113 protein-coding genes (1 of these 113 only partly in view) are annotated in these 112566 nt (G+C 66.0%); 50 read left to right on the top strand and 63 right to left on the bottom strand.

The annotated features are described in order from the left end of the window. From ACLMAL_RS10825 to ACLMAL_RS10815, 3 genes are all read right to left on the bottom strand, one after another. A protein-coding gene (locus tag ACLMAL_RS10825; RefSeq protein ID WP_411998921.1) for a Na+/H+ antiporter subunit A crosses the window boundary here: on the bottom strand, positions 1–2464 show its 5' portion. The gene continues 422 nt to the left of window position 1, outside the view; the window shows 2464 of its 2886 coding nt (coding positions 1–2464); the start codon lies at positions 2462–2464; its stop codon lies beyond the left edge, outside the window. A gap of 111 nt (positions 2465–2575) precedes the next feature. Next, the gene (locus tag ACLMAL_RS10820; RefSeq protein ID WP_411998920.1) at positions 2576–3865 is read right to left on the bottom strand and encodes a hypothetical protein; all 1290 of its coding nucleotides are present in this window, start codon (positions 3863–3865) and stop codon (positions 2576–2578) included. A gap of 127 nt (positions 3866–3992) precedes the next feature. Then, entirely contained in the window at positions 3993–6260 is a 2268-nt protein-coding gene (locus ACLMAL_RS10815) for an AAA family ATPase (protein WP_411998919.1), read from the bottom strand. A gap of 463 nt (positions 6261–6723) precedes the next feature. On the opposite strand from ACLMAL_RS10815, the gene ACLMAL_RS10810 reads away from it, so the two are divergent. Next, positions 6724–7332 carry a hypothetical protein gene (locus ACLMAL_RS10810; RefSeq protein ID WP_411998918.1) on the top strand — a complete coding sequence of 203 codons (609 nt, stop codon included), beginning with the start codon at positions 6724–6726 and terminating at the stop codon, positions 7330–7332. Positions 7333–7407: 75 nt separating this feature from the next. Here the strand turns inward: ACLMAL_RS10810 and ACLMAL_RS10805 are convergent, their stop codons facing one another. The 5 genes from ACLMAL_RS10805 to ACLMAL_RS10785 form a co-directional block, all read right to left on the bottom strand. Next, positions 7408–7842, bottom strand: coding sequence for a hypothetical protein (locus ACLMAL_RS10805; protein ID WP_411998917.1), 435 nt, complete (start codon positions 7840–7842; stop codon positions 7408–7410). A gap of 183 nt (positions 7843–8025) precedes the next feature. Further along, the gene (locus ACLMAL_RS10800) at positions 8026–8382 is read right to left on the bottom strand and encodes a UBP-type zinc finger domain-containing protein (RefSeq protein ID WP_411998916.1); all 357 of its coding nucleotides are present in this window, start codon (positions 8380–8382) and stop codon (positions 8026–8028) included. Beyond that, entirely contained in the window at positions 8379–9905 is a 1527-nt protein-coding gene (locus ACLMAL_RS10795; protein WP_411998915.1) for an ATP-binding protein, read from the bottom strand. The genes ACLMAL_RS10800 and ACLMAL_RS10795 overlap by 4 nt, the downstream gene beginning before the upstream one ends. A gap of 13 nt (positions 9906–9918) precedes the next feature. Continuing rightward, positions 9919–11586, bottom strand: a complete 1668-nt coding sequence (locus ACLMAL_RS10790; RefSeq protein WP_411998914.1) for an FAD-dependent oxidoreductase — start codon at positions 11584–11586, stop codon at positions 9919–9921. A gap of 52 nt (positions 11587–11638) precedes the next feature. Continuing rightward, on the bottom strand, positions 11639–11800 hold the full coding sequence (locus tag ACLMAL_RS10785; RefSeq protein WP_406233981.1) for a hypothetical protein: 162 nt from the start codon (positions 11798–11800) through the stop codon (positions 11639–11641). Between the two features lie 252 nt (positions 11801–12052). Between ACLMAL_RS10785 and ACLMAL_RS10780 the strand changes: the two genes are divergently transcribed. Both ACLMAL_RS10780 and ACLMAL_RS10775 read left to right on the top strand, forming a co-directional pair. After that, the gene (locus ACLMAL_RS10780; protein WP_411998913.1) at positions 12053–12508 is read left to right on the top strand and encodes an SRPBCC family protein; all 456 of its coding nucleotides are present in this window, start codon (positions 12053–12055) and stop codon (positions 12506–12508) included. Positions 12509–12518: 10 nt separating this feature from the next. After that, entirely contained in the window at positions 12519–13229 is a 711-nt protein-coding gene (locus ACLMAL_RS10775) for an SIMPL domain-containing protein (RefSeq protein ID WP_411998912.1), read from the top strand. Positions 13230–13241: 12 nt separating this feature from the next. Here the strand turns inward: ACLMAL_RS10775 and ACLMAL_RS10770 are convergent, their stop codons facing one another. After that, positions 13242–14270: a beta-ketoacyl-ACP synthase III gene (locus tag ACLMAL_RS10770; protein WP_328406816.1), complete on the bottom strand. Its 1029-nt coding sequence runs from the start codon at positions 14268–14270 to the stop codon at positions 13242–13244. A gap of 225 nt (positions 14271–14495) precedes the next feature. Between ACLMAL_RS10770 and ACLMAL_RS10765 the strand changes: the two genes are divergently transcribed. From ACLMAL_RS10765 to ACLMAL_RS10735, 7 genes are all read left to right on the top strand, one after another. Then, entirely contained in the window at positions 14496–14762 is a 267-nt protein-coding gene (locus tag ACLMAL_RS10765) for a GlsB/YeaQ/YmgE family stress response membrane protein (protein WP_411998911.1), read from the top strand. 173 nt (positions 14763–14935) lie between these two features. Beyond that, on the top strand, positions 14936–15667 hold the full coding sequence (locus ACLMAL_RS10760) for a phosphatidylserine decarboxylase (RefSeq protein WP_411998910.1): 732 nt from the start codon (positions 14936–14938) through the stop codon (positions 15665–15667). Then, a complete protein-coding gene (locus tag ACLMAL_RS10755; protein WP_406238991.1) occupies positions 15667–16566 on the top strand; it encodes a CDP-alcohol phosphatidyltransferase family protein in 900 nt (299 codons plus the stop codon). Before ACLMAL_RS10760 ends, ACLMAL_RS10755 begins: the two co-directional genes overlap by 1 nt. A gap of 66 nt (positions 16567–16632) precedes the next feature. Next, entirely contained in the window at positions 16633–17676 is a 1044-nt protein-coding gene (locus ACLMAL_RS10750; protein WP_411998909.1) for an RNA polymerase sigma-70 factor, read from the top strand. Between the two features lie 113 nt (positions 17677–17789). Beyond that, positions 17790–17951: an FAD-dependent oxidoreductase gene (locus ACLMAL_RS10745; protein WP_411998908.1), complete on the top strand. Its 162-nt coding sequence runs from the start codon at positions 17790–17792 to the stop codon at positions 17949–17951. Between the two features lie 27 nt (positions 17952–17978). Continuing rightward, positions 17979–18884 carry an NAD(P)/FAD-dependent oxidoreductase gene (locus tag ACLMAL_RS10740; protein ID WP_411998907.1) on the top strand — a complete coding sequence of 302 codons (906 nt, stop codon included), beginning with the start codon at positions 17979–17981 and terminating at the stop codon, positions 18882–18884. Positions 18885–18992: 108 nt separating this feature from the next. Then, positions 18993–19721: a Clp protease N-terminal domain-containing protein gene (locus ACLMAL_RS10735; protein WP_411998906.1), complete on the top strand. Its 729-nt coding sequence runs from the start codon at positions 18993–18995 to the stop codon at positions 19719–19721. Positions 19722–19988: 267 nt separating this feature from the next. Here ACLMAL_RS10735 and ACLMAL_RS10730 read toward each other — a convergent pair whose 3' ends face one another. Next, entirely contained in the window at positions 19989–22052 is a 2064-nt protein-coding gene (locus tag ACLMAL_RS10730; RefSeq protein ID WP_411998905.1) for an NAD(+) synthase, read from the bottom strand. A gap of 68 nt (positions 22053–22120) precedes the next feature. Next, the gene (locus ACLMAL_RS10725) at positions 22121–22795 is read right to left on the bottom strand and encodes a suppressor of fused domain protein (protein ID WP_411998904.1); all 675 of its coding nucleotides are present in this window, start codon (positions 22793–22795) and stop codon (positions 22121–22123) included. 197 nt (positions 22796–22992) lie between these two features. Between ACLMAL_RS10725 and ACLMAL_RS10720 the strand changes: the two genes are divergently transcribed. Both ACLMAL_RS10720 and groL read left to right on the top strand, forming a co-directional pair. After that, complete coding sequence (locus ACLMAL_RS10720) at positions 22993–23286, top strand: hypothetical protein (RefSeq protein ID WP_411998903.1); 294 nt, start codon at positions 22993–22995, stop codon at positions 23284–23286. Between the two features lie 220 nt (positions 23287–23506). After that, entirely contained in the window at positions 23507–25132 is a 1626-nt protein-coding gene (gene groL / locus ACLMAL_RS10715; RefSeq protein WP_328406806.1) for a chaperonin GroEL, read from the top strand. Between the two features lie 107 nt (positions 25133–25239). On the opposite strand, the gene ACLMAL_RS10710 is transcribed toward groL, so the two are convergent. From ACLMAL_RS10710 to ACLMAL_RS10700, 3 genes are all read right to left on the bottom strand, one after another. Further along, positions 25240–26343, bottom strand: a complete 1104-nt coding sequence (locus ACLMAL_RS10710) for a DUF6585 family protein (protein ID WP_411998902.1) — start codon at positions 26341–26343, stop codon at positions 25240–25242. A 96-nt stretch (positions 26344–26439) separates the two neighbouring features. After that, positions 26440–27741 (bottom strand): PepSY-associated TM helix domain-containing protein, encoded by a 1302-nt coding sequence (locus tag ACLMAL_RS10705; RefSeq protein WP_411998901.1) that lies wholly within the window; start codon positions 27739–27741, stop codon positions 26440–26442. A gap of 131 nt (positions 27742–27872) precedes the next feature. Continuing rightward, positions 27873–28898 carry an SMP-30/gluconolactonase/LRE family protein gene (locus ACLMAL_RS10700; protein WP_411998900.1) on the bottom strand — a complete coding sequence of 342 codons (1026 nt, stop codon included), beginning with the start codon at positions 28896–28898 and terminating at the stop codon, positions 27873–27875. A gap of 124 nt (positions 28899–29022) precedes the next feature. Between ACLMAL_RS10700 and ACLMAL_RS10695 the strand changes: the two genes are divergently transcribed. Together ACLMAL_RS10695 and ACLMAL_RS10690 are read left to right on the top strand one after the other, a co-directional pair. After that, a complete protein-coding gene (locus ACLMAL_RS10695) occupies positions 29023–29466 on the top strand; it encodes a MarR family transcriptional regulator (RefSeq protein ID WP_328406802.1) in 444 nt (147 codons plus the stop codon). Positions 29467–29546: 80 nt separating this feature from the next. After that, positions 29547–32357, top strand: coding sequence for an ATP-binding protein (locus ACLMAL_RS10690; protein ID WP_411998899.1), 2811 nt, complete (start codon positions 29547–29549; stop codon positions 32355–32357). Between the two features lie 248 nt (positions 32358–32605). Here the strand turns inward: ACLMAL_RS10690 and ACLMAL_RS10685 are convergent, their stop codons facing one another. After that, entirely contained in the window at positions 32606–33784 is a 1179-nt protein-coding gene (locus tag ACLMAL_RS10685; protein WP_411998898.1) for an MFS transporter, read from the bottom strand. A 28-nt stretch (positions 33785–33812) separates the two neighbouring features. On the opposite strand from ACLMAL_RS10685, the gene ACLMAL_RS10680 reads away from it, so the two are divergent. The 3 genes from ACLMAL_RS10680 (at position 33813) to ACLMAL_RS10670 (ending at position 36279) form a co-directional block, all read left to right on the top strand. Continuing rightward, positions 33813–34151 (top strand): ArsR/SmtB family transcription factor, encoded by a 339-nt coding sequence (locus ACLMAL_RS10680; protein WP_411998897.1) that lies wholly within the window; start codon positions 33813–33815, stop codon positions 34149–34151. A gap of 586 nt (positions 34152–34737) precedes the next feature. Continuing rightward, positions 34738–35370 carry a TetR/AcrR family transcriptional regulator gene (locus ACLMAL_RS10675; RefSeq protein ID WP_328406798.1) on the top strand — a complete coding sequence of 211 codons (633 nt, stop codon included), beginning with the start codon at positions 34738–34740 and terminating at the stop codon, positions 35368–35370. Between the two features lie 48 nt (positions 35371–35418). After that, positions 35419–36279, top strand: coding sequence for an alpha/beta fold hydrolase (locus ACLMAL_RS10670; protein WP_411998896.1), 861 nt, complete (start codon positions 35419–35421; stop codon positions 36277–36279). Here ACLMAL_RS10670 and ACLMAL_RS10665 read toward each other — a convergent pair. Both ACLMAL_RS10665 and ACLMAL_RS10660 read right to left on the bottom strand, forming a co-directional pair. Further along, positions 36276–36713, bottom strand: coding sequence for a nitroreductase family deazaflavin-dependent oxidoreductase (locus ACLMAL_RS10665; RefSeq protein ID WP_411998895.1), 438 nt, complete (start codon positions 36711–36713; stop codon positions 36276–36278). The genes ACLMAL_RS10670 and ACLMAL_RS10665 overlap by 4 nt on opposite strands. A 10-nt stretch (positions 36714–36723) precedes the next feature. Next, on the bottom strand, positions 36724–37224 hold the full coding sequence (locus ACLMAL_RS10660) for a winged helix-turn-helix transcriptional regulator (protein ID WP_411998894.1): 501 nt from the start codon (positions 37222–37224) through the stop codon (positions 36724–36726). A gap of 35 nt (positions 37225–37259) precedes the next feature. Between ACLMAL_RS10660 and ACLMAL_RS10655 the strand changes: the two genes are divergently transcribed. Further along, positions 37260–37748, top strand: coding sequence for a luciferase family protein (locus ACLMAL_RS10655; RefSeq protein WP_411998893.1), 489 nt, complete (start codon positions 37260–37262; stop codon positions 37746–37748). Between the two features lie 12 nt (positions 37749–37760). Here ACLMAL_RS10655 and ACLMAL_RS10650 read toward each other — a convergent pair whose 3' ends face one another. The 3 genes from ACLMAL_RS10650 to ACLMAL_RS10640 form a co-directional block, all read right to left on the bottom strand. After that, positions 37761–38396 (bottom strand): TetR/AcrR family transcriptional regulator C-terminal domain-containing protein, encoded by a 636-nt coding sequence (locus ACLMAL_RS10650; RefSeq protein ID WP_411998892.1) that lies wholly within the window; start codon positions 38394–38396, stop codon positions 37761–37763. 140 nt (positions 38397–38536) lie between these two features. Then, positions 38537–40600, bottom strand: a complete 2064-nt coding sequence (locus ACLMAL_RS10645) for a prolyl oligopeptidase family serine peptidase (RefSeq protein ID WP_411998891.1) — start codon at positions 40598–40600, stop codon at positions 38537–38539. A 41-nt stretch (positions 40601–40641) separates the two neighbouring features. Next, entirely contained in the window at positions 40642–41055 is a 414-nt protein-coding gene (locus ACLMAL_RS10640; protein ID WP_411998890.1) for a hypothetical protein, read from the bottom strand. 278 nt (positions 41056–41333) lie between these two features. Between ACLMAL_RS10640 and ACLMAL_RS10635 the strand changes: the two genes are divergently transcribed. Continuing rightward, complete coding sequence (locus ACLMAL_RS10635; RefSeq protein WP_411998889.1) at positions 41334–42311, top strand: dipeptidase; 978 nt, start codon at positions 41334–41336, stop codon at positions 42309–42311. Between the two features lie 62 nt (positions 42312–42373). On the opposite strand, the gene ACLMAL_RS10630 is transcribed toward ACLMAL_RS10635, so the two are convergent. Continuing rightward, positions 42374–43411, bottom strand: a complete 1038-nt coding sequence (locus ACLMAL_RS10630) for an NADP-dependent oxidoreductase (RefSeq protein ID WP_411998888.1) — start codon at positions 43409–43411, stop codon at positions 42374–42376. Positions 43412–43561: 150 nt separating this feature from the next. Then, complete coding sequence (locus ACLMAL_RS10625) at positions 43562–44644, bottom strand: AraC family transcriptional regulator ligand-binding domain-containing protein (protein ID WP_411998887.1); 1083 nt, start codon at positions 44642–44644, stop codon at positions 43562–43564. A 185-nt stretch (positions 44645–44829) separates the two neighbouring features. Between ACLMAL_RS10625 and lpdA the strand changes: the two genes are divergently transcribed. Further along, positions 44830–46230, top strand: coding sequence for a dihydrolipoyl dehydrogenase (gene lpdA, locus ACLMAL_RS10620; protein WP_411998886.1), 1401 nt, complete (start codon positions 44830–44832; stop codon positions 46228–46230). A 78-nt stretch (positions 46231–46308) separates the two neighbouring features. Here lpdA and ACLMAL_RS10615 read toward each other — a convergent pair whose 3' ends face one another. The 3 genes from ACLMAL_RS10615 to ACLMAL_RS10605 form a co-directional block, all read right to left on the bottom strand. Beyond that, complete coding sequence (locus ACLMAL_RS10615; RefSeq protein WP_411998885.1) at positions 46309–46905, bottom strand: Uma2 family endonuclease; 597 nt, start codon at positions 46903–46905, stop codon at positions 46309–46311. Between the two features lie 88 nt (positions 46906–46993). Further along, positions 46994–47410 carry a PPOX class F420-dependent oxidoreductase gene (locus ACLMAL_RS10610; RefSeq protein WP_411998884.1) on the bottom strand — a complete coding sequence of 139 codons (417 nt, stop codon included), beginning with the start codon at positions 47408–47410 and terminating at the stop codon, positions 46994–46996. A gap of 92 nt (positions 47411–47502) precedes the next feature. After that, the gene (locus tag ACLMAL_RS10605) at positions 47503–47901 is read right to left on the bottom strand and encodes a winged helix-turn-helix transcriptional regulator (RefSeq protein WP_411998883.1); all 399 of its coding nucleotides are present in this window, start codon (positions 47899–47901) and stop codon (positions 47503–47505) included. Between the two features lie 99 nt (positions 47902–48000). Between ACLMAL_RS10605 and ACLMAL_RS10600 the strand changes: the two genes are divergently transcribed. Then, positions 48001–48852: an SDR family oxidoreductase gene (locus tag ACLMAL_RS10600; RefSeq protein WP_411998882.1), complete on the top strand. Its 852-nt coding sequence runs from the start codon at positions 48001–48003 to the stop codon at positions 48850–48852. 98 nt (positions 48853–48950) lie between these two features. On the opposite strand, the gene ACLMAL_RS10595 is transcribed toward ACLMAL_RS10600, so the two are convergent. Next, on the bottom strand, positions 48951–49328 hold the full coding sequence (locus tag ACLMAL_RS10595) for a VOC family protein (RefSeq protein ID WP_411998881.1): 378 nt from the start codon (positions 49326–49328) through the stop codon (positions 48951–48953). Positions 49329–49472: 144 nt separating this feature from the next. Between ACLMAL_RS10595 and ACLMAL_RS10590 the strand changes: the two genes are divergently transcribed. After that, entirely contained in the window at positions 49473–50249 is a 777-nt protein-coding gene (locus ACLMAL_RS10590; protein ID WP_411998880.1) for a TetR/AcrR family transcriptional regulator C-terminal domain-containing protein, read from the top strand. A gap of 54 nt (positions 50250–50303) precedes the next feature. Here the strand turns inward: ACLMAL_RS10590 and ACLMAL_RS10585 are convergent, their stop codons facing one another. Next, on the bottom strand, positions 50304–50849 hold the full coding sequence (locus ACLMAL_RS10585; RefSeq protein WP_411998879.1) for a carboxymuconolactone decarboxylase family protein: 546 nt from the start codon (positions 50847–50849) through the stop codon (positions 50304–50306). 348 nt (positions 50850–51197) lie between these two features. Between ACLMAL_RS10585 and ACLMAL_RS10580 the strand changes: the two genes are divergently transcribed. Beyond that, on the top strand, positions 51198–52085 hold the full coding sequence (locus ACLMAL_RS10580) for a nuclease-related domain-containing protein (protein ID WP_411998878.1): 888 nt from the start codon (positions 51198–51200) through the stop codon (positions 52083–52085). A gap of 34 nt (positions 52086–52119) precedes the next feature. Here the strand turns inward: ACLMAL_RS10580 and ACLMAL_RS10575 are convergent, their stop codons facing one another. The 4 genes from ACLMAL_RS10575 to urtC are packed head-to-tail and all read right to left on the bottom strand — an operon-like array spanning position 52120 to position 55555. Next, a complete protein-coding gene (locus ACLMAL_RS10575) occupies positions 52120–52851 on the bottom strand; it encodes a GntR family transcriptional regulator (RefSeq protein WP_411998877.1) in 732 nt (243 codons plus the stop codon). 10 nt (positions 52852–52861) lie between these two features. Continuing rightward, the gene (gene urtE / locus ACLMAL_RS10570) at positions 52862–53554 is read right to left on the bottom strand and encodes an urea ABC transporter ATP-binding subunit UrtE (RefSeq protein WP_411998876.1); all 693 of its coding nucleotides are present in this window, start codon (positions 53552–53554) and stop codon (positions 52862–52864) included. Then, positions 53547–54392, bottom strand: coding sequence for an urea ABC transporter ATP-binding protein UrtD (gene urtD, locus ACLMAL_RS10565; protein ID WP_411998875.1), 846 nt, complete (start codon positions 54390–54392; stop codon positions 53547–53549). Before urtD ends, urtE begins: the two co-directional genes overlap by 8 nt. Then, entirely contained in the window at positions 54392–55555 is a 1164-nt protein-coding gene (gene urtC / locus ACLMAL_RS10560) for an urea ABC transporter permease subunit UrtC (protein ID WP_411998874.1), read from the bottom strand. Before urtC ends, urtD begins: the two co-directional genes overlap by 1 nt. Positions 55556–55670: 115 nt before the next feature. Here urtC and ACLMAL_RS10555 point away from each other — a divergent pair, with 115 nt between their 5' ends. Further along, positions 55671–56819, top strand: a complete 1149-nt coding sequence (locus tag ACLMAL_RS10555; RefSeq protein ID WP_411998873.1) for an RNA-guided endonuclease InsQ/TnpB family protein — start codon at positions 55671–55673, stop codon at positions 56817–56819. A gap of 68 nt (positions 56820–56887) precedes the next feature. Here the strand turns inward: ACLMAL_RS10555 and urtB are convergent, their stop codons facing one another. After that, on the bottom strand, positions 56888–57772 hold the full coding sequence (urtB, locus tag ACLMAL_RS10550) for an urea ABC transporter permease subunit UrtB (RefSeq protein WP_328406775.1): 885 nt from the start codon (positions 57770–57772) through the stop codon (positions 56888–56890). A 70-nt stretch (positions 57773–57842) separates the two neighbouring features. Then, positions 57843–59123 carry an urea ABC transporter substrate-binding protein gene (gene urtA, locus ACLMAL_RS10545; protein ID WP_411998872.1) on the bottom strand — a complete coding sequence of 427 codons (1281 nt, stop codon included), beginning with the start codon at positions 59121–59123 and terminating at the stop codon, positions 57843–57845. A 356-nt stretch (positions 59124–59479) separates the two neighbouring features. Between urtA and ACLMAL_RS10540 the strand changes: the two genes are divergently transcribed. Further along, positions 59480–61309 carry an acyl-CoA dehydrogenase gene (locus tag ACLMAL_RS10540; RefSeq protein WP_411998871.1) on the top strand — a complete coding sequence of 610 codons (1830 nt, stop codon included), beginning with the start codon at positions 59480–59482 and terminating at the stop codon, positions 61307–61309. Positions 61310–61592: 283 nt separating this feature from the next. Here the strand turns inward: ACLMAL_RS10540 and ACLMAL_RS10535 are convergent, their stop codons facing one another. Next, entirely contained in the window at positions 61593–62519 is a 927-nt protein-coding gene (locus ACLMAL_RS10535; RefSeq protein WP_411998870.1) for a TetR/AcrR family transcriptional regulator, read from the bottom strand. A gap of 74 nt (positions 62520–62593) precedes the next feature. On the opposite strand from ACLMAL_RS10535, the gene ACLMAL_RS10530 reads away from it, so the two are divergent. Next, on the top strand, positions 62594–63856 hold the full coding sequence (locus ACLMAL_RS10530; protein WP_411998869.1) for an MFS transporter: 1263 nt from the start codon (positions 62594–62596) through the stop codon (positions 63854–63856). Between the two features lie 280 nt (positions 63857–64136). Here the strand turns inward: ACLMAL_RS10530 and ACLMAL_RS10525 are convergent, their stop codons facing one another. Continuing rightward, entirely contained in the window at positions 64137–64805 is a 669-nt protein-coding gene (locus ACLMAL_RS10525; protein ID WP_411998868.1) for a class I SAM-dependent methyltransferase, read from the bottom strand. Positions 64806–64935: 130 nt separating this feature from the next. Then, positions 64936–65673, bottom strand: a complete 738-nt coding sequence (locus ACLMAL_RS10520; protein WP_411998867.1) for a TetR/AcrR family transcriptional regulator — start codon at positions 65671–65673, stop codon at positions 64936–64938. A 127-nt stretch (positions 65674–65800) separates the two neighbouring features. On the opposite strand from ACLMAL_RS10520, the gene ACLMAL_RS10515 reads away from it, so the two are divergent. Together ACLMAL_RS10515 and ACLMAL_RS10510 are read left to right on the top strand one after the other, a co-directional pair. Beyond that, positions 65801–66391: an NADPH-dependent FMN reductase gene (locus ACLMAL_RS10515; protein WP_411998996.1), complete on the top strand. Its 591-nt coding sequence runs from the start codon at positions 65801–65803 to the stop codon at positions 66389–66391. 256 nt (positions 66392–66647) lie between these two features. Next, positions 66648–67757 carry an NADH:flavin oxidoreductase gene (locus ACLMAL_RS10510; RefSeq protein ID WP_411998866.1) on the top strand — a complete coding sequence of 370 codons (1110 nt, stop codon included), beginning with the start codon at positions 66648–66650 and terminating at the stop codon, positions 67755–67757. Positions 67758–68584: 827 nt separating this feature from the next. Here the strand turns inward: ACLMAL_RS10510 and ramB are convergent. Continuing rightward, a complete protein-coding gene (gene ramB, locus ACLMAL_RS10505) occupies positions 68585–69991 on the bottom strand; it encodes an acetate metabolism transcriptional regulator RamB (protein WP_411998865.1) in 1407 nt (468 codons plus the stop codon). A 93-nt stretch (positions 69992–70084) separates the two neighbouring features. On the opposite strand from ramB, the gene ACLMAL_RS10500 reads away from it, so the two are divergent. The 6 genes from ACLMAL_RS10500 (at position 70085) to ACLMAL_RS10475 (ending at position 74895) form a co-directional block, all read left to right on the top strand. Next, on the top strand, positions 70085–71596 hold the full coding sequence (locus ACLMAL_RS10500) for an ATP-dependent DNA ligase (RefSeq protein ID WP_411998864.1): 1512 nt from the start codon (positions 70085–70087) through the stop codon (positions 71594–71596). Between the two features lie 212 nt (positions 71597–71808). After that, positions 71809–73197 carry an inorganic phosphate transporter gene (locus tag ACLMAL_RS10495; RefSeq protein WP_411998863.1) on the top strand — a complete coding sequence of 463 codons (1389 nt, stop codon included), beginning with the start codon at positions 71809–71811 and terminating at the stop codon, positions 73195–73197. Between the two features lie 112 nt (positions 73198–73309). Then, positions 73310–73594, top strand: a complete 285-nt coding sequence (locus tag ACLMAL_RS10490) for a hypothetical protein (RefSeq protein ID WP_328406759.1) — start codon at positions 73310–73312, stop codon at positions 73592–73594. Between the two features lie 11 nt (positions 73595–73605). Continuing rightward, complete coding sequence (locus tag ACLMAL_RS10485) at positions 73606–73941, top strand: DUF3349 domain-containing protein (RefSeq protein ID WP_328406758.1); 336 nt, start codon at positions 73606–73608, stop codon at positions 73939–73941. A 10-nt stretch (positions 73942–73951) separates the two neighbouring features. Further along, entirely contained in the window at positions 73952–74245 is a 294-nt protein-coding gene (locus ACLMAL_RS10480) for a DUF3349 domain-containing protein (protein WP_411998862.1), read from the top strand. A gap of 284 nt (positions 74246–74529) precedes the next feature. Next, positions 74530–74895: a hypothetical protein gene (locus ACLMAL_RS10475; RefSeq protein ID WP_411998861.1), complete on the top strand. Its 366-nt coding sequence runs from the start codon at positions 74530–74532 to the stop codon at positions 74893–74895. On the opposite strand, the gene ACLMAL_RS10470 is transcribed toward ACLMAL_RS10475, so the two are convergent. Together ACLMAL_RS10470 and ACLMAL_RS10465 are read right to left on the bottom strand one after the other, a co-directional pair. Further along, positions 74880–75338 carry a DUF4254 domain-containing protein gene (locus ACLMAL_RS10470; protein ID WP_411998860.1) on the bottom strand — a complete coding sequence of 153 codons (459 nt, stop codon included), beginning with the start codon at positions 75336–75338 and terminating at the stop codon, positions 74880–74882. The genes ACLMAL_RS10475 and ACLMAL_RS10470 overlap by 16 nt on opposite strands. Positions 75339–75403: 65 nt before the next feature. Continuing rightward, positions 75404–75700 (bottom strand): hypothetical protein, encoded by a 297-nt coding sequence (locus tag ACLMAL_RS10465; RefSeq protein ID WP_411998859.1) that lies wholly within the window; start codon positions 75698–75700, stop codon positions 75404–75406. A 193-nt stretch (positions 75701–75893) separates the two neighbouring features. On the opposite strand from ACLMAL_RS10465, the gene ACLMAL_RS10460 reads away from it, so the two are divergent. Beyond that, entirely contained in the window at positions 75894–76754 is an 861-nt protein-coding gene (locus ACLMAL_RS10460) for a helix-turn-helix domain-containing protein (RefSeq protein WP_411998858.1), read from the top strand. 11 nt (positions 76755–76765) lie between these two features. After that, positions 76766–76966 (top strand): DUF397 domain-containing protein, encoded by a 201-nt coding sequence (locus ACLMAL_RS10455; protein WP_411998857.1) that lies wholly within the window; start codon positions 76766–76768, stop codon positions 76964–76966. Between the two features lie 46 nt (positions 76967–77012). Here the strand turns inward: ACLMAL_RS10455 and ACLMAL_RS10450 are convergent, their stop codons facing one another. The 11 genes from ACLMAL_RS10450 to ACLMAL_RS10400 form a co-directional block, all read right to left on the bottom strand. Next, a complete protein-coding gene (locus ACLMAL_RS10450) occupies positions 77013–77600 on the bottom strand; it encodes a hypothetical protein (protein WP_411998856.1) in 588 nt (195 codons plus the stop codon). Between the two features lie 35 nt (positions 77601–77635). Further along, positions 77636–77827: a hypothetical protein gene (locus tag ACLMAL_RS10445; protein ID WP_411998855.1), complete on the bottom strand. Its 192-nt coding sequence runs from the start codon at positions 77825–77827 to the stop codon at positions 77636–77638. Further along, positions 77824–78141, bottom strand: a complete 318-nt coding sequence (locus ACLMAL_RS10440) for a hypothetical protein (protein WP_411998854.1) — start codon at positions 78139–78141, stop codon at positions 77824–77826. Before ACLMAL_RS10440 ends, ACLMAL_RS10445 begins: the two co-directional genes overlap by 4 nt. A gap of 370 nt (positions 78142–78511) precedes the next feature. After that, positions 78512–78967, bottom strand: coding sequence for a putative immunity protein (locus tag ACLMAL_RS10435; protein ID WP_411998853.1), 456 nt, complete (start codon positions 78965–78967; stop codon positions 78512–78514). Further along, positions 78964–79575: a putative immunity protein gene (locus ACLMAL_RS10430; protein ID WP_411998852.1), complete on the bottom strand. Its 612-nt coding sequence runs from the start codon at positions 79573–79575 to the stop codon at positions 78964–78966. The genes ACLMAL_RS10435 and ACLMAL_RS10430 overlap by 4 nt, the downstream gene beginning before the upstream one ends. 778 nt (positions 79576–80353) lie before the next feature. After that, positions 80354–81703 (bottom strand): glycosyltransferase 87 family protein, encoded by a 1350-nt coding sequence (locus tag ACLMAL_RS10425; RefSeq protein ID WP_411998851.1) that lies wholly within the window; start codon positions 81701–81703, stop codon positions 80354–80356. 341 nt (positions 81704–82044) lie between these two features. Next, entirely contained in the window at positions 82045–82872 is an 828-nt protein-coding gene (locus tag ACLMAL_RS10420) for a class II fructose-bisphosphate aldolase (RefSeq protein WP_411998850.1), read from the bottom strand. 268 nt (positions 82873–83140) lie between these two features. Next, positions 83141–84094: a 1-phosphofructokinase gene (locus tag ACLMAL_RS10415; RefSeq protein WP_411998849.1), complete on the bottom strand. Its 954-nt coding sequence runs from the start codon at positions 84092–84094 to the stop codon at positions 83141–83143. Continuing rightward, entirely contained in the window at positions 84091–85260 is a 1170-nt protein-coding gene (locus tag ACLMAL_RS10410) for an N-acetylglucosamine-6-phosphate deacetylase (RefSeq protein ID WP_411998848.1), read from the bottom strand. Before ACLMAL_RS10410 ends, ACLMAL_RS10415 begins: the two co-directional genes overlap by 4 nt. A 127-nt stretch (positions 85261–85387) precedes the next feature. After that, positions 85388–86533 (bottom strand): ROK family protein, encoded by a 1146-nt coding sequence (locus ACLMAL_RS10405; protein WP_411998847.1) that lies wholly within the window; start codon positions 86531–86533, stop codon positions 85388–85390. 13 nt (positions 86534–86546) lie between these two features. Continuing rightward, the gene (locus ACLMAL_RS10400) at positions 86547–87491 is read right to left on the bottom strand and encodes an SIS domain-containing protein (RefSeq protein ID WP_411998846.1); all 945 of its coding nucleotides are present in this window, start codon (positions 87489–87491) and stop codon (positions 86547–86549) included. Between the two features lie 126 nt (positions 87492–87617). Here ACLMAL_RS10400 and ACLMAL_RS10395 point away from each other — a divergent pair, with 126 nt between their 5' ends. The 4 genes from ACLMAL_RS10395 to ACLMAL_RS10380 all read left to right on the top strand — a co-directional run bounded on the left by ACLMAL_RS10395 (position 87618) and on the right by ACLMAL_RS10380 (position 90981). Continuing rightward, positions 87618–88868, top strand: coding sequence for an extracellular solute-binding protein (locus tag ACLMAL_RS10395; protein WP_411998845.1), 1251 nt, complete (start codon positions 87618–87620; stop codon positions 88866–88868). A 1-nt stretch (position 88869) separates the two neighbouring features. Then, the gene (locus tag ACLMAL_RS10390; protein WP_411998844.1) at positions 88870–89778 is read left to right on the top strand and encodes a carbohydrate ABC transporter permease; all 909 of its coding nucleotides are present in this window, start codon (positions 88870–88872) and stop codon (positions 89776–89778) included. A gap of 32 nt (positions 89779–89810) precedes the next feature. Beyond that, positions 89811–90710: a carbohydrate ABC transporter permease gene (locus ACLMAL_RS10385; RefSeq protein WP_411998843.1), complete on the top strand. Its 900-nt coding sequence runs from the start codon at positions 89811–89813 to the stop codon at positions 90708–90710. Between the two features lie 112 nt (positions 90711–90822). Further along, positions 90823–90981 (top strand): hypothetical protein, encoded by a 159-nt coding sequence (locus ACLMAL_RS10380; protein ID WP_411998842.1) that lies wholly within the window; start codon positions 90823–90825, stop codon positions 90979–90981. Between the two features lie 91 nt (positions 90982–91072). Here the strand turns inward: ACLMAL_RS10380 and ACLMAL_RS10375 are convergent, their stop codons facing one another. The 5 genes from ACLMAL_RS10375 to ACLMAL_RS10355 all read right to left on the bottom strand — a co-directional run bounded on the left by ACLMAL_RS10375 (position 91073) and on the right by ACLMAL_RS10355 (position 93815). Next, positions 91073–91327, bottom strand: a complete 255-nt coding sequence (locus tag ACLMAL_RS10375) for a Txe/YoeB family addiction module toxin (RefSeq protein WP_411998841.1) — start codon at positions 91325–91327, stop codon at positions 91073–91075. Positions 91328–91334: 7 nt separating this feature from the next. Next, a complete protein-coding gene (locus ACLMAL_RS10370; RefSeq protein ID WP_411998840.1) occupies positions 91335–91817 on the bottom strand; it encodes a type II toxin-antitoxin system Phd/YefM family antitoxin in 483 nt (160 codons plus the stop codon). 39 nt (positions 91818–91856) lie between these two features. Next, complete coding sequence (locus tag ACLMAL_RS10365) at positions 91857–91994, bottom strand: hypothetical protein (protein WP_411998839.1); 138 nt, start codon at positions 91992–91994, stop codon at positions 91857–91859. A 293-nt stretch (positions 91995–92287) separates the two neighbouring features. Beyond that, the gene (locus ACLMAL_RS10360; RefSeq protein ID WP_411998838.1) at positions 92288–93235 is read right to left on the bottom strand and encodes a glycoside hydrolase family 5 protein; all 948 of its coding nucleotides are present in this window, start codon (positions 93233–93235) and stop codon (positions 92288–92290) included. Further along, positions 93222–93815: a PadR family transcriptional regulator gene (locus ACLMAL_RS10355; protein WP_411998837.1), complete on the bottom strand. Its 594-nt coding sequence runs from the start codon at positions 93813–93815 to the stop codon at positions 93222–93224. Before ACLMAL_RS10355 ends, ACLMAL_RS10360 begins: the two co-directional genes overlap by 14 nt. 471 nt (positions 93816–94286) lie before the next feature. Here ACLMAL_RS10355 and ACLMAL_RS10350 point away from each other — a divergent pair, with 471 nt between their 5' ends. Together ACLMAL_RS10350 and ACLMAL_RS10345 are read left to right on the top strand one after the other, a co-directional pair. Next, positions 94287–94925, top strand: coding sequence for a hypothetical protein (locus ACLMAL_RS10350; protein WP_411998836.1), 639 nt, complete (start codon positions 94287–94289; stop codon positions 94923–94925). A gap of 861 nt (positions 94926–95786) precedes the next feature. After that, positions 95787–96509, top strand: coding sequence for a TetR/AcrR family transcriptional regulator (locus tag ACLMAL_RS10345; RefSeq protein ID WP_411998835.1), 723 nt, complete (start codon positions 95787–95789; stop codon positions 96507–96509). Positions 96510–96526: 17 nt separating this feature from the next. Here the strand turns inward: ACLMAL_RS10345 and ACLMAL_RS10340 are convergent, their stop codons facing one another. Continuing rightward, positions 96527–97675 carry an FAD-dependent monooxygenase gene (locus ACLMAL_RS10340; protein ID WP_411998834.1) on the bottom strand — a complete coding sequence of 383 codons (1149 nt, stop codon included), beginning with the start codon at positions 97673–97675 and terminating at the stop codon, positions 96527–96529. An 88-nt stretch (positions 97676–97763) separates the two neighbouring features. Between ACLMAL_RS10340 and ACLMAL_RS10335 the strand changes: the two genes are divergently transcribed. Together ACLMAL_RS10335 and ACLMAL_RS10330 are read left to right on the top strand one after the other, a co-directional pair. After that, positions 97764–98348 (top strand): TetR/AcrR family transcriptional regulator, encoded by a 585-nt coding sequence (locus ACLMAL_RS10335; protein WP_411998833.1) that lies wholly within the window; start codon positions 97764–97766, stop codon positions 98346–98348. 133 nt (positions 98349–98481) lie between these two features. Further along, positions 98482–99273 carry a DeoR/GlpR family DNA-binding transcription regulator gene (locus ACLMAL_RS10330; protein WP_328406727.1) on the top strand — a complete coding sequence of 264 codons (792 nt, stop codon included), beginning with the start codon at positions 98482–98484 and terminating at the stop codon, positions 99271–99273. Positions 99274–99616: 343 nt separating this feature from the next. Here ACLMAL_RS10330 and ACLMAL_RS10325 read toward each other — a convergent pair whose 3' ends face one another. The 3 genes from ACLMAL_RS10325 to ACLMAL_RS10315 all read right to left on the bottom strand — a co-directional run bounded on the left by ACLMAL_RS10325 (position 99617) and on the right by ACLMAL_RS10315 (position 101775). Continuing rightward, positions 99617–100738, bottom strand: a complete 1122-nt coding sequence (locus tag ACLMAL_RS10325; protein WP_411998832.1) for a hypothetical protein — start codon at positions 100736–100738, stop codon at positions 99617–99619. A 25-nt stretch (positions 100739–100763) separates the two neighbouring features. Continuing rightward, positions 100764–101240 (bottom strand): hypothetical protein, encoded by a 477-nt coding sequence (locus ACLMAL_RS10320; RefSeq protein ID WP_411998831.1) that lies wholly within the window; start codon positions 101238–101240, stop codon positions 100764–100766. A gap of 217 nt (positions 101241–101457) precedes the next feature. Continuing rightward, a complete protein-coding gene (locus tag ACLMAL_RS10315; protein WP_411998830.1) occupies positions 101458–101775 on the bottom strand; it encodes a hypothetical protein in 318 nt (105 codons plus the stop codon). A 1346-nt stretch (positions 101776–103121) separates the two neighbouring features. Here ACLMAL_RS10315 and ACLMAL_RS10310 point away from each other — a divergent pair. Both ACLMAL_RS10310 and ACLMAL_RS10305 read left to right on the top strand, forming a co-directional pair. Then, on the top strand, positions 103122–104249 hold the full coding sequence (locus tag ACLMAL_RS10310) for a helix-turn-helix domain-containing protein (protein ID WP_411998829.1): 1128 nt from the start codon (positions 103122–103124) through the stop codon (positions 104247–104249). A gap of 87 nt (positions 104250–104336) precedes the next feature. After that, complete coding sequence (locus ACLMAL_RS10305; protein ID WP_411998828.1) at positions 104337–104651, top strand: hypothetical protein; 315 nt, start codon at positions 104337–104339, stop codon at positions 104649–104651. Here ACLMAL_RS10305 and ACLMAL_RS10300 read toward each other — a convergent pair. The 4 genes from ACLMAL_RS10300 to pnuC all read right to left on the bottom strand — a co-directional run bounded on the left by ACLMAL_RS10300 (position 104624) and on the right by pnuC (position 108778). Continuing rightward, positions 104624–105184 carry an N-acetyltransferase family protein gene (locus ACLMAL_RS10300; RefSeq protein ID WP_411998827.1) on the bottom strand — a complete coding sequence of 187 codons (561 nt, stop codon included), beginning with the start codon at positions 105182–105184 and terminating at the stop codon, positions 104624–104626. The two genes, ACLMAL_RS10305 and ACLMAL_RS10300, sit on opposite strands and share 28 nt — an antisense overlap. Before the next feature lie 289 nt (positions 105185–105473). Next, entirely contained in the window at positions 105474–106439 is a 966-nt protein-coding gene (locus ACLMAL_RS10295) for a sigma-70 family RNA polymerase sigma factor (RefSeq protein WP_411998826.1), read from the bottom strand. 50 nt (positions 106440–106489) lie between these two features. Then, complete coding sequence (locus ACLMAL_RS10290; protein WP_411998825.1) at positions 106490–107968, bottom strand: MFS transporter; 1479 nt, start codon at positions 107966–107968, stop codon at positions 106490–106492. Positions 107969–108079: 111 nt separating this feature from the next. Next, positions 108080–108778 (bottom strand): nicotinamide riboside transporter PnuC, encoded by a 699-nt coding sequence (gene pnuC, locus ACLMAL_RS10285; RefSeq protein ID WP_411998995.1) that lies wholly within the window; start codon positions 108776–108778, stop codon positions 108080–108082. A 163-nt stretch (positions 108779–108941) separates the two neighbouring features. Here pnuC and ACLMAL_RS10280 point away from each other — a divergent pair, with 163 nt between their 5' ends. The 4 genes from ACLMAL_RS10280 to ACLMAL_RS10265 all read left to right on the top strand — a co-directional run bounded on the left by ACLMAL_RS10280 (position 108942) and on the right by ACLMAL_RS10265 (position 112566). Then, the gene (locus tag ACLMAL_RS10280) at positions 108942–109760 is read left to right on the top strand and encodes an ABC transporter ATP-binding protein (RefSeq protein WP_328406715.1); all 819 of its coding nucleotides are present in this window, start codon (positions 108942–108944) and stop codon (positions 109758–109760) included. Continuing rightward, positions 109757–110503: an ABC transporter permease gene (locus ACLMAL_RS10275; RefSeq protein WP_328406714.1), complete on the top strand. Its 747-nt coding sequence runs from the start codon at positions 109757–109759 to the stop codon at positions 110501–110503. Before ACLMAL_RS10280 ends, ACLMAL_RS10275 begins: the two co-directional genes overlap by 4 nt. Positions 110504–110658: 155 nt before the next feature. Next, positions 110659–111396, top strand: a complete 738-nt coding sequence (locus tag ACLMAL_RS10270) for an ABC transporter permease (RefSeq protein ID WP_328412458.1) — start codon at positions 110659–110661, stop codon at positions 111394–111396. Positions 111397–111471: 75 nt separating this feature from the next. Beyond that, on the top strand, positions 111472–112566 hold the full coding sequence (locus ACLMAL_RS10265) for an ABC transporter substrate-binding protein (protein WP_411998824.1): 1095 nt from the start codon (positions 111472–111474) through the stop codon (positions 112564–112566).

Here is a 112566-nt window from a genome sequence, read left to right as displayed (position 1 = left end):
TGGTCGGGAAGACCAGGCGAGTGGTGATCTGCAGGACCATGGATCGGTCCCGCCGCGCGACGAGTCGGCCCGCTGGCAACCAGCTCACCAGGTCCGGGTCGTAGTTCGGTGCGTCGGCGGCGCGCGGTGCGGTGCCGAAACGCCTGCTGCGGAACACCAGTGAGGCCACCCCGGTCGCAGCGACGACGAGTACCGAGATCTCGCCGAGGGTGTCCCACGCGCGGATGTCCACGAGTAGGACGTTGACCGCATTCTTGCCGCCGCCGAATGTGTAGGCGGCGTCGGGGATCAGGTGCCAGATCGGTTCGGTGCTGCGGGCCGCGCTGGCGAAGGCCGCGAGCGTTACGACTGTGGCGCCGACCCCGGTGGCGAGCACCGCCCTGCGCATCTTGAAGGCGGCCGTGCGGCTGTGCTCGATCTCGGCGGGGAACGCGCGCAACACCAGCACGAAGATCACCAATGTGAGCGTCTCGACGAGAAATTGGGTGAGCGCGAGATCCGGAGCGCCGTGCAGCGCGAAGATCACGCCACACCCGTAGCCGGTGACGCCGACGACCAGGACGCTGGCCAACCGGTTGCGCAGCAGCGTTGCGGCCAGCGCCATCGCGGCCATGATCGCCCCGATGGCCAGTTGCAATGGTGAATCCCACAGGCGCAGTTCGACTCCCGTGCGAGTGCCGCTCGCCAGCAACACCGTCGGCAGGATGATCAGCGTGCCGAGAATGGTCGCTTGGCTCAACGGCAGCGAACCGCGCTGCACGGCGGCGGTCATCCGCAGCGACAGGCGATCCATCGCCGCAAGGGTGGCGTCGTAGGCCCGGTCGGCATTGCCGAGCTTGGGGCGCGGGGATTCGCCGATGCGGGTACGCAGCCAGAACAGTGCGACGCCTACGGTGATGATCAGGATGGTCAGCGCGAGTGGGTCATTGAATCCGTGCCACAGTGCCAGATGCGAATCGAGGGTCCCCGGCAGGGTTTTCGCGTACGGACTCAGCAGCTCGTCGAGCCAGGGTGCGGCGATTCCCGCGGCCAGGCTCGCCACCGCCAGCACCGCGGGAGCTGTAAGGAACAACGCACCCGGCGCATGCCAGTGATCCTCCGCCGCACCATGCGTGCCCTGATCCTGCCTGCCCCGCCACTCGCTGTCGTTCGTGCCGGTCGAGCGCCCCGGCTTGTCCGCGAACGCACCCCACACGAAGCGGATGCTGTAGCCGACCGTCAGCATCGACCCGAGCACCACGCCGGCGGCGACGGTGGCCTTGGCGGGCGCGGCGAGCGTATCGGTGTCCAGGATGGCGGCCAGCGCGCTTTCCTTGCCGACAAAGCCGAGCAGCGGCGGGATCCCGGCCATGCTGAGCGCGGCCGGCATCGCGACTGCGTACAGCCCGGGTGCGCGGCGGCCGAGACCGGAAAGTCGCCGTAGATCCCGCGTGCCTGCCCCGTGGTCGATGATGCCGACCACCATGAACAGACAGCCCTTGAAGAACGCGTGCGCGACTATCAGCGTCACACCGGCCAGCGCCGCGTCCGGAGTACCGAGGCCGACCATCAGGATCAGGAAGCCGAGCTGGCTCACCGTGCCGAATGCCAGCACCAATTTGAGGTCGTGCACCTGGATCGACCGCAACCCGGCCAGCAGCATCGACGCCACCCCGAGGGTCAGGATCACCGGGTGCCACGGCGGGCTGCTCGCGAACACCGGCGCCAGCCGAGCCACCAGGTATACGCCCGCTTTCACCATGGCGGCGGCGTGCAGGTACGCGCTGACCGGAGTCGGCGCGGCCATCGCACCGGGCAGCCAGAAGTGCAGCGGCACGATCGCAGACTTGCTCAACGCCCCGACGAGCAGCAGCACCACGGCGACATTCACTGCGGTGCCCGCCGGCGGGTCCGCCCGCGTCAGCAGGTCCGACAGCAGGTAACTGCCGCTGGCCTCACCGAGGATGGTGATGCCGACGAGCATCGCGAGTCCGCCCGCGCCGGTCACCAGCAGCGCCTGGATCGCCGCCCTTCGGCTGACCGCTTGCTCGGCGTTGTGCCCGACGAGCAGAAACGACAACACCGTGGTTGTTTCCCAGAATACGAAGAGCAGCAGCATGTTGTCGCTGGTGACCAGCCCGAACATGGCCCCGGCAAAGCCGACCATCTCGGCCGCGAAGACTCCGAGCCGCGGCTGGTCGTCCTCGAAATATCTGGCGCAGTAGATCAGGATCAGCGTGCCGATGCCGAGGACGAGCGCCGACATGATGGCGGCGAGCGAATCGAAACGCAGATCGATGTTCATCTCGATGCTCGGCGCCCACGCGACCCGAACCTGCTGTGTGCTATCCCAATTCGCAATCACCCAGCCGAGGCCGCCCAACGGGACCAGGGCAAGGACATAGAACGCATTGCGGCCCAACATCCGCACGCACAGCGGTGCCGCGAGCGCGGCCATGGCATGCGCGAGCAGGATTACGAGCAAACTGCACTCCGTCGGGTCGGGGCGGCGGCGTGATGCGGGTAAATCCTACGCGGAGCGCGTGTTTTCAGTGGCTGGAGCCGGTATGGCGTCGGCCATGTCGGAGCGGATCGGCTATATGTCCGCTAATGTTTCGCCTTCGGCGGGCTCGTCCGATCGCGGCCGGCCGCGCGGCCGGAAGAAGTACAGCACGGCAATTCCGACGGCCGAACAGGCCACGATCGCGAGTGCGGTGCACCCCGGTGTCGATGCTTTGGTCGCGCCGTCGGGCCGGAGTTCGACCGCTGTGATGATCGATGGCAGGTAGAGGGCCGCGATCGCCAGCACGCCGCTCGGCGCGTAGCGAGGGCGTGCCGTGCCACAGCAGTAGCCTGTCGTCAATGCGAGACCGGCGCTGCCTGCTGCGTCCACGACGTTGATATCGCTGCTCCCGTTGTATATGGCGAAAACGGCGAGTCCGGCGATCATCGTGATCGCGATGAACGCCGACGGCAGTCGGGTCCCGATGAACAGCCCGACGGCGGTAATTACCAGCAGCGCAAGCACGCCCCAGCCCGGCCGTGCGGCGTAGCCGAGGGCAGTGAAGACCGGAACCAGACTCACCGCCAGGTACACGCCGACGCCATCGCGCCCCGGCAGCAGCATCGCGGCGGCCATTGCGGCGAGCGCCGTCGCGGTGACCGCGAGTCCGATATCGACCGCATGGCTGACGTTGGGCGCGTCCTGATACTGGCGGTTCAGCCATTCGCTGACCATGAGGACGACAAGGGCCAGCACCATGGCCGCGAGAATCGGCGTCACCGGAAGTTCCACGGCCAGCCGCGGTGACCGCTCGGCCATCGGCCGCGACCGGTTGTGGTAGGTACTGAGCAACAGGAACAACACCGCCGCCGCGATCAGCCACCGTGGCGGTGTTTCCAGAACCTCGAGCGGATCCTGCGCGGTGATATGCAGTACGTCGGCCAGGTTGCCGGCGACGAAGGAGCCTGCGCCACCCAGTGCGAATCCGATCGCCAGACCCGGCCTGCGCAGCACTGCCGCGCCGAGTGCGCCGAGCAGGACGCCCGCGCACACCGAGTCCAGATAGTTCTGTGTGGTCAGCATGTCGGGCGAGGAAACGTGGCGTCCGGCAAAGTGATTGACGAACATGCCGAGCGCGCCGCCGAGCGCCGTCGCCCACGCCGCCACCGGACGGGTGAAGGTGGTCACCAGCACGGCGACAGCTACGGCGACGATCACCCCGATCGCGGCACCGCGCGGCACGCTGTTGATGAGGCTGGTCAGCCGATACTGCGTGCTCTGGCCCGTCCAGGTGAAGGTGATCGGCAGCAGTAGCGACACGCCGGCGACCGCGGCCCCCAGGAAAGCCGTGATCGTGTCGACCGCATTGCCGATCCTTCGCACGATGCGAACATACCTGTGCGCGCCGGTTGACCTTGTGATTACTGAAACATTGCCCGGTCAGGTGCAACTTGGGCAAAGGCCAGTAAGGCCTGGATTGCGGCGAGTTCGCCTCGGTGGCTGCGAACGGCTAACCGCGGGTGTCGGCGTAGCGACGTAGCGACTCGACCTGATCGGGATCGAGCGAGGGCCGCACCACCGCCCGTGCCGCTGCGACGTCCTCGGCCGTGACGTCGGCGGCGTCCATATCCCGCCGCATGGCCGTCAGCGCGGCCTCACGCAACAGGGCCGCGCAATCCGCCGCGGAGTACCCGTCCAGGTCGGCAGCGAGTGCGGCGAGGTCGACGTCGTCGGCCAGCGGCACCGACCGGCCCGCGGTGCGCAGAATCTCCAGCCTGGCGTCGGCGTCCGGCGGCGGCACGAACACCAGGCGCTCCAGTCTGCCCGGGCGCAGCAGTGCGGGATCGATCAGCTCCGGGCGGTTCGTCGCGCCGAGCACCACCACATCGCGCAGTGGCTCCACACCGTCGAGTTCGGTCAGCAGCGCGGCGACCACCCGGTCGCCGACGCCGGAGTCGCTGCTCTGACCGCGTCGTGGCGCGAGTGCATCCACCTCGTCGAGGAAGATCAGCGAGGGCGCGGAATCGCGTGCGCGCTGGAACAGTTCGCGCACCGCTCGCTCGGAGGCCCCGACCCATTTGTCCATCAGCTCAGCACCCTTCACCGCGTGCACGCTGAGCTGGCCGGTGCCCGCCAGCGCGCGAACCAGGAAAGTCTTGCCGCAGCCGGGCGGACCGTAGAGCAGCAGCCCGCGCGGCGGATGGATGCCCAGGCGGGCGAAGGAATCCGGGTGGCGCAGCGGCCAGAGCACGGTCTCGGTGAGCGCCTGCTTGGTCTCGACCATATCGCCGACGTCGTCGAGACCGAGGCTGCCGATCGCGAGTTCGTCGACGCCGGAACGCGAGAGTGGCCGGATCACCTCCAGTGCGCCGAGCAGATCGGCTTGGGCCAGCACCGGGTCCGAATGTTGTTTGCTCGCACGGGATGCCGCGCGCAGCGCCGCCTCTCGGCACAGGGCCGCCAGATCCGACACCACGAATCCGGGTGTCCGCGAGGCGATGTCGTCCAGCTTCAGTTCGTCGGTCGGCACCTTGCGCAGCAACTGCTCCAGCAGTGCCTTGCGCACCGCGGCCGTCGGCAGCGCGAGGGCGAGTTCGCGATCGCACAGGTCGGGAGCGCGCAGCCGTGGGTCGATATCGGCGGGGTGCGCGGTGGTCGCGAGAAACGCGACGGAGGGCTCGGCGATCGCCGCTCGCAACTGGTCGAGGATGAGGGTGGCGACCGGTTCGGCCTGCGCAGGCAGCAGTGCGTCGATATCGGTGACGAGCAGGATCCCGCCCCGACCGGAGCTGGTCTCGGCGACCGCGGCGGCGACCTCACGCAACCGGGTGCCGCTCTCGGCGGCCCCGACGGTCGGGCCGTCCAGCTCGATGATGCGCCGCGGCGCGGTCACCGAGCGAGCCAGGGTGGCCTTGCCGACACCGGCGGGGCCGGTGATCAGCACGCCGAGATGCGGTGTGGCACCGAGGGTTTTGAGCAACTCCGGTTCGTCGAGCGCGAGGCTGAGCCACTCGTCGAGTTTCGCGGCCTGGCCGTGCACGCCCGCCAGCTCCTCGACGGGGATCGCGGCGCGACCGCTCCCGGTGACCCAGCCTGTTACCTCGCCGTTCGTCGCAGCCATGGCCGCCAGCTCGCCTGCTGCGGCCGCTGCCTGCAATTGCTCGCCCACCGGGATCGGTGCCCCGGCCGCCGCGCGGTCGGCGGCCTCGCGTGCGGCGACCACGCCCGCACCCCAGAAGACGGCGGTGTTCGGCTGCACACTCACCGGGCCGCGCCCGGGATCGATGGCGGTCACCGTGAGCAGCTCGGTGGTCCACGCGATACCGAACGTGCGGGAAAGCGCCTGGGTGGCAGCCGAAGAACTGATGTCGGGGCCCAGATCTCGCGGCAGCAGCGAGACCGCGTCACCGACGGTCACGACCTTGCCGAGCAGCGCCTGTCGCAGGGTCGCCGCCGGAATGGTCCTGGTGGCGTGCACCGACCCGCTGACCGAGACCTGTTTTGCGCCGTACACCGTCGCGGGGGCGACGACCACGGTCGCGTCCTCGCGCAGTCCCGCATTCGACAGTGTGACGTCGTCGAGCAGCGCAACTCCCGTCGGTGTATCCGCGGGCGCCACACCGACGACGGCCGCGGTTCGCCGCGACCCGACCATCGAGATGCCGTCCCACTCACGCAGCCCGAGCGCGGTCAGCGCCTCCGGGTGCAGCCGCACCACGCCGCGGCGGGCATCGGCGGCGGACGGGTTCAAGCGAGCGGTGAGAGCCAGTTCTGCCACTGTGCCATTCTGCCCGGGTGCGGGCGTGTTCGCCGAAAAACACCGTCGTGAACACCTCGTCCTGCTATTTGCAGCTCGCAAACATAATTGTGAGTGTTTTCACGGAACCGGATGCGGCCGGGTTTCGTCGTCGGCGGCATCGTGGCCGCGCACCAGTGGTCGAGTGCCGACCTACTCGGTTCCAGCCGTTGCCGCAGCAATCAATGAACGGCGGCGATCCACGCTGTCGCGCACATATCTATTTCACTGTTCGCAATGACTATTATGTGGTTCGTCACGCACCGGCGTGGTGTGACAACTCCATTTCAGTTATGTTCCGGCGACCAACTATTTCGGCGGAGAACAACCCGGGGAGTCCGTCGACATCGGCGCTAATCCCTTGTGTGCCAGTCACTTGCCGACGCGGTAACGTCCCCGACGGTCGATCCGATCGGACGGCCGTCTTTTGGAGGGGATTCAAAGAATGAAGTTCGGAAAGTTCAGCGCGACCGCATTTCTGGCCATCGCGGCGGTGGGAATCACTGCGGGCGCCGCGACCGCGCAACCGGTGGCCGTCGAGCAGGCCGTGTCCACTTCGGGCATCGAGCAGGGAATCGGCTACAACACAGCGCTTTCCCGTGATGCAAAGGTTGTGACCACCACGCTCGACGCGGGCAAATTCGCCCTCAGCGGTAACGGCGCAGCGGTGGCGGTACAGGGCGAGAACGGCGCGGTCGTCGCCGAGGTGCCGCTGACGTTCGAGGTCGCCGGGCACGCGATTCCGGTCGCCTACAAGATCGACGACAGCGGCCGAAGCCTCACACTTACACCGGAAGTGAGCCCGAAGGATATCGCCGATCTGAAGGACATCAGCTCCTTCGACAACTTCGTGCAGCAAGCGAGCCAGAACATTGTCGGCATGATTCTCGGCGGCATGCTCGGCGGATTCATCGGTGGCCTGCTCGGCTTCGGCATCTTCAGCCTCATCACCGGGCCGACCGGGATCGTCGTCGGCGCGCTCGCGGGCGGTGCGGCCATGGGCGGTCAGCCGTTCATCGATGCTCTGACGGCGCTCGCCACCGGCCAGCCCTGAGCAGTGACGGTATGAAAAAAAGCGCGTGCGCAGCCGGTAGGCTGCGCACGCGCGCTGTCTCAGCGAGACACTGTCCTACCTGACGATCCCGGCGGCAGTGGCGACCGGGGTATCGGCATTGCTCGGCGCGAGGCAGACCAGCTTCGCGGTACCGAGCGCGACGTTCGGGCTGCCTGCGAAGGAGCTGTTCGGGTTCTCCGCCAGTATCTGCTCGATCAGCGCCTTCTCCGCCACGCTATCGAGCGCTTTGAATTCACCACAGGTGGTGCGCGACGCCGGGCCGAGCGACGGGTCGACCGTCTTGGCTGGGGTTGTCGCAGCGCCGCCACCGGTGGTCGGTGGGCTGTTGGTGCCGGTGCTGGTGCCGGTCGGCTGTGGTACCGACGAACTGGTGCCGGTCGTACCCTTGCGCAGACCGTTGGCCTCGGCGGATTCATCCGATCCGCCGCAGCCTGCCAGCAGTAGGACCACCGCCCCTGCGGCGAGGGCGATGGCGGAAGTTCGCTTCATCACGTGCATTTCCCGGTGACTAGAGGCGCCGGAGCCTCCGGCGCGTTCGATGCAGCGTACCGGGTGCGATCGGGTCGTCGTCATGGGAGGCTCCGCAGCGGATCGGGCGCCGGGTCGGGCTCCGGCGCTGTCGCTCCTACTGTGTGGTGGGCGACTTATGATCGCCCAATCGATCACTGAAGGTCAGTGAATATGCTGCTGCCAATCGGCGGGGACACGCCCGCGCGGGCCCGGTGTCGGCTGGTCGGCCGGGTGACTGGTCGGCGCAGCCAACTCCGGTCCGCCGCTGTACATCTCCTCGGTGCGGAAGTCCCAGAACCAATCCTCGCCCGGCTCGAAGCTCTGGATGAACGGGTGACTGGTTTCCTCGGCGTGCTTGGACGCATGCTGCGCGGGCGAGGTGTCGCAACAGCCGACGTGGCCGCATTGGGCACAGCGGCGCAGATGCACCCACCAGCCCTGTGCCGCTTCGCATTCGACGCAGCCGGTTCCGCTCGGTGCGACGCTCGGGTCGATCCCTTCCAGGTCTTGCTGCGTCATCGTTGTCCTCCTGCGTTGGATTCCGGTTCGCCTCGATTGTCGTCGGCCGAGTCCGCTTCGGCCGGGTTTTCCTCGGCGCGGTGCAGCGGCAGCCAGACGGTGAAGCGTGTATTGCCCGGCTCCGAATCGAGCTGGATATCGCCGTTGTGCTTATTCACCACGATCCGGAAGGAGATGTCCAGGCCGAGGCCGGTGCCCTCGCCGACCGGTTTGGTGGTGAAGAACGGTTCGAAGATTCGACTACGCACGTCGGCGGGTACGCCGGGACCGGTATCGCCGATTTCGACGACAGCACAGTCGTTTTCGTGCCTGGTCCGAATCGTCAGGGTGCCCTGGCCGTTCATCGCGTACACCGCGTTGTCGATCAGGTTGGTCCACACCTGATTCAATTCCGCTGCATAGCAAGGCACCTGCGGCAAAGTGCGGTCGTACTCCTTGACCACCTGCACCCCGTCGCCGATCTTGCGACTGAGCATGACCAGCGTGCTGTCGAGCAGCTCGTGGATGTCGATCACCTGGAACGGCGCCCGGTCCATCTGCGAATACTGTTTGGCCGCACCGACAAGCGAGGAGATTCGCGTGGTCGAGTCGGCGATCTCGTTCATCAGCAGCTCGGTCTCGATGGTGTAGTTCAGCCACCGGATCGCGCCCTGGAACACTTGGTCGGGGCAGTCGTCGAGGGTGGCGGCCACGCGCTCGAGCCAATCGACGTCGAAGCCTGCCTGGACGAAATTCGGCGCGAGATTCCACGCGTCGCCGATGCCGTGGTCCTCCAGCCATTCGCCGAGCAGGTCCTCGCGATCGGCGGCTTCCATCGGCGTCAACTCCGGCGCCTTGGCGACCTGCGCCGCCGCCTCCTCCTGCAGGCGCACCAGCGAGACGAGCGATTCCGTGTCGAACTTGCCTTCGGCCATCATCGCCAGCTTGTGCCGCATCCCGGCGATCCGTTCTCGCAGCCCCGAGGTAGCGCGGACCGCGGCGGCGGCGGGGTTGTTCAGCTCATGGGTCAGGCCCGCCGACAGCGACCCGAGCGCGAGCAGCCGTTCCCGCTGGGCGATGCGTTCGTTGGAGTTGCGGTTGCCGAAGAACGCGCCCTCCAGCATGTGCACCGCCATAGGGAACCACTCGTGCATCATCCTGGCGAAGGCGCCGGCGTCGAGCACGAAGAACCGCGATGGCCGCGGCACGGACATCGAGCCGTTGTAGGTCTGGTCGACCTTGTCGCCCATGTAGGCCATCCAGGCGCCCGCATACGCGCCCTTGTGATCGGTGCGGACCATTTCGATCTCGGTGCCGCTGGAGAGCTTGGTGAGGACCACCTCGCCGTCCATCAGTACATAGAAGCAGGTCGCCGGATCGCCCTCACGGAAAACCAAACCGGGTTCGATGGTTTCCACCCGCCCGTCCGCGCATAGCCATTCGAGCTGTTCGTCGTCGAGCTTCTCGAAGAGAAAAAGCTTGCGCAATTCCGCGGGATCGCAAACCAGGCGGCTGCTGCGCGCGGCGGTATCTTTCGAATTCATGTCAGCCTCCTGATTACGCGAGATACCGGTGCACGAGCATGACAGCCATAGCACCCTCACCGACTGCGGAAGCCACGCGTTTGGCCGAGTCGGCATGCACATCACCGGCCACGAAGACGCCCGGCACACTTGTTTCCAAGTGGTGTGGGGGCCGCGGTAATTCCCAACCGGCCGGTCTGGCGCCGTCGACGAGCAGATCGGGTCCGGCCAGCACGTACCCGGCCGGATCCCGTTTGATCACTCCGTCGAGCCAATCGGTCTGCGGCGCCGCGCCGATGAACAGGAACAGCCGCTCGGCCTCGGCCTTCTCCTCGGCGCCGGTTTCGTTATTGCGCAGCACGATCTGCTGCAAGTGGTCGTCGCCGTCGGCGGAGATCACCTCGGTGCGAGTGTGTACCTTGATGTTCGGTATCTGCCCGATCTGCTGGATCAGATAGTGCGACATGGACTTGTCCAGCGAGTCCGCGCGGATGACCAGGTGCACGGTGCGGGCGTTGCGGGACAGGAAGACCGCGGCCTGGCCCGCCGAATTCGCCCCGCCGACGATGTAGACGTCGTGATCGGAGCATTCGGATGCCTCGGTCATCGCCGAGCCGTAGTAGACACCGCGCCCGGTGAAGTTGTCGACGCCGGGAGCGGTGTGGCGGCGATAGTCGACGCCGGTCGCGATGATCACCGTGTGCGCGCAGAGCCGTCCGCCGTCGGCGAACCGCACGGTGCGCGCGGACCCGTTCACCTCGAGACCGACCACCTCACGGGTGGTGATCACCTCGGCGCCGAACTTGGCCGCCTGCCGCCGGGCCCGATCGGCGAGCTGCGATCCGGACACACCATCCGGGAAACCGAGATAGTTCTCGATCCGCGAACTCTGTCCGGCCTGGCCGCCGGTTGCCGTTCGCTCGACGAGCACCGTGCGCAGGCCCTCGGAGGCACCGTAGACCGCCGCGCCCAGACCCGCGGGGCCACCACCGACCACGATGAGGTCGTAGAAGTCGCCGGTCGGATTCGTGCTCAGCCCGACACTCTGGGCCAACTCGCCGTCGCTCGGCTGCACCAGCGTCTGCCCGGCTTCGGTGATGACGACGGGACATCGCTCCGGATCGGCGCCCGCCGCCTCCAGCAGCCGTGCGCCTTCGGGCTCGTCGGCGATATACCAGCGGTAGGGCAGTTGGTTGCGGGCGAGGAACTCGCGTACCTCCGACGACCGTGGCGACCAGCGGTTGCCGACCACCTTGGTCTCGGTCACCGGCCGCTGCTCGCTGCTGCGCCAGGCCTCCAACAGCCCGTCGAGCACCGGATACAGCTTCTCCTCCGGCGGATCCCACGGCTTGAGCAGATAGTGGTCGAGATCGACGACATTGATCGCGTCGATCGCGGCGCTGGTGTCGGCGTAGGCGGTCAGCAGCACGCGGCGGGCGTACGGGTGCAGGTCCATTGCCTGCTCGAGGAATTCGATGCCGTCCATGCCCGGCATCCGGTAGTCGGCGATCAGTACCGCGACCGGCTGGCCGCGCAGTTTCATCTCACGAAGCGCGTCGAGCGCGGTGGCGCCCGATTCCGCGCGCAGAATCCGGTACTCGGCGCCATAGCGGCGGCGCAGGTCGCGCACGACCGCGCGGGAGACCCCTGGGTCGTCGTCGACGCTGAGGATGGCCGGCTTCGTAGCAGCGGGTGAAGTCACCTAACGAGTATGGATCCTCGCCGGGGCTGGTGTCGCTGGCGTTTGCCCGCCATCACACCCGGTGCTTGCGCACCATGTCGAGTTCGCCCGGTGTGAGCAGGCGCTCGAGCAGTTCTTCCTGAGCGATCATGCGGGCTGCGAGCGAGGAGGGCGAGCCACGAGCCGCAGATCCATCGGAGGATTCGACAGCGGGTAGCAGCGGAAGCTGTTCCACGTGCCGACGGTGTAAAAGCGAGCGCAGTTTCACGGCCGATCACCTCACGCTGGACGGAAAAGTTGGTGGCAGTGTCTGATGCTTCGTCTATCCGTGATTGTGCGCTGGCCATTACACGGGCAGGTGAACAAATCTCGAAAATGTGATGTGTTTGTCTTCCAACTGCTGCATATTTAGTATGCGAGATAATCGTCAAATCGTGCTGGCCGGACCGAAATAGGTCCGGTCGCCGCAGTTCTCCCGGAGGCAGTGTTGCCGAAAAACCTCGAAGTCACGATCGACATCGCCGCACCCCCGGAGCAGGTGTGGGCCGTTATCGGCGACCTGAAGCGGATGCCGGAGTTCAGCCCGCAGTGCGTCAGGATGCTCGCGCTCGGCACGCCGAAGGCGGGCACCTGGACGTTCAACCTCAATACTGATGGCAAGAAGTACTGGCCGACCACCGCGCGGATCGTGCGCTATGAACCCAACCAGGCCTTCGCGTTCCGGATCAACGAGAACCGCAGCATCTGGAGCTACACGTTGGAACCGACCGCGACCGGCACCAGGCTGATCGAACGCCGCGATGTCCCCAACGGCACCACCTGGTTCTCTCGCACGGCCATCAACGCCGCGCTCGGTGGCGAGCAGCCGTTCGAAGAGGAACTCGTGCGCGGCATGAACGAGACGCTCGGCAAGATCAAGACAGCGGTCGAGGCGCAGGCGTAGCTTTCGTCGTATGCGACGAAACACGCGCTTTACCGCGGCCATTGCGGCTGCGGCGGGGACGGCTGTGCTGCTGTCCGGTTGTGGTAAATCCGATTCGGGACCCGACCGCGAGGTCACCGTGGTCGGGTCCGGTCAGGTGCGCGGTGCCCCGGACACCCTGAATGCGGATCTCGGGGTGGAGGTGAACGCCGACAACGTATCCGCGGCGATCAACGGTGCCAACGACAAGGCCAAGGCGATCTCCGACGCCATGGTGGCCGTGGGCCTGGCCCGGGAGGACGCGCGCACCACCGAGATCTCCATCCAACCGCAATACGCCGGCAGCCCGAACGGCGGCAACCAGACCATCATCGGTTACCGAGCGACCAACTCCGTGCACATTGTGGTCCGTGACCTGTCGAAGGCCTCGGCGATCCTGGACAGCGGGGTCAAGGCGGGCGGCAACGAAACTCGACTGCGCGGTGTCTCTTTCGCACTCGATGACGATTCGCGATTGCTCGCCGACGCGCGCTCGCGTGCCTTCGCCGACGCGAAGTCGCGGGCCGAGCAGTACGCGGTGCTTGCCGGGTTGAAACTGACGGACGTCAGCACCATCAACGAGGCAAGCAGCCGCGACGACAACCCGAAGGCCCTGCGCGACGGGGCGCCGGAGTCCTTCGCCTTGGAGCCGGGCACCCAGACGGTGACTTTCACGGTGAAAGTCACCTGGGGCCTCGGCTGAATTACCCGGTGGCTACTGCCATTTCGGCAGTGTGACCACCTGGGCGGCGTAGGAAAGCCCCGCGCCGAAGGCGATGAGCAGCGCGGTATCGCCCGGCTTCGACTCACCGGTGCGCAGCAGTGCCTCCATGGCAAGCGGAATCGAGGCGGCCGACGTATTGCCGGTCTCCTCGATGTCGTTGGCCAGCGCGCAGTGCTCCGGCAGTTTCAGCACGCGGGCCATGATCTCGATGATCCGGCCGTTGGCCTGGTGCGGAATCATCGCGTCCAGATCGTCGGTGGACAGCCCCGCCCGATCGATGGCGTCGCGGCAGACCTTCTCCAAGGAATGCGCCGCCCAGCGGAACACTGCGGTGCCTTCCATCGCCATGTAGGGGCGGACCGCGTCGAGCCCCTTCTCCTCGATCTCGGCGAAGAACTCCATCCAGTCCTTGTCCTGCCGGATCGCGTGATGCTGGGTGCCGTCCGAACCCCACACCGTCGGGCCGATCCCGACAGTGTCCGACGGCCCGACCACCACGGCGCCCGCACCGTCGGCGAACAGGAATGCGGTGGAGCGGTCGGTCGGATTGACGGTGTTGGTCAGCTTCTCCACACCGATCACCAGCACATGGTTCGCGGTGCCGCCGCGCACCAGATCCGAGGCGAGCGCCAGCCCATGACAGAAGCCGGCGCAACCAGCGGAGACGTCGAAGGCCGCCGCGCCGTTCATGCCGAGCTCGGTGGCGATGCGCGGCGCGGCCGCCGGGGTGAGCAGTAGATGGGTGGACGTAGCAACGATCACGCAGTCGACATGGTCGATCTCGACCCCTGCGGATTCGAGCGCGTCACGGGCGGCCGCGACGCTCATGCTCTGGATCGTTTCCGTTTCCGAAGCGAACCTCCGGGTCTTGATTCCCGACCTGGTCCTGATCCACTCGTCGCTCGAGTCGATCGGACCCGCCACCTCATCGTTCGTGACGATCCGGGCGGGGCGGTATACGCCGAGCCCGAGGATCGCCGTGTGCTCTGCCCCGGTGTACTGGGCGATTCGAGCAGCCATTATGCGTCTCCTATGTACCTGCGGCGGCGCCGCCGGGTTGTACCCCGAAGCATGTAAATGAGTCCCTCATCGGTCAACTACCTACGTGCCCGTAGACATGAGGCCCCCTCATATTAGCCCTAGGATCGCTGCGCGCCAGTGCGTATTCTCGCATTCCGCGGGTATACCCTCTGAGCACGCCTTTTGCTGTTGGCGGCAGGCCCCAACTAGTGATTCGAGGACAACATGCTGGGACTCGGGATTATCGGCTGGATCATTATCGGCGGACTCGCCGGCTGGATCGCCAGCAAGATCATGAAGACAGATGCTCAGCAGGGCATCCTTCTCAACATCGTTGTCGGCATCGTCGGAGGTCTACTCGGTGGATTCCTGCTGAAGCTGCTCGGCGTCGACGTCGAGGGCGGCGGCCTCTGGTTCAGCTTCTTCACTTGCCTGGGCGGTGCGGCCCTTCTGTTGTTCTTGGTGAAGCTGTTCACCGGCCGTCGAGCCTGATACCGGCAACACCTGCCACAGGCTCCTATGCTCGGTAGTGCCTCGCCTTCGCTGGGCCCGGTGCGGGCTGTGGGCGGACGATGTCCGGCTACGTCGATTAGGGTGTGATCGCTTGCGCTCGACCTATTGTTGAGGGGCGCATTCCACCTGTATCGAGCACGAAAGAGGAGCCTGTGGCACGCCGCCCCACCCCGCCCGGCACGCCCGAAACCACCGGAGTCGGCCATGTCGTCGATCTGGTTCGGGCCGCGATTCCCCCGCTGCACCCCGCCGGCCTGCCGTTTGTGGCCGCGCCGTTAGCGGTGGCGGTCCTCGGTGGGCGTCGCAAGTGGCTGCGCCGGAGCGGACTATTCGCCGCGGCGGCCTGCGCCACCTTCTTCCGGCACCCGAACCGGGTGCCGCCGAATCGGGCGGGCGTCGTCGTCGCACCCGCCGACGGTGAGGTCGCGCTCGTCGACACCGCTTCTCCGCCACCGGAGTTGGGCCTCGGCGACCAGCCGCTGCCCCGGGTGAGCATTTTCCTCTCGGTGCTCGACGTGCACGTGCAGCGCACGCCGGTCTCCGGCATCGTGCGCGCCGTTTCGCATCAGCCCGGCCAGTTCCGCTCGGCCGACCTGCCCGAAGCCAGCTCGGTGAACGAGCGCAACAGCATGGTCTTGGAGACCCCCGACGGCCGACAGGTCGTCGTCGTCCAGATCGCCGGGCTGCTGGCCCGGCGCATCGTCTGCGACGCGAAGGTCGGTGACGTGCTGACCATCGGCGATACCTACGGGCTGATCCGCTTCGGCTCGCGCGTCGACACCTACTTCCCGGCGGGCACCGAGCTACTTGTCGAGCCGGGACAGCGCACCATCGGGGCCGAAACCGTCCTAGCGGTGTTGGGCTCATCATCCGCCGAGTCATGATGGAGCACGCCGTGTCCAAGCCCCGGCGTAGCCGCTCGATCCGGCTGCTGCCGAGCATTGTGACGATCCTGGCGCTGTGCGCCGGATTGTCCGCGGTGAAATTCGCCCTGGACGGCAAGCTCAACATCTCGCTCGCAATGGTCGGCGCCGCGGCGGTGCTCGACACTCTCGACGGGCGGCTGGCCCGCATGCTCGACGCCACCAGCAAGATGGGCGCGGAGCTCGATTCGCTGTCGGACGCCATCTCGTTCGGCGTCGCGCCCGCCCTTGTGCTGTACATCGCGCTACTGGACAGCAATAGCGCAGGCTGGATCGTCGCGCTGATGTACGCGGTGAGCATCGTGCTGCGGCTGGCCCGGTTCAACACCCTGATGGACGACGACACCCGCCCGGATTGGTCGCGCGAATACTTCGTCGGCGTGCCCGCGCCTGCGGGCGCGCTCATCGCGTTGGTGCCGATCGCGTTGTTCGTGCAGTTCGGTGACGGCTGGTGGGTCGGCTTCTACGAGGTCGCGCTGTGGACCCTGTGCGCCGCCGCGCTGTCGGTCAGCACCATCCCCACGCTGGCAATGAAGTCGGTGTCGGTGGCACCGCAGGCCGCAGCGGGCCTGCTCGTGTTGGTCGCGGTCGCCGCGGCGGCGCTGGTCACCTACCCGATTGTGCTGCTGCTGGTGTTGGTCGCGCTGTACCTCGGTCATATCCCGTTCGCCTGGCACTCGCAGCGCTGGGTCGCCGCGCGACCGGAGACCTGGGAGCACAAGCCGGCCGAGCGCCGTGCTCAGCGCCGTGCTCAGCGGCGTATGCCCGCGATCCGTCGCCCGGCCATCCGCGTGTCCAGCGCTCGCTTACGCCTGCGCAGGCCGGGCGGCAGGCAGCGGCAAGACGACGTGTCACGCTGATCGCTGCGGCGGTCCGCAGGTTTCCGACGTGGATTCCTCATACCTCGGCATGCAGGCTGCCGAGGTATGAGCATTCGCGCTGCGCACCACACCGGCGACCACACCCGGCTCGTGCGTTTCCGGCGGCGGTCTCCCACCACTGGCGGTGAGCGCTCTCGGGTCGGGTCGGGCACAAGCGGTAGCGTCTTCCCGGACGGCAGAGCGCGGAAGCAGGTGTGGGTGGAACCGGATGGATTGCGCCAATTCCAGGCGCATCGACCGCGGCTGTTCGCGCTCGCCTATCGAATGCTCGGATCGGCCAGCGAGGCCGAGGACGCGGTGCAGGAGATCTACCTGCGCTGGGATGGTACCGACCGCAACGCCATTCGGTCCGCGGAGGCCTGGTTGACCACCGCGGTCGTGAATCTGTGTCGCAGCTGGCTGCTTTCGGCGCGGGCGCGCCGGGAGAGCTATGTCGGGCCGTGGCTACCCGAACCGGTGCCGACGGCCGCCGGTGAGCTGGGCCCGCTGGAATCGGTGGAGGAGCGCGAGCTGGTTTCGCTGGCGTTGCTGACCGCGATGGAGCGGTTGAGCCCGGTCGAGCGGGCGGTATTCGTACTGCGCGAGGCGTTCGGCTATGCCCACCGAGAGATCGCCGACATGCTCACGCTGACCGAGACCAATTCGCAGCAAATCTTCCGGCGGGCCGGCCTGCGAGTGCGGGAAGGACGGCCGCGCTTCGATGTGCCCTCCGACCAGGCTCGCGAGCTGATCGAGCGATTCCTGAAGGCCGCACGCAACGGCGATGTCGAGGCACTGGAGCGGATGCTCGCCGCCGACGCCACCTCGACGGCCGACGGCGGCGGTGTCGTCAACACGGCACGGCGTCCGATCGTCGGCGCGAACAATGTCGCGCGCTACCTGATCGGGCTGTTCCGCTGGGAGGTGCCAGGTTTGGAGATCGCGGTGCAGGAACTCAACGGTTCGCCCGCGGTCGTCGCCTGGGTGGCGGGCGACCCGCTGCTCGTCGTCGATGTGGAAACGGCGGGCGATACGGTGACCGCGCTGCGGTTGATCGTGAATCCCGAGAAACTCGCCTATCTCGGTCGCGTTGGCGGTTCGCCCGCCTGAGACCGGAGGCTCTGGGACAACGTCAGTGTGATGCGGCTCATGCCCGGCAGCTGTCATGGATCGGCAGCCGGTTTGGTCTGAAGGGTGTCGACCTGTTGAAAAGGAGCCACATCATGACCGGACAGCATCGAATTGTCGTACTCGGCGCCGGATACGCGGGGCTCGCCGCGGCCCGCCGCTTGGCGAGCACAGCGCAGGATGCGCGGATCACCGTCGTCGACGGACGCGCCGGCTATGTCGAGCGAGTGCGACTGCATCAGCAAGCCGTCGGGTAGCGAATTCCGGCATGGGATCTTCGAGAGTTGTTGGTCGCCAAGGGAATACAATTCGTCCAGGCGTGGGTGATGGAGCTCGACGCCGACGCCCGGCGGGTGATCTTGGACGGCGCGCCTGCTCTCGACTACGACACGCTCGTCTATGCGCTCGGCAGCAAGGCCGACCCGGCCGGCGTGCCGGGTGTCGCCGAGCACGCCTTCTCGGTGGCCACCCCCGAGGATGCGATCCAGCTGTTCGAGCAAGCCGAAACGGCGCGGATGATCGTGGTCGGCGGCGGCGCGACCGGCATCGAGCTGGCCGCGGAAGTGGCGGAGCCCGAGCCGGATTCGCGCGTGCTGCTGCTCAGTTCGGAGGAGCCCGGTGCGTGGATGTCGCAGCGCGCACAGGCCCATGTGCGGCGGGTGCTCGAGCGGCTCGGGGTCGAAATCCGGTCGGACGCCAAGGTGATCGAGGTGTCGGCCGAGGGGGTCCGGTTGGCCGATGGTGAGTTGATCGAGTCCACGGCGACGGTGTGGACCACCGGATTCGGTGTGTCGGATCTCGCGCGCAGATCCGGCATCGCGGTGGCCGCCGATGGTCGGATGCTGACCGACCCGACGCTGCGCTCGGTCTCGCATCTGGATGTCTATGCGGCGGGCGACAGTGCGGTCGTCGCCGGCCCCGGCGATCGAGAGCTGCGCATGGCCTGCGCGACCGCGTTGCCGACTGGCAAGTACGCGGCGGATGCCGTGGTCGCGAGGATGCGGGGTCGCGACCCGCGAAAACTGCGTTTCCGCTATGTGTTCCAGTGCCTCAGCCTCGGCCGCCGAGACGGACTCATCCAGTTCCTGCACGCAGATGACACCCCGGGACGCACCATGCTGACCGGTCGTACGGCCGCGTGGTTCAAGGAACAGATCGTGCGGGGCGCCGGTCGGGCTGCCCGCCCCTGAACATCGCCGACGCGCTCGATATTCCGGTGCGGTGCGGTGGCGCCACCCGCCGGGCGACATCGTCAACGAAGGGTTGACGATGCACAATCGTCAACCTATGGTTGACGCATGGCAAACAACATACGGCTCGACGATCTGATCGAAGGCATCAAGAAAGCGCGTCCCGACGACGTGCTGGAACAACTCTCCGACGCGGTGGTCGCCGCGGGACACCTCGACGAAGTAGCCGATCACCTGATCGGCCACTTCGTGGACCAAGCCCGCCGCTCCGGCGCGTCATGGACCGATATCGGCGCCAGCATGGGCGTTACCAAGCAGGCCGCCCAGAAGCGGTTCGTGCCCAAGGCGCCCGGTGCGGCGGAGGACGCCGCCGCCATGGACCCCAACGCCGGCTTCGCCAAATTCACCCCGCGGGCGCGGGCGGTCGTGATGGCCTCGCAGGAAGCCGCCCGCACGGCGGGCAATGCCCAGATCGGCATCGAACACCTGATCCTCGGGCTGCTGTCGGAACCCGAGGGTCTCGGTGCGAAGGAGATCATCGTGCAGGGCGGTTCGCTGGAGACCGTCCGCGAGGTCGCGACGGCGGGCCTACCGGCTCGGGTGGACGAGGTGCCCCCGCTGATCCCGTTCGGCCCGGAGGCGAAGAAGGTGCTCGAGCTGACCTTCCGCGAGGCACTGCGCCTCGGCCACAACTACATCGGCACCGAGCACATCCTGCTCGCACTGCTGGAGCAGGAGAACGGTCTCGGCCTGTTCGCCGGTGTCGGCGTCTACAAGCCCCAGGTGGAAACCCATCTGGTCGAACTGCTTTCAGTGATCGCCACCGAGCAGCCATGACAAGGGGATGGGCGGACATCCACGGCGACCGGATGACCGTCCGTCCGGCGCACGTTCGGTGTCGCAGCCGAATCCGGCAGGTGCTGGCCGGATTCCGTGCCGCCTTTGCCGCCCGTGCCAGGCAGGCACGGGTTCGGCGCAGGTCGTCGGCTCGGCGGCGTCGAGCGGCTGCGGTGTGCGAGCTATCGCGGCGCGGGCGGTCGAACGGTCTCCCGAATGTCCCTCAGCGCAACACCGTCGGCACGTATCTACGGGCCGGCTGAGGTATCACCGATCGGGCACGTTGCGGGCGAGTTCGTCGAGCCAAGCGGCGGCCGAGGCGTCGCTGGGAGCGCGCCAGTCACCGCGCGGCGACAGTGAGCCGCCGGAGCCGACCTTGGGGGCGTTCGGCAGCGTCGAGCGTTTGAACTGGCTGGTCTGGATGAAGCGGCGCAGGAATTCCGCGAGCCAGTGTTTGATGGTCGGCAGGTCGTAGGCATTGCGCTGGTCGGCGGGGATGAGATCGGGCCAGCTGCCGCGGGCGGTGTCCGACCAGGCCTGCCACGCCAGGTAGGCGATGCGGCTCGGGCGGTAGCCGAAGCGCAGCAGGTTGTAGAGGTGGAGGTCCTGCAACTCGTACGGGCCGACGGTGGCCTCGGAACTCTGACCGGGTCCGGTCGCGTCGGAATCGGTGGTGGGAATCAATTCCGGCGAGATTTCGGTCTGCAGGATCGACGCGAGCACCTCGCCCGCATCCGCGCCGAACTGATCGGTGTCCACTGCCCAGGCGATCAGGTATTTGATCAGCGTCTTGGGCACCGAGGCGTTCACGCTGTAATGCGCCATATGATCGCCGACGCCGAAAGTGCACCAGCCGAGCGCGAGTTCGCTGAGATCACCGGTGCCGACGACGAGCGCATTGTGCTGATTGGCCAGCCGGAACAGATGGGCGGTCCGCTCGCCGGCCTGCACATTCTCGTAGGTGATGTCGTATTGCCGAACGCCGTCGGCGGCAGGGTGATTCAGGTCGCGCAGCATCTGGGTGGCCGAGGGCCGGATGTCTATCTCCGCTGCGCTCACTCCGAGTGCGCGCATCAACCGGTGTGCGTCGTTGCGAGTGCGCGCCCCGGTCGCGAAGCCGGGCATGGTGTAGGCGAGCACATTGGTCCGCGGCAGCCCGAGCCGGTCCATGGTCTTGGCCGCCACGATCAGCGCCTGAGTGGAGTCGAGCCCGCCGGAGACCCCGATGACGACACGCTGGATTCCGGTGGCCCGCAACCGGGTGCTCAGGCCCTCCACCTGGATGTGGTGCACCTCGGCACAGCGCTCGTTGCGTGCGGTCGGGTCGGCGGGAACGTAAGGGAAGCGCGGAATTTCGCGTCGCAGCTCGACGGTGGTGGTCGGCACCGGCAACTCGATCTCGATGCGCCGCAGCCGAACCAGATGGTCGCGGTGGTCGTGCACATTGTCGGCGAAACTGGTGGTGCGCAATCGATCCGCGGCCAGGCGCGGTAGGTCGAGGTCGGCGGTGATCAATTGTGGATGATCGGCGAACCGCTCACCTTCGGTGAGCAGATCGCCGTTCTCGCAGATCAGGGCCTGTCCGTCCCACGCCATATCGGTCGTCGATTCGCCGTGTCCCGCAGCCGAATACAGGTAGGCGGCCAGATAGCGCGCCGAGTGCGAAGTGCACAGCGCCCGCCGATAGTCGGCCTTGCCGATGACGATATTGCTGGCCGAGAGGTTGACGAGCACGGTCGCACCGGCAAGTGCGGCGAACCCGCTCGGCGGCAGCGGCACCCAGCCGTCCTCGCAGATCTCCAGATGAAAGACGAATCCGTCGAGATTGGTCGCGGTGAACAGGAGATCGGCTCCGAACGGCACCCGCCGACCCGCGATCGTGATCTGGTTTGCCAAGTTCTCCCGCGCCGCCGCGAACTGCCGCTTCTCGTAGAACTCGCGATAATTCGGCAGGTAGCTCTTGGGTGCGGCGCCGAGCACAACGCCCCCGCTCACCGCGATCGCGCAGTTGAACAGCCTGCCCTGGGCCCGGACCGGTGCCCCGACCACCAGCACCGTGTCGATGTCCGCACTCGCGGCGACCAGGCGTCCCAGCGCCGCCTCCACCGCGTCGGTCAGCGCATCCTGATGGAACAGGTCGTCGGAGGTATAGGAGGACAGCCCGAGCTCGGGAAACACCGTCAGTACCGCGCCGGCGTCAGCCGCCTGGCAGGCCAGCAGCAGCGTCTCCTCGACGTTGTAGGCAGGGTCGGCGACCCGCACCCGTGGCACCGCGACCGCCACCCGCGCGAACCCGTGCCGGTAGAGCGATTCGAACGCCAGGTCGGGCATCGTCGTCCCCCTTCGGGATCGAGTCGAACGAGATCATGCTCCGCCGCGAAATCTACCCCCGGCCGGGGCTACTGCCTGCCGCGCAGCCCGCCGCCCCAACGCGGCCAGTCCACCTTCGGCGGCGGTTCGGCGATCAGCGATTCGCGCTCGACATCGGTGACGAACAGCGGCAGCAGCGGCTCGAGCTCGGCAAGCAGGGTGAGCAGGTTCCCGCCCTGCGCGGCCCGGTACTCGGGCATGGTCAGACCGACGATCTGCAGGAACTGGAGGCTGCCGTTCGGGGTGTCGATGCCGCCGAGTTCCGGGTCGACGGCGAACCCGACGGCGTGGACGGTCGCGTCCGCGCGGTCGGTGGCGATGGGCCCGTTTGCCTTGATGGTGTGGCCGGGCTCGAACCACTTGCCCGACTGGAAGACGTAGCGGGCGAGGTTCTGCATGAAGTTGCCAGGCCACACCGGTGGCACGGTATCGGTGGGCAGGCGTACCAGCCGGAAGGTGAATTCGAATCCCCAGCCCGATTCGGCGGGGTTGTCCCACTCCTTCTCGTACAGCTCGCTCATGCCATAGCCGAGGTAGTGCCAGTGCGGGACCGGGTCGGTGCGCGGATACACGCTGATGCCGTCGAGCGGATCGGGACCGCCGAGCGACCAGGGCAGTTCCGGCGCCCAATGGGTGGGTTCGACGCCGTCGTACAACTGTGCGAGGGCGCCGTCGATGGCGTCCCAGCCCGGTGCTTCACTCACGTCGCCACTCTAGTTCCGTGTCGTCCACCCGGCGCGTCGCACGCAATCGTAAGACGTTGGCGGACAGCGGTTTGCGGTCGACTCTGAACGGCGGGCCGGGTGACCTGGGCTTTCTTACCTGCACCTCGGCTCTGACGCGGCGCGCCGACGCACGATCTCCGACAGCGGTCAAGATCGGCGGCCGCTAAGCTATAGCAATGGCGGATGACACGGATTCCGACCTAGTGGCAGGGGAGCGGCGCGCTGACCTGATACATGCGCTGTCCTACGTGTCCACGGAGTCGGGGCCGGACGGCGAGTACATCGTCAACGGCGATCTTCCCCCGGAGGTGGCACCGCCATTCATCCGAGCTGTCATGCGGGTCGAGGCAGAGTTGCTGTTGCACGATGCCGAGCTCGTCACGGTCGAGGGTGGGGAGCCGCGCACGCCCGAGGAGCGTCGTACCGACGCCTTCGTGGCATTGCTGCTGCGCGTCGACGACCGAGACTGAGTGGGCGCGGTGTCGCCGTACCTTGCACTCGACACCCCTGAGTGCTAAAAAGGGCTTTGGCACTCTCTACCTGTGAGTGCCAGGTCGGGACGGTGAGACCGGGTTCCATCGACACCCCCGGTCGTCCGTCGCGGGCACCGAACCTGGCCAGCGTAAATGGGGCGATCCGACAAGCGGTCGCCCTGCGTGTCAGCCTCATTACTTGGAGGATCACTTCGCAATGGCCAAGATGATTGCGTTCGACGAAGAGGCCCGCCGCGGTCTCGAGCGGGGCCTCAACGCCCTCGCCGACGCGGTAAAGGTGACGCTGGGCCCCAAGGGTCGCAACGTCGTTCTGGAGAAGAAGTGGGGCGCCCCCACGATCACCAACGATGGTGTTTCCATCGCCAAGGAGATCGAGCTGGAGGACCCGTACGAGAAGATCGGCGCCGAGCTGGTCAAGGAAGTCGCCAAGAAGACCGATGACGTCGCCGGCGACGGCACCACCACCGCCACCGTGCTCGCCCAGGCGCTGGTGCGTGAGGGCCTGCGCAACGTCGCGGCCGGTGCCAACCCCCTCGGCCTGAAGCGTGGCATCGAGAAGGCCGTCGAGGCCGTCACCGTGCGCCTGCTCGACACCGCCAAGGAGATCGACACCAAGGAGCAGATCGCTGCTACCGCTGGTATCTCCGCAGGCGACTCGTCCATCGGTGAGCTGATCGCCGAGGCCATGGACAAGGTCGGCAAGGAAGGCGTCATCACCGTCGAGGAGAGCAACACCTTCGGTCTCCAGCTGGAGCTCACCGAGGGCATGCGCTTCGACAAGGGCTACATCTCGGGTTACTTCGTCACCGACCCGGAGCGTCAGGAAGCGGTCCTCGAGGATCCGTACATCCTGCTCGTGGGCTCGAAGATCTCGACCGTCAAGGACCTGCTGCCGCTGCTGGAGAAGGTCATCCAGGCCGGCAAGCCGCTGCTGATCATCGCCGAGGATGTCGAGGGCGAAGCCCTGTCGACCCTGGTGGTCAACAAGATCCGCGGCACCTTCAAGTCCGTCGCCGTCAAGGCGCCCGGCTTCGGTGACCGTCGCAAGGCTCAGCTCGCCGACATCGCCATCCTCACCGGTGGCGAGGTCATCAGCGAAGAGGTCGGCCTCTCGCTGGAGACCGCTGGCATCGAGCTGCTCGGCCAGGCCCGCAAGGTCGTCATCACCAAGGACGAGACCACCATCGTCGAGGGCGCGGGCGACGCGGAGGCCATCAAGGGCCGCGTTGCGCAGATCCGCACCGAGATCGAGAACTCGGACTCGGACTACGACCGTGAGAAGCTGCAGGAGCGTCTGGCCAAGCTGGCCGGCGGTGTTGCGGTCATCAAGGCCGGTGCCGCGACCGAGGTCGAGCTCAAGGAGCGCAAGCACCGCATCGAAGACGCTGTGCGCAACGCCAAGGCTGCCGTCGAAGAGGGCATCGTCGCCGGTGGTGGCGTGGCTCTGCTGCAGTCGGCTCCTGCTCTCGACGACCTGAAGCTCGAGGGCGACGAGGCGACCGGTGCGAACATCGTGCGTGTCGCGCTGTCGGCTCCGCTGAAGCAGATCGCCTTCAACGCCGGCCTCGAGCCCGGCGTTGTCGCCGAGAAGGTTTCCAACCTGCCCGCAGGCCATGGCCTCAACGCCGACTCCGGCGTGTACGAGGATCTGCTTGCCGCCGGTGTCGCCGACCCGGTGAAGGTCACCCGCTCCGCGCTGCAGAATGCGGCGTCCATCGCGGCTCTGTTCCTCACCACCGAGGCCGTCGTTGCCGACAAGCCGGAGAAGGCCGCCGCTCCCGCCGGCGACCCGACCGGTGGCATGGGTGGCATGGACTTCTGAGTCCAGCCTCCCGGCAACACCTGCAGAAACCGGAAGCCGGCCACCCTCGGGTGGCCGGCTTCCGGCGTTTCGGTATCGGTCGGTGTGGCGCAGCGGTTGGGTGTGCGTCAGTTGGACGCGGCGCTCAGGTCTACCGGGTTCAGGTTGTCGCGCGCGGTGCCTGCTGTGGAATTCTTCTTGCCCTTGCTCGGATTGTTCACCGAGCCGGTGACATCGGGCTCCTCGTCGTCGGTGATCTCCGGGGTGTGGGGTGGTTCCGGCTCGGCAACAGGCGCGGCATCGGTCGGTTCGACTTGCGCAGCGGCAGTGGACGGTTCGACTTGCGCGGCTGTGGCATCCGCGCTCGGAGCGGCGGCGGCCTCGGCCGGTTCCGCAGCGATCGATCCTCTTGCTGCTAATTCTTCGGCGGCAGCCTGGCGCAGTCGTTCGGCGATTTCGTTGAAGATGTAGAAGTTCGGGATCCTGCCGACGGGGGTGAGCGATACCCAGCTGCCGTCGACCTTCATCCGGACCAATCCGCTACGGGCGTCGATCAATTGGATCTGCTCCCACGCGAAGATCTTGTCGCGGAAGATGAGTGCCCCCAGGTGCAGGCTGATCTCGCCGAAATTCACGGTCGCACCCTCGTCGATGGCGATGACCGCGCGGGGCAATTGGGTTGCGGTGATTGCCGACTGGATCGCCTTGGCCCACTCGCGCGCGTCGTCGAACAGTCCGTCGTCGAACGCGGCCGCGGTGTCGCCGGGGCCGCTCATCTCGAACGAGTAGTCCGACGGCGCGGTGCTCTGGAACGGAATCACCTGCTGGCGTACTTCGGCGCTGTCCCAGCGGAACCCGGCGATCTGCTCGCCGGAGCGGTACACGGTCATGCCGGATTCGAAGAGGTCGAGGCGCGCGGCGCGGTTGTGCCGGTTGCGCCTGCCCCAGACGAATGCCATCGACGCGGGTACGAGGGCAAGCAGGCTGACCGCAACGCTGCCCGGGTACGCGCCGACCACCGCGCAGATCGCGCCGACCGTGGCAAACCCGCCCGCCACGATGCCGCAGCCGCGCACGAAGTTATCTTTCGCAGGCGCCGCCGGTCGAAATGTCTGGCGGTGCGTGCCGAGCTTTTGGTATTCGGCCATCAAGTGGATCAGCTGCGTCAGTGGAACCTTTTGCGCCAGGCTGGTTCCGGTTTCGCCTTGCTTCACCGTGCTCGGAGTGGTCAATTGTCCCTCCATGAGGCGGTTTTCCTCCGCGGCGAAGCGTATGTCACTCGACCAGCGGTCGCCACCCCAGTTTCGCTTGCCTGCGATCGGCCGAGCTTACGTCACTGAGTCGCGGCCGGCACGGAGGGTGCGGGCGTTTCGTCGGGTTCGTCGTTTGACCAGCCAGGTTGAGATGCCGGTGACGGCGAGGGCCGCGGGTGTCAGGCCGAGCAGCAGCCAGATAATGCGCCACCAGCCATTGACAAGCCACCCGAAGTGGGCGGGTCGGAAGACTTTGTCGTAGAACGTATTGGCTACCGGCCGGTCGTGACTGGAATCGACCACCTTGATATCGGCGCTGTCTCTGGCGTTGATATAGACCAGGACATCGCCGCTGTAGAAGGCACGGTGTGCGTAGGGTGAATAGGCGCCTGCTATCGAGGCTCGGTAATAGTCGGCTTTTTCGCCGGGCAGTTTCAGATAGGCGAGTCGGCCCGGTACCTGCTGGAGTGCGATAGTGCTCGCCTCGCCGATGGACACCGGTGGGCGCTGTGGTGCGGTCGGCCGCGGAGTGAAGGTGTCGTTGGGCATCTCGGTGACGGCGTTGCCGCCGGTGACGGCGAGCCAGGCCTGCTCCACGGCCGGAAATTCGAAGGCGATGCCGGTGATCCCCCACATGAGCAGGAAGGGGACGCCGAGGATGCCGATGACGTTGTGCAGATCGCGGTCCCTAGCGAAACGGCCTTTGTTCGTCCGGACGCGAAAACCGTGGCGTATGCGCTTCAGCGAAGGCCACCACACGGCAGCGCCGGATACCGCGAGCAGGACGAGCAGGACTCCGAGGCCGCCGAGAATCAGGTAGGCCCACGTCACGTCGAGAATCGGCGCCTTGCCGTTCACAGCGGGGACCGTGCCCACATAGCGGAGGCAGCCGAATGCGCAGTCGTGCAGGTTGACCAGCCAGCCGAGCACACCGTCGGTGAGCCCGGCGCGGGCATTGATCCGGCCGGTGCCGGGGTCCACCGCGTAGGCGGCGGTGGAGCCGCGGTTGCCGACGGCGATCACGCCGCCGTCGGAGCCGACCCAGCCGACGTCGAAGTCCGGGTCGGCGGCGCGTACGAGGTCGACGGCCTGTTCGGTCGTGACGATCGGCGCGGCATCGGTCCGTTGATAGAACGATCCATGGCTCGCTCGGAAGAGTTCGCCGTGGTAGAGCAGGACCGCCCCGGTCGTGCATTGGATGACCAGCAGTAGGCCGAGCGTCAGTGCGGACCAGCGATGGGTACGGATCAGCACTTGGCGAATCGGCTTCCGCCTGCGCCGACGCGGTCGGTTCGCGGGCGCGACCCGGGCGGACGGCTTCGAACGATCGCCGGTTGCCTCGAGGGCACTCGCGCTACGCGAATCCACTCCTGTCATGCAGGGCAGGCTAACCTAAATTTCGATGTCCGGTAACCGTGGGTGTTCCTAGCGATGGTGAGCTCGCGAGGCGCGAGAAACGACCGAAGGCCGGCCCGCGCAGTAGCGGACCGGCCCTCGATGGGTGGTGATCAGATTCCGTCGACGGTCAGGACGGCGAACGGCGTAGTGGGGGTGCCCGGGCCCATCGGCCCGCCCTTGTCGAATTGTGAGGCGACGACCAGGGTCTGATTGCCTGCGCGCACCAGGGTGGTCGGGATGTGCAGGGATTCGTCGGTGATGGACTGCTCCAGGGTGGCAGTAGCGCCGTCGTCGGTGATCTTCCAACGGGTGATGGTGTTGGTGACGTTCTGTGCGGCCCACAGCGTGTCGCCGTGCAGTTCCAGGCCGTCGCCGTACTTCAGATCGCCGCCGTGCATGGCGACCTTGCGGATCGGATCGGGTGAATTCGGTGCTGTTGCGATGCGGTACAGGTCGCCTGCGGTCATATCGACGACCAGCAGGTAGCGGCCCGAGTCGTCGGACGCAATGCCGTTGAGGGTGAAGGAGCCGGCTTTGTGCGGTGCGATGGTGGAATTCATATCGAATTGTGCTGTCAGTTCAGCTTTTCCGCCGTGTGCCACGGCGTCGGCCAGTTGGGCTTCGGTGACGCGGTAGACGACGGCGGACAGGCTGTCGGTCAGGTAGGCGGTGCCGTCCTGGGTAATCGCGACGTCGTTGACCATGTGCGGGCCGAGGGCCGAAACGTCGAAGCGGGCGATCAAGGCTCGGGTTCCGGTGTCGTAGATCGCGACGCCCATGGTCGAGTCGATTACCCACAGGCGTCCGGCTCGATCGACCTTCAAGCCATTGGCGGTCTTGCGGCCGTCGGTGCCCTCGGCCAGGAAGATGTCGGCCCGGCGGGCGCCCGGCGTGGCGCGGTAGATCGCGCCGTTGGTGTATGAGCCGACATAGGTGTCGCCGTTGCGAGTGTCGACCGCGATGCCCTCGGGATACGCGCGATCACTCGGCAATTCGTAGGCGGTGCTGATTCGGGAGGCGGCGGCCTGGTCGGTGGCTTTCGCGGCATTCGTGGTCGTGCCGCAGGCGGCGACGGCGGTCAGTGCGACGGCGGTGGCGATGGTCGAAAAGTGGCGGCGGCGGATCGTGCGGGACATGGTCGTGCCTCTCATCGGGTCTATCAATCAGATGTATCGACATCTAAGAGCGAGCACGAATGTATATTAGAACTCTAATAATCGTCAAGACGCTAATGAGAGAACGGGCGGATACGATGCAGCCATGACGTCTATGCCCGCATCGGAGCGCATCGGATCCCCGATCAAGCGGGCTGAGCAGGCGCTCAGTGCGGCCAAGAACGCGGCATTGAAACCCGCTGGCGTGACGGTGCCGCAGTACGCGGCCCTGCTGTTCCTGACGGAGAACCCTGGTATCTCGGCAGCCGCGCTCGCCCGCCTCTGCGGCGTCACCCCGCCGACCATGAATACGGTGCTGACCAACCTGCAGGACCGCGGCCTCGTGGAGCGGACGCCACACGAATGGCACAAGAACGTGCTCGAAACTCGCCTCACCGAGAAGGGGGCGACGGTCATGCGGGATGCGGACGCCAGAGCGGTGCGAGTCGAGCGCGCGTTGGCTGCCGGCTTCACGACGCAAGAGCGGGCAACCTTGATGGAGTTGCTCGATCGCTGCGCGGACCTGCTCGATTCGATACGACCGGAATAGCCGGACCCGCCGCCGAGCGGGCCCGAAGGTCATCCGCGGACTCCGGCGCATGCCACCGGAGGCGGGGGATACTGCTGGCTATGCAGGCTGCGTTCGTCGGTCGCCATCGCGAGGTCGCCGGGCTGCGTGCCGCGGTGCTGTCCGCGGCAGGCGGCGCGGGCCGGTTGGTCCTGATCGACGGTCCCGCCGGGATCGGCAAGTCTCGGCTTGCGGACCGAACGGTGGAACTGGCCGCCGAATGCGGTATGCGTGTCGGGCGGGGATTCGCGGTGGACGATGCGGGGATGCCGGCACTGTGGCCGTGGCTTCGGTTGATCCGCGACATTCCGGAACTCGCCGAATCGCTGTCGGCCGACCCCTCGGACGGTCCGACCATGGATATCGCGGCACGGCGGTTCCGGATGTTCGCCGCCGTCGCGGACGCCCTCGAGCAGTTGGCCGAGCCGGCCGGGCTCGCACTGATCCTGGAGGACCTGCACTGGGCAGACCGGAGCTCGCTGCTGCTGTTGCGGTATATCGCGGCCGAGCTGCCCAGGCTGCGGCTCCTGGTGGTGACCACCGCGCGCGATCCTGCCACCGCGGTCTACCTCGAGCAGGTGCCGTGGTTGCTTCGTATGCCGCACACCCGGTCGATGGCGCTGTCCGGGTTGTCGATCGAGGAGATCCGCTATTGGCTGGACCAGGCGTGTCCGACCCCGGGCCGTGCCGACGTGGATCGGTTGTACACGCGAACCGGCGGGAATCCGTTGTACATCCGACTTGTCATCGAATCTGATTCCGGCACAGCAGGTTCCGATGTCGCGTCGCTGGATCCTATGTCACATCCCGGCTTTCGCCGACTGGCACTCGTGCAGGTGGATCGGCTGGATCCGGCGAGCCGAGCGGTGCTGGGTGCGGCAAGTGTGCTCGGCGAGCGGATCGAACCCGAACTGCTTCGGCTCGTCGTCGGCGCCGACGTCGATGCGGCCCTGGATGCGGCCATCGGCGCGGGCGTGGTTCGACAACTCGACGACGGTGAGTTCACGTTCGCGCATGCGCTGATCCGCGACGCCGTCTACGCCGAACTGGTCCCATCGGAGCGCATGGCGCTGCACAGAGCTGCCGCCGAACTGCTTGCCGTACACGCCGACGGCAATCCTGCCGCGGCGGGTCCGATCGCGACGCACTGGCACAAGGCGAGCGGCCGGGACGCCGGTGTCAACTGTGCGTACTGGGCCGGGATGGCCGCCGCGGCCGCGCGGGCAAGCCTGGCCGACGACGAGGCAATTCGATTCCAGCAGTGGGTCATCGACGGGATCGGCCGGATCACCCCGGCAGCAACGCTCGCCGAGTTGTGGCTCGACCTTGCGCGCAGCGAGTTCGCGGCGGGGCGGATCGATGACAGCGTGGCGCACTCCGTGCGCGCGGGCGAACTCGCCGATCAGGCGGACCGCCCCGATCTCATCGGTGCGGCAGGGCTCGTGGTCACCGACATTACGACGCCGCGGGTGATGGCGAGCGTAGATCGGCTGTGCGTCAACGCCTTACGACAACTCTCGCCCGACGCGGACACCGCATTACGGGCCCGGCTGCTGGCACAGCGCTCCGTGTCCGCCGCCGATATGGCCGAATGCGAACGGGCAAGGGAGCTTTCCGCGACGGCGCTGGTCGAGGCCGAGCGCAGCAACGACCCCGATGCGCTGCTGGACGCGATCCACGCCAGGCACCTGTCCCTGTCGGCGCCGGTCTACCTTGCCGAACGCCGCGTCCTCGCCGACCGCGCCATCGACATCGGGTCTCGCGCACAGCAACCCCTTGCTCAACTATGGGGACACCTGTGGACAACCGACGCGGGGTTTCAACTAGGTGACCTGGGCATGGTCGACAGATCACTCGACCAGATCGAACAAGTGGCGGACTCCCGGCGACTGCCGGTCGCGCGCTGGCACCTGTATCGACTCCGCGCGACCCGCGCGACCCTGGTGGGCGACCTCGCCGCCGCCGCGGACAGTGACGCGGCCGCCCACGCGCTTGCCCTGCGAATCGGCGACTATTCGCTGATCGGCCTGCACTACGCCTTCCGCGGCCAATTCTGCGTAATGCAGGGATACCTCGACGCGGCCGAGATCGCCGAGCATCTCGACGCGTTCGGGTTCGCGCCGAATATTCCACTGGTCCGGGTGTATTCGCCGATGCTGCACGCGCTGGCCGGTGATATGGCCGAGGCGCGGGCCGGATTCGAGGAGTTCCGGACCCTGCCCGACACGCTCGAAGTCGGGCCCCGATGGCTCGGTCTGCTCTACCTGATCGGCGTTGTCGCTGTGCTGCTGGAGGACAGGGATACCGCCGACCGTGTCTACCGGGTGCTCGGCGTTGCCGACGATTACTACATGGGCGACGGCAGCGGCGCGGTGTTCTGCGCCGGTTCGATCGCCCGTCCGATCGCAGACCTGGCCCGCACCGCGGGGCGCAACGACACGGCGATCGACCACTACCGGCATGCGATCGACATGGATGCCCGCATCGGGGCGCGCCCCTTCCTCGCCCTCGGCCGGCTCGGGCTGGCCGGGGCCCTGCTCGACCGTGGCACGGAGGCCGACCTGCGCGAAGCCCGAACTGCGGCGACCCGAGCAGCACAGGAGTTCCGGCTGCTCGGTCTGGATTATCGGCTGCGATCGGCGGACACGTTGCTTGCCGACATCGATCGTGCGGGCCGTAGCGCGAACCCGCTGACCGCACGCGAGACCGAAGTCGCCGAACTGGTCGCGAGCGGCTTCTCCAACCGTCACATCGCCGAGCGTCTGGTGCTGTCGGAGCGCACCGTGGAGACCCATGTGCGCAGTGTCCTCGGCAAGCTCGGTGTCCAGAATCGCACCGAGATCGCCATCTGGATGCTTCGACACCGTGCCTGAGCGACACCGCACTTCAGTAGCGCCGCGCTCGAATGCGGCCTGCCGCACAGGCTGCCATGCCCCGGTTGCCCGCAGGCGACGGGAAGGTCGTTTCGGTCGCGGCCGCCGCCGAATCCGGTCCGGAGTCGGAAGCTGCGCCGGTGCCGCAGGTGGACGACCTGACCGTGATGTATCGAGGTCGTGGTGCCTGCACAGTGCGGCGGCCGATCCAGCGTCGGTGGTGGATCGGCCGATCGGATGCAGGCAGTTCAGGCCGTTGCGGGGGCTGCGGCCGTTGCGGGTCGGGGCGTGCGGTCTGCGACAGTCATTGCCAACGCGGCACACGCGATGAGAGCGGAGACCAACGGCAGCCAGGACGCGCCGAACGAATCCAGCACTGCGCCACCGATTATGGAGCCGATCCCGCTGCCGAGGTAGATGGCGGAGCCATTGAGGCCGAGGGCGACGGTGGGCGCATCGGCGGCGATGCCGAAGAGGCGGGTCTGCTGGGGAACCATGATGGTGGCGCCGAACAGGCCGGTGATCGCAAGCACCGCGAAGACGGTCCAAGCGGTGTTGATGGCGGGACCGAACAGGATCAACCCGACCGCTGTGCCGACGATGCCGACGATCAGTGTGCGCTGTGGCCCGTAGCGGTCGACGGCGCGACCGGCCTGCGCGTTGCCGATGACCTGGCCGACGCCCATGGTGAGCAGGAGCCATGCCAGCAGCTGCTGGGATACCGACGGCGCGACTACGACAGGCAGATAGACGAACGTAGTGAACGTTGCTGTCGTGGCGGCCGTGGTCACCATCAGCACTCGCAGCACCGGTCGGCGCACGAGCACGCTGATGCGTTCTCGCAGACCGGTTTTCGGGAGCGTGACCCGCGGCAGCAACAACACGAGCACCGCCGCGACGGCGCCTGCGGCGGCGATCGCCCACAGCACGCCACGCCAGCCGATCCAGCGCTCGACGAAGATGCCGATCGGCACGCCCGCGACACTGGACAGGGTGAGCCCGGTGGCGACCACCGACAGCGCCTTACCGCGGTTGGTGTCGTCGGCGACCACGCCTGCGACAGCGAAGGCGTTGGCCTGGAATGCCGCCGCGCCCAACGCGGCCACGATGCGCGCCGTCGCCATGATCGCGAACGTCTCGCCCGCGGCTTGGCCTATCATGCCGAGCACGAAAAGCGCTGCGCCGCCACCCAATAGCCGGCGCCGATCCCAAGATCCGGTGGCGGTCGCGATGAGTGGCGATGCGGCGGCGTAGGTCCAGGAGAACATCGTGGTCAGCTGGCCCGCGGTGGCGACGGAGACGTTCAGGTCGGCGGCGATGAGCGGCAGCATGCCGTTGAGCACGAACAGGTCGGTGCCGAGCACGAAGGTGCCCACGGCGAGTGGAATGAGGGACCGAACGAGATTGTTCGATGATTGTCGAAGCATCTTAGTATGCTGAGATATGATTCGATTGTTGTCAAACGATCGGAGAATAGATTTGCGCCAGCTACCGCAGCCGAGCACCGCCGACCTGGACCTGGTCCGGGTGCTGAGCGCGCTCGCCGATCCGGTGCGGCTGGAGCTGGTCCGGGCGCTTGCCGGGGTGCGTGAACCACTCAGCTGCAGCGTCGACAAGTTCGATGTCGAGATCACCGCCGCGACGCTGTCGCACCACTGGAAGGTGCTGCGGGACTCGGGCGTCACAACAACCTTCGCGTCCGGGCGCAACCGGCTCGTCGAACTCCGGCGCGACGACCTCGCGGAGCGCTTCCCCGGTCTACTGGACGCGGTACTCGCCGACACGACGCGCTGAGGCCGACCCGGCGGCGGCAGCAGCTGACGTGACGCCGAAGTAGCCGCGAAAGATACGGTTCGGCAAGACTTTTCCGGCTCCGGTGTCGGTATTGTTCGGGCCGAACGTATTTCGCACTGCGGAAGCTGTGACGCGGAATTGCGCCACGGCGACAGTCGGTGCCCGCGCCTTCGACGCCGTTCGGGTTGCGAGTCGGCTTCGGCCATGTGAGGTTTGGCAGGCGAATCAGTCGCCGCGGAGAGCGCCGATCCGGGCGCGAAGATCCGGCAGCGAACCGCCGGAAAATATTCTAAAAAATTCCTGCAAAATACTTCCCCTGGCGCGGCGTGCTCTGTATCGTCCTTTTCGGCAAACAGCTAGTGACCGAGTGGTCACTACGGTGAGATCGGAGCAATACCTTGAGCCTCTTCCTATCCAACGCAGTCTTTGGCCCCCTTCTGCAGCTGATTGCCACTGGTTCGGCGAGCCTGTCGGCGCATTAGCAACAAAGCCGCCAACTTTCGGCTAACGCGCGGTCGCGCGTAGGTTTTCCAGAAGGGCCCGATCCATGACGAGGGGATCGGGCCCTTAGGTATTGTCTGCCCCAATGTCACAGGATGCGAATACGGGACGAATGTATGCCGGGCAACCCGTAGAGGACCGGCAACGTCAGCGGCGTGCGCGTTTTCTGGAATCGGGCCTGACGGTCTTTGCGCGCGACGGCTACGCCAATAGTTCGGTCGGCGCTATCTGTAAGGACGCCGGACTCTCGTCACGGCAGTTCTACGAGGAGTTCACCGGTCGCGAATCCCTACTACTCGAGCTCTACCAGCAGATCGATAGGGAGTCGCGCGACGCGGTCACCGCTGCACTGGACAAGAAGGCCGACGCGACCGCACTCGAGATCATCGACGCGTCCGTCCGCGCCTACGTCGAGGCCATCGGGTCCGATCCGCGCAAGGCGCGTGTGGCGCTGGTCGAAGTGGTCGGTGCGGGGCCGAAGGTGGAAAAGTTTCGGCTCGAATTGCGCCGGGTCTGGGGTTCGCTGCTGGCCAGTGCCGCGGAGGACGCCGCCATGCACGGCGAAATCCCCACGGGCGACTACGAGATGCGCGTGCTGGCGATCATCGGCGCGGTCAACTATGTGGTCGACTCCTGGAGCGGCGCGGATCCGCGGCCACCGCTCGATGACGTGATCAGAGTGCTCAGCCGGGTGATCATGGGTGCAGTCGGCGCGTAGCGCCTTGTCGGAGACGGCGATGCGGCCCCGGCGCGGTAGCGTCGCGGCATGGAGACAGTTCCCATCCAGATGCCGGACGGCAGCGTCGTTCCGGTGCGGCTGATCGCGGCGAGCGGTGCACACAGCCATCCGGTGACCCCGGATGCGCCGCGCCCGGTCGTGGTGATGGTCCCGGGGCTCGGTGTCCCGGCCGGATACTACGAACTGTTCGCCGCCGGATTGGCCGAGCGCGGGTTCGACGTGGCGATCGGGGAAATGCGCGGCCAGGGCGACAGCAGGCCGCGGCCGAACTCCTCGAGCACCTACGGCTATCACGAGCTGGCATCGGTCGATTTCCCCGCGATCTTCGAGGTTGTGCGCGACCGCTTCCCGGCCAGCACGCCGTACCTGCTCGGTCACAGCATGGGTGGCCAGCTCGCCGTGCTGTACGCCTCCCGGATCCGCGGCAGGCTCGGCGGGTTGATCCTGGTCGCCTCCGGATCTCCGTATCACCGTGGCTTCCGTGGACTTTCGGGGCCCGGGATGCTGATGAGCACCACGGCGATCTCGCTGACCGCCAACATCGCGGGCTTCTGGCCGGGCGACCGGATCTCGGTCGGAGGTTTCGGCAGGCAGTCGAAGGTGCTGATCTCCGACTGGGCCCGGCTGTCGCGCACCGGCCGCTTCGTACCGGTCGGCGCGGATATCGACTACGAGGAGCGGATCGGCAGACTGCAGCTGCCGATCCTGTCCATCACGATGACCGGCGACGACCTCGCGCCGCCGAGCTCCGCCGCGCACCTGCTGGAGAAGATGCCCAAGGCCGACGTGACGACCTGGCATCAGCCGGAGTCACTGGGACACAACGGCTGGATTCGCCAGTACCGCAGTACAGTCGATCAGATCGAGAAGTGGCTGCGCGATCGTTAGCCTGCTGCGCTGCCGTTGGCCGGGGTGAGCGCCAAGACCGGAATCTCCCACGGCACCGCGTTCTGGAAGTCGGCAAGGAACGGCGCAACCTCCAACTCGCTGTCCCACAACCGCTTCCGCTCCGGGCCTTCTACGACCGACGCGACTACCGGCCAGGATTCGGCGCCGACCTCGATGGTGGCCTCGGGGTTCGCCACGAGATTGTGATACCAGCCCGGCTTGTTCGACCGCCCGCCGTTGGCCGCGAAGACCACCACCCGGTCGCCGTCGCGCAGGTAACCCAGCGGCCAGGTGCGCTGCTCGCCGGTGCGTGCGCCGGTCGTGGTCAGCAGCAGCAAACTCATGTTCGCGAACTGCCCTCCGACGACACCGCCATTAGCGCGGAATTCCGCGATGATTTCCCGATTCAGTTGCTGCCGTTGCTCATTGGACACACACCTCATGCTATTCGCGTGCCGGCGTTCCCGCGCTCCGAGCGTCATGCCCCTTCGCGATTGCCGCGTCATATCGGAGGCGGGCGGCCGCCACGTACTCGCGGTGCCCCTCCGACCACTCGATGAGCGCGTCGACCTGGTTGGAGAGGGTGGCGCCGACGGGAGTCAGCGCATAGTCCACCCGCGGCGGCGAGGTGGGGGTCACTGCTCGCTCGACCATGCCGTCGCGTTCGAGGCTGCGCAGCGTGAGAGTGAGCATCCGTTGCGAGATGCCCTCGATCGAACGCTGCAATTGGGAGTAGCGCTTCGGTCCGTCGATGAGTAGTGCCATGACGAGCACGCTCCACTTGTCGCCCACTCGATCCAGCACTTCGCGTAGCTGACAGCTCGCCGTCTCGGCCCCGATCGGCGCCGCGGCTGCGGCCGGGGCGCGCACATCGGTGTGCGGTAGGCGGGACAAAGTGCCTTCTTCCATCACCGCGTCATTGTCGGCCAGACTCGAGGCGCGCACAAGAAGTAATCAACGAACAGAAAGTGCGGTACCTGATGACAGCGCAGCACCTGTCGGACGTCGATCTCCTCGCGCCGCCGCGCCGCCGCGGCTCCCGGCCGACAACCACCGGTCGCGAGATTCCGCACGACCAGTTCGACCAGCTCTCGCCGCCGCCGATCCGCTCCGCGCTCATCGCGCACGCCACGGCGTTGCCGGGTGTGTTCACCGGTCCGAGCCAGGTGTCCGAGCCTGCCTCGCTCGCGCTGCGACTGCGCGACCCACGCGGTCGGTGGGAGGCGTTCCTGTATCCGAGTCCGGACGAGTTCGGGCACATCCATCGGACCGGGTTCATGCATCTGACCGTGCCGCGGCCCCTCATCGCGCCGCTGACCGAGGCAGGCTGGGTCGAGCCGCATCCGATTACGTTGCGCCCACAGTGGCCGGACACGATCGTGATGCTCTACGCGCCCCGCGATGCCGATGAACTTGCCTTGGCGACAGCGATTGTGGATGCCTCATACCGGCAGGCCACCGAAGGCTGAGCGGTGCTGCGGTCAATCGAGGTGTTTGCCGAATCCGTCGAGCATGGCGGTCAGGCCGATCTCGAAATGATCGGTGTTCGTGACCGCGTCGACGGCCGCGATGCGCGCGCGGTGGCCGTCGGAATCCGCAGCGGGGGTGCGACTGCGTTGCGCAGCCACGGTGGCCACCGTATGGCTGAGGATGTGGCCGATCACGTACTCGCGCAGGCATCGGGCCAGCTGTAGGCCGATGGCCGCCGGAAAGCCGACACCTTGCAGGCGTTCCAGCATCCAATTGCCGGTCTCGACGGACGTAGCGCTGCGGACCGGCCGAGTTGCGAAGATGGGCACCGCATTCGGGTGCCGACGCAACGTCGAGCGCAGTCGATACGCGTAGGTGCGCATCAACTCGGGCCAATCCTCTTGCCAGGGCAGGGTTTCCATCTCCAGCTCGGCGAACATCGCGGCGGCGATGGCGTCGAACAGGTCCTGCTGGTCGGTGAAGTGGCGGTAGGCGGCCATCGGGTCCGCGCCGAGTGCGGCTCCCAGTTTCCGCATGGTGAAACCATCTATGCCCGCCTCATCGATGACGGTCAGTGCGACCGTGGCGATGTAGTCGCGGTTCAACGTGGTCCGGCCGCTCGGCGCCGGCCGCTTCCGGTCGCTCATGCGCCCGGCTCGTGACCGGCATCGAGCAGCCGGGTCGCAGACTGCGATTGGTGGGTCACGCCTGCTCCTCTACTCATTTCTGTCGCAGCAAACAGCCACCGCCTGCCGGTCCGGGCCGGCAGGCGGTGGCCGAGTGTCCGTCAGCGGGCTCCGCCCTGTTCCATCAGCATCTGGGTGAAGAACTCGTAGATGAGTCCGGCCTGGAACGCCGACTGCTTGTTGTCGGCGGCGCCGCCGTGGCCGCCTTCGATGTTCTCGTGGTACCAGAAGGTGTGGCCCTGTTCCTCCAGCAGTGCGGCCATCTTGCGGGCATGGCCGGGATGCACGCGGTCGTCGCGGGTGGAAGTGGTCAGCAGGATCGGCGGATAGGTGACCTCCGCGCGGGCGTTCTGGTACGGCGAGTACTTGCTGATGTACTCCCATTCCTCCGGCTGGTCCGGGTCGCCGTATTCGGCCATCCACGAGGCGCCTGCCAGCAGCAGGTGATAGCGCCTCATGTCCAGCAGCGGCACCTGGCAGACGATGGCGCCGAACAGTTCCGGGTAGCGGGTCAGCATCACGCCCATGAGCAGGCCGCCATTGCTGCCGCCCACCGCACCGAGCTGGTCGGCGGTGGTGATGCCGCGGGCGACCAGATCCTTTGCGATGGCGGCGAAGTCCTCGTACACCTTGTGCCGGTTGGCCTTCTGCACGGAGGTGTGCCACTCGGGGCCGTATTCACCGCCACCGCGGATATTCGTCATCACCCAGGTGCCGCCGCGCTCCAGCCAGCCCATGCCGGAGGCCCCGCTGTAGGCGGGGGTGCGCGACACCTCGAAGCCGCCGTAGCCGGACATCACCGTCGGGCCGGGGCTGTCCTTGCGGTCCCGGTGACGGATGACGAAGTACGGCACCATGGTGCCGTCGTCGGACTCGGCGAAGAATTGCTCGGTCTCGATGCCGGAGGCATCGAAGAAGCCCGGTTCCTGCTTGAGTTGTTCGGTCCGGCCGCCGACGGCGCTGGCGAGCAATGTCGCGGGATTGGTGAATCCGCTTGTGGTCAGCATGAACTCGTCGCCGCCCTCCAGCGGGTCCAGGTTCATCACGCTGGTGGTGGCCATGGGCGGGGTATCGGCCAGCGGCTCCCGGGTCCAGCCGTCGGGGCCGGGGGTGAGGACGTAAAGCTTGGTCTGCACGTCCTCGAGGGTGATCAGCAGCAAGTGGTTCTCGGTCCAGCCGTAACCGTGCAGCGAGGTGTGTGCGTCCGGGGTGAATATCACCTCGAATTCTCTTGCACCGGAAAGGAATTTCTCGAAGTCGATGGCCAGCAGCGCGCCCGCGGGGTAGCTCGCGTTGCCCACCTCCCACGGTGACTTCAGCCGGATCAGCAGCCAATCCTTGTACCAGGATTCGCTGGCATCGGTGGGCACGTCGAGGTGACGCAGGCTGCCGTCGTCTTCGATCAGGTAGACCTCTTCGTTGAAGAAGTCGGTGGCCCGCCCGACGAAATGCCGTTCGTAGCCGGGCGTGCGGTCGTAACCCGCCGACACCGCGACATCGCCCGCTTCACCTTCGAACACCGTTTCTGCCTCGGCGAGCGGGGTGCCGCGCCGCCAGCGTTTGGCGATTCGCGGGTATCCGGAATCGGTCAACGAGCCGGGCCCGAAATCGGTGCCCACGTACACCGAATCGATATCGATCCAGCGCAGTTCCGATTTCGCCTCGGGCAGCTGGAAACCGCCGTCGGCGGGGTCGATGAATTCCCGCTTCTCGATATCGAATTCGCGCACGACTTTCGCATCGGCGCCGCCACGCGAGAGGCTGATGAGGGCGCGCGACTGTTCCGGCCGAAGCACCGCTGCGCCGCCCCACACCCAGTTCTCGTCCTCGGCGGTGGCCAGCGCGTCCAAGTCGATCAGCACCTCCCAGTCCGGTGCGTCCTTGGCGTACTCGGCGAACGTGGTCCGCCGCCACAGCCCACGCGGGTGGGCGGCGTCGCGCCAGTAGTTGTAGAGCCAGGGGCCGCGCCGCCCGGGATAGGCGATCTTGGTGTCGGTGTCGAGCATGTCGAGGATGCGGCGTTCGAGATCGGTGAACCGTTCGGACGCGGCAAAGCGCGCCACGACCACATCGTTGTGCGCGCGGGCCCAGTCCAGGGCCCGCTCATCGGTCACTTCTTCGAGCCACAGATACGGATCGTTCACACTCTGCTCAACACCGCTCATGTCCACATTGTTGCCGAGCGGCGCGGCGGTGGGTGGTCCGGTTACCAGAAGTGGGCGACGTCGAGCACGACCCGCGACCCGCTACCTGGGCCTTCGAGGATGAATATCCGGAAGGGCAGTCGCGCGCGGACCCCGAGTCCGACGGTTGTCTGTCCCTCGAACGAGCCCGCCCACGCGGCTTGCCGGAAGGTGCGGTAGCCCGTCAGATCGACGAGTTCGCCGCGGTTCGACGGGCGGTAGGTGCTGTTGCCCGTGGTGTCGTTGGCGGGCGCGAGGACGACGATGTGCAGGAATGCGCCGCCGCGCAGGGGAACCGGTGTGCCCGACGCGTCCATCACGACTTCGTCGACGTAGCCGACTCGATAGCCGATGGCCGAGCCTGCGAGATCGAATATCAGTCGGTCGTAGCAGTCGTGCCGACCGGAGCGGATGGCGGTGAGCGGGGCAGCGGACATGGCGGGGTTCTCTTTATCGAGCGAACCCCAGACAAATCCGCAGTAGGCAGTCGCAGCAGCCGGTCTCGGAATGATCCAGAGGCCTACACAAGTCGCGACCGAGGCAATCAGGAGCACTATGCGACGCATGGCCGCACCGCCTTCGGCAGTTGGGGTAGATATTTTCGATAAATCGGTCGAATCGGACATGTTGTTACGCGGTGGTCGGGCGATGGGTATGCACCCGATTGCGCTCCGTAGTATCGGCATTTCCGCGCCGAGCGAACAGGAGCCCGAGCTTGTCTCCATTTCTGTGGGAACAGCATTGCTGTCTGCCGCTGCTGCCCTCGGCGCGAATCGAGGAGTTGGCCAGGTACCCGCGCGGTTCCTATCTGTCGGTGAATATCGGATACTCCAGGCAGTCGACCGCGGATTCGCTGGCGCTCGCACGGCAGTTTCGCCGGGATGCCTTGGCGGATAGCCGATTTCGCCTCGTACAGGGCTATGACGATGTCGCCGCTGATGCGGAAACCATTGCGCTGGCCTTCGACCTGGAAGACGCGGGTCCGCTCGGCGGGCAGCTCGACAATGTCGAAGTGTTCTACGACCTCGGCGTCCGCTCGCTGCTGCCCGCCTACAACCACGCCAACGAGGCGGCCTGCGGGTGCCTGGACACCGAGGACACCGGACTCACCGCCTACGGCCGCGATCTGGTGCGCACACTCAACGCGGTCGGCATGTTCGTCGACGGCGCACACTGCTCCCGGCGCACCGGCCTGGACCTGGCCTCGTGCACCGAAGCGCCGATGATATACAGCCACGCCAACTTCGACGCGCTGTGGGAACACCCGCGCAATATCACCGACGAACAGGCCGCGGCCTGCGCAAGTACCGGCGGGGTGATCGGCATCAACGGCGTGGGAATCTTCCTCGGGCACAACGGTCCCGAGGAACGCGCACAGCGGGTGGAAGCAATGGCCGCGCATATCGAATACGGCGTCGAGCTGGTCGGCATCGACCATATCGGCATCGGCTCGGATTATTCGTTCGACGCCGCGGACTTCAACCACGAACTGCTGAACAACCCGGAGGCGTTCTCCGACGCCTACATCAAATGGGGTCCACTGCAATGGGTTCCGCCCGAGGACTTGCTCGGGCGGAGCGAACTGCCCGGACTCGACGAGCTGTTGTCGCGCCGTGGTTTCAGCGCCGCCGACCGAGCCGCGATCTTCGGCGGCAACTTTGCCCGCGCCGCACAGCAGGTCTGGCAGGACTGACCCCACAGCCGGGTGTGGCGCGACCGTAGAACGGTCGCGCCACACATCCCCCGCGGTCCTCCTCAGCCGAGGCGGACGAGCATCTTGCCGGTATTGGCGCCGGACAGGACGCCGAGGAAAGCAGCGGGAGCCTGCTCGAGCCCCTCGTAGACGGTCTCTCTGGTGCGGATGGTGCCGTCGGCCAGCCAGCCCGCCGCCTTGCCGATGTACTCGCCGAAGATCGGGAAGTAGCTGTTCACCAGCATGCCGCGCAGCGAAACCTCTTTGGTCGCGGCCTTGTACAGGTCGGGCCCCGCTTCGGCGGCTTCGCCGTTGTAGCCACTGATGGCGCCGACGAGCGCGATCCGGCCCTTGGGCCGCATGGCATCCACCGCGACCCGCAGGTGCTCGCCGCCCACGCTGTCGAGATATACATCGATGCCCTCGGGCGCCGCCGCCGCGAGCTGTCCGGCCAGGTCGCCCGCCCGGTAATCGATGGCGGCGTCGAAGCCGAATTCGTCGAGCAGCAGCGTGGTCTTGGCGGGCCCGCCCGCGGAGCCGATCACCCGTGCGGCGCCGAGCGCCTTGGCGATCTGTCCTGCGACGCTGCCCACCGCGCCGGCAGCGGCGGAAATGAACACGGTGTCGCCGGGCCGGATCGGCGCCACATCGGTCAGCGCTGCGTATGCGGTGAGACCGGTCGTGCCGAGCGCGCCCAAGAAGTGATGCGTCGCAGCCAGTTCCGGCGCGATCGGGGTCGCGGTCGCGGCATCGAGCACCGCGTACTCACGCCAGCCCGCGAAGTGCGAGACCGTCGCACCGACGGGGATCTCCGGGCTGCGAGAGGCGATCACCTCGCCGAGCGCCGAACCCTCGAGTGCCGCGTCGAGCTGGAACGGCGGGATGTAGGACGGACGATCGTCCATCCGGCCGCGCATGTAGGGGTCGACCGACATCCATGTGTTGCGCACCAGGATCTGCCCGTCGGCCAGCTCCGGAACCGGCCGCTGCACCAGCGCGAAGTGCGCCGCCGTCGGGGCGCCGGTCGGCCGCGCGGCCAGCTGGATCTCCCGGGAGGTGCGGGGGAGGGTCGTGACGTCGTCTTCGGTGATGGTCTGCATGACACTGCCTTTTCTTCGGTAGATCCGAACCGTGTCGATCCGGTACCGAAGACGTTATGGACTCGCGGACCGGGCTCCCAGGTCCTGCGATGCCACCAACCGGTCCATCCGCGCCAGCCTTGTGACCTGGCGAAACAGGCGGTTCGGCGGCTAAAGCGGGCCCGAGTTTCGCAGCTGTGACGGCGACGAACCGGCCCACCGCTGGAAAGCCTTGCGCAGCGCGCGATCATCGGTGAATCCGAGCCGCCCCGCGATGGCCGCGGTGGTCGAACGGCCTTCTCTCAGTAGGGTTTTCGCCTGTTCGTAGCGCACGAGGTCGAATTCGTGTCGCCAGGTGGTGCCCTGCTCGGACAGCTGGCGTTGCAGGGTGCGCGGGCTGACCGCCAGCCTGCGCGCGACCGCGGCAAGTGACGCATCGCCGTCGGCGACGGCGGCCGCCACCGCGATGCGGAACGCATCGAGCGGACCGGCGATGGGGCGAGCTGTCGCCAGCACCAGATCGGCGTGGCTGCGCAGTAGGTCGGCGAGCATGGGGTCCGCGCGCGGCAAGGGGGCGGTGGCGTCGGCGGCGCTGAAGGTGATGGTGTCGGCGGGTGCGCCGAATTCGATGTGGTCGGTGCCGAAGGCGTCGGTGAGCGCCGTGTGATCGCGTGGCGCGGCATGACCGAAGGTGACCGAGGTCGGGATGATGGCGCGGCCGGTGGCCTCACGGGCCCGCCGCAAGTAGTAGGCGAGCACATACTCGTTGACCATGGCCGCGACCGCCGGGTCGCCTGCGGTGGTGCGGAAGCCGACGGTGAGGTCGCCGTCGTGATGCAGATCGAAGCCTTCGGCTGCCGCGGTCACCAGGCGGTGATACGGCTGGGCCGAGCGCAGCGCATCGGCGAGCGTCGACCCCGTGGTGACGAGGTAATCCCAGGTGGTGAGGGTGCCGAGCGGAGCGGCATCGGCCACGGCCACGCCGCCGCCCGGCCCCGGCCGCGCGGCGGCCAGCAACTCCCACAGCCGGATCAGCGAACGCAGCGGAATTCGATTGAGCTCCCCGGCGAGGGCGGCGTCGTCGATGCCGTGCACCGTCGCGAGTTGTTCGGCGCCGACACCCGCACGCCGTGCTTGCGCGAGGACCAACCGGATCAAATGGGTCGACGCGGTCTCGTCCAACGGGTCGAGCGCCAACGGCACCGATCGCTGTGCGGTACGCGGATCGTCGACACCTGCTCCGCGATCAGCCACCCGTTCACAGTAATGAGCAGGCACCGGCCGGGTCGCGCGCACGGTGCGGCCAGGTGCCCGTGACCACCCCTCTTGATCCGTTCATTTTGTTCACGCCGACGATCTGCCAGGTCGATGCGTCGTGCTTCTCACTGTTGCGGGGGACCGGTGGGTGAAGTCCTGGCGGCGGAGTTAGGCTCGGTGACGTGACTTCCCATTACGACGTTGTCGTTCTCGGTGCCGGTCCTGGCGGTTATGTCGCCGCCATCCGTGCGGCACAACTTGGCCTCCGTACCGCGATCGTCGAGCAGAAGTATTGGGGCGGCGTCTGCCTCAATGTCGGCTGTATCCCCTCCAAGGCACTGTTGCGCAATGCGGAACTGGCGCACATCTTCACCAAGGAGGCCAAGACCTTCGGCATCTCCGGTGAGGTGAGCTTCGACTTCGGCGTCGCGTTCGATCGCAGCCGCAAGGTCGCCGACGGCCGCGTCAAGGGCGTCCACTTCCTGATGAAGAAGAACAAGATCGACGAGTTCGACGGGAAGGGCACCTTCACCGACGCGAACACGCTCTCGGTCGCGCTGTCCAACGGCGGCACCGAGACGATCACCTTCGGCAACGCGATCATCGCCACGGGCACCGTCACCAAGCTGCTGCCCGGCACCTCGCTGAGCGCGAACGTCGTCACCTACGAGGAGCAGATCCTCACCAAGGAACTGCCCGGCTCGATCCTGATCGTCGGCGCGGGCGCGATCGGCATGGAGTTCGGCTACGTCCTGAAGAACTACGGCGTCGACGTGCGCATCGTGGAGTTCCTCGACCGCGCGCTGCCGAACGAGGACGTGGACGTCTCCAAGGAGATCACCAAGCAGTACAAGAAGCTCGGCATCACCATCTCCACCGGTGCGGCCGTGCAGTCCATCGATGACGACGGATCGAAGGTGACCGTCAGCATCAAGGACAACAAGACCGGTTCGATCGAGACCGTCACCGTCGACAAGGTGCTGCAGGCCGTCGGCTTCGCGCCCAGGGTCGAGGGTTACGGCTTGGAGAACACCGGTGTCGCGCTCGAGCGTGGCGCCATCGCCATCGACGACAACATGCGCACCAATGTGCCGCATATCTACGCCATCGGTGACGTGACCGCGAAGCTCCAGCTCGCCCACGTCGCGGAGGCACAGGGCGTCGTCGCCGCCGAAACCATTGCGGGCGCGCCGACCGTCACCCTCGGCGACTACCGCATGATGCCGCGTGCCACCTTCTGCCAGCCGCAGGTTGCCAGCTTCGGCCTCACCGAGCAGCAGGCCCGTGACGAAGGCTACGACGTGAAGGTCGCGACCTTCCCGTTCACCGCCAACGGCAAGGCCCACGGCCTCGGCGACCCGACCGGTTTCGTCAAGCTGGTCTCCGATGCCAAGTACGGCGAACTCCTCGGCGGCCACCTCATCGGCCCGGACGTCTCCGAGCTGCTGCCGGAGCTCACCCTGGCCCAGAAGTGGGACCTCACGGTCAACGAGCTGACCCGCAACGTCCACACCCACCCGACGTTGAGCGAGGCACTGCAGGAAGCATTCCACGGCCTCGGCGGCCACATGATCAACTTCTGATCGGGTTCACCCGCGCCTCGACGGTGGCCGGTTCGCTGCGGCGGACCGGCCACCGCCGTTTTCGTCGGCGACTCGTACTCAGCCGTCGAGGTCAGCGAACGGAATCTCCACAGGGAAGGGCTCTTTGAGGACGAGAACTTCCTGGTGAGTCTCTGCCAGTCGATAGTTTCCGCTGGCCCAGTCCAGCCGGAATTCCTGAATGATCTTGACGCGCAACTCGCCGTCGAGATGGACGACGAGGTAGGTAGGGATCCCCTCGCCCGCATATTCGGCCCGTTTGTCCACTGTGTCGATGTATTCCGAACCAGGGGAGATGACCTCGACGACCAGCAGGGCGGCCTCGGTCGTCAGCTTCTGACCGCGAGGGAAGCATCGATGGACGACGACGTCGGGGCGGCGGAACGAGAAACCAGGGCTGCGCGGGCGCACCTTGCGGTAATGCATCTCGAAATCGGTCACCACTCGTGTGCAGGGCTCGGCGGGGCGCGCCGCATCGAATCCGTTCGCCAGGCGTCGAGCGACGATGTTGTGCTCGACACTGCCGCTACGGCAGAAGATCACCCTGCCGTCCAGCACTTCGATCTGCTTCTGTACCTCGGCCGGTAGTGCCTCATACCCTTCTTCGGTGATGAGCAGTGTCTCCGGGTCGGCAGCCCAGGCAGGCAGCGCGCTCATGATCACCTCGGTCTCGTGGGGGAAGGTCGCACCAATCGTATGCCGGTCCGACCGCCAACTCCCGATACCCGGATTGCGAGAGGGGCGCTCAGAGCATGCCGTAGGCGTGGGTGGGGGTCAGGCGGACCAGGGCGCGGCGGTCGGTGACCATGGCTCGGCGGTATTCGTCCCAGTCGGGGTGTTCGCCGGAGCCTGCGCGGTAATAGGCGATCAGTTCGTCGACGGTGGGGTCGTCTGGGGCGGTGGCGACGGGGGTGAGTTCGACGGTGCCTTCGAGGACGGCGTAGGCGAAGAAGTCGGGGCGGGTCACGTGGATCGCAGCCCATGGGTCACGGACGAGGTTGTGATACTTGGCGCGGTCGGCGGTGATGGAGATACGGATGATGCCGTCGTCGCCGACGACGTGCAGGACGTTGGACAGCTGGGGGCGGCCGTTGCGGCGGATGGTGGTGAGCACGGATCGCTTGGTCGCGCGCGCGAAATCGAGTGCGGAGGACAGTTCCATGACCAGGTCAACCGGTCACCCTCGACGGTGCTTCCCCTGCGTGTCGGCCGCGGCCCGATCCGCGAGTCGTCGACCGATCGCGGGTCCGCCGGTTATGCGCGGTGGTAGGCCGCCTGGGCATCGCGGACCCGTGGCATGTTCGTTTCGAGCACCTGGATCAAGGATTCCAGGCGGTCGGCGACGTCGGCGCCGAGATCGGTGAGGGTGTATTCGACGCGCGGCGGGATGGTCTCGTGGACCTCGCGGTGCACCATGCCGTCGCGTTCGAGGGCCTGCAAGGTCTGCGACAGCATGCGCTCGCTGACGCCGTCGACGCGTCTGCGCAGCGCGCTGAATCGGTACGGCCCCTCGCGCAACGCGACGAGGGCCAGGATGCCCCAGCGGCTGGCCACGTTTTGCAAAACCGGACGTGACGTGCAGTTTCTAGCGAAAACATCGGCTTCCAGCGCGGGATCGTTCGTCTCCGCCAGCGGGATGCGCTGTGTACTCATGGATTCGATGGTACCCAACTTGACCTTAGTGGTGTAGGAATGCATAGTACTTACTATTAGTTAGTGCTTACAGATCAGTTCATACATATGGAGGTAGTCATGACTGTGGCAGTCACCGGAGCAAGTGGGCACCTGGGTCGTCTCGTGGTGGAGGCGCTGTTGCGCGACGGGTCGACCCCGGTCGTCGCGATCGTGCGTGACCCGCAGAAGATCGCCGACCTGGCCGAGCGCGGCGTCGACGTCCGGCAGGCCGGCTACGACGACCCGGACGCGCTCGACCGCGCGCTCGACGGCGTCGACCGCGTGCTGCTCATCTCCGGAAATCAGTTCGGCGAACGAGTCGCCCAGCACACCAACGTCATTCGGGCCGCAGAGCGGGCCGGTGTGAAACTTCTTGCCTACACCAGCATTCCGCGCGCCACCGAAAACCCGTTGATCCTGGCGCAGGAGCACAAGGGCACCGAAGCTGTACTCGCGGAATCGACGGTCCCGCATGCCGTGCTGCGCAACAGCTGGTACTGGGAGAACTACTTCGGTGGGCTCGGCCACGCTGTCGAAACCGGGGTGCTGCACGGCGCCGCGGGCGCAGGTCGAGTGGCGGCCGCCGCGCGTGCCGACTACGCCGAGGCGGCCGCGCGCGTGCTCACCACCGATGGGCACGAGGGCAAGATTTATGAACTCGGCGGCGATGAGCGTCTCACCTATGCCGAACTGGCGCAGGTGATCTCGGAGGCATCGGGCAAGCCGGTGCGCTACGAGAACCTGTCGCAGGCGGACTACAGCGCGGCGCTGCAGCAGGCGGGTCTGGATGCAGGCTACGCCGCGGCGCTGGCCGACGCGGACACCGGAATCGCCTCGGGGATTCTCGATGTGGACAGCGGCGACCTGCAGAAGCTGATCGGCCGCGCCTCTACGCCTGCGGTCGAGGTGTTCCGCGCGGGTCTCGCCTGAGCGGCGCGGGCGAACACCCTCGCGGGTGCTAGTGGACTTCCACTGCGCACTCGCGAGGGTGTCCGTCTATCGGGTACTGCCCCGGCCGCTCGGATCGGTCACACCCACTGAACCAACTGCAGAATGATCCCGTTCGGATCGCTCATCTGGAAGTAGCGCTCACCCCACTCCTCGGTCTCGATGGGTGTCACGATCGGCACGCCCTCGGCTTGCAGCCGCGCATACTCCGCGTCGATGTCGTCGACGACGAACACGACGAGCAAGCCGTCACCGGCCTGACCTGCCGCGCTCTTCGGCTTGAAGGTTTCCAGTCCGGTCCGCAGGAAGATCAGGTTCAGGCCTGCGTCCGGCCGATCCAGTGAAACGAATCCGTCGGCCGACATCTTCTCGGTGAAACCGAGGTGGTCGACGACGAACTTCGCCGAAGCCTGCGGGTCGGCGACATTGAGCGAGATGGCGGAAGCGGTGATGTTCATGGGCTCTCCTCTGGGCTGCACTCAATCTCTCTACTAAGTACGCTATACTTTGTAGAGAGATCTTCGCCGTGCTGCACTATGACCTACGTCACGTCGATACCATCGTGAGTTCGGGCGGTGGGGCCGCACGACCGAGGAGAAGGTGTGGCGGACAAGCAGCCGAAGGAACGCAGCTGCGCGGGCGATCCCGTGCGAACTCTGGAGCTGCTCTGGCGCGTGCCCGGAGACCAGGGCGCGGTGCGTGGACCGAAGCAGCGCAGCAGCGTCGACGCCGTGGTTGCCGCGGCCATCGCGATTGCCGACGCGGACGGGATCGGCGCACTCACCATGCGCGCCGTCGCCAACCGGCTCGGCCGCACGCCGATGGCCACCTACACCTATGTGCCCGGCAAGGCGGAGCTGATCGACCTGATGCTGGACACGGTCTACGGCGAGATGTCGCGCACGGATCTGACCGACCTGCCCTGGCGTGACCGGGTCACCACGATCGCTGCGGAGAACCGTGCGCTGCTTGCCCGGCATCCGTGGGTGGCCTACTTGCCGACTACTCGTCCGCCGCTCGGCCCCGGTCTCGCCGCCAAGTACGACCACGAACTGCGGGCCTTCGACGGCCTCGGCCTCGGTGACGTCGAGATGGATGCCGCACTCACCTTCGTGCTCGGCTTCGTCACCTCGGTCGCCCGCATCGCCATCGACACCGCCCGCGCGGCGGCCGACAGCGCCATGACGGACCTCGAATGGTGGGCGCGAGCCGCGCCGGTCCTGGCGCAGGTCTTCAACTCCGACCGTTACCCGCTCGCCGCCCGCATCGGCGCCGCCGCAGGCCGGGCCCACGACGCCGCCTACAGTGCCGACCACGCCTACGAATTCGGGCTGACCCGGGTCTTGGACGGTTTGGCGACGTTGATCGAAAGCCGTTGAACAACAGCGCCGTCTGCTCGTCAGCTGCCCGCGAAAGCGGGCCGATCGGCTGTGCTATACCGCGTCGCGCTGGATGCGCAGGGCGGTGATGGTGGCGGCCAAGCCCTCGTATTGGTTGACGAGCAGGACGATTTCGATGAGACGACGCTCGTCGTAATGCTCGGCCAGGGTCGACCAGGCGGCATCGTCGATATCGCGAGATTCCACCAATTGGTCGACAGCGCAGAGCAGCGCGCGGTGCTTGTCCGACCATTCGGGCGCGGACGGTCCGGTGCGGAGACGGTCCAAAATTTCGAACGTGACGCCGGCGCGTTTGCCGAGGCGGATGTGGTGGTCCATCTCGTATTCGCAAGCACGCAGGTGCGCGACGCGCAGAATCACGAGTTCCGACTCGTGCCGCGGCAGCTTGCCGCCCGGCATGAGCTTGCCCGAGTAGTGCAGCCAACCCCGGAACAGGCCCTTGGTGCGACCGAGAGTGCTGAAAAGATGGGCATCGTCGGTCCCCGCGGCGCGGGAGAGCGCCTGCCAGACAACCCAATTGATGGGACCCAGCTCCCGGAGCCGACCAGGTGAAACCCGTGGTTGCAACGCTGAAACCATGCTTGCGCCTCCTCCTCCGCGATCTCCGGGTAGCGCCTGCGCTGCGGGGATCCTGGTTGCGGGGCCCGAGGTGGGACGGGCCGACCCGAGCGTACTAAAGCGTTCCTCCCGGGCCGGTGAGGTCCGGAAAGTCCGGGCTCCGAAGTGCCGGTCCACCGTGCCGCGAGCCGGGGCGGGCAAGTCCGATACGGGTCAACAAGGCGACCGGCCGGTCTGGATCGCGGTGTTGTTCTTGCCGCTCTCGGGTTTTCGGTGGCCTTCGGGGTGGTAGCGCGTCATCATCAGTACCGGCGCGGCAGTGCGGCGGGAGGACCGCGTCGATCCGAAAGAGGCGGGTAGGAAAACGCAATGCTGGTGAAGATCAAGACCGGAGCGACTCTTTCCGGGGCCGAACAGGAGTTCGTCGAGTCCTTGCGGCTGTTCCCGACGACGTGCCTGGCGGTGGTCGACCTGGATGTGGGCGACAATGGAACCCGGCAGGTCGACGCGGTGCTCTTCACCGCACGCGGCATCACGGTGATCGAGGTCAGGGGCTTCCGGCGCCGCCAGAGCGGCATTTTCAATATCTCTGCCGACGGGCCGTGGACGATCAGCGATGCGCGGGCCGACTTGGACGACGACGGCGTGGTCAGTCCGACCGACCAGCTGGAACACGCGGTGTACGCGGTGAAGAGCCGGCTGGAGCGGGCGCTGTTCGACCCGGGCCATGTGTGTGGTGCGGTGGTGCTCGTCCCGTTTCACGGCGTTGTGGTGCGCCCGGCGCGCACCAACCTGCGCCCCGGGATCGACGTCCTCGCCGCCAATGCTCGCGACGCGACCGAACTGCGCATCTACCTGGAAGGCTTCTCCGCGGGCCCGCGCAACTGGACCGCCGACCGCGTATTCGCCGCCTACCGAGCACTCGGTGTGGACAACGGCCCCTCACGCGCCGAACTCATCGCCGACGGGTTCGACGCGGTACTTCCCGACCCGAACCCGATCGGCTTGCCGGAGGCCGGACCGCTGTGGGTCGCGCCGATCCCCGGCGAGCCGACGCGACGTCAGAGCATTGCCTCCTGGATTGTCCTCGCCCTCGCGGTCATCGGGATTTTCGTTGTCATCGGCGCAGTCATCAGCGGTATCGCGCACGATTCCGGCCGTGCGCACCCCGAACCGGGCAGTGGGATGACGAGCTCGACACCCGCACCACCGCCGTATCATCCGGTCGAATGCTGGCCCCTCCAGCCGGATTGCTGATTACTCGAGTCCGATCGGATCGGCTCGCCGAGCGTCAATCACGCACGGCGCGAGCCAGTTTGGTCAGATCGAGCGCCTGCTGGGCACGCGAAAGAACGTGAGCACGTGAACTGTCGATATGGGCGGTGAGGGTGCCGAGAGCGCGATCGGGGTTGCCGGACAGGAGTTGTTCGGCGATGGTGATGTGTTCGGCGGTCATGGTGGCAATGCGGTCAGGGGTCGGCAGATCCAAGGTGCGCACCGGGCGCACCCGGACGTAGACACCGGTGAGCGCGTCGGCCAGCGCCGTATTACCCGCCGCGGCAAGCAGTGTCGTATGGAACTGCTCGTCGGCGGCAACCAGTGCCGGGCCCGGCTCGGGTGGAGCCTCGAGCATCCGGCGCCAGGTGTCGAGTTCTGCACGCACCAGTGCCAGATCGTGTGCGGGTGCCGGGTCGAACCTGCTTTCCACGCGTTCGGCGGCCTGCGCGACGTCGATAATGCGCTGAATCCCCCTGGTTTCCAACACGATCCGCAGCTCGTACAGGTTGTCCAATTCTTCGAGGCGCGGCCGGTACGGGTACAGCCCGTCGCTGTGTCGTTCGACGAGGCCGTCGGCCTGCAACCGGGCCAGCGCCTCCCGCACCGGGGTGCGGGACACACCGTAGATCTCGGCGAGACGCTCCTCGCCGAGCCGTTCGGTCGGCACGATCGCGCCCGTGGCCAGGTCTCGCCGCAGCGAGTGATACACCCTCTCGCTCAGCGGGACTCGCCCCCTGCGCGTCATGGCGGCCAGCTCAGATCGCCATCGCCGAGCGAACCGCGGTCTCCGCACTCGCACCGCCCGCACCATCGGAGCCAACGCGCCCGGATTGCAGGATGTAGTAGTGCTGCGCGGCTTGCAGCGCGAAACCGATGTGCTGTTCGACCAGCAGCACACTCAGTCCGCCGCGCCGGGTGAGATCGATAATGGTGCGCTCGATTTCGGCGACCACCGACGGCTGGATACCCTCGGTCGGCTCGTCCAGGATGAGCAGCTTCGGCTCGGTGATCAGGGCCCGCGCGATCGCCAGCTGTTGCCGCTGGCCGCCGGAGAGCAGGCCCGCCTTGCGGGTCAGCAGCTCACGCAGGGCCGGAAACAGGTCGAGCGACTCGTCGATCAGCGCCTTGCCGCGCTTGCGGCCGTCGGCAACCACCTGGAGGTTCTCCGCGGTGGTCAGCTGCGGGAAACTCTGTTGTCCCTGCGGCACATACGCGATGCCGCGCCGCACCCGGCGTGACGGTGACATCTTGGTGATCGTCTCGCCGTCGAACTCGATGCGGCCCGATTTGGCACCGATCAGGCCGACGGCGGTGCGCAGCAGGGTGGTCTTGCCCGCGCCGTTGTGTCCCATGATCGCCACGACGCTGTCGTCCGGGACGGTCACCGAAACACCGTGGATCACCTCGGTCCGGCCGTAGCCGGAGTGGATATCGACGAGCTCAAGCATCGGCGGCCTCCTTGTTCGCTGCGGTGGAGCTCTCTTCGATGGCCCCGTCCAGCCCGATGGCTGCCGCGGTACCGAGGTAGACCTCCCGTACCTTCGGATCGGCCTGCACCTGCTCGACCGTGCCTTCGCTGAGCACTTTGCCCGCGGCGAGCACGGTCACCGAGGTGGCGAAAGCGCGCATGAAATCCATATCGTGCTCGACCACGATGACGATGCGTTCGCCGCCGATGCGGCGCAACAGGTTTCCGGTTTCCTCACGTTCTTCGGCGCTCATGCCGGCAACCGGTTCGTCGAGCAGCAGCACCGAAGCGTTCTGCACCAGCAGCATGCCGATCTCCAGCCACTGTTTCTGTCCGTGGGCGAGCACACCGGCAGGCTTGTCGCGCAGCGCACCGAGGCCGGTGATCTCGAGCGCCTCTTCGATACTCGGCAGCACCGATGTGCGCCGCCGCAGCATGGTCAGCGCCGAGCGGCCCGCGCCCGCCGCGATATCTAGGTTCTGTAGGACGCTGAGCTGTTCGAAAACGCTTGCCGTCTGGAAGGTTCGGCCGATGCCGAGGCGCGCGATCTGATGCACCTTCTTGCCGAGCAGTTCGACGCCGGACTTCTGCGCCGACCCGGTGGCGGGCACCAGTCCGGTGATTGCATCGATGAGAGTGGTCTTGCCTGCGCCATTGGGCCCGATCAGGAAGCGCAGATCACCCTGCAGCACAGTGAGATCCACGTCCGTCACGGCCTTGAAGCCATCGAAACTCACTGAAACGCCGCGGATTTCGAGGTACTCGCTCGACATGCCGGCATTGCCGCCGAGCTTCGGTTCGTGTGTTGTCTCGGTCATCAGGACCTCACCTTCTCCTCGACCAGTGCGTCATCGGGCAGTGCGGCACTTGCGACGACCGGCGCCGCAGCGGCGGGCGTCGTCGGTGCGGTTCGCCGGAATCTGCTCTCCAGCACTCCCTTTGCCATCGGCCAGACACCGGCCAGGCCGGCCGGAATGAACCCGACGACCACGATGAACAGCACGCCCTGCAGGTAGGTCCAGCTGGACGGGAATTCTTCCGAAAGCGCGGTCTGCGCCCACGCGACGCCGATCGCGCCGAGCACCGGCCCGAGCAGAGTGGTCCGGCCGCCGATCGCGACGCCGATGATGAAGGCGATGGAGGGCACCACCCCGATATCGGCGGGTGAGATGATGCCGACGATGGGGGTGAACAGCGCGCCCGCGATGCCCGCGAAGAAGGCCGCGACGACATAGGCGACGATTTTGACGTTGGCCGGGTCGTAGCCGAGGAAGCGCACCCGCTCCTCCTGATCACGTACGGCCACAAGCAGTTCGCCGTAGCGGCTGCGCATCAGCTGGCGGACCAGCGCGACAACCACGAGCAGCGTGCCCGCCGCGATGAAGAACAGCATCTGCCGGTTGGTCGGATCCGACAGCTTGAACCCGAAGAAGGCGCGGAAGTCCGAAAGGCCGGTGAAGCCGCCGATCTTCTGCTGACCGGTGAGCAGGATGGCCAGCGCTGCGGCAAGCGCCTGGCTCAAGATGGCGAAGTAGGTGCCCTTGACCCGGCGCTTGAACACGCCGTACCCGAGCGCCGCCGCAACGAGCGCGGGCAGAACCAGAATGCCGATCAGCGCGACCGGGCCCGAGGCGAAAGGCTGCCAGAACGAGGGCAATTCGCGAATGCCCGCGATCTCCATGAACTCCGGCACGTCGTTGTGCAGCCTGGCCGCGTCGGCCATCTGCAGGTGCATCGCCATGATGTAGGCGCCGATGCCGAAGAACACGCCCTGACCGAGGGTGAGCATTCCGCCACGGCCCCAGGCCAATCCGATGCCCGCCGCGACGATGGCGAAGCACAGGAACTTGGCGAGCAGGTTCAGCCGGAAGTCGCTGAGCATGGCAGGTGCGACCGCGAACAAGATGATCGCGGCGACGGAAAAGCCGCCGAGCGTTGTGAGGGAGGAATTCGCACGCCACCGCTTCGAGAGTGTTGTCATCGCGCTACCTTTCGCTGAGAAGCTGGGCAGAACTGTGCTGGGCTCCATCCGTGCTGATAACAGGGATGATCGAATGCTCGCGAAGCTGTCGGTCTAGACGTTTACTCTGTGAGCTGTGGCGCAGCGTGCGTATAAGTACCGCTTCTACCCCAACGAACAGCAGGCGGACTTGCTGAGTCGGACGTTCGGGTGCGTGCGCTACGTCTACAACCGCGCGCTGACAGAACGGACTCGAGCGTGGAGCACCGAGCGACGTGGGACCAGCTACGGCCAGACTTCGGCATTGCTGTCCGCATGGAAGGGCGAACCTGATTTCGAATGGTTGAACGAGGTTTCCTGTGTCCCGTTGCAGCAGACGTTGCGGCACCTGCAGAGAGCGTTCGCCAGCTTCTGGAGAAAACAGTCCGGCTATCCACGATTCAAGTCGCGCAAGCGTAGTAGAGCGTCGGCGGAGTTCACTCGTTCTGGATTCCGTTATCGCAACGGGAAACTGTGGCCGGCCAAGTGCGCGGACCCGCTGAACATCGTCTGGTCGCGTTCTCTGCCGGACGGAGCTGACCCGTCCACCGTGACTGTTACCCGTGATCGAGCCGAACGATGGTTCGTCTCGATGCTTGTTGAGGATCCTGACATCAGATCGCTTCCGGAGTCGTCGGCGACTGTCGGGGTCGACGCAGGCCTCACGGCGCTGGTAACGCTCTCTACCGGCGAGAAGGTCACCAATCCGAGGCCTGAAAGGACCGACCGAATCCGATTGGCCCGTGCTCAGCGGGCGTTGTCGCGCAAGCAGGTTGGAAGTGCGAACCGCGCGAAGGCCCGAATCAGGGTGGCGCGGGTTCATACGCGAATTTCTGACCGGCGCCGGGACTACCTGCAAAAGTTGACCACTCGACTCGTTCGTGAGAACCAAACGATTGTGATCGAGGATCTGGCGGTGCGGAACATGCTCGGGAACCATCGCTTGGCACGCGCCATCTCCGATGCCGCTTGGTCGCAGTTGCGGATCATGTTGGAATACAAGTGCCGATGGTATGGCAGGCGCCTTGTGGTTGTGGATCGTTGGCTGCCTTCGTCCAAGACGTGTGGTAGCTGCGGATTTCTCGCAGAGTCGATGCCTTTGAGTGTGCGTGAGTGGACGTGTCAAGAGTGCGGCGCGATCCACGACCGCGATATCAACGCCGCACGCAATATTTTGGCCGCCGGACTGGCGGTTACCGCCTGTGGAGATGGCGTAAGACCTGGTCGGCTTCAGCCGGGTGGGTAGTTGTCGCTGAAGCAGGAAGCCCGACCCGCGAAGGTCGCAATCCCCTGCCGCTAGGCGCGGGGAGGAAGTCAAGCCAAACTCCTTGTCCGGACCGTGAACAGGCCCTGCGGCCGGACCTGCAGGAAGATCACGATGATGACGAAGACGATCACCTTGGCGATGGATGCGGTGGTCGAGTATTCGATGTAGGAATTGAGCAGGCCGAGCGCGAACGCCGCGATGACCGTGCCCTTGATCTGCCCGAGGCCGCCGATCACCACCACGAGGAACGCGTCGATGAGATAGCTCTGTCCGATGGTGGGGCTGGTCGAACCGATCAGGGTGAGTGCGACACCCGCGACACCGGCCAGGCCGGAGCCGATGAAGAACGTGCTGATATCGGTGACGCGACTGGAAACGCCGCTGGTCTCGGCCAATCCGCGGTTCTGCACCACCGCGCGGATGCGGCGGCCCAGCGGCGTCGCCTTGAGCACCGTGGCCAGCGTGGTCACCGCGACGACCGCGAGCACCAGGATGAAGATGCGTGTCTTCGGCACCACCGCGCCCATGATGGTGATGCCGCCGCCGAGCCATTCGGGGACGAGCACATTCTTGGCCGGTGCGCCGAAGATGTCGCGGGCCAGCTGTTGCAGCACCAAGCCGACACCGAAGGTGACGAGCAGGGTGTCCAGCGGCCGGTCGTACATCCAGCGAATCAGGCCCATTTCGAGCGCAGCGCCGAGTAGGCCGCCGACGAGGAATCCGATGAGCAGCGACACCATCAGTGAGACACCGGCCGACGAGAACACCTTCTGCACAACGTAAGTCGTGTAGCAGCCGGCCATGATGAACTCGCCGTGCGCCATGTTGATCACGCCCATCTGACCGAAGGTCAGCGAAAGGCCGAGCGCGGCGAGCAACAGAATCGATCCCAGACTCAGCCCGGTGAAGAGCTGGCCGATCAGCACGTCCATAAAGGTTCCTAACGGTGTCGGCCGGTGCGGGCCCGGTCCCCTCGACGAGACCCGCACCGGCGCTGCTCGACTACTTCAGGCCCTTGGCCCAGTCGTAGGACTTCAGGTAGGGGTCCGGAGTGACGGCCTTGCCCGAGTCCCACACCGTGTAAATGAGTCCGTCCGGCCGGATTTCACCGATGCGGGCGGTCTTGGTGATGTGGTGGTTGGAGCCGTCGAGGGTGACCAGACCCTCGGGTGCCTCGAAACTCACGCCGTCGGCTGCGGCCTGAATGTCGGCCACTGCGAAGGATTTCGCCTTCTCGACGGTGTTCTTCCAGAGGTAGACCGAGGCGTAGGCGGCTTCCATCGGGTCCGAGGTCGGCTTGTCGGCGCCGAAGGCAGCCTTGTAATCCGCGACGAACTTCTTGTTCACCGGGGTGTCGACGGTCTGGTAGTAGTTCCACGCCGTCAGCTGCCCCGCGATGTTCTGCGCGCCGATGCCCGCGACCTCTTCCTCGGCGATGGACACCGAAACGACAGGCATCTCAGCGGCTTTCAGGCCGGCATTGGTGTACTCGCGGAAGAACGCGACGTTGGAGTCGCCGTTGAGGGTGTTGAACACCGCACCCGCCTTGGCGGTGCGCACCTTGTTCACGATGGTGGAGAAGTCGGTCGAGCCGAGCGGGGTGTAGTCCTCACCCTTGATCTCGATGCCGTTGGCCTTCGCGTATTCCTTGATCTCGCGGTTGGCGGTCTGCGGGAAAACGTAGTCGCTGCCGACCAGATAGAGGGAGGTGATGCCCTTCTGCTTCAGGTAATCCAGCGCGGGAATGATCTGCTGATTGGTGGTCGCGCCGGTGTAGAAGATGTTCTTGCTGTCTTCCAAGCCCTCGTACTGGACGGGGTAGTAGAGCAGCGAGTTCAGGCTCTCGAACTTCGGCTTCATGGCCTTGCGGCTCGAGGAGGTCCAGCCGCCGAACACCGCGGCGACGCAGTCGGAGCTGATGAGCTTTTCGGCCTTCTCGGCGAAGGTCTTCGGGTCGGAGGCGCCGTCCTCGAGCACCAGGTCGATTTTCTTGCCGAGGACGCCGCCCGCTGCGTTGATCTGGTCGACAGCGAGCTTGGTGGAGTTGGCGACGGTGACCTCGGAAATGGCCATCGTGCCCGACAGTGAGTGCAGGGAACCGACCTTGATCGAATCCTTCGACGTGTCGACGCAGGACGCTGCGTTGGAGCCGCTGGTCGAGTCGTCGTCCTTGGCGCCACAGGCAGTCAGCAACAGACCGGCAAGTACGACTGCCGTCGGGGCGACCAGTGCTTTTGCCGCGCGATGCATGCGTGGCCGATGGATGTCACGGGAATCTGGCATGGGGCAGGACCCTTCTCACTTCATCAGGTGTTCGGCGGCGCTGCGTGCGCCGCGGGCGAATACACGCGCCTTTGCACCGGTCAGGTGGGTCGACCGGGATGTATACAACGGCTGTATTCGTGGTGCGAACACTAGACAGAAGTTGTTGCGCTGGAATGACTCCCGATGACGAGTCCGTTGCCTGTGTTTCCGCCGTGTGAACCTTTGTAGTAACCGCTCGGTAAACGACGGTGAGGCTTCCCAATGGCTACGGTTGCGTAGCGTCGTCGCGGTACGGCAGGCTTCGTTTGTACATCGTCAGAAAGCCGATCCCGTGGCTCGCCTGGCCACGGAGTTGTCAGTCGAGGAGGACCACGGTGGGTCACTACAAGGCGAACGTGCGCGACATCGAATTCAATTTGTTCGAGGTGTTGCAGCTGGACAAGCTGCTGGATACGGGTGCCTACGGTGATCTCGACTCCGACACCGTGCGCGAGATCCTGACCGAGGTGAAGCGTCTCGCCGAGGGCCCGGTCGCGGAATCGTTTGCCGCGGCGGATCGCGATCCGGTGGTCTACGACCGGGCCACCTACTCCATCTCCGTGCCGGAGCCGCTGCGCAAGACCATCGCGGCCGTGCGCGAGGCCGATTGGGGCAGGCTCGGCATGCCGGAGGGGATGGGCGGCACGCCTGCGCCCGCTGCGGTCATCTGGGCGATCAACGAGATGCTCACCTCCGCAAACCCGTCGGCGAGCTTCTTCAATATGGGTCCGGTGATGGCCTCGGTGCTCTATAACGTCGGCACCGATGAGCAGAAGGCATGGGCCACCAAGGGCTACGACCGTGGCTGGCAGGGCACCATGGTGCTGACCGAGCCGGATGCCGGCTCGGATGTCGGCGCGGGGCGCACCAAGGCCGTCCAGCAGGAGGACGGCTCCTGGCACATCGAGGGCGTCAAGCGTTTCATCTCCGGCGGCGATGTCGGTGAGACCGCGGAGAACGTCTTCCACCTCGTGCTGGCTCGACCCGAGGGCGCGGGACCCGGCACCAAGGGCCTCTCGCTGTTCTATGTGCCCAAGTTCCTCTTCGATCACCAGACGCTCGAGCTGGGCGACCGCAACGGTGTGTATGTGACCGGTGTCGAGCACAAGATGGGCCTGAAGTCTTCGCCCACCTGTGAGGTGACCTTCGGTGGCACGGACGTTCCCGCCAAGGGCTGGCTGGTCGGCGAGGTACACAACGGCATCGCGCAGATGTTCCAGGTGATCGAGAACGCGCGCATGGTGGTCGGCATCAAGTCCACCGGCACGCTGTCCACCGGATACCTGAACGCGCTCGACTACGCCAAGCAGCGCGTCCAGGGCGCGGATCTGACCCGGATGTCGGACAAGGAGGCACCGCGCGTCACCATCACCAACCACCCGGATGTGCGGCGCAGCCTCGCCATGCAGAAGGCCTATGCCGAAGGTCTGCGTGCGGTGTATCTGTACACCGCGGCACATCAGAATGCCGATGTGGCGCAGCTGGTTTCGGGTGCCGATGCCGAATTGGCGCACCGGGTGGACGATTTGCTGCTGCCGATCGTCAAGGGTGTCGGCTCCGAGCGGGCCTACCGGTACCTCACCGAATCGCTCCAGACACTGGGTGGTTCGGGATACCTGCAGGACTACCCGATCGAGCAGTACATCCGCGACGCCAAGATCGACTCGCTGTACGAGGGCACCACGGCGATCCAGGCGCAGGACTTCTTCTTCCGCAAGATCATTCGCGACAAGGGCGTCGCCATCGCGCACGTCACCGGGCAGATCTCCGCATTCCTCGAGATGAAGACCGGTCGCTTCGAGCCCGAAAGGGCGCTGCTGGCCACGGCGCTCGCCGACGTGCAGGCGATGGCGGCCACGCTGACCGGATACCTGATGGCCGCGCAGCAGGATTCGGCCGAGCTCTACAAGGTCGGCCTGGGTTCGGTCCGTTTCCTGTTCGCCGTCGGCGACTTGCTGATCGGCTGGCGGCTGCTGGTGCAGGCCGAAATCGCCGCGACCGCACTGGCAGCGGAACCGGCGGCGAAGGACCGGCCGTTCTATGCCGGAAAGGTCGCTGTCGCAAGCTTCTTCGTGAAGAACGTGCTACCGGAGTTGACCGCGGTCAAGGGCATTCTGGCGGCGATCGACAACGACATCATGGAGATGGACGAGGCGGCGTTCTAGGCGCTGCCGTGTTCTGACGCGGGCTCGCCGAACACCTCGACTCGACCGCCGGTGGCTACGGGCACCGGCGGTTCTGTCGGGTTGCCATTCGAGGACGGCCGGTCGGGAGCGATACCGGGCGACGGCCTGTGGCTTGGTTGGCTGGACGTTCGTTGATGTGGTCGGGGGAGCCCACGGGGCGGGGAGGGTCCGCGACTCTGTCGGCCGAGCATTGGCTGACTCGGTCGGCAGGGGCCCTACGGGCCGGTGAAGGGTCCGCGACTTGCGGCCGGTGCCGGCGGAGTCACTCGGCCAGCAGCTTGAGTACTACCGGGCGGGAAAGTGTGCCCGCGACTCGGCGGGCCAACTGGTTGGCTCCCGCGCCTGCTGCGTGGGCCGCCTGCAGGGCTTCGGCCAGTTCGTCGCGGGCGGCTTCGGCGGCTGCCTGTGCGTCGCGTAGCCGCTGGGCAGCCTGGTCCACGTTGTCAGCGGAATTCCCCGGGCCGGTGTGCGCGGGCGGCTCCGCCGCGGCATTGTCATCCGCTCTGGCGACCGCCTCGACCGGCGTCTCGATCGCCGCGGTACGGAGCGTCCCGGTCGGCGCGGCGGCCGTCGCCCGTGTGGTCAACGCATTGACCGATGGATCGTCTCGGGGCTCACGCCGCATGGCGGCCCTGGCGAACTCCTGCATGAACCGTTTGGTTGTTTCGTAGTCCTCGGCGGCAGCGCCGAGGAGCAGGCGGGTGGTCTGCGGGACCGCGTATGTCCAGTTGGCGACGCCGCACAGGGCAAGGAGAACGAGTCCGGCCTGCTGTTCGTCGACGCCGAATTGCTCTCGGGCCCGGTCGAATTTCTGCACGTAGTGCTCGGCTCGCCAGCCGTCGATGTCGTGTGCGTCGGCCCCGCGATGGAGTGATTCCCAGAGCAGCAGTCGCAGCAGCTGGGGGTTGTCGCGGTGGTAGTCGAAGAGCTTGCCGACGTAATCGCCCGGTTCGGTGTCGGCCATCGGCTGCACGACGTCGATGAACTCGCGCAGTGTGTCGATGAGGATGACGTCGAACAGCTTGTCCTTGCTGCCGAACAGGCCGTAGATGCGTTCCTTGTTGACTCCTGCCGCCTCAGCGATGCGGTCGACTCGACCGCCCGCAAGGCCGTATTCGGCGAATTCGTCCCGGGCGGCGCGCAGCAGCGCCTGCTTGGTCGCGTCGCTGCGCTTCATCGTGACGGTCATGGCCTGGACTTTACCATTTCATTAAACCAACTATTTGGTTGACAGAGTTTGATGGTCGTCGTACTGTCAGCGCCATGGCAACGCCGACACTTCAGCTTCCAGCCGGTACACCGGCTGCCGCACGCACCCGGAGCGTGTCACCACGCGCGCACACCGGGCGCACACTGCCCGTCTTCGTCTTGTCCGCCCTGCTGGCCACCGGCCAGATGTACATCCCGATTCCGCTGTTCACGGCCATGAAAGCCGATTGGAACGTCGGCTCGGGGGTGATGACGTGGATCATCAGCGCCTTCGCCTTCGGCTACGCGGGCGGCTTCGTGCTCTTCGGCCCGCTGTCGGATCGCTTCGGCCACCGGCGGGTGCTGGTCACCGGCATGATCGCTGCCGCAGTGGTAACCCTGTTGACCGGCCTGGCGTTCAGTGCGCCGCTCGCGGTCGGGCTGCGGATCGTGCAGGGTCTGCTCGTCGGTTCCATCCCACCGGCGATCATGGCCTACGTCGCCACTCGCATCGCGCCCGCGCACCGGCCTGTCGTCACCATGTCGGTGGCCACCTCGTTCCTTGCCGCGACGGTGCTCGCGCAGATCGTCTCGCAGGCGGTGGTCGCCGCGTTCCCGTGGCGGACCATGTTCGTCGGTTCGGCCGTCGTCTTCACGGCACTGGCGCTCGCCCTGCGTGCTGTCATGCTCGATGACGCGCCGACCGGCCGGGACAAGCCGCTGCTGCACAGCTACGCGGCGATTCCTGCGGTGCTGCGGATCAAACCGCTGCTGCCGATGCTTGCCGCCGGTGCGTTGAGCATGGCGGTGATGGTCGGGGTCTACACCGGCATCGAACTCACCGGCATCGTCGAGGGATCGGGCGAACTGCTCGCTCTGCGGGCCGGTGCGCTCCCGGTAATGGTCGCGCTGCCGCTGCTCGCGATGCCGCTTGCGCGGCTGTCGAAGCCGGGCCAGATCGTGCTCGGCGTGCTCGTCGCCGCTGCCGCGATGGTGCTCGCCACCTTCGAAGGCGGACACCTCGGGGTGTTGACCGTGCTGCTCGCCGTGCTCGTCGGCGGCCTCGGCATCATCGCCCCCGCCGTCCTGCAGAGTGCAGGCGAGCTGGGCGGGGAAGCCAGGGCCGCGGCCTCTTCGGTCGCCATGTTCAGCTTCTACGTCGGTGCGACCGTCGGCCCGATCGTCGCGGCGGCCGCTGCACCACACGGCTTTTCGACGCTCGCCTGGACACTGGCCATCCTGCTGGTCGCCGCACTCGGGCTGACCATGCTCGGTATGCGGTTCCAGCGCACGGCCGCAGCCGTGGTGGCGGACCTGGCCGGCGCACAACCTGCGTGAACAAATAACTGGCCGGGCGACATCGGTTTTCGCTGATGTCGCCCGGCTTTGTCATATCGGGCTGCCGCGCCGCGTGCCGAATAGCCATGAGTTCGAACGTTCCGGCCTCGGCTGTGCTGGGCCGACGAGCTCCGGGGCAGCGAGCGGTCTGAGGCAACACCGTGTCCGGCCTGATCAGCAGCTACGGTCATATCCGCCCAAGATTCAGCGAGTTCTACCGGAACCTCCTGATCTTGTTCGACAGCGCAGCGTGAAACGAGCTCAGGACCACTCGAGAGTGTCAGCCGTCGCTTTTGGTGGCCACGCCCGTGATCAGCGGTCGAATAATCGGGGGCATCGCCCGCCACGACGCTTCCTGTACCTCTCCAAGCTCCAGCCCGCAGGTCCGGATCAGCTCGAGGGTGGCACGGTTGCAGTGGCAGCCCTCTGCGAACCGGCGCCACGGGCCGGCGAGGCGATCCTGCCAATAGGCAAGTCGCGGCGACTGGGAACGGACATGTTCGAGGAACAGCAGCCGGCCTCCGGGGCGTAGCACGCGCTTGATCTCCCGCAACACCGGATCGGCTGCGTCGACGGTGCACAACACAAGAGTTGAGACGACCGTGTCCACGGTTTCATCCGCGAATGGCAGCTGTTCCGCTGATGCGTCGAGCACCCGCGCCCGACGTCGACTGCGATGCAGCCTTCGCGCCAACCGCGCACGCATTGCGGCTTCGGGTTCGGTCAGGATCAGCTCGGCGAGGTCGTCGGGGTAGTACGGCAGGTTCAGACCAGTACCGCTGCCCAGCTCGACCGTCCGCCCCCTCGCACGGCCGAGCAAATCCCGTCGACGAACGCCCATGCCCGCCTTCTCGCCCACCCACAGGAGTGGGTCGTACAGGGCCGAGAACGCCCGTGCCCACAGGTCCGAGCCCTCCACAGCTGCCGCAGGTGCGGCGCCACTGTTCACACACTCGACCGTACGCCGCTCGAACGACAACCCGCGATACCTCTGTATTTGTCAAGCAGCTTCGGTGCGGTGGTCGGATTCGACTGGCTCGGTGTGTCGCTCGGGACACGGTTCGCCAGCGCAGATGTCCTCATATCGCCAGGCGCGCCGCAATGCCATCGAGGACAGAGTCCAGGCCGATCTCGAACTGCCACTGCACGTCGTCCTTGCGGTCGGCCTCGTGGATATAGCGTGCGTACATCGGGTAGCGGCCCGTGTTCATGAGCCAGGTCATCTGTGTGGCCAGTCCCGCGCGGGCCTCCTCACGGGTGGACCAGCCGCGCACGTGGAGCATCTGACTCAGCCTGACCTCCGAGTCGACCGCGCCGTGTACATAGGCGGTGACGGTGTTGTAGACCGCCATGGCGGTGTCCACGTCGAGCCCCAGGCCGTCGAGTGCGACGAGGGCCGCCTCCGGCACGGCCAGCTGGTTCGGGGTCGGCGCGCCGCACGCCGCCCGCGTCACCCACGAGTGCTGGAGCAGGACCTCCCTTATTCGTAGGGCGACGGACCGCATGGTCGCGCGCCAGCCGTCCTTGCCGTCGGGCAGATCCAGCTCCGCGTAGACGAAGTCGGCCATCAGCTCGAGTAGCTCGTCCTTGCCGGTGACATAGCGGTACGCGGCCATGGGGGCGACGCCGAGTTCGGTGGCCAGGCGGCGCATGGTGACCGCGTCGAGTCCCTCGGCGTCGGCGACGGCGACGGCGACCTCGGCGATCCGCCGGGGAGTGAGGGTGGTGCGGGGAGCCGGCGCCGGTCGTTCGAGGCGCTCCCACATCGAGACGGGGTCCTTGTCCTCGCTCGCTGACTGTCTCTCCTGGGAGGCCATCGCTTGGGTTCCTTCCGCCGAATGATGCTGTGTACAGCGTACCTGGAGTGGACGTCGTACACTCTAATGTGTACGTTGTACATTATGGATACAGCGTACACATTGCCGAGGGGTTTTCGTGGCTGACTTGACCGACGACATCCTCCGCACCGCAGTGATCATCGGCAGCAACCGGGACGGGCGGTTCGGTCCGGTCGTCGCCGACTGGATCGCCGGACACATCGCTCAGCGCGAGGACATGACCGCCGACCTGATCGACCTCGTCGAGACGCCCCTGCCGACCGTTTTCCCGGCGTTCGGGCAGGCTCCTTCCGACGAGGTCGTGGCACAGCTGGGCGCAGTGTCGCCGCGACTGGCCCAGGCTGATGCCTTCGTGATCGTCACGCCCGAGTACAACCACAGCTTCCCCGCGTCGCTGAAGAACGCCCTCGACTGGCACAACGAACAGTGGCACGCCAAGCCGGTCGGCTTCGTCTCCTACGGTGGACTCGCCGGCGGGCTGCGCGCCGTTGAGCAGCTTCGTGTCGTGCTCGCGGAGCTCCACGCGGTCACGATCCGTAACACCGTCAGCTTCCACAACTACGGTGAGGTCTTCGGTGCCGACGGCAAGCCGTCCGACCCCGGGTGCGACGTCGCAGCCAAGGCCATGCTCGACCAGCTCACCTGGTGGGGGCAGTCCCTGCGCGAGGCCAGACGCGTCCGTCCGTACGTCGTCTGACATCGCGCCACAGCGATGAACGACCGACCGCCCGACACTCCCCGCGCTTCTTCCTCGCGGCGCTCGACGAACAACCGATCCTCACACCAGGCTTCCCCGATCGTGGGCGACCTCGGCCACTACAGCCCCGGGGCCCCTACCTGCGACTGAGGCGGAACTCCAGCCACCTCTAGTGCCCATACCCGCCCAAGCCGCCGACCGCATGGCCTGAATCCCTCGTCGCAGCACGGTCGGCCTTAATCGAAAGCGAACACCGATGCCCACGAATTTCCTCGAACGTGCCAGGAACATCCTGGTCCGCCCGTTCTCCCTGGGAAGTCTCACGCTGCCCAACCGCGTCGTGATGGCGCCGATGACACGCGAGTTTTCCCCCGGAGGTGTGCCGGGCGACGACGTGGCGCAGTACTACGCCCGACGGGCGGCCGCCGGTGTCGGTCTGATCATCACCGAGGGCGCCTACGTCGGCCACGACTCGGCGGGCAGTAGCGCCCGGGTCCCGCACTTCTACGGAGACGAGGCCTTGGCGGGCTGGTCGGCCGTGGCCGAGGAGGTCCATCAGGCCGGCGGCCGGATCATGCCGCAGTTGTGGCACGTCGGAATGGATCGCACCGTCGGCAATCCGCCGGTCCCCGACGCCCCGCGGATCGGCCCCTCTGGCATCGCCCTGGACGGCACGAACTCGGGCCGAGCGATGACCCAGGCGGATATCGACAATGTGGTCGCGACGTACGCCACGGCAGCGGCGACGGCCGAAGCACTGGGCTTCGACGGCGTCGAGATCCACGGTGGCCACGGCTATCTGATCGACCAGTTCCTGTGGGCCCACACCAACCGGCGCACCGACGCCTACGGGGGCGACATCGTCGGCCGTACCCGTTTCGCCGCCCAGACCGTGGCCGCGTGCCGGGACAGCGTCTCCAGCGACTTCCCGATCTCCTTCCGTTTGTCTCAGTGGAAGGTAAACCGCTACCAGGCGCGGATAGCCGAGACGCCGCAGGAACTGGAGACCATGCTCGGCCTGCTGGCCGACGCAGGCGCCGACGCCTTCCACTGCTCCACCCGGCGGTTCCAACTCCCCGAGTTCGAGGGCTCCGACCTCAACCTGGCGAGCTGGGCCAAGAAGCTCTCCGGAAAACCCGCCATCAGCGTCGGTTCGGTGGGTATCAGCAACGAGTTCCCCCAGATGTCATTGGGCGAGGTCACGGACATCGGCGAGCTGCTCGACCGCATGGAGCGCGACGAGTTCGACCTCGTGGCGGTCGGCAGGGCTCTGCTGGGAGACCCCGAGTGGCTGGCGAAGGTCCTCGCCGGCCGCGTCGACGATCTCACCCCCTTCCACGGGGGGCTGCTCGGCAGTCTCCACTGAGCCGTATGGCCGCCTGCCCGACCGCAGGCCGATGATCCCGTCCGCGCAGGCGGCGCCGTGCCTATGTAACTGATAGTTGAAGTGATTGGAGCAAGGAAAAATGCAAACCCGACCGACTCTCGGTGATCCATCGCGCGCTACCACGGCCCACGAGGTGGCCTCACGGTTCGCCGAAGGGCTACAACAGTCAGGCGCAGCAGGCGACGCGGACGGCTACGATGCCGCTTTCGCGGCAGATGTGGTGTGGGGCAGTCCGTATGGTGCGTCAGTAACCGGCTACTCCGAATTGAACGCCATACACCGCCGCTTGATGGCCGCACAGGTTGCGCCGCGCTCACACTTCGAAGTCGTTGGCGCGACTTCGCCCGCGCCGGGGGTAGTGCTGACCCAGATCTGCAGGCTCGCCGCCGAAGCGGGCGGGTTCTCCGAGATCGCTATGTACGTATTGGTTGAGAAGGATGGCGGATGGTGGCTCGCGGGGGCCCAGAACACGCCTATCACTGAGCCACCCCAACGAACCGAGTCGAGTTCATGATCTGCTCGCGTAGGGGCACGTCTCATGCGCGGTAGTCGATGCCGCCGAATCCTCTGCGTTGCATAAGGTCCTGCTCGACCAGCCTGCCGCCGAGGCGAACCGAGGCGAACCGAGGCGAACCGAGGCGAACCGAGGCGAACCGAGGCGAACCGAGGCGAACCGAGGCGAACCGAGGCGAACCGAGGCGAACCGAGGCGCTGCAGACGGGCTGGGCCCGATCCAATATGGGTGGGGCCCAGTTGATTTCGAGGTGGTGGCTACTCAGCTGCAGTGGCAAACCACATGTATCGGCCTACTTGAGAACGTACGGTGACACCGAGCTGCGGTGCTCGCTGATATCCAGCACCTTGCCCAGCGGCGGAAACGCGCGCTGCGGGCAATTGGCGCGTTCGCAGACCCGGCAGCCTGCGCCGATCGGGGTGGCCTTCGCCTCGTCGAGATCTATCCCGTCGGCGTAGACGACCCGGCTCGCATGCCGCAGTTCACAACCGAGCCCGATAGCGAACGTCTTGCTGGCCTGGCCGTATCGGGTTGCTCGCCGCTCCACGGTGCGGGCGACCCACAGGTATTTGCGGCCGTCGGGCATCTGGGCGATCTGGGTCATGATCTTGCCGGGGTAGGCGAAGGTCTCGTAGACATTCCACAGCGGGCAGGTGCCGCCGCTGGCGGAGAAGTGGAAACCGGTGGCGGACTGGCGTTTGGACATATTGCCTGCTCGGTCGACGCGGACGAACGAGAAGGGCACGCCGCGCAGTTTAGGGCGTTGCAGAGTCGAAAGCCGGTGGCAGATGGTCTCGTAGCTTTGGGTGAAGAAGGCCGAGAGTCGCTCGATGTCGTAGCGGAAGTCCTCGGCGACCTCGAGGAAATGCGTGTAGGGCAGCACGGTGGCCGCGGCGAAATAGTTCGCCAGGCCGAGCATGGCCAGTTTGCGGGTGTCCTCGGAGACGAAATTGCCCTCCTCGACCAGCTTTTCGAGCAGTTCGCCGCATTCGAAATAGGCCAATTCGGCGGCGAGTTTGAAGGTGCGCTGTCCGCCGGACAGGTGCGGGGCGATCTCCAGTCGCTGGGTGTCCGGGTCGTATCGGTGCAGCACCCCCTCGCCGAGGTCGATGCGTTCGACGATCCGCACATCGTGCGCGCGCAGCCTGCGCGCGATCTCGTTGTTGATGTCGCCGCCGTGGAATCGGATGCGGGCGGTGAGTTCCTCTGCGGCGGTATCCAATTCGTGGATGTAGTTCTGCCGCTGGTAGAAGAAGTCGCGCACTTCCTCGTGTGGCTTGCTGATCGTCGCGCTGCCGGAGCCGTCGGCGAATCGGTCCTCGGTGGCGGCGGCCAGCTGCGCGGAGGTGTTGCGGTAGCGGTTGTGCATGTTGACCAGTGCGCGCGCCATGCTCGGGTGCGCGGAGACCATGTCGGCGATCTCCTGGGTGTCGGCCTCGATGCCGAGCTCCTGGTCCATCACGACCTCTTGGAGTTCGGCGATGAGCCGGGTGTCGTCCTGTGAGGAGAAGAAGGTGGCGTCGACGCCGAAAACCTCGCTGATCCGCAGCAGCACCGGCACGGTGAGCGGGCGCACATCGTGTTCGATCTGGTTGAGGTAGCTCGCCGAGATCTCCAGCTTCTGGGCAAGCGAGACCTGGCTCAGCCCTCGTTCGGTCCGCAGCTGACGAAGCCGCGCCCCGACGTAAGTCTTGGCCATCTGTCCAGTTTATGGCCGCTTTCACAGCCCTGCCAATGGTGAATTAGCAGTAGAGCTGAGCGATATGTCACACCCCCGGGTTACCGTCAGGTGGTGCTGTTCTCGGATGTCGTGCGGACCTCGGAGACCGTCCGCGCGACGCGGTCCCGTAAGACCAAGATCGCCGCGCTGGCCGGGCTGCTGTCCGATGCCGCGCCGGACGAGCTGGCCCCGGTGGTCGCCTGGGTTTCCGGCGAGCTGCGGCAGGGGCGCATCGGCACCGGGTGGCGCACGCTCACCGCGATGGACGGTGCGCCGAGCGACACTGCAACACTTACGGTTTCGGATGTCGATGGCGCGCTCAGCGAGTTGGCGGGCATCGCGGGCGCGGGTTCGGCGAACCGGCGCAAGGAGCTGCTCACGGCGTTGTGGACCGCGGCGACCGCCGATGAACAGGTGTTCCTACTCCGGCTGCTGACCGGTGAGCTGCGCCAGGGTGCGCTGACCGCGGTCGTCGGCGAGGCAGTCGCCGTCGCGGCGCAGGTGCCGGTGGATCTGGTGCGCCGGGCCTACATGCTGTCGGGGCAACTGCCGGTCACCGCCATGGCCGCGCTGACCGGCGGAGTGGACGCGCTCACCGAGTTCCGGCTGGAGCTGGGTCGCCCCATCCAGCCGATGCTCGCCTCGCCCGGCGCTTCGCTGGAGGAGGCGATGGCCGAATTCGACGGCGAGGTAACCGTCGAGCACAAAATGGACGGCGCCCGGATACAGGTGCATCGCGACGGATCGCGGGTGTGGGTGTTCACCAGGACGCTGCGCGATATCACCGCGAGCGTGCCCGAGCTGGTCGATCTGGTTTCCCGGTTGCACTGCACCAGCGTGGTGCTGGACGGGGAAACTCTCGCGCTGACCGATTCGGGTCGGCCGCGCCCGTTCCAGGAGACGATGAGCCGCTTCGCCGAGGTGAGCTCGACCAGAGAACTGTTGCTGCACCCGTACTTCTTCGACTGCCTGCACCTCGATGGCCAGGACCTGCTGGACGCCCCGCTGTACGAGCGCCGCACGGCGCTGACGAAAGTTGCTGTCGAACACAGCATTCCGGCTCTGCTGGGGCCGGATCCGGAGGCGGCCGCCGAGTACTTCGACGGCGCGCTCGCCTCCGGGCACGAGGGTGTGATGATCAAATCGTTGCACGCGCCGTACGCGGCCGGTCGACGCGGCCGCGCCTGGCAGAAGATCAAGCCGACCCACACCCTCGACCTGCTGGTGCTCGGCGCCGAGTGGGGATACGGCCGCCGCACCGGTTACCTGTCGAACCTGCATCTCGGAGCCCGCGATCCGAAATCCGGCGAACCGGTGATGGTCGGCAAGACGTTCAAGGGCCTCACCGACGCGCTACTGCACTGGCAGACCGCCGAATTTCCGCGCCACCAGCGCGCCCGCGACGACCAGACTGTGTATTTGCGGCCGGTACTCGTCGTCGAGATCGCGCTCGACGGCGTCCAGGTAAGTCCGCGCTATCCCGGCGGGGTCGCCCTGCGCTTCGCCCGTGTCGTTCGCTATCGCCCGGACAAGGAACCCGCGGACGCCGACACCATCGAGACCGTCCGCGCCCTGTTGCCATGAGCCGCCGTTCGCCGCACCGCAGTGCGTCGCTTCGCGGGAGCTTGTCGGCGGTCAGAATCTCGGCGAGGCCCTGACCTCGGACGGTGGACCGTCGAGGGGGCTGCTCACGCTTCGGCAGGTAGAGGCCACGTCTACGGTAGCCGATCGAAATCGAGTCCCGGCAGACGGCAACCGCATCGCAATTCAGATGGCCGGTACTTCACACTGGAGAGGTGACCGTCGAATTACTGGTTCTTCTGATCGTCATCGTCACGGCACTCGCATTCGATTTCACCAACGGCTTCCACGACACTGCGAACGCGATGGCGACCTCGATCGCCACCGGCGCACTGCGGCCGCGCGTGGCGGTCGCACTGTCGGCGGTGCTCAACCTCATCGGCGCGTTCCTGTCGGTGGCTGTCGCCGCGACGGTGGCCAAGGGCATCGTCCGGCTCGACGCCGTCGACGGCCAGGACCTGTTGATCATCGTGTTCGCCGGCCTGGTCGGCGGCATTCTGTGGAATTTGCTGACCTGGCTGCTCGGCCTGCCCTCGAGTTCGTCGCATGCGCTGTTCGGCGGCCTGATCGGTGCGACCATCGCCGCGCTCGGCTGGAGCGGAGTGATCTGGGCCTCCGGTTCGGACGGCGTGCTCACCAAGATCGTGCTGCCTGCCGTGCTCGCCCCGATCGTGGCGGCGCTGGTTTCGGCTATCGGCACCTGGGGGGTTTATCGGATCACCAAGAAGTCGGATCCGAACAAAGTCGACGAGGGTTTCCGTTGGGGCCAGATCGGTTCGGCCTCACTGGTCTCGCTGGCGCACGGCACCAATGACGCACAGAAGACGATGGGTGTCATCTTCCTGGCGCTCGTCGCGCACGGCACCCTCACCAAGAACGACGAGATGCCGCTGTGGGTGATGGCGGCCTGTGCCGTCGCCATCGCGGCGGGCACCTACCTGGGTGGTTGGCGCATCATCCGCACCCTCGGCAAAGGCCTCGTCGAGATCGATTCTCCGCAGGGGCTGGCCGCCGAATCCTCGTCGGCCGCGATCATTCTCACCTCGGCCCATTTCGGTCTGCCGCTGTCCACCACACAGACCGCCACCGGCTCGATCCTCGGCACCGGGCTCGGCAAGGGCGCGGAGGTCCGCTGGAGCGTGATGGGTCGAATGGCCGTGGCGTGGCTGCTCACGCTGCCGCTCGCGGGTGTGGCAGGGGCTATCTGCTGGGCCATCGCGCACATCATCGGCGGGCTCGCAGGCGTGCTCGTCGTGTTCGCGATTCTCATTGCGCTGTCGGCTGTCATGTACCTGCGTTCGCGGCGCGACCCCGTCGACACCAGCAATGTCAACGAATGGCCCGGCCGGACACCGGACGCAGACGAGTCGATCGAATCGCCCGGCGGGGCGCAGCCGGCAGACGACACGCCGGACGCCGATTCCGCCATTGCGAAGGACGCTGCTACCGCAAAGGACACTTCGTCGTCTGCCGCTGCGGCGGGTGCCTCGTCGTCGGCCGAGGGCAGGCCGGGCGGCGTGACCGCGGACGGGTTGTCGCCACCCCCCGGCACGTCCTCATCGGAGGGCCCCGGCACCAAATCCAACCGTTCCGCTCAGGTGTGAAGCATGTCGAACAACGTGCTGTATCCCGCCCCGCTCAGGCGTCGCATGCGAGCAGCCGCACCGGTGGATCGTTCCCGGTCCGTTGTCCACAGTAGGCATTAGGAGGAGCACCGTGCACACGCTCATCACGAATCTGAACTCGCTGTGGAAGGTGACCGCGGCCGGCTTGGTGCTCGGTGCGGGCTTGCCGATCATCTTCGCCGTCGGAGTGCGGTTCTGGTCGGCGGCCGATTCGGTCACCGCGGATGGCCGTGCAGTCCAACGCAACTACCCGGCGCTGGCCGGGGCCCTGGTGTGCTTCGGGTTGATCATCGCCGCGATCATCACCGGAATCCTCTACACCGCCAAGGCATTCCTTGCCGCCAAATTCGGTATCCACCTGTTCGGACAGGCCTGAAGGGCGGCATCGTGACAGAGCAACCGAAATCCACGCAGGGGCGACCGAATGTGCTCAGCCGGGTCATCGGCTGGCTGCGCGCCGGATACCCGCAGGGGATCCCCAGCTCCGACTATGTCGCGCTGTTCGCCGTGTTGCACCGGCACCTGACCGATTTCGAGGTGGTCGCGATCGCCGAGGTACTGGTGAGCGAAAACCCGGACACCGAGATCAGTCACGCCGATATCGAGACGGCGATCACGCGGTTCGCGATGGAGCAGCCGGACGAACACGACGTCGCCCGCGTGGCCTCGCACCTCGCCGCAGGCGGTTGGCCACTGGCCACCCCCTTCCCTGACGCCGATTGAACCCAGCCCGATGCCGCCGTTTCTCCACGCGATCATCGACTGGCTGCGGGCCGGATATCCCGACGGTGTCCCGGAATCCGACTACATCCCGCTGTTCGCCCTCCTGCGCCGCCGCCTCTCCGACGACGAGGTCCGCCAGATAGCCGCCGAATTGGCGGCCACCGGTGACCTCTCCGCCGACAAGACCGACATCCAGGTGATGATCACCAAGACCACCAACGAAATGCCCTCGGAAACAGACGCCGCCCGGGTCCGGTCCCGCTTGGAAGCCCACGCCTGGCCCGACCCGGCCTCCGGCGAATAGCAACCGGCCCGGCGCTGCTCGAATCCGGCTCGCGCCAACAGCTCCGCGGTATACCAGCGCGCTTCCCGCCCGATTGCATTGTTTGCGAACGGGACTCGGCTGCCGCGTATCTCGCTTGATGCCCTGTTCGGTGACCGGTCCGGGGCGTTGCACAGGGCAGGTTGGGTCGAGCGACTACGGCCGAAGGTCGAATGTTGGTCCGCAGCAGCGCACTTGGTGGGGACCAAAGTTTTGCGGCAATGTTTGGGTATTGCCAGTATGGGGAACTAGTTAGGGTCGGCGGGGTGATGGATGCGGCGTTGCGGGTGGAGACGGCGAGCGGGGAGGCGTGGGAAAACCCTTCTGCGGACTTGTTGTTCGACCTGCTGAGTGAGATGAATCTGCGGCATCGGTTCGTGATCGTGGATCGGTTGGATGCCGAGCCGGTCGGGCAGCACTACATGCAGATCTATCTCAACGACAACATGAGTTGTCAGATCGAGTTCCGTGAGGGTGGCTCCGACCGGCACTTCGCGGCACGCGTGGCCGGCCCGTTCGATATGTCGGGACACGAGACCGTGGCAAAAGTGTTGCAGGGCTGGGCTTTCGGACAGCCGGGGTGGCGGGAGGCGCTGCCGTGGTCTCGGGTGGTGGTTCAGAGCCAGCCCTGACCGGAGCTGTAGGGCCGGTGGCCGCCGAGGTCGGGCAGGCGGCGGATGCCGGCGGAGACCTCGAAGGCGAGATCCTGGTAGCCGAGGGCGAGCTCGGCCAAACGCTGCCAGGCGTCGTGCACGATCCAGTCCGGTGCGGTGCGCAGGGCTGCGTAGGCGCAGATGGAGAATTGGGCCATTCTGTCGATCACGGTGCCGACGGTCTCGGTGTGCATGTGCGCGCCACCGTGCGGAAGCGGAACTTCGGTGGCAATCCAACGATCGATGGTGAGTACGAAATGGGCTCGCCGCTCGTCGATTTCGGCCGTCGAGCCCAGCGCGCAGTACCTGCGCTGTTCGTGCAGTCCCGCCAGTTGGTGCGCGGATGCCAGGATCGGATGATCACCGCGCGGCAGGCTGCGGCAGGCTTCCAAGATCATTTCCTTCGGCGGCAGTGGTTCCATGCCGATTCCCCCTGGTTCGAATGATGTTGCTGGACAACGACATACCTGTACAAAGCTGACAATCCTCAACGCCGATGTCGTCCACGTAGTTTGGTAATGCGATGCCGTGGTGGCGGTGTCTCCCAGGGGCTTTCGTTGACAGCAAGCCCCAAGGCTTCCAACGCGGTGAGCCCCATCCGCCCCGCAAGCTCATCCATCACCGCAACAAACTCCGCCGCCTGAATCGCAGCCGTCGCCTGCTCGGTAGTAAGCATCCGTCCCCGCAAATACGAGACCACCCACGCGTCATCGCTGACTCGCCGCGCCTGATGCGCGGTCCGATCCCCAACCATCCATGCCCGATCGACAACATGCACAGCCATGCGCCCCCCTCGATCCCGCGCCGTGCGGGCCCGGCTGGAACGCTCCCGCCTGTGATCTGAGACACATGAAGCCTAGGGTTTGGTCCATCGATAAGTCAAGTTGACCTATCGATTTCACCACTGATTGATCTAGTCTGCTGGGAGGTACGGTCATCTCCACGCATCGTTAGAGCTGGAAGGACACCATCCACCGATGGCACCACTCTCGCCAACGGTCGCCCGCTGGGAACTCATGCTCCGAATCAAGCGCAGGCGCAGCGAGTTCGACGTCAGCGCGTCGGTCATCGCCAAGGAACTCGGCTTCACGCTGTCGTACTGGTCGAAGGTCGAGAAGGAACGCATCCTGGCCGAGGACAAGCTGAAGCGGCTGATGTCGCTGCTCGAGTTCGACCCCGCCGAACGCGACGAGATGCTGCGGTTGCGCGAGATCGCCAAGCAGCGCGGGTGGTGGTCGAGCTATGCCGGATTGCTGTCGGATGAAGTCTCGCGGCTATATGGGCTCGAGTACGGGGCGCACAACATTCGGAGTTATGCGAGCGTCCTGATCCCCGGACTGTTGCAAACCGAGGACTACGCTCGTGCGGTGATCGCCAACGACACTGCCCGCGTTCGGCAGGTCGAGATCGATCGATGGGTGGAGCTACGCATGCGGCGTCAGCAGCGGCTGACCGGCGCGGAACCGCTGTACTTCACCGCACTTGTCGGCGAGGCTGCCCTGACACAGCGAACGGGTGGTACCGAGGTCTTGAAAGGCCAGCTACGCCATCTGGTCTCGATCGTCCAGGAGCTTCGCGATTCGGTGGACATTCGCGTCATCCCCTTCGACGCGCCCGGCGGTGCGCTGCTGGCAGGCGCATCGTTCCACCTGCTCGGATTCGAGAACATGCTGCTACCCGACGTGGGGTGGACCGAGACATTGGTGCACCTCGGAGTGATCGAAGACGCCGAGCCGGTAAGGCATCTCAGCACTATGTACGCCAACACCATCGCCGATCATGCCCTGCCACGGGACGATTCGATAACGTTGATCGAGCGCAAACTCGGTGCGCTGTAGGCTCGGCCGATATGGATGGCGTGCTGGGCTGGTTCAAGTCGTCGTATTCGAATGACAGCACTGCGTGTGTAGAAGTCCGGTTCGAAGGCGACCGAATTCTCGTCCGCGACAGCAAGTATCGGGGGCTGCCCGACGCCCGTCCAACCCTCGAGTTCGGGCAAGCCGAGTGGGCTGCCTTTACCGCAGCCGTTCGAACGTCGCCGCCCACGTGATCGGCCGAAGTCACTTCGCAGTCTCACGGGGTAGCACCAAACTCTTCTACTGAGGTTCGCGCCCAAGGGTGCGCTGACGTTCTCGCTCCTCGACGCGTTCGCGTTCCCTGGCTTCGTTGTGATGACGATTGGCGTCATATTCGTCCGCGAATTCGCGCAGCATCTCTGCGATACCGGAGAACATGCCGCCGCCGTCGTCCGGGTCGTAATCATTGATCATGAGTTCCATCAACCCGTAGGCGGTGTCACCCTCGGCGTCGAACCCATATTTGAGCAGTGGATTGACGTCATCGTAGAATGAATAGTCACGACCGAACCATTCGTAATCCTCCCAATGTGCCCCCGCGAACCTGATGCAGCATTCACCTAAAAAGCAGATGAACGCATCTGCCATGTCGGCGTTCTCGGGAGCCATCGCGGTAGCCATGTCCGGGAACAGTTCCGCGACAATAGAATCGAGCCGTTTTACCTCCACCGACCCTTCCGGCCACGGCTCCGAAGGGAAGCGGCTTATGCCTGCATGGTCCATGAACTTCTGGACTTGAGCCTTGCGGCGATCGGGGTCTATCCATTTCCCCCATGCTGTCTGCTCAACTGGCACGCCGAGGTCCATCGTCATCTGTTCGTCGTCCACTGGCCGGGCCTTCCCCTCGTGCTGGCTGTCTGGTTTCACAGTGCATCGAATCTAGTCGGCTCGTTGGTGTCGCAGCGGTACGACGCCACCTCTTTCAGGCGGGCCGCTGCCGCGTTGTACGCATCCGCGAATGGTCCAGTTGGAGGACGGCCCGCGTCATGAAACGCATCCGAGGCGCGCCGGAATTCGGCAAGGGCGGTTTGGTATTCGTTGTCTGGTGTGCTCATGACATGCCTCCTTGTAGGTCTGGGGATGTGCAGGGGATGTGGTGGGTCGGGGTGATCAGGTTGCACACCACTGCGATGGCCCGGGCGTTGTGCTTGATGTGGTCGGCGCTCGGCGCGATTACTGCCGAGGCACCCGAATTGTGTGCTGTGGTGACGATCAGGACGGTGGGCATGAACGTGTCGTGCGCGATCGTGATCAGCCGCATCAGGGTGTATCCGTGCTGGTTGGCAAACTCGGTGATGACGCGTTCGTCTCTTAACCGGTGTGGGCCGCTGACATCGAGTAGTAGCAGCCCGATTGCTTTAACAGTCACGGGGGTTCGCTGCTCGACGGGTCGGCAGCGACGTCTGATTTGGGGACCGTGATCGAAGGACCGCAACCACATTCAAACATGTGATGCCTCCCGCACCTTGCCCGGTCCCAAACACGCGCGAACCGAGGCGATCACGGCGAGCCCGGAGGGGCGGAACGTGTCCCGTGGCGGCTCGACCCAGTACCGGACTTCACCGGACCGCCGGGTCTGCGGAGGCGCGGTTGCTTTGTGGGCTCGCTGCATCGGTTGCGAACTCGGGCGATTCTGAGCGTGCATTAGAACTGCTCGACGAGGCGGAGCAGGCGCGCGATGGCGCGGGACCTGATGAGGTACCCGGGCTTTTCACGTTCACCCCTGCCAAGCAGATCTACTACCGCGGCTTCTCTTTGATGTGGGCTGAGGACAAAAAGACGTTGCGCCGGTCGGCGAGGGCCCGAGAATTGCCAGGGTGCGCGCTTCGAGCGGCCTTAATCGCGTATGCAGCGGCGCCGAGATCGTGTTCGGCGACATGTCCAACGCATGCGGCTTGTCCGGCTGCGTAGGCGGCGAATCGGGCCGCGCCGACGAGCGGCCTGGCTGCGCCCATCGAGTGACCACCTGCTGCGCGGGCCTGCATCATCGGCATGTTGCCCCGCGCCCACGCTCTCGCGGCCGCGACTGCGTCCCGTGGCCGTGGATCGTCGGGCAGTTCACGCTCGAAGTAGTCGAGAACATGCTCGGCGCAATCGGCGGCCCGCAGCGCGAGCAACCGATGATCGGCGTCGGTCAGCGAGCCACCCCAACGGATCGTCACCATCCGGGGATCCCGGATCTTGGGCAGGATCATCGCTGCTCCGACACTCGGTCGTGTGACCTGGGCGGGGTTCGCGACTGGTCTCGCAGACGGTCGTCGAGCTCGTGCACCAGCTGACTGACCCGGTTCGTTCCGGCGCCGATCCTCGGGTAGCGGCAGAGGACGTCGATCAACAGTGGCGTCGCGAGGTCAACGATGCGCTCGACAGGGTTACCTGCGGCCTCTTCCTCGTTGGTGGGGCACAGCTCGAACACCCGGATGGTGTGCGCAGATGCGCGCAAAATGTGGTTGACCTGGACAGCATCTGCCAGCGGATGCAGGTATGCCGACGCCGCGGCATCGCCTGCGGCCATCGCGGCGTGGAACGAGACCGGCGACGCCGCTTCCTTTGCAGCACGGTGGGCCGCCGGTGCTGCCACACGTTGGGTGCGGGAGCGGCGGTCTCCCTGCGCGAACGCGACGGCGGCGGCAAGTGCTTCGCGGGGTCTGCCGTCATCGGGGTGATCCGCCTGGAAAAGCGGGAGTACCTGCTCAGCCGAGGCCACGGCAAAGGCGGTCACTGCCCTGAGCTCGTTCAAGGTCAAGGTGAAGTCTGGAGTGCGCAGCTCGCGCAGGGTGGGAGGCTCTGGCCGGATGTTCATGCTCTCTGATCGTAACTTTGAACCCTCGGTTGAATGTATGACCAGGTTTTCCTCGTTACAGCGAGTGAAAACCTTCAAAGGAGGGGGTGGATGCTGCCGGTGGACCTTGCACGTGCAGTGGCGGTGTCGCAGCAGGCTGTGCGCAACTACGAGGATGCTGGCGTTCTGCCGACCGCCTCGGGGCATAGCTGGGGCCTGGCCGAGCCGCCCGGATTCGAACGGTCACATGGCCAGGCATGGTCCGCTATCTCGTCCATGTTGTGGATTCCCGTACGTCACTAAGCCGGTGCTCTGCCGCCCCAGCACCCCATAGTTCCCAGCCGACTCACAGCCCGATCGCGGTAACCCTCGAGGTCCCCCGAGCAGGCTTACCCCGTCGGCAACGGAAGCGGCCCGCCTCACCCAACGGCCCAACCCATCCTTCCGACCGACCCAGGTGGCTCACTGCCCTGACTCACCGCCCGCCGACCGGTGGCGCCGGACCCTCGCCGACGCCACCGGTCGGTATCCCCGCCCGCGATGGCATACAGTCGCGCCGAATCGCGGGTGCGTCGCTCCACGGTGTGCCACTGGTCCTCCGGCGGCGTCGGCGGGAGCGCAATATGCAGGCACTCCCGGGCGACGACGGTGGTCAACCATCCGCCGCCGAGGTTATCGAACTGTTCCGCGTCGGAGCGTCAGCAGCAGCCAGGCAGGTCACCGGACCCATGTGCGCCATCACAACTCGCCGACCCAGTGACAAAATGTGGCTCGGTGTGAGTGGGTGCGCCGGTGCGGGTTAGGTTGCTGCGTGGGTCAGGTCGCGGGTTGCGGTGGGGATTGCGGTTGGGGCGGGGGGTTTGGGGGTTCGGGGGAGGAGGTAGGCGATGGCTGCCAGGAGGGCGGCGGTGGCCAGCAGGGTGTAGGAGTTGCCCAGGAGGAATTGGGGGAGGGTCCAGTGGAATTCGCGGCCGAGGGTTTGCGGGACGAACCAGATCAGTCCCTGAGGGAGGAGGGGGAGATCTGGGTCCCAGGAGCCGATGCGGTCGACCTGCATCGGCCACGCGAAGGTGAAGAGATAGATGGCGGCGGGCACGCCGATTCGGATGCTGCGCGGGCGGTTGCGCAGTGCATGGAAAATCCACATCGCGGCGGGGACGAGCCAGACCCAGTAGTGGGTCCAGGAGATCGGGGAGGCGAGCAGCATGACGGTGGCCGCGAGGAGGGCGCCGAGTAGTTCGTCGCCGCGCAGGTAGGCGACGCGAGCGGCGGCTATTCCGGTGATCGCGAGCAAGCCTGCGCCGACGAGCCAGGCTTCGCTGCTATCCCATGTCGTCCATTGCAGGCGACCGAAAAGGCCGTTGATCGACTGATTCTGGACGTAGGCGAAGCCGATTCGGTTCTGCGAGGACGTGGTAGTGGTCCAGAACTCGAACGCCTGGGTCGGGCGGTACCAGAAGCCGATCGCGACGGTGGTGGCGAAGGTCCCGGTGGCTACGGCGGCGGCTTTGAACTGGCGTGTGATCAGCAGGTAGACGATGAACACCGCGGGGGTCAGCTTGAGGCCGGTTGCGATGCCGATCAGGATGCCCCGATACCGGCGATCCTTGGGGATGGCGAGGTCCGCGAGCACCAAGGCCATGAGAATCACGCTGAGCTGACCGAACTGAAATGCCTGCTGCACCGGCTCGATCCAGATCGCGGCGGCGCTGACGGCGATTGTCATGGCGACCATGCCGGCTCCGCGCCGATGCCGCTGGAGTGCGGCGGTGCTCCACACGCTCACATACAGAGATGCCATGGTGAGGACCACGATGCCGGTCCCGATGTAATTGATCGAGAATCGTGACAGCTCGGCGCAGATCCACGCGGCGAAGACGGGGTAGAGGAAGGGCAGGCCCATCGGTCCGCGGCCGTCGTACAGCAGCTCGGGGTGCACCGCCACGGTCGAACCGCCCCACATATAGACCTGTAGGTCGATCTGGTGCCAGTACATCTCCCAATTCGGACGCAGGAATTCCAGCCAGACGCCGACGGATAGGGCAGCGAAAGCTATTGCGGCACAAAGGGCCGTCAATGTGTGCGGGGACCGGGACGGCTCGACAGTCCTGGCAGCGCGCTGTTCTCCCATTTGCAGGATGGCAGCCATGTAGTTGTGTTTCCTTCATCAGGTGAGACAGCACAGGCGAAACGAGCAAATAGTTAGCTAAACTAAGGGCAATTCAGCCTATCATCTCCACGTGTCCATGCTCTGCCATGCTTTCCCGGGCATGGGGAGATCGCGCCCCCGCTGGTTCCGGCTGGATACGCCGCCTGAGCTGCGACGATGCACTGCCTCTGGTGGATCGGTCAACGGAGTGATCGAAGGCGCACGCACGCTGTGGTCTCGGAGCCGAGTGTGGTTTCCGGTTGCGCGGTGCTTGCCGAAAGGCGGCTGCCGCACCGGTGAAAGCTGGTGTGGAGGGGCTCTGGCAGGCAGGTGGATGTGGGCTACGCGGCCAGCAGGTGCAGGAGGTGTTCGACCTCTGAGCGGACAGCGGCGCGTGCGGGCTTCAGATACTTGCGCGGATCGGACAGGTCGGGAGTTCCGGCCAGGGTGGCCCGGATTGCTTCCGTGGCAAGGACATTCAGGCGGGTGGCGATGTTGATTTTGGTCATGCCGTGTTCGACGGCGGCACGCAGACCTTCGTCGGGGACACCGGAGGAGCCGTGCAGGACAAGGGGGGCAGGCACTTTCGAGGCCAGTCGAGAGATGAGGTCGTTGTCGAGTTCGGCGGTGCGGGTGTGCATGGCGTGCGAGGAGCCGACTGCCACGGCCAAGGCGTCGACGCCTGTCGTCGCGACGAATTCGACCGCTTCGTCGGGATCGGTGCGGACGCCCGGCGCGTGCGCGCCGTCCTTGCCACCGACCTCACCCAATTCGGCCTCGACGAAGACGCCGTGATCATGACACCAGCGGGCCACTTCCGCGGTGGTCGCGACATTGGCGGTGTAGTCGAGGGTGGAGCCGTCGTACATGACCGACCGGATGCCGAGATCGACGGCGGCTCTGATGAGGTCGAACGACGTGGCGTGGTCGAGGTGCACGGCGATGGCCGCGGTGCTGTCCGCGGCGATCCGCAGGCACGCGAGCGCGATAGGAGCTATGCTGCCGTGGTAGTTGACCGTGTTCTCCGAAAGTTGCAGCACCACTGGAAGTTTCGCTGATTCAGCCGCACCCGCGATGGCCTCGGCATGCTCCAGGGTGATCACATTGAACGCGCCGAGACCGCCGGGGCGTGCGGAGGTGATCAGTTCGGAGACGGGCGTCAGAGTCATTGTCGGATCTCCTGGAGCTCGGGTCGGCCGCGGGAAGCAGGCACGGCCTGAAATGCATAAGCAGTGCGCTCATCATCTGATGAGGCGAGGATGGGTTTTCGGAACACCTGGTAGCCGACTACACGGCGGGCCGGTGAACCAGCATGCCGGGCGTGATCGGTTGGTCCGGCGGTATGGTCTTCGGGATGCTTCGCGTGACCGGCTCTTCGTTGAGCGCAGTCCGGGCGATGTGCAGCGCCGGTCATCATGGGAGCCTGGTGTTTCGCGCTCATGGTGAGGAGTCCTGCGGGCTGGGTTCGGCTAGCTTTTCGAGGTGGACTGTGGGGATGAGCCGAGTACGGGCGCAGCGGTCTATTTCGCCTGCCACCGGGATCAGCACTGCTGCTGCGGCGGTGGCGACTGCATCGACGAGGATGGCGGGCCAGTCGGGTTCGGGGCCTTCCGAGAGGGCGGAGATGACGGCTGCGGCTGCGGAATCGCCTGCGCCGGTAGGGTTTCCGGACATCGGTTCGGGGAGGCTCGCGAACCAGGAGCCGGCCTCGGTGATCGCGATCATGCCGTCGGCGCCGCGGGTGGCGATGATGGCGCGCACTCCTCGATCGACGAGTGGGCGTGCGGCGGTCGCGACCTCGTCGGGTGTGAGCGGGACTCGGCCGGTCAGGCGTTCGAGTTCTTCGGTGTTCGGCATGAGGATGACGCCGGGGATCTGGGCGGCAAGACGTAGGGATTCGCCGTCGACGTCGCAGATAGTCGGAACGCCTGCGGCGATGGCCGTGCGGGCGAGGTCGGCGGGGAGGCTGGACGAGACGCCGCCGGGCAGCGATCCGGAAATCACCAGTCCATTGATATCGGGTAGTAGGCCGGCTACTCGCACGGCGAGCTGTTCGACGGCATGGGGATTCGACACGCGCGCACCGGGTTCCCACAATGCGGTGGCGGTGCCGTCCTCGGATTCGCTGATCACCACCGTGCGCCGGACCCACGGCAGCGCGTGCACGAAGTCCACCGGCATCTCCAGTTCGGCGGCGGCCGCGAAGGCATGGTCGGAAAACCCCGTTGCCCGGGAGTATTTTCCGAGCTGATTGAGCACCCGCGTCACGTTGATGCCCTTGCCGCCGATGCGTTGCTCGACGGACCTGACCCGATGCGCCTGGCCGCGTTCGAAACGCTCGACGCGATAGGTCATGTCGTAGGCAGGATTCATTGTCACGGTGAGGATCACGTCAACCACTGTCCATGTCTGAGCACCCGGCGCAACTGTAGATTGTCATCAACTATCAACAGGTCCGCGAACTGGTCGGTCGAGATATCGCCCACATCGGCCAATCCGGCCGAACGGGCCGGGATAGAAGTGGCGGCAATCACAGCATCGCGTAGTGGGACGCTGCAATCGCGCACGGCCCAGGCCAGACACTGCAGCAGGTGAGCGGTACCCCCTGCGATGGATCCACTTGCCACTCGGGCGACGCCGTCGGTAACCCGCACCGCCTGCGGACCGAGCTGATAGTCGCCGTCCGGCATACCCGCCGCTTGCATCGCATCGGTGATCAGCGCGACCTGTCCCGGCGCGGTCGCGAAAGCCAGTGCGGCGAAACCGGAGTCGACATGAACCCCATCGCCGATCAGTTCGACGACCACGTCGCCGCTCGCCGCAGCGACCAATGCGGCGGCAACCGGACCGGGCTTGCGATGATGCAGCGGCGGCATACCGTTCGCCAGGTGCGTAACCAGACTTCCTAAACCATTGGGGCGCAATGACTTACGAAACTCGTCGAAGGTGGCGTCGCTGTGCCCGAGAGATACCGCCACATCGTTGTCGGACAGCCGTTCGGCGACTGCCCGATATCCCGGTAGTTCCGGCGCGATCGTCATCACGCGCAGGTGTCCGCCGGCGGCAGTCAGTAGTCGATCGGTCAGTTCGAGGTCGGGATCGCGCAGGTAGCGCGGATCCTGGGCGCCACAGCGGGCCGACGACAAAAATGGCCCCTCGGCATGAATTCCGCCGATCATTCCGGTCTCGGCCAGCCCGGCCAGCATGGTCGTCTGCGCCACCATGTCCGCCGCGGCCCCGGTGACAACGCTCGCCAACACTGTGGTCGACCCGCGCGAATGATGAAACGCGGCCGCCGCGCGCGCCTCCGCGTCGTCGACGGTGTCGAACCGATGTCCGAACCCGCCGTGATTATGGATGTCGACCAGCCCGGGCAACACCGTGCCACTGAATGTCGGCATAGCCGAATCAGGATGCGCCGCAGCCCATTCCGTCACCGACTGCACCGCATGGATCCGCTCGCCGCGAACCGAGACCACCGCGTCGTCGAGCACCTGCGCCGCGGAAACAACCCGCCCGCGAACGTGGAACTCGGCTGCCCGGGCCTGCCGCGTCATGCGTCGGCCCCGTTCCTGAGCATGGCGCAATCATCGAGTGCCGCAACACTTTCGGCCGATGGTGGCACGGCACCTGTGCGGCCTTGCGCTGCTGCTATCGGCGGCGTCGCGCGTGCGTTGTCGTACTTCATGTCAAAGCCCCGCGGCGGGCGAACAGGGCCGCGCCGGCCAGGCCTGCTCGTGCGCCGAATTCGCCGAGGACCACCTGTGGTGCGGGGACTATGCGGAGTCGTTCGGCGATGGTGCGGTGCAGGGGTTCGGTGAGGGCGGCGCCGGCGCCGGCCAGTCCGCCGCCGAGGACGATGAGTTGGGGGCAGGCGGCATGGATGATGCCGAGCAGGCCGTCGGCGAGGGCGCTGATGGCGTCGTCGACTACGGCCTTGGCGTCGCGGTCGGTATCGAGGAGTGCAAAAACATCTGCCGCGCTGTCTGTCTCGATGCCGGTACGGCGGGAGTACGCACGGGCGATGGCCGCGCCGGATGCCACCGTCTCGACGCATCCGATGTTGCCGCACGGACAGCGCAGGCCATCCGCGTGGCGAACCGGGATGTGACCGTACTCGCCGGTCTGGCCGTATTCGCTGCGCACGAGTCGGCCACCGACGGACAGGGTTCCGCTGATACCGGTGCCGAGAATGACCACGCACACGTTGTCGTGGTCGCGCCCGGCTCCGTACCGCCATTCGGCCCAACCGGCCACGGCGACATCGTGCTCGATCAACACCGGCATATGCCAGCGTTCGATGAACCGGTCACCGATGTGTACATCCCGCCAGCCGACATTGCTGCTGAACACGGCAATCGACCGGACATGGTCCACGATCCCCGGCAGCAGCACCGCGGCCCGCGCCACCCGGCCGCGCTGTTCGGCCGTGAGCTCGGCCAGCAGCCGATCTCCGAGCGCACCCATGGCCTCGAACGCCGCCTCGCCCTGCGGTGTGGCAGTGACGGCAGCGGTCAGCACCGTGCCGGCCGCGTCGGTGATCTCACCTTTCATGGTGGTCCCACCGACATCCATGCCGAGGACCAGGGCATCGTCGGGAAGCGGGGTCCCCAGCGTCAGCGTGTCGTCGGAAAATACGGCATCCGGTGTGGCACCCCTCGGGTCGACCGCCACGCCGGGCGCGACAGCCGGCGGGCCGGGCCGGGGTGACCCGGCGTCCGGTCGCGGTGATCCTGCTGCGGACTGCGCGGTTCCCATCTCGGTCAGGGTAACCACTTCTGGTGGTGTGAGCAGCGCTGATCCGCGGGCCGGGGTCGGGGAGTCGGTCATGGTGGCGCCAGGGTCACTGGTCGAGGACTACCGAGCGGTTGAGGTTGCGGGGATGGTCGGGGTCCAGGCCGTGGTCGGCGGCGCGCAGGACACAGAGTTGATGGACTCGGACCAGGTCGGCCATCGGGTCGATATCGCGGTGTTCGAAGTGGGCGCCGGTGACGGTGACGTCGGCTTCGAATTGCGGGACCAGCGGGCCGAAGGCCCAGACCGCGCGACCGGGGGTGGAGATGCTGATCGGGCCGTGGCGGTATTCGGTCTGTAGGTAGGCCTCGGTCCAGGACTGGCAGGACTCGCGGAGCTTGAGGCCCGCTTCTTCGGCGATGGCGGCTGCGAAGCCCATGCCGACGAAGCTGATCTGTTCGGCGTGCCGGACTTCGGCAAGTGCCGTCGCAGGATCCTCGGCGAGGATGGCGCGGGCCTGGGCGATCGCGGGGTTCAGGTCCTCGCCGAGATGCCAGCGCAGGATGGCGAGCGTGGTGGTGGCGAAGCGGGTCTGCACCACCGATTGCTCGTCGACCTCGTCGATCAGGATTGCATCGCCCAGCTCGAGCACGGGGGTGCCCGGGCTGCTGCAGATCACGGTGCGCGGAATGTGGGTCGGGATCTCCCGCATGGCATTGACCACCTCGGTGGTGGTGCCGGAGCGGCAGATGACCAGGTAGCGGTCGTATTCGCGACCGCTGCGGACTTCGCTGGCGGGCCAGGCATCGGTAATGCCCTGGCCGGAGCCCTCGCGCAGCGCCGCGATGGCCCGGGACATGAACAGTGAAGTGCCGCAGCCGATGACGGCGACGCGCTCGCCCGGTCGGGGCAGTACGGCGCGGTGTTCGGCAGCGATGGTTTCGGCGCGCGCCCAGTCGTCCGGCTGGGTGGCGACCTCGGTGGCCAGATGGGTCACGGGGCTGGGGTGAGCGGAGATCGGCACCACAACAGAATCGACCTGATGATCGTTCATGTCAAATTTACGATCAAAACAGTCACATATGATCACTCCGAGGTCTAGATTGTTGGTCAGTCGATACGTTCGCTCCATCATCGGCGGTCCGCTGGCGCCGGGTGTAAAAATTGAAAGGTTCTGCTCGTGAAAAGACCACTCCACGGCGTGCTCGCGGGGGTCGCGATGGCCACCGGTCTCGCCCTCGCCGTCTCGTCCTGTGGGTTCGGCTCGAAAGACTCGGCCGACTCCGACTCCACGATCAACTTCCTGGCTCCCGTCTACAGCGACGGCGCTACCGGCACGAAGGCGCTGTGGGACGGCATCATCGCCGACTTCGAAAAGGCCAACCCCGGCCTCACGGTGAACCTGCAGATGGAGTCGTGGAACTCGATCAACGACGTGGTGCGGACCAAGCTGCAATCCAAATCCACAACCCCGGACATCCTGAACATCGACGCCTATGCGAGCTTCGCCGGTGACGGCATGCTCTATGGGGCGTCGGAGATCGTCTCCCCGAATGTGCTGTCGGATATCCAGCCCGGCTTCGCCAAGAACGCGTCGCTCAACGGCCAGCAGTTCGCGCTGCCACTGTTCGCCTCGACCCGCACCCTTTTCTACAACACCGACCTGTTCGCCAAGGCAGGCGTCGCCGCGCCGCCGAAGACCTGGGCCGAACTCACCGAAGCGGCCAAGAAGATCCAGGCGCTCGGCGGCGGCGTCTCCGGCTACGGTCTGCCCCTCGGCAGTGAGGAGGCCCAGGGCGAGACCTCCATCTGGACCTTCGGTGCGGGCGGCAACTGGGCCGATGGCGACAAGGTCACCGTGGACACCCCGCGGAACCTCGAGGGTGTCCGTGCCATGCGCGAACTCATCGATGCCGGTGCGACCCAGCCCAATCCGGGCGCCACCGACCGCAAAGACGTGATCAACGCCTTCATTCAGGGCAAGATCGGCATGATCGAGGGTCTGCCGCCCACCATCGGCCAGATCGCGTCGAAGAACGCGGGCCTGCAGTACGCGACCGCGCCCTCGCCGACCAAATCCGGCGAACCGGTCACCCTCGGCGTCGCCGATCACCTGATGGCGTTCAAGAAGGACGGCAAGAAGACCGAGTCGATAAGGAAGTTCCTCGACTTCTTCTACGGTGCGGACACCTACGCGAACTTCGTGCAGCACGAGGGCTTCATCCCGATCACCAACAGCGCGGCCGCCAAGCTTGCGGGTGATCCGGTGACTAAGGCGTTCGGTGCGACGCTGCCGGTGGCCAAGTTCTACCCGAGCAACAACCCGAAATGGGCTGCGGCACAGGGCGCCATTCGTCAGCAGATGGGCACCATCGCGCAGGGCGCGGACCCGGCGCAGGTGCTGGCGCGCATTCAGGAAGCCGCGAAATAGCGTGGGGCGCACAGGAATCCGGGTGCCGTCCGGGCGGGCGAGCGTGCTGCGGGCGATTCCGTGGCTCGGGCCTTCGCTGGTGTTGATCGCGGCTATCGTCGCCTTCCCGGTCTGCTACATGGTCTGGACGAGCACCAGGGACCTGAGCGCCTATGGCCAGGATCGCGGCTCCGCCGGGCTGGCCAACTACCGCAATCTGTTCGACATCAGTGAACTGGGCTCGGTGCTGCTGCACACGGTGATCTGGGTGGTCTGCGTCGTGCTGATCACCCTGGTGCTCTCGGCGGCGCTGGCTCAGTTCCTGAACAAGGACTTTCCGGGGCGCACCGCGGTGCGGATGGCGATCCTGGTGCCGTGGGCGGCCTCGGTGGTGATGACGACGACGATCTTCTACTACATGCTCGACCCCGACGTCGGCATCGCCAACCGCTTCCTCGTCGACATCGGGCTGCTCGACCGGGGTTACGGCTTCACCAAACAACCGATCCCGGCCTTCCTGGTGGCGATGGGGGTCGCGGTATTCGTCTCGATTCCGTTCACCACCTACACGATTCTTGCCGGGCTGCAAGGGATTCCAGCGGAGATCGGCGAGGCGGGCCGGGTCGACGGCGCAAGTCCGTGGCAGCGCTACCGGTATCTCACACTGCCGCAACTGCGTCCGGCGATCGCGGTGGCCACCATCATCAACATCATCAATGTGTTCAATTCGCTGCCGATTCTGCAGGTGATCACCGGCAGCATCGCAGGCTTCTCCGCCGACACCACGACCACGTTGACGTTCAAGCTGATTCGGCAGAACCAGCAGATCGACACCGCCGCCGCGATGAGCGTGCTCAACTTCGCGCTGATCGTGGTGATCATCGCGATCTACGTGAAGGTCGTCAAACCGACGCAGCAGGTCGACGGATGAGCCCGCAGCAGCACCGAGGGCAGGGCGAGGCGATGACGACACCGGACGATATCCGTATCGATGGCATCCCGCCCACGGCAGCGCCTCGGGAAACAACGCCCGGGCGCGGCAAGCGGCGACGCTGGGAGCTCACCGCGGTCGGGGTGCTGGTGGCCGCGATCTTCCTGATCCCGTTCCTCGTCATGGTGCTCGGGTCGCTGAAGAGCAGAGCCGAAATCCTGCGCATCCCACCGACGTACCTGCCGGAGTCCTGGCATCCGGACAACTACAGCACGATGTGGGACACGCCGGAGACGCCGCTGCCGTTCAATATGGTCAGCACGATCGTCATCTCGGTCTGTGCCACTGTGTTGGTGCTGGTCGTGGCCGTTCCGGCCGCGTATTACACCGCCCGGCATCGCTTTCCCGGTCGTGCGGCATTTCTCGGGCTGGTGCTCATCACCCAGATGCTGCAGCCGACCGTGCTGGTGACCGGCCTGATCCGGCAGTTCTTCACCCTCGGCATCAACGACACCTGGCTGGCGATGATCCTGGTGAATGCCGCGTTCAACCTGTCGTTCGCGGTGTGGATTCTGCACAGCTTCTTCGCCGCGATTCCGGTGGAGATCGAGGAGGCCGCGCAGCTCGACGGCCTGAACCGGTGGCAGATCCTGACCAGAGTGAGCCTGCCCCTGGTGTGGCCGGGCATCGTCACCGCGACGATCTTCACCGTGGTCGCCTGCTGGAACGAGTTCGCGGCCAGTCTGGTTGTGCTCACCACCCCGGAGAATCAGCCGCTGTCGGTGGCGCTGACGAAGTTCGTGGGGCAGTACGACACCGCATGGCAGTACGTCTTCTCCATCTCGACCGTCGGCATCATTCCGGTGGTCATCTTGTTCGCGTTCATCGAGAAGCGGCTGGTGGCGGGCCTGACCGCGGGCAGCGTCAAGTAGCGGATCGCACCACGAATCGCCGCGGCCGGATGCACTCGGTCGCGGCGATTCGGCGTCGGTGGCGAGCTGTCCGGGTGCATACGGCTACTGGTACACCGCAGGGTTCTGGGCTGTGCAGCGTGGCATCGTGCTGGCCTTGCTCGGCCGCGGCCGCGACGCCGTCACCGAGGCGGAGCAGGGTGTGGCAGCGATGCCCGCTGAGCATCGGGGTGCGGGCCGGCTCGCCGACATGCTCACGAGGATCGACCCTGAGATGACCGCCTCGACGTGAGCGGTCATCCTGCATCTCGACGATGGCACCCGAGCAATGTGGCGCGCCCGGAGCCACGCCGCCCCGTGATGCAGTAGGCAGGCGGTACCGGTCAGTCGTCGTAGTGCCCACCTACCTGTACGACCACTACCTCTGTGTCGGTGACGTAGTAGATCAGTCGATGCTCTTGGGTGATCCGCCGCGACCAGTGCCCTGCCAGCTGATGGCGCAAAGGCTCGGGCTTACCTATCCCCGCGAAAGGGTCGAGCAGCGCGGCCTCGATCATCTTGTTCGCCGCCTTCAGCACCGCACGGTCCCGAGCCGGCCACGCCGAATAGCTGCGCCACCCCTGGTCGGTGAATGTCACTTTCCGATCAGGCACTTCGCTCCCCCGGCGGCCGCGCATGCATCGGCACCGAGGGCCATGCGACACCGACGGTGGGCCGCCCCGCCAAATCGTCGAGCTCCAACAACTCGTCGAGCAGCTTCTGGCGGATCTCGGCATCTCTACTGGCCCGCAGCCGCTCGACCAGTGCGCGCACCTTCGCTGCGCTCGGATACGGCACGCCCGTCATTTCGGCGGTGGCTACGTTCTCCGTTTCTTCATCGGGATCGATGAGGGCGTGAGTTTGGGTGCGGCCGTCGCGGGCGTCTTGCGCGGACTTCAGCAGTTCCACGCCTCCGTGGGTCTGGAGCACGTACAGCGTCTCCATCAGCGAGTTCCAATCGGACTCGGCGACCAGCACGGCGTTCTCGCCGGACTTGGTGACCACTGTCAACGGATCATGATCGTCGTTGACCTGCTGGACCAGTCCGAATAGGTTTTGGCGAACCTTCGAAATCGGTAGCGCGGACATCTCCACCTCCTGAAAAAAAGTCGTACAACATATCGTACGTCACACTCGTACGGGAAGTTGTACGACTTTGTGATCGTGCTTGCTGGCCAGGCCGTCGAACCCGCCGCCGGAGTAGCAGGCGATGCCGTAGTCGGCGCCGATCCTGGCCGGCTGGGCGCCATCCCCGCCGTCTCGCACCACAACTCCAGCCGGATCGGCCGCCCGTCCTGCCGATCCACCCGGTAGTCCTCAGCAGCCGCGGCGACCCCTGTCCAGAAGTCCGCCGGCCCGGCGTAAGCGAGCGGCACATCCACCGCGATCTGGGTGTCGTCACGGATCGTGCTCCAGCCGATCCGTCCCGAGCGCCGCGCCATCCCGACGTACTCGCACAACCGCTTGTAGTCGCGCTCGGTCTTGTGTCCAACACGCCATCGGTAAGCAGCACATAGAAACGCTGACGCAAGCTGAAGGACTGCATCGGCGAGACCTTGTCAGTCCATCAGCGCGCGTAGCAGTGGCTGATTCCAGGTCTGGGATTCAAGGTCGTAGAGGGCGAAGGTGGGCGCGAAAGACCAGCAGCCCCAGGAGAACCCGTGCTCCTCGGCCTGCCTCCTGTTGAACTCGGTCCAGCAGTCGCGGCTGGCCGGGTCGGCTTTGGCGGTGGTGCCGAACTCGCCGACGAATACAGGGCGGTGGTTGGCTTCGGCCCAGGCGGCCAGGCTCGCGTAGCCCGCGGCCAATTCGCCGCGCTGCTGGTCGGTTCCGGTCCAGGTGGTGCCGAGCCACGAGCGCGGATCGCCGAACGGGGTGTCGGTGCCCAGCCATTGCTCGCCCTGCATGGTGAAGGTGATCGGCCAGTACTGATGGATGGTGACGATCAGGTTGGGGTCGTCGGGCAGCGAGAGTTGCGGCAGCATGCGAATGTTGTTGTAGGCGGCGGGGCCGAAGATGACGGCGCGCTCGGTGTCGGCCTTTCGGATCACGGTCAGTAGCTCGCGCAGGGTGTCGTTCCACAGCGGGTCGAGGGCGTCGCGCGGTTCGGTGAACGGCTCCAGCACGACCGACCGCGGGCGGTCGGCGAACGCGGTCGCGACCTGGTCGGTGATCGACAGCAGGCGCGGCAGGTGCTGCGGTGGGTTCGCGGTCAGGTCCGGGTCGAGGAAATTGGTGAGCACCACCGCGAGGTCGCGCTCGGCCGCCAGGTCCAGGTAGGTGTGAACGCGGTCCACAGCCTGTGGTGCGATACGGAAGTCGGGTGCGTCGCCGCAGTGCGCCGCCCAGTACACACCCAACCGGACCGCGGAGAACCCCGCCCGCGCGAAGAGGTCGAATTCGTGTGCGGTCAGTTCGACGGTGTAGCCGGACTCCAAGGGGGACGTGAGGTTCGGGCACACATTGATCGTGCGGGCCAGCTGTCGGTTGACGTCATGAATGGCCATCGGAGTACTCCTCATCGGCGAGAGGCCAGGTCAATGCGCCCTGACGGACGTCGGCTGCGAAGGCGAGCAGCCAATCGCGCTCCGCGCGGCGTAGTACTTGGGCGTAGACGTGATCGGTGAGGAACACCGGCTCGACGTTCGGTGCGGCGGCGAGCCCGGCCTCTACCTCCTCGAGGGTGACGTGGATGCGCTCGGCGCGGTGTGAGACCAGTTCTGCCACTTCATTTCCGGGCAGCGCGAACATGAACGACAGCGCGGTGGCGAAGGCGGCCGCGTCGTGCGCGGGATCGCTGAGCAACTCCCGTAACCAGGTCTTCAGCGAGGTGATCCCAGCCGGGGTGATGCGGTAGACCGTCCGCTCCGGACGGTTTCCGGCGCGCGCCGGGTCGTCCTGCTCGACCAGTCCGGCCGCCGTCAGCCGGGGCAGCAGGTCGTAGAGCGTCGCGTGCTTGAGCTTGAGGGCGCGGTCGAGCCCGCGCTCGCGCAACAGGGTTCGCATCTCATACGGGTGTCGCGCGCTTTCCGCCAGGAGCCCCAGCACAGCCAGGGCGGGAGGACTGAACAGTGGCCTGGGTGGCATGCTCCTCCTTTGGTCGAACTCGATTGATCGAATTCGACTATATAGGACGACAGGCTACCACGGCTAGTGCTTCGGTCCTGAAGATCCGGGGGTCGCGGAACATCTCCGCCGAATCCGGCGCTAGCGAGTTACCGCACATAGCTGCACAGTATGTAAATTCCAGGCCGAACTGGGCCAAAGTACCTCTCGCGCCGGGTGACTCGCGAAACTATGTGCGGTAACTTGGCTCGCGTGTTGCTGACAGGCCACCGCCGCGCCCTAGCGCCGGATTCAGCGGATTTACTCCCCGCGCCCCGAATCGAGCTGCAGGTGTCGAGAATCGTTTCCCGACAACCGTGATCCGACGCGGAGATGCTCCCGAACCCCGCGACTACACCATCGCCAGCCCGGAGCCGCCTCATCACCAATGAGAAGCGCCACCGAAGCGAGCACAACTAACGTGGCTTGTCGCTGACTACGAGAGGATCCACCATGGGCGTTCATCCCGATGTAGCCGTATTGCTCGATCTTGTACCAGCAGATTTTGCGGGCGGCGAGCGGATCGACTGGACGGCAGCCGAAGCTTTGCTCGGCACCAGGCTTCCGAGCGACTACAAGGCACTGCTGGACACCTACGGCGTAGGCGACATCGGAGAGCTCGTCATTCTGCCTCCATTGCCGAGTGACGTGCGTGGGTGGGAGGGGACTCACATCGGCAGCCATACGACCGGTTTGCGCAGGCTCTGGGACAGCGATGAAGGTGTCTCTGGCGTGACGCTGGGTGCTGATGCCGTGCTGCCCTGGGGCTCAGGAATGAATGCCAACGAGATGGCTTGGCTCATGAACGACCCCGAACCGGACAAGTGGCCAGTCGTAGCCCGGCGGCGGCACTTCTCGTGGGACGAGTCGCCGTGGGCCCTGTTCGAGTGCGGCATGGTCCAGTTCATCACCCGAATGATGCTGGGACGGTTCGATGCCTGCCCACTGGGCGATGCGTCGCTCTGGAACCGGACAGACACCTTCGTCAGCTGGCGCGAGCAACGTCGACGGCTTCTGGCCGGCCTGGACCCGCAGACCGGCGAACCCGATCCCTACGCCGACATGTATCCCATCACCGAGGACTGGCCCTGAGTGGGAGGGGTCGCCCCTGATCGTCGGCCTCATCGACCACGCACCACGCGCCCTCGACGAACCCCCTATCGCCGATCCAGACCTGGCGGCACTCGACGTGTTGGCGAGCATCGCCAACGCAGTCGATTCCATGATCGACCGCCACATCGTCTCGGCACGGCGACGCGAGCGGCTTCGACGAGACTGGACGATCGAGCCTGGGCGGCCGGTGCCGTGGGATCAAATCGGTCAACCGCTCGGCCTCACCGGTCAAGCCGTCAGCAAGAGGGCTCGCACCCGCGGCCTTCCGATAACCCCGCTGACGCCCGAACACCTCACGGGACTGCTCGATGAGGACCGTCGACTGGGCGACCAACTACGTGGGCACCGCAGGCCACTGAACATGACTTCGAAAATCACTGAAGGCGACTCCGGAAACTGACACGAATCGGCAGGACGGGGTCGCCGATGAGGTGTCGATAAAACGTGTCGAAAAGAGCTGGTGTTCAAAAAGCCCGCGCCGGAGGAGGCCATGAGAAGTACTGCCGCGAGGGCGCGCCGAGTGTCACCTACGTCCGGGAATTCGTGGCCGAACATATCTCGGGGGTCGTCTCGCACCTGCTCGGGTGCGTTCTACTGGCTGCGGGAACGGCTCGACGGCGTGGGCGCTCCAGCCAGGTGCACGATCACGAGCCCCGTCAGCGCCGTGACCGAGCCGCAGTTCGCGCAGGGGCTCTCAGATCTGTTGCGGCCCATGGCCCAAGCCCTTGTCGGGCAGGCCATCGGGCAGCAGCGGTAGCCGGTCTGCACCCCTCGGCGTCGACCCGGTCATCCGGATCTCCGCGCCGCGGTTCGGTCGCGCCCGCCCGGTAGCATCGAAGCGTGGCACGGCAGGATGACGAGCAAAGAGACGGTCGCAGTTACGGCGGCTTGTCCAAGGAGCAGCGGGTAGCGCAGCGGCGGCAGCGGCTCGTCGATGCCGCGCTGGAGTTGTACGGCACCCAGGGTTATGCCGCCACCTCGATCGAGCGGTTGTGCACCACTGCCAACGTTTCCACCCGCAGCTTCTACGAAGATATGGGTAGCCGCGAAGCTTTGTTGATCGCGCTGGTCAATCGCATTACCTCGCATGCGGTCGAGCGAGTATTGGAAGTATTGGAAAAGACGCAGCGCGAGCCGCTCTCGAAAAGGATTGTCGACGGTATCCGTGCCTACCTGGAAGTGACCTGCCACGATCAGCGCTCTGCGCGGGTCTGTTACGTCGAGGTGGTCGGAGTCAGTCCAGCCGTGGAGGATTGGCGCAGGCGGCAGCGACGCCTGCTTTCTGCGCTGCTGATCAGCGAAGCGGAACGCGCGGTCGAACGAGGCGAAACCAAGTCGCGGCGTTTCGATCTGTTCGCGCTCGCGGTGATCGGCGCGGTGAACTCGCTTGCGCAGGAATCGGTGCAACACACACTGCCCGGGGAAGTCTCACTAGATGAGATATGCGATGAGATAGCGTATTTCGTCAATTCCGGACTTGCATCTACGGCATTCAGAGAAACTCGAACGCCCGCATCGTTCCTGACGATCCCGTTGGCGGGAGCCTCCGAGAGGCACGGCTGATGGCCGCGCCGGTCCCGTCACGCCGCCGGTCGCAGTAGACCGCGGACCGCGGTGACCGCGGGCACCACCCGAGTGGCCGCATTGCGGATCGCGATCCCGGCTCTGGTCGCGGGGATCAGTAGGGCCGCGGCGGCAGTGACGCCATTGAGCTTGGGCTCCACCAACATTCGGTGCTGCCGCTCGTAGTTCCGGAATGCCGCTTCGTGATTATCAGGATCGGCCGTGAGTGCTTCCGCCAAGGTGTAGGCACCGGCGATGGCGAGCGTGGTGCCGTCGCCGAACAGCGATACACAGGAGGCGGCGTCGCCGAGCAGCGCGATACGGCCGTCGGACCATTGCGGCAGCTCGCCCTTGCTGACGGAGTCGAAGAACAGGTCGTCGGTGTCGCGGACCCGGTCCAGCAGTTCGGGCACTCGCCAGCCCTGATCGGTGAACGCTTCGATGAGCGTCAGCTTGTGCTGCTCGGTGTCGCGGTGGTCGTAGCCGGGAATGCCCTGGTGGCGGAACATGAATGCGGCAACCGCCCGGCCGCGCGTCGGATGCACCGCCAGCGCCCGCCCCGGGGTGTTGTAGATGAGGACTTCCTTGTCGCTGCCGAAGGGTTCGGCGATCCGCAGTGTCGCGACGTAGATCCCCTGGTGCGTGAGGAATGCGGTCTCCTCACCGAAGGCCAAGCGCCGCACCGCGGAATGCAGTCCGTCTGCGCCGATGACGAGGTCGAATCGGCGCGGCGGCGCGGCGGCGAAGGTGACGTCCACTCCGGCGGGGTCTTGGGCGAGATCGGTAATCGTGTCGTTCCACAGGAACTCGTACTGCTCGCGGCCTGCGTCGAGCAGGATATTCGCGAGATCGGCCCTGGGCACCTCGACTTCGCGCGCACCGGCCGAGCCCTGGAAGGCCTTCAGGTCGACGTACGCAACCTGCCTGCCGCGGCCGTCGACAAAGCTCATCCGGGAGACATCGGACCCGGCCGCGCGCAGTTGCGGCATGACACCCATCTGCTCGACCACGTCGACCGCGGGCCCTTTGACATCGACGGGATTGCCGCTGGAGCGCGCTCCCGCGGCCCGTTCGACCACCGTGACCTCGAAGCCCCGGCGGGCCAGCCAGAACGCGAGCGTCGAGCCGCCGATCCCTGCGCCCGAGATCAGAACCGTCTTGTTCATGGCAACGCCTTCCGCATAAGTGGACGAATTTCGTCCGTTTAGAAGAGGGTACGGTAAGCGGAAGGATTTCGTCCACTTAATGTGGGAGGTGAGTGCCACGACCCCGGCGAAGAGGGCAGATGCCAGGAACAATCGCGAACAGATCATCGCGGCGACCCTGGTGACATTCCGTGAACAAGGCATCGACGTATCCATGAAAGAGATCGCCGACCGCGCGGGCGTCGGCGTCGGCACGCTGTATCGACACTTCCCCGACCGCGACGCGCTGATTGCCGCGACTGCCCACTCCTACCTCGCCGACCTGGCGCAGACCGCCGCCACTTCCTGGCAGGAGGAGGTCGACGCGTGGCCCGCACTGCGCCGATTCCTGCACGAATGCGCCGAACGAAAGGTGGGCGGACTTGCCGCGGCCATCGAGCCGGCGCTGCACGCGCAGATCCAGGCCGACCCGAGGCTGCGCGAAGTGCGTGGCAAGGTCGTCGACCTCGTCGAGCGAATGACCGAGCAGGCCAAGGCATCCGGAGCCGTGCGCGCGGATATTCGGACTGAGGACGTGGCCGCACTGATGACGTTGCAGATCTACACCCGATCGAACGAGTCGTATGCCGAGGCCGTCCATCGGGTGGTGGAGATCGTGCTGGACGGGCTGCGGGCCACGCCGGGAAAGGGATGAGAGTGGCCGAGCGGTTGTCACCAGGCTTGGCAATAGCCGTCCGGAATCTCTACGGTCGGCAGCGTGCCTGTGGTCATATTGTTCGCGTGCCTGGAAAAACAGCAGGTCGTCCGCTCGACTGGGATCGGGTGAGATGACCGGACCGACTGATCGGCCGCAGCGGTGGAATCGGCTGCTCGAGCTGCTCGCCGACTCGGGGCGGCTTTCGGTGGAGGAAGCCGCCGAACGTCTCGGCGTATCACCGGCGACGGTGCGCCGCGACTTCACCGCGCTCGCCGAACAGCAGCTGGCCACCAGGACGCATGGTGGGGTCGTCGCGACCACCGTTGCCTACGATCTGCCCGCCCGCTATCGGCAGACCGGCGGCGAGGCCAAGCAGCGGATCGCCGAACATGCTGCGACACTTGTCAATCCGAGCGCGGTGGTCGGGATGAACGGCGGCACCACCACCACGGCGGTGGCGCGGGCGTTGGCGGGGCGCGCCGATCTGGCGAATGCCGGCGGCGATCAGCTCACGATCGTCACCAACGCATTGAACATCGCCGGCGAGATGGTGCTGCGTCCGCATCTGCGCACCATCTGCCTCGGTGGGGTGGCGCGCCGGGAGTCCTATGAGCTGCACGGGCCGCTGGCCGAGCGCGCCCTGGCCGAGCTGCGCTTGGATGCGCTGATCCTCGGGGTGAATGCGATCTCCGCCGAGGGTGGCGCGCAGTGCCGGCATATCGACGAGGCCGGGGTGACGACCGAGATGGTGCGCCGTTCCGGCTACGTCATGGTGGTTGCCACCGCCGACAAGCTGGAACGATCCGCGCTGGCCCGGATCTGTGGCATCGAGCAGATCGACGTGCTCGTCACGGATTCCGATGCCGATCCCGCGGCCATCGCGACGATCCGCGCCGCAGGCGTGCGGGTGGACGTCGTGTAGCGCGGTTCTGGACGGCTTTCGATTTCTTCGGCACAGCCTCGGCGGCCACACGGTCCCCGGGCTGTTGGTACATGTTCGCAGGCCACGCCGGTGAACTCGGCTACCACTTCGACCGCTCGGCCAATGTCGCCGCCGTTCTCGGTGAGCTCTTCGTCGACGCCGCCGCGCACCATCCCGATCACTGGCAACCGCACCCCCTGTCGGAATCCGCACTCCTCCTGGCATCTGCGGCGGAGGTAATCCCGAGAAAGCGTGCGGCTTTCGACGCTGCGGGGACCACTGCGGCAGGTGGTCAGCGATGCTTTAGGGGGCTTCGCCGTCTCAGGGGGCAACACCAACCCTTCTAGCCAGGTTCGCGTCCAAGGGTGCGCCGACGTTCTCGCTCCTTGACACGTTCGCGTTCCCTGGCTTCGTTGTGATGACGATTGCCGTCGGCTACTGCCCGATCCAGCGATTCCGGCTGACGCTGTTCCCCCGGCTGATTCCACTGGAGTTGCACAACGCGTACCGAATCCAAGATGCCCGCTCGCTCGGCACGTTCGCGTTGCGCCGCAAAGCCTTCTCGGTGTAGACGGACCCGCTCCGCTGCTTCGGCTGCCTCCCGTGCCCGGTCGGGTTGCTCCCGAGCCTTCTCGGCCGCCTCACGTTCAGCCCGTGCCTTGTCGTGTACACCTTCCCCGCCGTCGGTGGATTCCCGCCCGAAGAGCTGGCTGGGTACCGGGAATTCACGCGCCGCCCGTTCAGCAGCCTCGCGTTCAACCCGTGCACGTTCGGTTTCCGGCACGTCCCGCGCCTTGGCATGCGTGGCCTGCTCTCGCACTTGTCGGTCGCGCTCAGCCCGCTCAGTGGCATCCGCCCTACCGCGTGCGGCAGCTTCACGGAACTGCTGCATGCGCTGGAATTTCTCGGCTCTCTCGCGGGCCTTCTCGTCACGCACCCGAACAATTTCACGTATCTTCTCTAGCCGTTGACGAGCACGCTCGGCCCGTTGCAACTCATATGGTCGGACTAATTCGAGTTGCCTACCCGCCAGGGATTGGTCGAGCTGTATTGCCCGCAATGCATCGGCGCGGGAAACGATCTCGTGCTGAAACCGGCCTGGGAAGTCTCGACCCATCTGCTGCATATAACTGAGGACAGCGCGCGGCATCTTCTCGCCAGCAACGGTCTCCCACTGACTACGCGTCAACTGGCCGGAAACAAGTAATTCCCGTTCAGTCTTTAGTTGCCTCAGCGTTTCCCGTTCGTTGACCCGGCCCGATTTGCGCTCTGTACCTCGAGTGCCCTTCCCCTCAGTCCGTGCCGAATCCGGCACACGAATGTTTTTGCCAATCTTGAGTGTGAATTGGCGAACCCACCCTCGGTCACGGGTTTCGCCCCGCTCATGTGCCCGGCCAAGCTCGAAGTATAGGCCCTTTTCATAGTTGGACAGTCTTCGACGGAAATCGTCGTATTCGTCGGGCACAACGCCCCCCGTTTTTGCCTCTTAGTCAGGCAGGCTTTCCTGCCATGCGGATGCTGTATTCGACTCCCTTGGGGCCGAAGTGCTCCTCGAACAATTCACTCGCCAGCGGCATCAGCTCGCAGCCAAGGCCGCTGTCAGCGAAGTGTGCTGCGGGGCCGAAATCGGTATACAACGGTGCGCCTGACCCAGGACTGTTCGTCCATGTCATACCGGCACGTCGCCGTATGCAGCATTCCCCAAGAAACCGAATCAAGCCATCAGCGAGTTCACGATTTTCGGGTGCGAGAAATCCAGCCCAGTCACTGAACAACTGCGCCGACGTCTCCATGATTTGAGTCGACAGCGGCGGCTTCCACCACTGCGAATCATCGCTCAAATCTGGAGCGACCCTAGCGAGGAAAGCTTGCACTTCCGATTCCATGCGTTCTGGAGCAACCCAATCCAAAAACGCTTCGGTTCTTTCGTCGAATTCGATATCGAAACCGATCTGATCGTCGTCCACTGGCTTCCCCTCGTCCTGGCTATCCGATGTCATGGCGCATCGAATCTAGTCGGCTCGTCGGTGTCGCAGCGGTGAGACGCCACCCCTTTCAGGCGTGCCGCAGCCGCGTTGTACGCATACGCGAGTGGACCGGTCGGGGGAAGGCCCCCGTCATGAAACGCATCCGAGGCGCGCCGGAACTCTCTGAGGGCAGCTTTGTATTCGCCATCTGGTGTGCTCATGACATGCCTCCTCGTCGGTCAGGGGATGTGCAGGGGATGCGGTGGGTCGGGGTGATGAGGTCGCACGCTATGGCGATGGCGCGGGCGTTGTGCTTGATGTGGTCGACGCTCGGCGCGATGATCGTCGACGCACCGTTGCGGCACGCTGTCGCGACGATAAGTGTCGTCGGCATGAATGTGTCGTGAGCGATGGTGACCAGCCCGGCCAGGGTGTAGCCGCGCTGGTTGGCCAAATCGGTGATGACCCGTCCGTCTCGCAACAGGTGCGGGCCGCTGACATCGAGAACTAACAGCCCGATCGCTTTAGCAGTCATGGGGTTCGCTGTTCGACAGGTCGACGGTCACGCCTGGTTCGGTGGATGCCTGTGCAGGTCGGCGGTGGGCACTATCCGGCCATGCGATCCCTAACACCTCACGGTCATCTTTCACCCGGACATCTGTCCATCGGCACCGTTGCAGCGGATCGCCACCGGTGTGCATCTCGATGCGGCCATCGAGCAGCGACACCCATTTTCGGCACGAGTGCTGGGGGCATATCACCTTGATCAGTGCGCCGTCTGCGCTGAAACCATTTCCGCCGCAATGGGACAGGCTGACCCACGGGCCGCAACCGCATTCAGGCATACGACACCGCCCGCACCCGGCCCGGTCCCACGCACGCACGAACCGATTCGATGACGAGAAGGCCGGAGGGGCGGAAGGTGTCATGTGGTGGTTCGATCCATTGCCTGATGGCTCCGGATTGCGTAGTCGGTGACGGTAGCGCCACTGTTCCGCCGTCGCGGATGACAGATACGTTGTGGCGGAACAGATCAGCGAAGAGCGGCACATCGTCGGGTATGTCGGGTCGGATCAAGAAGGTCCATCTGTTCGACCGTGGGTGCGACAGGATCGGGCCGATAGCGGCTCCGCGTCGACCCATGTCGTGTTTGACCGATTGGCCCAGTGGTGCGGGCATCGTGAGCCCTCCGACGTGTGTGGCTTTCATGATGATGCGACCCAAGCTCGGTGGGTCGACGGTCGCGGGCAGGTCACACACCCGCCGATAGAAGATGCAACGGGACATCGGGGTATCCCCAAAAGGTATGTGCTCCGTTGAGTTCAATCCCTTGGGTCGCGGTCGGTGCTGAGGTCGGTGGCTGAGACCGGGACATCGGCATGTTGAGGCAGTGTGCCGGGCTCCCATTCGCGTGAGCCGTCCGCAACGGGTTCGATGAGTTCGACAGACAAGGTTCATTGCACCGCCCCGGTCGGCGTCGCTGGCACCGATGGCGGAGGACCTGACACCCCGCCACCGGGCCGTACAGGGGGCACCCATGCCTGGAGGGCCTCGAGGTATTGCCCGATCACATAAGTCGGCACATCGCAACGGACCGGCCCATGCGGCCCGACAAACCCGGCGCGTTTCGGCAGTTCTTGGCTCGGCATCGGCCGACCTCCCGTGTTTCGACGGCTATGGGCGCGCCCGGCCTCAAACGTCGGCGTGCCCGATGTTGGGCACGGGAATTGGCCGACACCGAGGCTGCGGGCGCAGTGCACGGCGTCGGGATCCTCGAGCGAAACGCCGCTGACGTGCACTGAGTAGTAGTCTCGTGCCAGAAGGCTTGACACAGAACAAGTTCAGCGTCCACAAACGTCCACAGATCGGTACCGCAGATCCATGGATAACCCCGGCTCTCTGCTTCGGCTGGCCCGCGAATCGCAAGGGGTCAGCCTGTCGGCTGTCGCGGCCAGGACTCACTTCTCCAAATCGATGCTTGGGATGCTGGAGAATGATCAGCGGGACGTGAAGCCGGAGCACATCGTTGCTTACTCGCGGGCGTTGAACATCCCCATATCAGCCTTGATGGCACCGCCGGATGACCCGATCCGTCTGGCTCATGAGTGGCTGGTGTCCGATTCCGCCCCGGTCACTCACTCAGCGGCAGGGCACCGGGTTGGGCGTTCGCTCGCGGACGACGTTGAGCAGCGCGTCATCGACCTTCGCCATCTCGACGACACGGTCGGCGGCAGGGACCTGTTTCCGCTCGTCATCAAGGAACTCGAAGACCTCCGAACGGTCATCAACGAATGCAGCTATACCGACGACATCGGCCGTCGCCTCCTGATAGCGGCTGGTGAGCTGTCACAGCTCGTCGGCTGGGTCGCCAGCGATGCCGGGTACTACGGGCGCGCTCAACACACCTACTTGGACGGAGCGAAAGCGGCCAGTCAGGCAGGGGATCGCGTACTCACCGGACAACTGCTCTCGAGTTTGAGCTATCAGATCGCGAACGTCGGACAGCCGGATGACGCAGTCCTTCTTGCCCGGACCGCGGTCAGAGGAGCGCACGGGGCGACGCCGGTGGTGGCCGCGCTGCTGACCGAGCGAATGGCGTGGGCCGCGGCGCGCGCCCGTGACCGTGACGGGGCGATGCGTGCCCTCGACATCGTGGACGACACCTACGAGGGTCGGATAGCTGGCGTTGAGGAACCTGAATGGGTGTACTGGGTGGACCGGGCCGAAATCAATGTGATGGCGGGGCGGTGCTTCGTTGAACTTGGCGATCCGTCGCGCGCCCGGCCACTGCTGCAGCAGGCGATCGACAGCTATCCGAAGGATAGAGCGCGGGAGGTCGCGCTCTATCAGACTTGGTTGGCGGAGTCGTATGCGCGGAACCGGGATTTCGACGCGGCGCAGGAGACGATCAGGGCGGCTCGGACGGCTGCCGATGGTATTCATTCGGCGCGGTTGGAGCGGCGGGTTGTTGAGATTGAGCTGATGCTCAGCGGGCGCGGTGGCTGGTAAACCAAACCTGTCGGTCTGCGTAGCTGGTCTGCGCACGTGGCAATCGAAGAAGGTCCCCTAGTCCACCTCGTCGGAGGTGGCGTCGACGTGTTCCTCGAGGTCGGCGTCGACGGCGACCCGAACCGTGCGATGGTTCAGGCTGTCGGCGAGACGCGGCCGGCCTGTGGGCGTCGCACGGCTTGTGCCAGCCGACGACCGCCAGCCGTCGAGGGACGCGAGATCGATGAGGCGGCGCAGGTGATCGGGGAAGCGGCCGTGCTGGCAGCGTCGTGCCGCTCGGACCGGCTGTCGGGGATCATCGCGGGCGCGCGGGCGGATCTGACGCCGTGGGCGGACGCGTTGTGTGTCCGCCATTTGGATGACCTGATGAACGACTACGGCCTGTCCAATTCCCAGATGTAGATATCGAATTCGGGAGACAGCATTCCGGGTGTGTCCTGGCGTCCGATCAGGTGCCATCCGCCGATCGCTCGGTAGAAGGCGTGGCTGGCATCGGCCTGCGGTTGTACCGCCAGCGTCGCGCGTTCCTCGGTACGGCTGCCGAGCAGGGTGTCGAGCAGGCGGCGTCCGATACCGTGCCCTCGCGCTGCGGCGTCGGCGGCGAGGTCTATGACGGCGAAGGTGCGGGCGGGCCACTCGGTCGTCACCTCGGCGGGTACTGGCTGCTGGAATCCCTTCCACCATCCGGTGGTGGTCGATAGCGTTGTCCCGTAGACGAATCCGATCAGGGCGTCCGCGGCGTCGGTGGCTACCGCGATCCCGAAGTTCGGTGACCCGATCATGCCGGTCAGTAGTTCCCGGTGGTGCTGCGACTCGGTGTCCGGCCATACGAACGGCGGTTGCGAGAACGCGGCGTCGTAGAGCTGGCAGATCGCGTCGAAGTGTCGTCGTGCGTCGGCGGCGGTCCCGAGTCGCACTGATACTTCGTCATCCATAGATCCGACCATAGTGGCGATTTGTGGGCATCGGCTGCGGGTGGGGAATTCGCTTGTCCCGCACCCTGTCTACTCGTCGGGCTTCGCCCGCGATCGACCGAGGACACGCTCCAGATCGCCGGAGAACGCACGGACAGTCCGGCCCACCTCCGGCTCCTCTGACCAGACACTGAACGCCGCGTAATCCCGCCCTGCTTCCGGGCTTCGTGTGTTCGGGTCTGCGGCGCGAACAACGCACGGGCGGGGCGCGCTGCGTCGGTGTCGCCGCTGCGATTGGTGACGTCAGCGGTCAGTAGACCGCGGGAAGCCCGAAGCGGGGGAAGAGGGTTGGGTCCACGAAGACGGTGATTCGATGGATCACCGAGTCCTTCAGCGTGAAGGTGTGGATGGAATGCGGACGGTAGCAACCGGTTTCGTCGCGGAGGTAGTAGGCGATGGCGGGTTGGGTGTTGGCTGCGGTCGGGATGGCGCGCCATTGGGTCGGGTCCGTTGCGCACCTGGCGGCGTAGAACTCGACGACATGGGTGCGGCCGGCGAACCAGACCAGGGCGGGTGGCATTTCGAGCGTCACGTCGTCGCGCAATAGCTTGGCGAATTCGTCCATGTCGGCATTGCCGAAGGTGGACATGTAGCGATCGACCATCGCGCGTTCGTTCGGACTCAGGGATTCCGACATTCGATCGAGCATCGGGGCATCCTTGTCGAGTTGGGCGTGTGCGCGTTGCAGCGCGCTGTTGACTGCGGCGGGGGAGGTTTCGAGGAGGTCGGCCACCTCGGCCGCCGACCAGGCGAGCACGTCACGAAGGATCAGTACGGCACGCTGCCGGGCAGGCAGATACTGCAGAGCCGCGATGAACGCGAGCCGGATGCCGCTGCGTGCGGCCACCACGGTCGCCGGGTCGTCGGCCGACGTGCCGAGCAGCGCATCGGGAATCGGCTCCAGCCAAGAGATCTCGGAGTGCTTCTCGGGGCGGCTCGGCATCTGCGCACTCGGTCCGACGAGCCCGGTGGGCAGTGCCCGCCTGCCGCGCTGCTCGAGCGCGGTCAGGCAGGCATTTGTCGCGATCCGGTACAGCCAGGTGCGCATCGAGGCGCGCTGTTCGTCGAAGCGGTCCGCGGCCCGCCAGGCGCGCAACATGGTTTCCTGCACCAGATCCTCGGCGTCGTGGATCGAGCCGAGCATGCGATAGCAGTGCGCCAGCAGCTCCGGGCGGTAGGGCATCGTCCGCGCCGCGAAATCCGCACCGATCGTCATAGGTGCACAACCTACCGAGCCGGAGCTCGGTTCCCGTCGGTCGATGTGGGTCATGCGGTGGTCCCCGTGCTATCAGCGGGGACCGGCGAGTTCGCGGACACCGGGCCACCCGCGGCGGCCGGCGCGCCTACCGAATTCGATGATTCGGCCAGACCCGCTGCCACCGGCGCACCGCCGGGAATCAGCAGGCCGATCACCGCACCTGCGAGCGAGAGGAGCGCCGCCGTTCCGATCGCCGCGGCGAATCCATCGCTGAATGCCTGCACCGATCCGAACCCGCCGGCTGCCGCAAAGACCGCTGCGGGCACGGCAATGCCGAAAGCGCCGCCGAGTTGGCGCAGGGTGTTGAAGGTGCCCGACGCAGCCCCGACCGCAGACATCGGCACGGCACGCAGCACCGCACTCTGCGCCGCAGGTATCGCCATGGACACGCCGATACCCATGATCACGAACGGCGCGATCATGGCCGGATAGCGCAGATCGGGGTCGGCGATGAGCGCGATCCAGCCGAAACCGACACCCTGCATGAGCAATCCGGTGACGATGAGGGGGCGTTCGCCGAACCTGTTGATCTGCTTGCCCGCCACCGGCGCGACGAGGAACAGCGTCACCGTCCACGGCGCCAACCGGACGCCGGCACCGAGCGGACCCTGTTGCTGAACCACCTGCAGGAACTGGGCGAAGAAGAACGCGCCACTGAAGACCGTGGCAAACAATAAGAATCCCACCGTATTTCCTGCGGAGAAGGCTCGGGACGAGAAGAACTGCATCGGCATCAGCGGTGTGCCGGTGCGCAACTCCCAGCGGACGAACCCGAACAGCCCCACCGCGCCGACGACGAACGCGCCGACTACTTCGGCACTGGCCCAACCGGACTCATTGCCCCGAACCAGGCCCCACACCAACCCGAGCGCGCCGACGCTCACCAGTACAATTCCGAGGTAGTCCACTGTGCGTGCGGCGCCGAAACTTTCGGTAAGCCGCATGCGCACCAGCGGGACGAGCACCGCAACGATCGGGATGTTCAGCCAGAAGATCCATTGCCAGGCCAAGCCCTGCACCACCGCTCCGCCGACCAGTGGGCCGCCGAGGGTGGCCAATCCGGTTACGGCGGCAAACAATCCGAGCGCCCGCGTCCGCTGCTCCGGCTGGAACGTGGCCGACAGCAACGCCATGGCCACCGGCAGCACGGCTGCGGCGCCCGCGCCCTGCGCGGCTCGCGCGGCGATCAGCCAGCCCAGGCTCGGTGCCAGCGCGCAGCCGGCAGAGGCCACGCTGAATACGATCAGGCCGGCCGCGAGTACCCGCCTGCGGCCCAAGCGGTCGCCGAGCGCCGCGCCTGCCATCAGCAGCACCGCGAAACTCAGGGTGTAGGCATTCATCGTCCATTCCAGCTCGGCGATCGACGCGTGTAAATCGAGCTGGATCGCGTGCAGCGCCGTGGTGACGATCAGGGAATCGAGCGTGATCATCAATGCGGAAAGCGAGGTCAGCGCCAGTACCCAGCGCTGACCGACGGTCATGTCCATCGCGAATTTCCTCCTCCGAAGGGGTTTCGCGAGTACTTACCTGCGCCGGCGTGCAGACTCATCGGAGTTGGAGAAGAAAATTTGTCGGCGGGTTCGGCGAAGCTCCTGCGGCTACTGAAGACGCGTGAGCGGCACCGCGTCATGCTGCTGCGTCGGCTCGACGACAGGACGCAACGTTCGCGCCCAGACGACGAAGCCCCAGGCAACGAAGCCCGCATAGACCAGGTACAACGTGGCCGACGGGTAGTAGCCGGCCTTCAGCAGCAGCGGCACCCCGACCAGGTCGACGGCGATCCAGATGAGCCAGAATTCGGCGAGGCCACGGGCCATGCCGTAGGTGGCGAGCACCGAGCCGGTGAAGATCCACGCTTCGGCCCACGGCCCGTAGGAGCCGATCAGGGCGAAGAGCTGCGCGAAGACGGCGGTGCCGATCAGCATGGCCGCGATGAGCAGCCAGCGCTCCCGCGTGCTCGCCCAACGCGGATCGACGCCGCGATGCTCCAGCCCGGTTTCGATGCGGGCATGGCGATACCAGCTCCACCAGCCGTAGACGCTGACCGCGACGAACATCAGCTGGCGGCCGGCCTGGCCCGCCATATTCAAGTGCTGGGGTGTGTTGAAAATGCCGCCGACGAAAACCGTGAACAACAGCGTGTTGCCCGCGATCCCGATGGGCCAGGCCCAGACCCGCCGCCGCATGCCACCGATCGCCGAGGCCAAACCGAAGCCGTTGCCGATCACCTCGCGCCACAGGATCTCCGAGCCTGCGATATGCAGCTTGGCGTCGAGCAGCGCATAAATCGGGTTCACGACCGGTGTAACCGTCGCCGGGCGGTTTCTCATCCGCACGGCGGTATTCCGTTCAGCCGGATTCGAACGAACAACGGCCCGAACGCGCCGCGCGTAACGATTGCGCAATCTGGGGTGGCGATTCGCAATATCCGTGCAACGACCTGCTCCTAGGGTTTGTTATATGAGCACGGCGAGCGATACCGGCGAGCAGGAGCCCAGCGGCGGGACGGGCATCCACATCAGCGGGTTGACGAAGACCTTCCGCGTCGGTAGGCGCACGGTGCACGCATTGGATTCGGTGGACCTGCATACCGAGCAGGGTGCGTTTCTTTCGCTGCTCGGGCCGTCAGGGTGCGGCAAGTCGACGGTGTTGCGCATCCTGGCCGGATTGGAGACGCCGACGGCGGGCAAGGCGCTCATCGATGGTGAGACGCCCGCCGAGTTGCGCGGTCACCACGAGCTCGGCATCGCCTTCCAGGATTCGGCGCTGCTGCCGTGGCGCTCGGTGGAGTCCAATATCAAGCTGCCCCTGCAGGTCGCGGGTCTCAAACCCGATCCGGATCAGATCGCCGACCTGGTCCGGCTGGTCGGGCTGGACGGTTTCGAGAAGGCCAAGCCCGCGCAGCTGTCCGGCGGTATGCGGCAACGAGTCTCGATTGCGAGGGCACTGGTGGTGAAGCCGACGGTGCTGCTGCTGGACGAGCCGTTCGGCGCGCTGGACGACATGACCAGGCAGCGCCTCAATCTGGAGTTGCTGCGGATCTGGACCGAGAAGCCCGCGACGACGCTGATGGTCACGCACGGCATCGCGGAGGCGGTATTCCTCTCCGATGTGGTCGCGGTGATGAGTCCGCGACCGGGTCGTGTGCTCGAGCTGGTGGAAATCGATCTGCCGCGCCCGCGCACCCCCGAGATGATGCGGACCCCCGAGTTCCACAAATTGCACGACTATCTCTCGGAGCTGTTGTTCGGGAAGTCGGGTAAAGGCGGCGTCGCATGAAACGCGCGGGCGGTCTGCTCGGCATCGTCGGGCTGATCGCGATCTGGTGGCTGCTCGCGGCGCTCGATGTGGCGGGCGGCACCATTCCGAGCCCGTGGCACGTGCTGGACACCATGTACAACGACGGCTGGGCGCTCTACGGCCCCAACTTCCGGATCACGGCATGGGGTGCGCTGAAAGGCTTCGTGTGGGGTAATGCGCTCGCCATCGGGCTGGCCATCCTGATCATGCTGATTCCGCCGATCGAACCGCTGGCCACCCAGTTGGCCATCCTCAGCTACTGCACGCCGCTGCTCGCGCTCGGACCGATCATCCTGGTGGTCTTCGGTGGTCGCACCCCGACGGTGTTCCTCGCCGCGATGTATTGCTTCTTCACCACCATGGTCGGAACGGTGACGGGTCTGCGCTCGGCCGACCAGACCAGCCTCGACCTGGTGCGTGCCTACGGCGGCGGGCGCTGGCAACAGTTGTATCGGGTGCAGGCGATCGCCGCGCTGCCGAATACGTTCGCGGCGTTGAAGATCGCCGCGCCCTCCGCGGTGCTCGGCGCGATCATCGGTGAATACCTCGGTGGCGTGGACAGCGGCATCGGAGTCGCGCTGACCGCCGCCCAAACCGCCTACAACGTGCCGCGCACCTGGGGTATGGCACTCGCGGCCGCGGCATTGGCCGGACTCGGCTACGCGATCGTCGCGTTGGCCGCCCGGCTGGTCGCGCCGTGGACGACACAGGAGGCCCGGTGAGCGACCGAGCCGACGACCGGAACCCGAGCGTGACCCCCGCCCCGGCGGTCATCGCCGACACCCGCGCGGCGCGGCCGGGCGCTGCCGCGGGAACCATCGACGTGCTGCGGCGGATCGGGCGCTTCCTGTTCCCGCTGTTCACCTCGCTGCTGTTGATGCTCGCCATCTGGTATGTCTTCCTGAAGGCCTTCCCGCAGGTCGGGCCGCGGGTCGGCAAGACGCCGAGCGATATCTGGAAATACCTCGTCACCTCGGATAACGCGGGAACGGCGCGGCAGGCGATCTTCGACGATCTGCAGATCACGCTGCGTGATGCGGCCATCGGGTTCGGGCTCGGGATGGGGGCGGCGCTGGTGGTCGCCGCGCTGTTCGTGTCGTTCGCGGCGGTCGAGCAGACCTTCCTGCCGGTCGCGATGCTGCTGCGGTCGGTGCCGCTGGTGGCGCTCACCCCGATCATCGTGCTGGTGTTCGGGCGTGGGCTCGCCGGTGTCACGGTGATGGCCGCGATCGTGGTGTTCTTTCCGGCGCTGGTGATGATCATGGCGGGATTGCGCAACGCGCCACAGCATGCGATGGACCTGGTGACCGCTTACGGCGGCTCGCGCTGGACCGGGTTGCGGATGGTCGCGGTCCCGGCCGCGCTGCCCTCGGTGTTCGCCGCGGCCCGAATCTCGGTGCCCGGCGCACTGATCGGCGCGCTACTGGGTGAATGGCTCGGCAGCGGCACCGGTCTCGGCGCGAGCCTGATCCGCGCCATCCCGACATTCCAGTACAACAAGCTGTGGGCGTCGATCGTCATCGTCACCATCGTGTCGGTGATCCTGTACGCGATCGTCGGCGTGATCGAAAATCTCGTGCTCGCCCGATTCGGGCCGGAAGCCGGTCGCCGTTGATCGCAAATTCGGGCAAATCAACGCTCGGAACCTCAAAGTAAAGAAATCGAAACGGAATCGACCTAGATTCGGCGCATGACACCCGCGCAACGCTCCTCGTTCGGGCCGCAGCACCTGGACCGCCGTTCGTTCCTCCGCTACTCCGCACTGGCGGGAGCCGTGCTGGGCGGCACCGGGCTGCTGGCCGCCTGTGGCTCCGATTCCACCAGCTCATCGGGCGGCTCGATCGACGACGGTTCCAAATACGGCACCGTCGCGGTCCAGCTCTCCTGGTTGAAGAACATCGAATTCGCCGGTGAATACTTCGCCGATTCGAAGGGCTATTACAAGGACGCCGGTTTCGGGTCGGTCAACTTGATCGCGGGCGGCGCTGCGAGCACCTCAGTGGAGGCCGGGCTCGACACCGGAAAAGTGTGGCTCGGCCTTTCGGCGCCGCAGACCACCGCACCCGCGGTCCTGGAGGGCCTGCCCGCGAAAATCGTCGCGACCACCTATCAGAAGAACCCCTTCGCGATCGTCAGCTCCGCGGCGAAGCCGATCAAGACGCCGCAGGACATGAAGGGTCGCAGGATCGGTGTGCAGGACACCAACCAGCTCATCTTCGGTGCGCTGCTGACCGCCAACGGTATGAAGCCGAGCGATGTCACTATCGTGCCCGCGCAATTCGATCCGACCCCGCTGGCCAACGGCGAGGTCGACGGCTGGGTCAGCTATGTGACCAACGAGCCGATCACCTTGGCCGCCAAGGGATTCGAGAACAACCACTTCTTGTTCGCCGATTACAACCTGCCGCTGGTCGCCGAGACGTTGACGGTCAAGCAGTCCACCATCGACAAGGAGCGCGACAAGCTCAAGGCTTTCCTGATCGCCGAGATCAAGGGCTGGAAGGACGCCATCGGGAACCCGGAGGAATCGGCCAGACTGGCCGTCGAGGTGTATGGCAAGGATCAGAAGCTCGATCTTGCCGAGCAGACCAAGGAGGCGATCGCGCAGAACGGTCTGGTGGTTTCGCAGGACACGACGGCCAACGGGCTGCTGAGCATGACCGATCACCTGATCGAGCAGAACATTGCCGCGCTGCGCACCGCCAAGATCGACATCAAGGCCGACCAGCTGTTCGATCTGTCCGTGCTGCGCGAGGTGTACGCCGAGAATCCCGGCCTGAAGTAG

It is taken from the genome of Nocardia sp. CWNU-33 (assembly GCF_046764895.1).
Taxonomy (GTDB): Bacteria; Actinomycetota; Actinomycetes; order Mycobacteriales; family Mycobacteriaceae; genus Nocardia.
Note: the sequence above shows the minus strand (reverse complement) of the source record. Positions and strands in the feature narration are given on the sequence as shown.

Coding starts and splice junctions, on each gene's coding strand:
- ACLMAL_RS10810 (WP_411998918.1), top strand. CDS start 6,724: ATGAAGTTCGGAAAGTTCAGCGCGACCGCATTTCTGGCCATCGCGGCG.
- ACLMAL_RS10805 (WP_411998917.1), bottom strand. CDS start 7,842: ATGAAGCGAACTTCCGCCATCGCCCTCGCCGCAGGGGCGGTGGTCCTA.
- ACLMAL_RS10800 (WP_411998916.1), bottom strand. CDS start 8,382: ATGACGCAGCAAGACCTGGAAGGGATCGACCCGAGCGTCGCACCGAGC.
- ACLMAL_RS10795 (WP_411998915.1), bottom strand. CDS start 9,905: ATGAATTCGAAAGATACCGCCGCGCGCAGCAGCCGCCTGGTTTGCGAT.
- ACLMAL_RS10775 (WP_411998912.1), top strand. CDS start 12,519: ATGCGACGAAACACGCGCTTTACCGCGGCCATTGCGGCTGCGGCGGGG.
- ACLMAL_RS10770 (WP_328406816.1), bottom strand. CDS start 14,270: ATGGCTGCTCGAATCGCCCAGTACACCGGGGCAGAGCACACGGCGATC.
- ACLMAL_RS10765 (WP_411998911.1), top strand. CDS start 14,496: ATGCTGGGACTCGGGATTATCGGCTGGATCATTATCGGCGGACTCGCC.
- ACLMAL_RS10755 (WP_406238991.1), top strand. CDS start 15,667: ATGGAGCACGCCGTGTCCAAGCCCCGGCGTAGCCGCTCGATCCGGCTG.
- ACLMAL_RS10750 (WP_411998909.1), top strand. CDS start 16,633: ATGAGCATTCGCGCTGCGCACCACACCGGCGACCACACCCGGCTCGTG.
- ACLMAL_RS10745 (WP_411998908.1), top strand. CDS start 17,790: ATGACCGGACAGCATCGAATTGTCGTACTCGGCGCCGGATACGCGGGG.
- ACLMAL_RS10735 (WP_411998906.1), top strand. CDS start 18,993: ATGGCAAACAACATACGGCTCGACGATCTGATCGAAGGCATCAAGAAA.
- ACLMAL_RS10730 (WP_411998905.1), bottom strand. CDS start 22,052: ATGCCCGACCTGGCGTTCGAATCGCTCTACCGGCACGGGTTCGCGCGG.
- ACLMAL_RS10720 (WP_411998903.1), top strand. CDS start 22,993: ATGGCGGATGACACGGATTCCGACCTAGTGGCAGGGGAGCGGCGCGCT.
- groL (WP_328406806.1), top strand. CDS start 23,507: ATGGCCAAGATGATTGCGTTCGACGAAGAGGCCCGCCGCGGTCTCGAG.
- ACLMAL_RS10705 (WP_411998901.1), bottom strand. CDS start 27,741: ATGACAGGAGTGGATTCGCGTAGCGCGAGTGCCCTCGAGGCAACCGGC.
- ACLMAL_RS10700 (WP_411998900.1), bottom strand. CDS start 28,898: ATGTCCCGCACGATCCGCCGCCGCCACTTTTCGACCATCGCCACCGCC.
- ACLMAL_RS10695 (WP_328406802.1), top strand. CDS start 29,023: ATGACGTCTATGCCCGCATCGGAGCGCATCGGATCCCCGATCAAGCGG.
- ACLMAL_RS10690 (WP_411998899.1), top strand. CDS start 29,547: ATGCAGGCTGCGTTCGTCGGTCGCCATCGCGAGGTCGCCGGGCTGCGT.
- ACLMAL_RS10685 (WP_411998898.1), bottom strand. CDS start 33,784: ATGCTTCGACAATCATCGAACAATCTCGTTCGGTCCCTCATTCCACTC.
- ACLMAL_RS10675 (WP_328406798.1), top strand. CDS start 34,738: ATGTCACAGGATGCGAATACGGGACGAATGTATGCCGGGCAACCCGTA.
- ACLMAL_RS10670 (WP_411998896.1), top strand. CDS start 35,419: ATGGAGACAGTTCCCATCCAGATGCCGGACGGCAGCGTCGTTCCGGTG.
- ACLMAL_RS10655 (WP_411998893.1), top strand. CDS start 37,260: ATGACAGCGCAGCACCTGTCGGACGTCGATCTCCTCGCGCCGCCGCGC.
- ACLMAL_RS10650 (WP_411998892.1), bottom strand. CDS start 38,396: ATGAGCGACCGGAAGCGGCCGGCGCCGAGCGGCCGGACCACGTTGAAC.
- ACLMAL_RS10645 (WP_411998891.1), bottom strand. CDS start 40,600: ATGAGCGGTGTTGAGCAGAGTGTGAACGATCCGTATCTGTGGCTCGAA.
- ACLMAL_RS10640 (WP_411998890.1), bottom strand. CDS start 41,055: ATGTCCGCTGCCCCGCTCACCGCCATCCGCTCCGGTCGGCACGACTGC.
- ACLMAL_RS10630 (WP_411998888.1), bottom strand. CDS start 43,411: ATGCAGACCATCACCGAAGACGACGTCACGACCCTCCCCCGCACCTCC.
- ACLMAL_RS10615 (WP_411998885.1), bottom strand. CDS start 46,905: ATGAGCGCGCTGCCTGCCTGGGCTGCCGACCCGGAGACACTGCTCATC.
- ACLMAL_RS10610 (WP_411998884.1), bottom strand. CDS start 47,410: ATGGAACTGTCCTCCGCACTCGATTTCGCGCGCGCGACCAAGCGATCC.
- ACLMAL_RS10605 (WP_411998883.1), bottom strand. CDS start 47,901: ATGAGTACACAGCGCATCCCGCTGGCGGAGACGAACGATCCCGCGCTG.
- ACLMAL_RS10600 (WP_411998882.1), top strand. CDS start 48,001: ATGACTGTGGCAGTCACCGGAGCAAGTGGGCACCTGGGTCGTCTCGTG.
- ACLMAL_RS10595 (WP_411998881.1), bottom strand. CDS start 49,328: ATGAACATCACCGCTTCCGCCATCTCGCTCAATGTCGCCGACCCGCAG.
- ACLMAL_RS10585 (WP_411998879.1), bottom strand. CDS start 50,849: ATGGTTTCAGCGTTGCAACCACGGGTTTCACCTGGTCGGCTCCGGGAG.
- ACLMAL_RS10580 (WP_411998878.1), top strand. CDS start 51,198: ATGCTGGTGAAGATCAAGACCGGAGCGACTCTTTCCGGGGCCGAACAG.
- ACLMAL_RS10575 (WP_411998877.1), bottom strand. CDS start 52,851: ATGACGCGCAGGGGGCGAGTCCCGCTGAGCGAGAGGGTGTATCACTCG.
- urtE (WP_411998876.1), bottom strand. CDS start 53,554: ATGCTTGAGCTCGTCGATATCCACTCCGGCTACGGCCGGACCGAGGTG.
- urtD (WP_411998875.1), bottom strand. CDS start 54,392: ATGACCGAGACAACACACGAACCGAAGCTCGGCGGCAATGCCGGCATG.
- urtC (WP_411998874.1), bottom strand. CDS start 55,555: ATGACAACACTCTCGAAGCGGTGGCGTGCGAATTCCTCCCTCACAACG.
- urtB (WP_328406775.1), bottom strand. CDS start 57,772: ATGGACGTGCTGATCGGCCAGCTCTTCACCGGGCTGAGTCTGGGATCG.
- urtA (WP_411998872.1), bottom strand. CDS start 59,123: ATGCCAGATTCCCGTGACATCCATCGGCCACGCATGCATCGCGCGGCA.
- ACLMAL_RS10535 (WP_411998870.1), bottom strand. CDS start 62,519: ATGACCGTCACGATGAAGCGCAGCGACGCGACCAAGCAGGCGCTGCTG.
- ACLMAL_RS10530 (WP_411998869.1), top strand. CDS start 62,594: ATGGCAACGCCGACACTTCAGCTTCCAGCCGGTACACCGGCTGCCGCA.
- ACLMAL_RS10520 (WP_411998867.1), bottom strand. CDS start 65,673: ATGGCCTCCCAGGAGAGACAGTCAGCGAGCGAGGACAAGGACCCCGTC.
- ACLMAL_RS10510 (WP_411998866.1), top strand. CDS start 66,648: ATGCCCACGAATTTCCTCGAACGTGCCAGGAACATCCTGGTCCGCCCG.
- ramB (WP_411998865.1), bottom strand. CDS start 69,991: ATGGCCAAGACTTACGTCGGGGCGCGGCTTCGTCAGCTGCGGACCGAA.
- ACLMAL_RS10480 (WP_411998862.1), top strand. CDS start 73,952: ATGCCGCCGTTTCTCCACGCGATCATCGACTGGCTGCGGGCCGGATAT.
- ACLMAL_RS10470 (WP_411998860.1), bottom strand. CDS start 75,338: ATGGAACCACTGCCGCCGAAGGAAATGATCTTGGAAGCCTGCCGCAGC.
- ACLMAL_RS10465 (WP_411998859.1), bottom strand. CDS start 75,700: ATGGCTGTGCATGTTGTCGATCGGGCATGGATGGTTGGGGATCGGACC.
- ACLMAL_RS10460 (WP_411998858.1), top strand. CDS start 75,894: ATGGCACCACTCTCGCCAACGGTCGCCCGCTGGGAACTCATGCTCCGA.
- ACLMAL_RS10455 (WP_411998857.1), top strand. CDS start 76,766: ATGGATGGCGTGCTGGGCTGGTTCAAGTCGTCGTATTCGAATGACAGC.
- ACLMAL_RS10445 (WP_411998855.1), bottom strand. CDS start 77,827: ATGAGCACACCAGACAACGAATACCAAACCGCCCTTGCCGAATTCCGG.
- ACLMAL_RS10435 (WP_411998853.1), bottom strand. CDS start 78,967: ATGATCCTGCCCAAGATCCGGGATCCCCGGATGGTGACGATCCGTTGG.
- ACLMAL_RS10430 (WP_411998852.1), bottom strand. CDS start 79,575: ATGAACATCCGGCCAGAGCCTCCCACCCTGCGCGAGCTGCGCACTCCA.
- ACLMAL_RS10425 (WP_411998851.1), bottom strand. CDS start 81,703: ATGGCTGCCATCCTGCAAATGGGAGAACAGCGCGCTGCCAGGACTGTC.
- ACLMAL_RS10420 (WP_411998850.1), bottom strand. CDS start 82,872: ATGACTCTGACGCCCGTCTCCGAACTGATCACCTCCGCACGCCCCGGC.
- ACLMAL_RS10410 (WP_411998848.1), bottom strand. CDS start 85,260: ATGACGCGGCAGGCCCGGGCAGCCGAGTTCCACGTTCGCGGGCGGGTT.
- ACLMAL_RS10405 (WP_411998847.1), bottom strand. CDS start 86,533: ATGACCGACTCCCCGACCCCGGCCCGCGGATCAGCGCTGCTCACACCA.
- ACLMAL_RS10400 (WP_411998846.1), bottom strand. CDS start 87,491: ATGAACGATCATCAGGTCGATTCTGTTGTGGTGCCGATCTCCGCTCAC.
- ACLMAL_RS10385 (WP_411998843.1), top strand. CDS start 89,811: ATGACGACACCGGACGATATCCGTATCGATGGCATCCCGCCCACGGCA.
- ACLMAL_RS10370 (WP_411998840.1), bottom strand. CDS start 91,817: ATGTCCGCGCTACCGATTTCGAAGGTTCGCCAAAACCTATTCGGACTG.
- ACLMAL_RS10360 (WP_411998838.1), bottom strand. CDS start 93,235: ATGGCCATTCATGACGTCAACCGACAGCTGGCCCGCACGATCAATGTG.
- ACLMAL_RS10355 (WP_411998837.1), bottom strand. CDS start 93,815: ATGCCACCCAGGCCACTGTTCAGTCCTCCCGCCCTGGCTGTGCTGGGG.
- ACLMAL_RS10350 (WP_411998836.1), top strand. CDS start 94,287: ATGGGCGTTCATCCCGATGTAGCCGTATTGCTCGATCTTGTACCAGCA.
- ACLMAL_RS10340 (WP_411998834.1), bottom strand. CDS start 97,675: ATGAACAAGACGGTTCTGATCTCGGGCGCAGGGATCGGCGGCTCGACG.
- ACLMAL_RS10330 (WP_328406727.1), top strand. CDS start 98,482: ATGACCGGACCGACTGATCGGCCGCAGCGGTGGAATCGGCTGCTCGAG.
- ACLMAL_RS10315 (WP_411998830.1), bottom strand. CDS start 101,775: ATGACTGCTAAAGCGATCGGGCTGTTAGTTCTCGATGTCAGCGGCCCG.
- ACLMAL_RS10310 (WP_411998829.1), top strand. CDS start 103,122: ATGGATAACCCCGGCTCTCTGCTTCGGCTGGCCCGCGAATCGCAAGGG.
- ACLMAL_RS10300 (WP_411998827.1), bottom strand. CDS start 105,184: ATGGATGACGAAGTATCAGTGCGACTCGGGACCGCCGCCGACGCACGA.
- ACLMAL_RS10295 (WP_411998826.1), bottom strand. CDS start 106,439: ATGACGATCGGTGCGGATTTCGCGGCGCGGACGATGCCCTACCGCCCG.
- ACLMAL_RS10290 (WP_411998825.1), bottom strand. CDS start 107,968: ATGGACATGACCGTCGGTCAGCGCTGGGTACTGGCGCTGACCTCGCTT.
- ACLMAL_RS10280 (WP_328406715.1), top strand. CDS start 108,942: ATGAGCACGGCGAGCGATACCGGCGAGCAGGAGCCCAGCGGCGGGACG.
- ACLMAL_RS10275 (WP_328406714.1), top strand. CDS start 109,757: ATGAAACGCGCGGGCGGTCTGCTCGGCATCGTCGGGCTGATCGCGATC.
- ACLMAL_RS10270 (WP_328412458.1), top strand. CDS start 110,659: ATGCTCGCCATCTGGTATGTCTTCCTGAAGGCCTTCCCGCAGGTCGGG.
- ACLMAL_RS10265 (WP_411998824.1), top strand. CDS start 111,472: ATGACACCCGCGCAACGCTCCTCGTTCGGGCCGCAGCACCTGGACCGC.